Consider the following 115,343-nt stretch of genomic DNA (forward strand, 5'->3'; position numbering starts at 1 on the left):
ATCGAGGAAGGAGTTTCGTGGTATACGAAACACTTTCACTGCATCATTGAATATATTGATGAAACATGGGCCCTTCTACAATTCGCGAATACCAAGCTCGCTTTAGTGCTCCCCCATCAGCACCCCGCTCACTTCGCTATCGTACGTGAAGATGCGGAAAAATTTGGAACGTTGACGACTCATCGCGACGGACTCAAGTCTATTTATATGAAGGACATAGCAGGAAATCCCCTGGAGATTCTTAAGGAGGAAGCCGAGCCAGATGCAGATTAAGACACGTGAATCAGTTAAAAGGGGTTGGTGATTGACCCGATGGTACATATTAAGCCTCCATCCGGCCTGATCGACCAACACGGCGTAAGCCTACTGCTTGCCCACATTCAAAGCTAAATTAATCTACGTAAAAAAACCGGAAACGCTCCATTGGCCTCTCTTCGCAAGAGACGATTATGGTATACTGAGGAACAAGTATTGAATACGTAGATTTACTCTGGAGGCTTGACCATGTCCATCCCAACAAAGCTCCTAACTTCTCTTGCGTTCTTCTTCCTGGTTGCCACACTCGTGACCATAGGCAGTCACCAACATACCGCTACATTATCTCTTGGACATGCGATCGCTCAACCAACGTCTCTCGCAGCGACCATTAATCCTGACCATGCAAATACCCCGGAGTCTGATGGAATCTTCGCCTTCACGATGAATGATATCGATGGGAAGCCAACCCCCTTGGATCAATTCAAGGGACAGGTAATCATGGTCGTCAACACGGCCAGCTTTTGCGGGAACACACCACAATACGGGGGGCTGCAAACGTTATATGAACGATATCGCGATCAAGGCTTTACCATTCTTGCATTTCCTGCCAATGACTTCGGTAAGCAGGAACCCGGATCAAACGATGAAATCGCTGAATTCTGTTACACAAAATATGCGTTAGAATTTCCACTCTTCAGCAAGATCACCGTCCTGGGAGAACATAAACATCCTCTCTATCAGTACCTGACTGAGAAAACATCATTTAAGGGTGAAATTTCCTGGAATTTTCAGAAATTTTTGATCGATAGGCACGGTCAGGTTATCGCCCGATATCGTCCCGGCACGAAACCGCTCACTGAGCAAATTATCAAAGATATTGAACAAGCTCTAAAAACGGAACTAAAAGCCTGACAACGACACAAATTCTGCAGAAACTTCGCGTTATCCGTCGACTGATAACGGGGTGGCACGACACCTTTCCCCAATCTCTTCAACATTCCGGCCAACCGCTGCCAGTGTTCCTTTTTAAGACCTTTTAACCCGGCCCACAGCATAAACACAGGCCTTTCAACCTGCTGCGCCCCACCTTCCTGTCATGTACCTAATTTTTAGTGCAGGTTCATTAATATTTATTCGCCATATACCGAATAAATACTAGAGTGCGCACTATCATACCCACTCTTCATGAATCGCGGATGCATTATTCCTTGTACATTATGGGCCAAACCCCGTTCAAACACGGAAGAATCTGGCAATCATTCAGCAGAGATTTCTGCGATGTCTACCTCTTCGGATTCGCTTCAGACGTGATGCGCTCGACGTCACCACGATCAATTTAGGGGGCCTCGTTTATGAAAGGCATCGTGTTTACAGAATTTTCAGAAATGGTGGAGGAACAGTTTGGCGAGGACATGATGGATACCATTATTGAGCAATCTCAATTACCGTCAGGAGGAATCTACACATCTGTCGGCACCTATGACTACAAAGAAATTTTGCAGCTCGTGACCATGCTCAGTTCTCTCACCAACATTGACCCTCCAAAACTCGTCTTTGCTTTTGGCGAACATTTATACAAATACTTTTCGGCACATTATCCAGCGTTTTTCGAGATGGCCCCAAACGCGTTTGACTTCCTACTGAGTGTTGAAAGCTATATCCACGTTGAAGTTAAAAAACTCTATCCTGATGCTGAATTACCTCATTTCGATTCGCGCAAACTTCATCCCGATCAATTCGAAATGATCTATCGATCCACACGTCCGTTTGCCGACGTCGCCGAAGGGCTGATCACCGCATGCTGTCAACATTACGACGAATCCATCACGATTCAAAGAACTGATATCCATGATGAAAAAGGAACTGGCGTCCGCTTTCTGTTAACCAAACAGTCATGAAGCATATCTATCGCCATGCGTGATGTAGAAAAACTTGAGCGTCGACTGGCTCGCGAGAAGGCCGCTCGGAAACAAGCAGAAACTCTACTCGAAGAAAAAAGTCTCGAGCTCTACCACACCAACACTCAACTACAGAAAGCCACCGAAGAACTTGAAGAACGAGTCCATGAACGTATGCGAGAACTGGCAACAGCCAACCAACAGCTCGAATCCCACATTCTCGAACGAACTCGTACGGCTAGTAGACTTTCCGCTCTCTATCACACGTCACAAGTGCTCACGGAAGCGAATTCTCTCGTCAAGGCCGCGCCCCACATTCTCGAATCCGTATGCCGAAGCCTGAACCTGCAAATCGGCGAACTGTGGGTACTGGATCATAATCGGCGAAAAATGCGACTCGTAAAAACGTACCGATTACAACCTGATGCGTTCCCAGAATTCGACATCGCGAATCAACAGACGGCACTTTCTCTCGCCGACGGACTTCCTGGACAGGTCTGGGCCAAAAAGGAACCCATTTGGATTTCCGATATCGGTCGTTCTAGAGACTGCCTTCGAGTCCAAGCGGCCGCAACAGCTGGACTCCAAACAGCCTTCGCCTTCCCTATTCAATTGAACAACGTCGTCCTTGGGGTGATGGGATTCTATTGTGACGAGATTCGGAACATTGATCAATCGACTTTCGACATGTTGAGTTCAATCGGGGGCCAAGTGGGACAATTCCTCGAACGCAAAGCCGTAGAAAATAATCTTATTCGAGCCCGGGATGAGGCACTCGATGCGGCTCGCACAAAAAGTGAGTTTCTCGCGACAATGAGTCATGAGATCCGTACCCCTATGAATGGAGTGATCGGCATGACGGGCCTTCTTCTCGAAACCGATCTGACACCATCGCAGCAACTGTATGCCGAGGCAGTACAATCCTCTGGCGAAGCGCTTTTGACCATCATCAATGATATTCTTGATTTCTCAAAAATCGAAGCTGGCAAACTTGATATTGAAACGATAAATTTCGATCTTCGCGTCACCATGGAAGAAACGCTTGGGCTGTTGGCGGAAAAGGCTCGAGAAAAACACCTCGAACTCATCGGCCTCATCGCCGCGCAAGTTCCGACAGCATTGAGGGGAGATCCTGGACGGATCCGTCAGATTCTAACGAATCTCGTGGGCAACGGCATCAAGTTTACCTCTACAGGCGAGGTCATCGTACACATTAATCTCATAGAGGAAACCTCCGAATCCGTCACGATCAAAGTTGAAGTCACCGACACAGGAGTCGGCATCCCACTTGATGCACAGCAACGTCTGTTCACACCCTTTACGCAAGCGGACAGTTCGACCACACGTCGATATGGAGGAACAGGACTAGGCCTTGCGATCTGCAAACAACTCGTGGAACTTATGCGCGGAGAGATTGGGGTGACAAGTGAACCCGGAAAGGGAAGCACCTTTTGGTTCATAGTCTGTCTTGACAAGCAACTTCGCCTGGAAGAAGCACCCATAACGCGCCAAGCCTCTCTCCAGGGTCTGCGAATCTGCTGTGTAGACGATCATGAGACCAACCTTCGCCTTCTCGAACAATACACCAGAGATTGGGGCATGCACGGCACGTTTGTCTCCACCCCACAAGAAGCGCTCCAAGCCTTGAAGGATGCCGAAGCCAACAACTCCCGCTTTGATCTGGCCTTACTCGACTTCCAAATGCCAGACATGGACGGCATGGCGCTGGCTCGAACCATCAAAGCTGAACCACCGCTTGCGTCGATTCCACTCATATTGCTGACCTCGATCGGGAAACGTGGCGAAGCAAGCGCGGCTCATGAAGCAGGCTTCTCCGCCTACCTCACAAAACCGCTTCGAAAATCCCAACTTGAGAAATGCCTGATGACGGTCATGGGACGCGAGCAAAGCCACTCCGCCACGACACAATACGACCTGATCACCCGTCATTCTTTAATGGAAAACGAACACCGTCAAGGATATCGAATCCTGGTCGCCGATGATCATAGAGTCAATCAACAATTAGCCGTGCTGATGCTTGAGAAGCTGGGACATCGAGCTGATATTGTAACGAACGGACTCAAAGCGATCGAGGCCATGTGCCTCATGTCCTACGACCTCATTCTTATGGATGTTCAAATGCCAGAGATGGACGGCTACGAGGCTAGTCGGAAAATTCGTATTGCGGAAAATACCAATAACAGAAACAAGGCAGACTCAGCGCCGCCCCCTCGCGTTCCAATCATTGCAGTGACCGCGAATGCGATGCAGGGTGATCGAGAAAAATGTCTCGAGTCTGGGATGGACGATTATCTCTCGAAACCGATCAAAACAGATCAGTTACAGAAAATGCTCGACAAATGGCTTCCCCAACGTGAGAACGAACACACCACAACACCGAAGGAAGAACGTACGTCTCCGGCAAGTACGACACACATCCGTAAACAGGGTCAAACTCTTGCCCACCTTGACCAGACAACGTTACATCGCCTCCAGTCAATGGGCGGCGCTACCCTGGTCAATAAGGTGGTTGATCAGTTTGTCCAGGATGTCACATCATGCATCGAGAAAATTGAAGAGGCTGCCCTGACGATGGATCGATCTTATTTCGCCGAAGGTACGTATGGACTCAGGGGAATCTGTATGAATTTGGGAGTCATCAAGATGATGAGTCTCGTGTGTCAATTGGAGCGCTATGGGAAAGAGCATGCCTGGGAAGAAGCCCTCAACACCCTTCAGGCAATCAAGGGTGAACTAGATATCGTTACGAAACTTCTACAAGAACCCGTATGCCCAGAACGTTATAGCGAATCCAAATAAGTTCCAATCGGCAAGTGAGACAAACCCCGCGCAGTACGGCGTTGTCACAAGCGGAAGGTGATGCCCGCTTAGATATCCTGACACACATGAATGTTTCTCTCACGTCTTGAGGAGCAAAGGCGTACAAGGGAGCGCTGGATCGTTTCGGGATTACTAGAAACGGCTATAACTCATCAGTCATGCGAGCGCCAAAAAGTGCTTTGCCTTTGGGCAACAGATAACCAGGATAGACAGCTATGAGAATCTAAAAGGATTTCGTGTACACGAAATTTTCACGGATGGACACATCATCTTTGACTTGGGCTGAAGATTTCTGCTGCGGCGAAGGCGTGAGTCTTTCGCTCGGCCTTTTCGACCAGTCTCCTTTTCTTTCAGAGCTCGATTCTTTTTTTGATTCTTGAGTATCCAATTTCACCTCACCCGTCCCCGTCATTTCCTGACTATTATTTTCCTGATTGGGGCTACGCGCCCACTGATTGGGCTGACACACAATACTCAGGTTTGGGGCGGGGGCAGAATCATCGATACGCCACAATTCGAGTTCTATGCCATAAAAGCCGATGTCAGTCCGAGAAATATGATTGAGCCAGTCTAAGACCTTCCGATGCTCTGGCGAAATCTTTGAGGCAATCCAGATAATGATGATTGCTTCAATATCAGATGCCGACGAAACCAATTTACCAACATCATCGTCATGAATAGACCCCAATTGTCCTTGAATGAGAACATTATCGTGAGTTTTGGCGGTTTTTGCGACGACTCCACCACCCTTAAGATTAGCAACAAGAGGCTCCTGCCTGGCTAACACAAGCTCGACTCCAACAGACTCACCTATCATTTCCAAGATTTCTTCTTGACTGAGCCAGGAAGAAAACTTCCCGAACTCTTCTCCCCAATACTCCTGAAGGCTAAATCGTTTTAATTTGCCGAGTGACTTTGCCATGGCGACCTCTGCTGAACACAAAAATTTTCGACGAATGAATGAATAGACTGACCCTTAATGGCTTGAACATAACCCTCTCTAACTTATCGACACTTTTGCGATAAAATTGAGTAACGTTTGTATCTAACTTTAGCTGATCGACAAAGCCTATAATGAATTTATAGAAAGAAGTCGTCATCAGGACATTTGCCCTCACAGGCATGTGCGTTATGTCAATCAAGGATAGAGTTCGTCAGCCAAGATCACCAGAAACTCAGTGCCAGGGAAGGAGCCATTAACCGATCATTCATTCCCTCCTGGGACATCTCAAGCCTCAGGCATTCTCATTATTCAATACTCCTATAGACGATGAAACGACCGGCTATTCATCGTCGAAATTTTTTCTTGTTCATTCTCTTCGAATTTCGGACGATTTTATGGCAATACATGCCATTGATTGAGGTCATAGATGTTTATCTTTTTCAACCTGTCGGAACTTCTAACGACTTTTCATGAGAATCAGGAGAAACTTCAGTCTTTCGCCTTTCGTATGACCCATCACACAAAGCTGTTTTTGCTCTTAGACGTTCGTCATGTTGATTTGGTGAACCTCATGATCTCTGGCAATCATCTTGCTCTAGAACCAGGTATCATGCACGATCGTATAAGTCACATAAGATTCACCTATTGACCGGAGATTATTTATGAATAACCCCATGCCAACAAACACAACCGTTCTCACTGAGTCTTCGAAATTTCTCGTCAGTAAAGACGCGAACAGAGGTGGGAAACTACATACCAAGTATCTTGACAAAGAATACATTGTCCGTGCGCGGGAAGCGGAAGTTAAACAGCATCTTCATTCAATAGGCCAACTCCAAAAGAAAATGGAAAAATTAGCGAGCGAATTGGCGTGGGAATTAAAGCAACATCATTCAAAAATTCATGAGCTCTATCAGCTTGAAGCGCCATTCAGGAAAAACCAGAAAGACACAGAATCAAAGAACCACACCGAACGAAAAAACCCTGCACGTGGTAAAGCTAAACGGCCGTTACACTTCCCCCTAGTCGAAAAAGCCGTATGTGAATCCGTGGCTTAAACGCGACGCTCTCCTTTCAAGGCACGGCCGACGGCCGTGCCAAGCTCTTCCGAAGCTGACTGAAACACGACATTTAACGATGTAAGAACAGCGGCAGTAAATCGTTTTCCGTCCGCCGATTCAAGAAATTCAAGATACTTTTCAACTTCAGCATCTTCCAGACGATGATATAAATACAGAAAGCTGGCGAGGTGTTCTCGCTGTAATTCTTCCTTTTCATTTTCTCTCCGAATCTGCAATTCATGGCGAATATGATCGGGATCAATGCGTTCTTCGCGTGGGAGAGCGGCATTCATCGCCTCTGTTAAGGCTAAGGCCGTGGTCATTTCTAATTGTTCATCAATACGGAAAAGGTAAAGCGCATTGCTGAGCTGCTGTACTTGCAAAAGCCGATGTTGAGTTGGTGGATGTTCATCAAGATTCTGCGCATACAAACTTCTCTCTTTCCATACATGCGCCGAATAGGTCATTCGTTCAAGATCGGTGATCTTCTTGCCCATGGGTGACTGAAACCAGTGTAGAGCCTTTCCAACAGCCTGGCTGTCCAGATCATTGGACATGGCATGCACGAGATGCTGCTCCATCTTGTCCATATCAAAAGCTTGAAACAATGCATCGCGTACTGGGGTGTATTGTTTAGAATAGGATTCATCATCATATCCCATACGTTCAAAAACTTGCCGTGGAAATTGCTTGAGCCTCTCGAGAACACCGCACTGTTCGAGTAAAACCCGAACTTGCCTCCTGTGTTCTAACGATTCTGCTCCAGACATGTTGATACAAACCAGACTCATAAGACCTACCAGCAGCGCTGCTTGCACTCGTATCACGTGACGCTCCTTTTCTCGACTGATCTAATGCTAATCAGCTCGTGTCTCCACAGCTCTTCCCACACCGATGAATGAAAGTCCTTAGTAGTTAGGATTCTCTTCGGAAAAAAATAGACATAACTGAAGAAAGCAACAATGACCGGCAACAACATGGGGGAAGAGCACAAGAGTCAGAAACGGGGGGCACGAAGTAAGATAAAACTCAGCAAGAGATATTTATTGACCTTTCAGTCTAATGTTTTACAATACAAGACAATAATCCTTGCACGACGGATGCACCATCTTGATTGCAGAAAGGAGTCATGCATCACTTTCCCGCCTATCCGTACCACTCGAAGCACACACAACAATCTAGCAAGACGCCAACACAGGGATGGACAGATTCGCCCTCTACCACACACAACAGGAGGTTTAAGCATGAAAAAGCCATGGCATAGCGTAGTAACTCTGATCGGAATTTTTGTCTTCGGGCTCGTAGTGGGTTGTGGACAAAGTTCCGAAGGGCCTGGCGAAAAGGCGGGGAAAGCCGTCGACAAAGCCGTATCCAGCGCAGGTGAAACGGTGTCGAAGGCGATCGAACATACAGAGGAAGCCATACACGATGCATCTGACGCTGCAGAGGAAGCTGTCTCCGGTGCGATCGACAGCACTCAGGAAGCATTAGAAGATGCTGGCGAGAGTATGAAGGAAGGGGCTGAATCGATGACGGAAGGGGCCAAAGAAATGGCTAATGATGTGACAGGACATTGAATGTTCTCTGATCGCTCTTGAAACATACTTGATTTCAGCCCCCCCAAATTACGCTGAATACTTGAAGAGGTTACGGCTCACGAGAAGTAACCTCTTCGTTCAGCCATCTTTTCATCAGTTTTCTTGTCCAAGTAGCTGACGCATGGTTTCTAATTCCGCTCGTTCGGACTTGCTCAAACTAGGGTACTGTAGTCCCAACCCCTCCAAAGTCTTCACGACAATCTCGGCAACCGTAATCCGCATGGACGGTTTATGGTCGGCAGGGATTGCATACCATGGGGCCCATGGTCGTGACGTCGCATTGAGCGCTTCTTCATACGCCTGCATATAGTCTTTCCAAAACTCACGTTCTTTAATGTCCGACGATGAAAACTTCCAGTTTTTCTCCGGAACTTGTATCCGAGAGAGAAACCGTCGCTTTTGTTCTTCCCGTGACACATTGAGCCAAAATTTGACGATGACGGTCCCATTGCGGGCCAAATGCTGTTCATAGTCGCGGATCGACTCAAATCGTTCGTCCCATATCGTCCTTAAATCATAGCCATCCGGCAAACGTTGATTTTTCAAATATTTCGGGTGAACACGAACGATCAACACTTCCTCATAATAACTACGGTTAAAGATTCCTATTCGTCCCCGTTCGGGCAAACACTTCGTGGTTCTCCATAAGAAATCGTGATCAAGCTCGAGATTAGAGGGTTGCCTAAATGAAAAGACCTGACAGCCGGCCGGATTGATCCCACTCGTGACGGCACGAATCGTCGAATCTTTTCCCGCTGCATCCATCGCTTGAAACACGAGTAAAACGGCATGATGGTCGTGAGCATACAGCGTTCGCTGGCGGTCACTCATTTTCCTGATCAGCTTGGCTAATTTCTTCTCATACAGCTTTTTGGACAGAACTTTCCCTTTTGGTACGGTCCGAGCCTTTTTGAGTGAAAACTGTGAATTAAACGGCACGAGGTAAGGACTCTTCACAGGTGTAAACATATAGACTCCCTGATTTGAGCTGTCAGACAGGCGAAGGAATACATGCTGCTTGATGAACTTCAGCGCAAAATGGCTAAAACGAACAGTTCTAATGAAGAGGGGGAATTCGAGTGATAGAACAGGCCCACGAACTGGCAAGCAATAACATGGTCACCAGGACGAAACCCTGGCGCATGATCTCTTGGCTATTTCTATCGGCTGATCATTGCTTTTTGAGGGGAATGTTAATTTTTTTCTTCACAACTTCAACAGGGACAAAGGCTCGATCCTGTTTCCCGAGGTTCGACTCGGCTTCAACCGCTTTAACAAATTCCTCTGGTCCATGAATCGGCGCATAGGTCAAGGTGATAATCACATCCATCGAAGGAGCATTGAGCGGCGTGGGGAAGGTAAATATTTCGCTCCGCCTTTCTTCAGGCTTCAGCAGGGTATCATGCAGCACTGTGGCCGCTTCAAAATCCAACACGGTCTTCTTCCCGTTCTTGTCTCCATATACCCGTTCGTAAAACCGTTGTTCTCCATACACTTTTTTTAGGTTTTTCCCAAGAACCGTTAAATCTACCACAACCCGATACCAGCCTGGATGGGGCATGGGAAGGTTATGCGGAACCAAACTCTGGATCGTCGCCTCAACTTTTGAGGTTTTTCCTTGAACTTCAGTCTTAAAGTCTATCTCAACCGCCTTAGCTCGAACTTTTCCAAATCGTCCAGGGAAACTGTGATTGGCAATTTTTCGGTTTTTTTCACCATTTGCGGATTCGCCAAACGCTCCAGGCATATGACAGGACTGACACGTTTTGCCTTCTTTTTCAGCCTTCGTCTCCTTCCAGTTTCCCATCCAGTCAGGCAACTTGGGAGAGCCAGGCTCGCGAGGCAAAGAATCATGACACGTGATACAAAACTGAGAACTTTGGAATAAGGCTGATGGTTCCGATTGATGGGCCAAGTTGTCTACTGGCTTTTTATATCCGCCAAAGACAGTTTTTTCTAATTGATAGGTTGGATGTGGCGGATGCGTGTTGGGATCGACTTCTTTGATGAGGTGACATTGCGAACATCCCACTCCATCAATCTGCGGGTCTTTCGATTTGACTTCATCGATAAACATCTTGGCCTCGTGCCCATATTCAAGAATATGAGGGGCATGACACCGGAAACACATCGATTGCTGACCCTCGGGTGCAGTCGATAAATAGCGATCAAGGGTCACTCGAAAAGCCGACGTCACGATCGAACGAGACTGAGCTGAGGCCTCCCATTCTTCAAACACCCTGATATGACAGCGTTTACATTTTTGCGAATGCGGAAACGCCTTTTGCAAGGGTTTTGAGGTCTTTTCTGTTTTTTCCGCGAATACGAAAGATGCAGGGCCACCAATTCCAAACGCCATGGCCCCCATCAAGCACAGCGTCAACCCCACGGTTATGATCATCCTCGTCATGGTATCCCCTAGATTATGAATCACCAGAATGAATAAGAATCGTCGTGTCGAGATTTATAACGTGATCGTACGAAACGTGAGCAATCGGGTCGAGGAATAGTCTGTAATAACTTTTTCGGCAGCGTCACGCTCTTTTTCCGATGCAAGTGTCTCTAAATAGCGATTCAAAAGGTCCGGCGAGGGCTCTGGTATCAGGGCGTAACTAAGACTGGCTTCAACCAACAAGGGAGCCGAGCCATCGGGGATGGACAGGGTAAAAGGAATACGGCGCGTCATACCACCGTTGACGAGCGGTTGTGGAATCGGACCACGAAGGATTTCCTCGAAGGAACGACCAAACTGCTCCTCTTGTTCACTCAGGACATTGCCTTGCTCATCCTTCACGGTCACCTTCACGAAGAACTGTTTCAGCACAGGATCGCCACCTGGAAACATATGCGGCAAGCTGCCATTTCTGACCAGCACAGTTCCTTGGACTGAATTTTTCGTCTTGTCTGCTTCGATATCGACTCGAGGAAACCATTCGGCTTGTAGGTTCCGGTTGCTGAGCATGATACCAGGGATCACAATCCCTTGGAACCAGTGCCGACCGATCGGTCGAGTTAAAGAGCCACGCTTTGACGTGGAGCTTCCCGTTGAACGTTCCATATGACAATCCTGACAGATAATGCCTTTGAGAATTTCACCTGGAAGATCGGCTCTCATTACATCTTTGACTTTGCTAAAATGGCAGGCTGCACAATATTTTGCTTCACGATAGATGTTGGACTCTTGGGAAGGGTGAACAAGGTTGTCGTCAGGCTTGGAATACGGACCGTAAAATGTCTCTCCTGGTTTGATTTGAAATGTTGGAAAGCCTTTAGGATTTTCTTGTGTATCATGGATCAAATGACAAGATGAGCAACTCACCCCTTCAACTTGGACATGCTTTCCTCCAGCCATCACCTGATTGAGGATACGATCAGTATGCTGAGGAAAGACAGTAACAGCCGGGACATGGCAGGCCAAACAGGCGGTACGTTCTTCTTCAGTAGGATCTGTCTGAAGCCACAACCCCATGATTGTTTTGAAAACAGGCGAGGAAAGAGCCGTCCCGTGTAACAATGCCCCGTCAGCGCGGCCAAAGGTTTTCAGGTCTGGAGTCTGCTCCCGCATTCCTTTCCACTCTTCATAGTGACGATCATGACATTGCTTACATTGTTCAGAAGGCAAAAATACTTTCTGAATTTCTTCGATCCATGATGATTCCTGTTGAGTATTTCCAGAAGAATCTTGAGCTTCGGCGATTTGCTCCTCACCTTGATGCCAGAAAAGAAACACTGCCACCACTAGCCCACAGACACCTGTGAGTCGAATCATTCGGAACCAAGTATGGCGAGACCATGTATGGATACGGAAAATCATTTCGAGGAACTAATCCTGCTTGATACGCACAAAGTGAAAGTTCAACCCACCGGTCACACCTTGATCAGAAGGGTCAGAGGGCTCATAAGTCGCAACGGTAAAGTTTTGTGTCGGTAACGTCGCTTCCAGTGCATGACCTAAATCAATAAGCGTTTTAATTTCAAACCGGTCCACTTCTTTAATGATCGCCTTGACTTTCATACCAGCCAGGTCAGCTGGAGTTCCCCCGATCACGGCGAATATCACCACACCTTCTGCACGCGTTAAACCGAGGAACTCTTTAATTTCTTCATCAACTTCTCCAACGTCAACTCCAAATTCCTCCGCCAGCTCCAACGCGCGCGCTTCGGTCATTTCTCCAGCTGCTGTTTGCGCGAGTACGGGGTCAGAAAAGTTTAGGCCACCCAACATCAGCCAACTAAGTCCTAACGACAAAAACACGACCAAACGGTCATAAAGGCCCTTCTCAAGAACCCGACATCTTTGTACATCTCGAAAAATCACAATGTCTCTACTCAATCGGGGAGGCTGCTGTAGGCCTGTTAACCGGGTCAATAAGTAGCTGCATCCACGGGGCAACGGCCTTTTGCCCATTGCGTTCTTTGTTTTCACCATTCCAGACAGCAAACGCTATTGCTTGCAATCGTCCAGCTTGGAGTAAGGCCTCATTCTCTAGGTCATCTCCAGGCATCGTAAGCGGTCGCTTCATCACTACACGCCAGAACCCTCGCTTCCACTCTGCTTGCCCTTTAATTCTCCCTTGTCGTTTTTTACTCGTTAACGTGCTGAATCCCCCACCGATTAAGTCTTCGACAGATGAAGGGCGACGAGGAATGACTTCGAATCTTCGAATCCCCTGTCGCTTATTCCCTTTCTTCTTGGTCCGCGCCGCTCGTCGGTCTACGTCACTCTGCCAATCAGCTTTCCAATGCCAGATGTTGAGATAATGATCGAGCTGTCCCATACAGAAAAATGCCGGAGCGTTGCCCAGGGGCAACGCGATAGCGGCACCGTCTCGAAAAACCCCAGGAGTCAGACGTTCATTTCGAGTCGCATCCTGCCACTCCAATAAAAATGAAATATCTTTCCCGTTGTGCATTGAACGAATTGACAAAGCTTTCGCACTCGGTTCTGGCCAAACAGGCCGAGTAATGACTTGGCCACTGAGAGGGACGGGAAGAGCCGGGATAGTCTCCCATGCAGGATCAGACGGTTCTGAAGGAGGTTCCCCAGGCACAAAGTGCGAACGCACGACGATCCCGTGTGAACTGACTGTCGACACTTCAAACCAGGTCAACCCAACGATGACCGCGACGAATAATATTCCAGCTACAACAAGATGACGAGGCACACGCCTCGGTATGGGACGGGAGGGGTGTGGAAGTTCTGGCTCACTCGATAATCGTGCCATTCCAATCCTTGTCATGCATCAATTCATAAGCCATGCCGCGGAAAGCGGTGAATGTGATGCCATTACCTCACTTTCACTCGACGAATTTTGTTTTCATTACGTTCACAGATATACAGAAATCCATGAGAATCTAACGCCAGGCCAGCTGGAGAGTTTACGACAGCTTCAACAGCCAACCGACCGTCACCGTGTTTCAGCATCGTAGCATCTTCCTTCGCGACAAACCGAGCGGCGCCACAACCTCCCATGTTTTTATCATCATACCCGCTATCCCCGTTGCCCGCGATCGTGGCAATCAGACCAGTCATCGCATCAACTTTTCTGACGCGATGATTCATCGAGTCGGCGATATACACATTTCCCTCGTCATCCGCCACCGCACCCTCTGGAACATTGAGCATAGATTTCACGGCAAGTTTATCATCACCATCATATCCGTATCGACACACGCCTGCGATGGTTGTCACCACGCCTGTTTTGTGATCCATGCGACGAATTCGGTTGGTGCCTTTATCAGTGATCAACAAATCACCATTCTTAAACACATCCAAACTGACGATGTCGTAAAACCGACATTCCAGAGCTGGCTTTCCATCATCCCAGTATGGGGTCAGGTCCAGTCCGTCGGAACATTGTGGCCGCAGCCATCCTTGATCATCGCTAAAGTCTATCCCGATCGCGTCTCCTGACAGCACAATAAGATTTTGCGCAGTCAAAGGACTGACACGCTCATCATCTTCATCCGTCCAAATTCCCCCGATGGTCGTTAGGAGCCCAGTTCGCGGGTCATACTTTCTAATTCGGTGGGCCTGCGTATCGGCAATGTATAAGTTGTCATCCTGGTCAAACACGATTGACGCCGGATACGTTAAATTGACCTCTAATGCGGGTCCGTCTCCATTAAACCCCCACTGACCCGTCCCTACGATCGTCGTAATGACCCCCGTCTCTCGATCAATTTTTCGGATTCGACTGCTACCAGAGTCACAAATATAGACATGATTCTCGGAATCACATGCGACATCAAGGGGTAGATAGAGCCCAGCCTCTCCGCACGGCCCATAATCTCCGCTGTAACACGTCTCTCCATTCCCAGAAAAATTATGAAGCCGCCCCGTTTCAAGGTCTACTCTTCGCACACGATCAGACCCACATTCGGCAATGTACAAAAACTGCTCGTCACGATCCAACGTGACATGGTTCGGTAGGGGAATGCCTGCCTTAATCGCTCGTTTTCCATCCCCTGTACTCCGAGACTTTCCGTTACCGGCAAATGTCTCAATCACTCCAGGCTCAATCGTCGTTTCAGTACTCATAATCATGACCTCGTACGCATTCTTCTATTACGTTCATGGCTCGAAGAACATTAGGAGGAATATTTCTCTTGCTTCCCAATATTCGTTAGGCCTTCGAAACAGAGGCAGCTTGGATATTAGAACCATTATCAACCCCTGTCGCAGGCGGTGGGGACGGCACTTCTGGCACGACGGATTGTTGATGAGGAATTTGAGCTGGATCGGCTGAGTCCATATTCGCCTGCTGATTGGCCGCTTGAAACTCTGCGTCCATGGCCTCTGCTTCATGAATAGACTTCTTAAATCCCTTGATCGCCTTGCCGACCCCCTCACCTAACTGAGGCAACTTTCCCGCACCAAAAATTATCAAGACGATCATTAAAATCAGGATCAGCTCAGTAAATCCAATGCTTCCAAACATGGCGCTCTCCTCCTCGCTATCTATGGGTGAGTATTCCTCTCTCTATGATTTCCCGGACTCCCTTGAACGTTTTGAGAATCGCTCTTTTAATCTATTTCTCGTCTCTTCTGCCTGTTCAAACATTTTGCATTTTTCATAGGTATTAATAAGATTGTAGTACGCGAGAGGTTCGTCTGGGTTATTTTCTACGGCATCTTCTATGACCTTGAGCGCCATATCAGGCTTTTTAATGTTGAGCGCCATTTCCATAAGTTTATAACTACACTCCAGATGACTCGGGTCAAATTCCAATACTTTTGCGTAAGCCTGCATAGCCATATCAAGCGTATTGAGGTCTGAGACTTGAGGGTTGTCGAGTTGCTCATAGACCCCCGCAAGATTATACCATGCGATCGGATCTTCTGGGGTAAGCTCAATCAAGCGTTCAAAGTAGTCTTTTGCCGCTTTATAATCACCTTTTTCACTACATAACCGTCCAAGATTAAACAGGGCGAGCACATCATATTTATTGAGTTCCAGGGCCCGTTCGAATTGAGAAGAGGCATCGTCAGCCATTCCCTTGGTCCCATAGATCGTGCCGAGGTTCGAATAATACATCGCCAGGGATCGGTCCATTTCAACCTTTAAGCCTTCCGCCATTTCGATTGACTTTTTCACCTCCGTTAATGCCTCGTCCAATCGTCCTTTATTGAAGTACAGTTCTCCCAATCGACATCGAGCCTGAAAGTCATCAGGCTCTTGCGTGAGCAATTTTTCTAATTCGACGATTTCTTCTTCCGGATTCAATGGTCTTTCATCGTCTGCCGGTACGACCGTTGATTCTTCTGATTGCCTTAGTATAGTCTGGTCTTCCATAATTCTGTTCTTTCTTATGGTGTGGGCCCGTAGGCGGGCGTCGCTGGTTGATAAATCATTTTTTCAGAAACTTTTCCTCGAAGCTTTCCAAGCGTCCCACGTTTATCGATGGTTAAGAGCATGAGTCCCAACATAACCATGAGCGTCAGATGGGATAATTGCAAGGCATAACCAGCCATAAACATCAACCCCAATCCATACCCTGCCAATCTACCAATCATGACTAATTTAATGACTGTATAGGCCCAGCAAATGAACCCTGCCATGTAGAATGCAAAGGGAAGATAGAATGTGTACCCCATGCCCATTTGAAAGACCCACCCGATTCCTTCTCCAGCTTTCCGTATATCTTCAGCGGCCTTCAGGCTATAAAGCGACACAAAATAATCCATAAATAGCAGAAGAAAAAATACCACTCCCCCACTCGTAACAAGTGTCAATCCCCATTTTCGTTGTTGCTTATTCTTCGTGAAGAATGAAGTACTGCCGTAAGCCCAAAATACCAGTATGCTCGACGCAACCATCAGCGCCTCGCCTAATCTATTAATTTCATGAACCAAGGGAGGGGCCGTGACAAAGCCAAGGAGTCCATAGCTTGTCGTGAGTGTTTGGTAATAAATCCATCCACATATTCCTAGGAAAAAACACCCGATCGCTAAACGCTGAGTACGCAATTTATGCGACGCGAAATACTCGAGCATAAGGAACACAAGAAGAACGAGAGAAATGATATTGTATACCACTGCACCCAACATTGCTGGAGGAAAAAGAAGATACGCAAACGTAACGACAACGAGAAGACTCATCAGTGGAATCACAATTTTGTCATAAGAGCCCTTCCACACCGTTGAGGTCATTTTGTAGTACATCAAGATAAAAATAAGGAGAAACGCCAGGATGGACGTGACATTCAACAGCATAAACCCTAAAGATGACAGTCCGCGAAAGGCTATTCGCACGGCTTCATATTTTTCAGCAAGCTTGCTGAGATGCATCCCTAAACGAGACACCAAGCGATACAGGACGAGCTCTAAAAACGCTGAAAGAAGAAGACACTTTAGGGCATACTCAAACAACACCCCTTGCTCTTGCACTTTTTCTGTGGCAGGAGCAGCAGGTTCTAAGATCTTTTCACTCATGACTTCTCGCATAGGACTTCCGCAAACACCGCTCTCGATTTATGCCTCATGGTCTCAAGCCTTTCACGGCGACAAAAACCAAGCGCCCACGTGCCTGATTCAGGAGACTGAAGTGTGTTCTAGAACATTCTGTTTGTTCCTGCGTGCAATGTAGAGCAGACCATCTCCCATGGAATAGTTAAAGGGTAACTCACAGACAACTTCACTAATTTTCTCGTACACATGCTGATACACCTTTTCGCATTGCTCTGGGGTCATACCCTGCTTCACCTCGTAAAAAAAGCCTAAACTTAAATCTTCAGCCGCTGGCCTCATTATACGTTGAATCCCGTAACCACCGGGATCGCTCATGATCGGCGCTTCTTTCTCGAGGTCAAACAAGCAGGGCTGGCAGGAGAATCCATAGGAGGAATTGAGCTTGCGGTTGTCCACGATAAAATTCATGGTTTCAAGTGCCTCTTCCTCGGTCTCTGTTGGGAATCCAACGATGACATAGCAATGCACCGCAATACCAAGATCAACACAATCTGAACAAATTCGATTCACACTTTCTTGGGTAATGCCTTTGACCATAAAATCCATCATGCGAGCGTTATAAGTCTCCAGGCCAAATACGATCTTTTGACATCCAGCCTCTTTCATCAATCCCAATAACTCTCGAGACAGGTTTTTTTCAAACCTCAGCTCAGCCGTCCATTGTAGATCCAAGCCACGATTGAGCATCTCTTTACAGAGCCGACGGGTGGGAGATAAAGCCAAGCATTCATCGGTAAAGAAAAAATAGGGCGTTTGATAAGTTTTTGACAGTGCTTCAAGTTCGTCTACAACCTTGATTGGATCTTTCTGTCGGAAGTTCTGATGATCAAGAGTTAAGGCGCAGAACGCACAGTCTTTATAGTAGCAACCTCGGGAAAACTGAACCGGCAATACTGTGTGAGGCGCAAGGTATTTATCCAGAGGAAATCCGTCATAGTTTGGAGCGGAATGCTGTGCAAGATTTTCTGAGTAGAAGGGTTGATTGACCGTAATTTTTCCATCCTGCCGATAAATAAGGTTGGGAACTTTACGAAAATCTTTCTTACCCTCCAACTGATTGATTAATTCCAAAAATGCGGTTTCTCCCTCAAATACGATAAAATCGTCCGTGACTTCAAAGAGTCGTTCACATCGACGTAAGTTATCGACCAATCGGGTAAAGATGCTACCACCGACAGTCACATGAATGTCAGGATTGGCTTCTTTAATCAATCGACAAAGAGTCAAACCCGGAATTATCTGGGAGGTGGCGGTAATAGACACCCCGATTAAACCGGGTTGTTCGTCGACGATGGAAGACAGGAAATAATTTCGGTATAGATCGATGTATGGATTCTGGGTTTCATCGCGTACAGCTTTCATGATGTCTCGCGATGAATAGATTGAATAGGAAAGTTGGTTATCGACGACCGTGATCCTGGTCGGAAAGTACAAAGAGGAAACAACTTCTAGCCAACGATCTATCAAGAACAAGCATTCCCGATAACGATCTATATCAAAAAACTCTTCACTCCTTAACGAGATTTTTGCAGGCTCTATCTGCTCGATCAAATAAGGGAAACGGTCTAGAGCCTCCAGCACTCTGGCGTAATGTTCTTTACTACCCGGACCTTCGTCCCCGCTCATCGAACGCTCTAATTGTTTTCCAAGATCGACAAGCTTTTGATAGACCTCGAGTCCATAGGTTTTCGTCAGGATCGTATCGAGCAACTCGATGTTTAAGTCTCTCTGGGATTTATCCCTTACTCCTGCCTGATCCAGGAAAGAGGTCAAACATGGAAGGCTAAGGTATGGTTGGGACGGATGCCAACTAGGAGGGAAAACAAGAGAAACCTTCACAGATTTTTCTCCATATAGAGGTGCTACTGACAGTATTTCCGCTGCCAGATTAACAACATAGATCCAATTTTCTTATACATGCCGCATAATGAATAATGCAACTATTCCTAATCAGGGCAAACGTTACTCAATTAATAGTGCTACACTAACATGAGACATAAGATGAAAGTAAACGATTATTACTATTACCTTAAAACGAACAAGTCCTACTGATTTAGAAAGTGATAATACAACACATACATTTAAAGATGGCTTAGACAATTTTCCTGAACTTGTCTGTTATTTTAAAAACTATAAAAGAAGTGTTTCAAATAAAAAACCTCAGGCAACTTACGTATTTTGCAAGCTGCCTGAGGTTTTTCTAAACCTTAAACTCTATGCTCAAAGAGTTTTAAAAATAAGCTTAAAACTCCTTATGGCATTTTGGCCGTAAACCAGGTAGAGATTCCCTTCATGCCGTTTCGTTCGACATTCGAGCCATCCCACACAGCAAAGGCAACCGGAATGCTAGCCCCTGCCTTGAACTGCACATCGTTCGGGTCATTAGTCGTTAGACCTCGCTTCATCACAACGCGCCAGGTTGGCCCAGAACAGCAACCACCCTTAAGGGCTCCATAAGGTTCCCATAACCCGTTACCGACCACATCTTGGGACGCTTGCGTCGTCAGCGTGCTAAACCCATTTGCATTTAAGTCTTCAACAGAACTCTTCCGTAATGTTGGATCAGACATAATGTTTCCTGACCAGATACCAGGATTGAATGGCCCTAAGCTCCGTCCAATCCGGTCTGGATAGGTCACGCCTCCAGCTGGTTCTTCGTAGTAAAAGTCCCAGGCAATGGATGGATACTGTTGATCCACATCCCACATTCCGGCAACTCCAGCACCCATGTCGCGTTGCCATTCGGCATTCCAACGCCAGATGTTGACCGTCCCACCAGATTGCCCCATACATTGGAACGGAGGAGCCCCTGACGTTTGCACGGGAAACTGCACCGCCACTTGATCCCTGAAGTCTTGGGGACCAATGGTCGTGTTGTTCAAGGTTTGATCACTCCAGTTCGTCCACACACCGATCTCTTTCCCGTTAGTGGCCATCTTGACCATTACGGTTTTAACTGAAATGTTTGGGTGCATCGGGGTGGTAATAGTTTGCCCGCTTAATGGAACCACGATACCAGGGACGGACTCCCATACAGGGTTGGCGGCATCCATTGGAATGGGGCCTTTGATCGACCCGACCGGAATGGTGACTGGCTGAGAAACGGCTAGGGGTATTTGCCCCACCGTCAACAGTCCGCCTACCAAGACGGCCGAGAGAAGAACGCCAAACACGAACCGATTGTTACGCGTCTGCACCACTCTCATAATGACGCATCCTCCTTTGATAAAAGATTAAAATCGAAAGGACTGCTCACTAACAAAATGTCCTGAAAGCAAAGATACATACTTAACCTCAAAACCTCCTTACTCTTTTTCTTGTTGGTCAACACCTTTTGCTTCTTTGTCAAGATAGGCTTGAGCACCCACCTCATTCATTAAGAGGTCCAGTTCATTACCTTGATCCTGTGCACCGCATTCAAAGGTTTGGCCTTCTGGGCTTGCATAATTTGCTGGTCGATAGTCAGTTTCTGAATAGGGTTGAGGAGTCACACCGAGATAAGCTACTTCAAAGGCTACCCAATCAGACGTAAAGTCAGCTAACGCCTTGTAAAAACCATAATCGGCTTTACGCTTTAACATTCCTGAAAAGAGTGGAACCCAACGACCAACATGCTCCTTAACAAATCTCTTTTCTGCATCAACAACAGTCTTTAACTTTTCAGGGCCATCATGAATAAGCGCATACGACTCTTTATAGGAAAGGTAGTGTATAAATTCTAATTCGACGCTTAAATGATCAATTCGTTCATGAATATCATTAGAAAGCTGAAGGCCAAATGCATTATAAAAACCGGCAATATCCCCCATGGTGTAAGATTGACCAAACACGTGGTCGTTACCGAATAACGTTTCGTATGGCGGGCAATCTAAGGATATGACATTACTGAAAACACGACGGTGATCATCTCTCAGGTCTTGCAGGTTCCAATTAGCCCCTTCCGAATTTACCCACTCCTCAATTGCATCAAGATGACTAACTATTGCATCAAGGCTTTCCTTACCCTCTGGACCGCCATGACCCTCTAGTGATTGATTCAGATTTTCTAACGCCGCCCTTCCATCTTCTACAAATTCACCACTTTGAAGATAATCTAAGAATTCATCATCTTCAGGAAACAAATAACTCCATGACAAGAGTAGATAGAGTTTGCTTCGGGAAAGAGCACGCTCAACTGCTGGAGCATCTTTAGGAGAAATTTGTGCTTGGCTCGCTACAGCCGAAGAACTTCCCCCGTTTGTATGTTCCTTGGTAAGTTCCATGTCGTTCACCTACAACCTTGTTGTCCTACATAACTAAAGATGGATGAAAAAAATTATTTTGCCCAAAAAAGACGAAACATCAACCATGCTTTACCCATGTAGAGGGGCATGATGATAGGATAACTGGCTATTGAAGTCAAGGGATATTTCGTCTTCGTTTTTCATTCGTCAAAACTTTGATAACATGTCATAAACATTGAAGAAAACCTAGTTTATTTTCACAGAAGAACATCAATGATACCATTAAATGCCTAGGTAAATTAACTCATTCAACTGTTAGACGTACCTCCTTTCTCAACCCATAACCATTACGGTGGAAGTAACCTAGAGGGGAAAACTCTGATTGCTACCCGATCATTAACCGCTTTACAAATTTGCTGACAAATGCCACATCCAACACAACGATCATCTCGAACGGACAGTTGCATAGATCCGAAATCCATAGCTATCGCCTGTTCAGGACATTTTGAGACGCAAGCATTACAACCATGGGCCGCTGTACAGTCCTGGTACGACAGCCTCGCTATCCCCATTCGTACATCAGAGGCTCCGGACAGGGACAACAACGCCTCAGACTCACACGCTTCAATGCACGGAAAATCTTCACATAACCGACAAGGATTCTCTTCAGCTATAATGACAGGAGTCTCATCAATCTTGTGATGACGAATGGCATCGAAAGGACAGGTGTCTATACAGTCGTCACACTTGGTACATCGATCGAGGAATTCCGATTCGTTTACAGCGCCAGGGGGGCGCAACCAGTCCTGTCGTTCCGTAATCACAGGAACCTCGGATACCTTAGCTGGAGCGTTGCTGTGTTTCATGTATTCCTGTACCGTCACCCCTAGCGATACCATGGATTGGCGAATAAAGTTTCGCCTTCCTAGCGAACGCTCATCACCTGACCTGGGATCTGATTTGGAAGTTTTCATATCAGGACACAATAGATTTTCAATTAATCAAGTATGTATAAGATCTTCCCGCTTTAGACAACGCCAGCCGCACGCAGCTTATAAACCTCAAAACACCGATCACATGCCCCGTACTCAACTTCCCAGCCAGGATGGTTTTCGCGAATATAGTCAAGGACGAAACCTTCTAATTTTTCTTCGAGATTTTCTACCCATGAATAGGTGGGGAAGCGACAAAGAGGACACGGAAATCCAGGCATGAGGAGTGGCTTTGTCGGCAAATCTGGAACCTCTCCATCCTCAACTTCAATGGCTCGATCCATAACACGAATCGTATCGGCCGCCATCTCCAAAAGCTCTGCGTGGGTCAAATACTCGGCTTGCCACAAACCTTCGAAGACTCCCTCGACTTGTCCTGGTAAAATTTTCCGATACCACGTTCGAAATTCCCGAAAGCGGTATTCTTTGGAAAACATCGGTTCCTTACCGGATCGGGCAATACGGCTATCGACATGTAAACTCCAGAGCACTCGATACCGGTTGAGGATCAAATGCTCTTCTCCCGGGTTGAACCCCACTTTTGTGTCAGCATCATACCCAAATGCATCATCCAACATATCTGAAATGTGCGTCAATTCGTGACGAAGGTAACGATTAATGGCGGGATCATAAAAGCGTCGAGGAATCAATTTAATGCCAACACCTTTGAGACCTTTTTCTTCGAATTGCTTGGCAAGTTTTTCTTCAACTGTTCCCCACTTACGAAGAATATCAACGCCCTCCTGATCTTCTTTCAATACTCCCCGAACCAACACAATGCCGATCTTTGCCTTAAGCACTGGAAACTCATCGAACGATTGATTGAGAATATCTGCAAATCCCCACTTCCCAAAGAGTTGTTGATAGAGTTTCTTGAATTCTGGCTCCCGATCATCTAATGAATACTTTTCATAAATGGGATCAGCCATCTCATGAAATTCATTATAGTAGGTAGGGTCACCCTCTCGTTCGGTCTTTTCAGAAAACGAGTCAATAACTTCTTGCAAGAGTGCTGGCTGAAAACGAATCTCCATAAATCCTCCGTGCGAGGCTTAAGCCTTCAAAATGATCAACACATTGATTGGTCGGGAGCAGGCCATGAGATACCCGACATGCAGATGACACACCTTTACCTTGACTCATGATCAAGGTGGTGTTTAGTATCAAAAGCTAAAGAATTCGTCATACTCTCTATTTGATTATAGGAAGCGTCTCTTTCCATTAGCAAGGGACTTCTCCTTTCTCATGGCCCGACAATTTCCAAAGAATTTCTCTATGAACATGTTTTTTAAAGGAGTTACGGCATGAATAATCCTACGGCTTCAACCACCCCAACAGACACTCCCGATGGGGCACCGTATCTTGATGACCTTCATGAAGAGAACTTAAATTCACTCGAGCACTGGGAAGCTGGCGCTCAACAGGTTAAGACATTTCGGGGACATACACAGGATGTGTGGAGTGTCTCGTTCGCACCGGATGGCTTAACACTCGCGAGTGGGGGAAACGATCGCTATGTCAGAATATGGGATATCGAAACCGGACGAATTCTACGATCACTACGGGGACATACCCACAATATTCGCCAGGTCGCTTATAGCCCTGATGGCCAAACACTGGCGACAGCCAGCGAAGATCGGACCATTCGGCTATGGAATCCGAACACTGGGGAGACCACACGTCTTCTCTTTACGCGGTACGATCATGCCGTCACGAATATCTCTTTTTCTCCGGACGGATTGATGTTAGCCAGAGCTGGTCAAAATAAAGATATTAAGATCTGGGAAATCACGACTGGCACCGAATTAATGACCCTACTCGGGAAAGATCAGTACGATCATCATTGGTCTGTCTGTACAGCCTTCAGCCCTGATGGCATCCACCTGGTGTCAGGCAGCGACATCGGGAAACTCCGGCTCTATGAAGTTCTTCCAAGTGGAGAAGAAAAGTGCGTGCATAACGCGCATTGGAGAGATGACGCCAACGACGAAGAGTCGGAAGCCAGGGGGTATTTTGTCGATGATCAAGGTGGATTTCAAAAGCCCATGGAATATTGGATTGGCGCACTCACCTATACCCCAGATGGAAAAACCTTATTCTCCGGAAGTAGAGACTGTACGATCAAATTATTTGAGATGCCGGAATTACGTGAATATAGGACGCTTAGAGGCCATAGCGGATGGGTGCGAAACCTTTTGGTGACCGCTGACGGAAAAGTCCTGATCAGCGCCAGCGACGATGCTTCAGTGAAAATGTGGAACCTTGAAACCGGAAAATGTTTCCGCACGTTAAAACCCCATAAGGGCCCCATACGAGGCATCGCCTTATCGGCAGATGGTCGATTTCTTGCCACGGCCTCGACCGACCGGACCATCATGTTGTGGGAAGGCGGTGCCTGACTGTGAAATGAGAACACGGCTTGAAAGGAAGATGTCCCCCAAAACATCATTGACAGGCTTGTACGGTCAAAGTCTTTGACTTGATAATCTGCGCCTGTCCTCAAGAACGCTACGATAGAGCCCTTTCCTGGCGACTAGTCTACTTTCAGCAATTCTTTATAGATTTGTTTCTCTCTTGGCCTCATCCACACTCGAGATATCATATCGCTTACATTTCTCCCACAAGGCTTTTCGCGACAAGCCCAAGACTTTTGAGGCCATCGTCCGGCTCCAGCCGGTCCGATTCAGAACATCCAAAATATGCGAACGTTCGAATCGTTCTCTGGCAGCCGCAAGCGTCTCCCCTCCCCCCTGAGCCTTTTTCCCAGGGTGCAGTTCCTGGCAAAACCCACATCCCGCCTGATGTTCGCCACTCGCGAAGGAACAATGGCTTTGCCCACAGAGATCCCATGCCTGGATTTCATCAGAATTTTGAGCCAGTGCAATCGCACGTTCGAGCGTATTCTCGAGTTCTCGAACATTTCCCGGGAATGAATAGCGCATGAGAATTTCCTGGGCTTGCCGTGAAATCACTTTCGGCGACTGCTGCGCCCGATTCGCGAATGCCTGTAAAAGATGTTCGGCGATCACAAACACGTCTTCTTTTCGTTCACGAAGAGGTGGAAGATGCACTGGGACAACGTTTAAACGATAGTACAGATCTTCTCGGAATTGGCCTCTTTCGACTTCAAATTTCAAATCTTTCTGCGTGGCACAGACAAGCCGAACATCGACTTCAATGGTTTCATTGCCTCCAACTCGTTCAAATTGTCTCTCCTGTAAAACCCGCAACAGCTTCACCTGCACGAGCGGAGAGATCTCACCGATTTCGTCGAGAAACAACGTCCCCTGATGAGCGAGCTCAAACCGGCCACGCCGCTGTTTGAGGGCTCCCGTGAACGCACCTTTTTCATGCCCAAACAATTCTGCCTCCAAGAGCGTTTCAGGCAGTGCGGCACAACTAACCTTAATCAAGGCATGTTGAGCCCGTGGACTATTACGGTGGATCGCATTGGCGATCAATTCCTTCCCTGTCCCACTTTCTCCATACACCAACACCGTTGCATCGGTGCCTGACACGAGCTTGACCTTTTCGAGCACTTCTTGCATTCGCCGATTCTTTCCGATAATTCCCCCAAAACTAAATTTACTCTCTAACTCCTCACGAAGCTCGCGGTTCTCCCGTTGAAGCCCAACAACTTTCGTGACCCGCTCAACGATCAACAGGAGTTCGTCCATTGAAAACGGTTTCGTGATATAGTCATAGGCGCCATGCTTCATCGCCTGCACGGCTGTATCCACTGACCCGTGAGCCGTGATCAGAATCACTTCCGTGCTGGGATGATGCTCCTTCGCGGCCCGGACGATTTCCAGCCCATCAACCCCGGGCAACCGAAGGTCGGTAATTACGACATCAAACCGAGACGACCGTAATTTCTCTAATCCTTCATCGCCGGTGGACGCCTCTTGGACCGCATAGCCAATGGCCTCCAGGGCATCTACCATAGACAACCGCATTAACGGTTCATCGTCAATAACGAGAATGGAGGAAGAATTCATGAGATCACCTGCTCTGGAGTCCGGACAGAAACAATGGGAAGCCGAACGGTAAACTTAGTCCCCTTTCCGACTTCGCTTTCGAGAATCATCTCTCCACCATGACGCTCAACAATCCCTAAACTCACCGACAACCCGAGCCCTGTCCCCTCTCCCGTTTTTTTGGTTGTAAAAAACGGGTCGAAAATCTTTGAACGAACCTCCGAGGCAATACCACAGCCCGTATCTTCCACGTCGATTTCACATACACGATCAGTCTGTCGAGTTCGAACGATCACATTCCCTCCTGATTGAGTAGCTTGGGCCGCGTTTAAGATCAGGTTCGTCAATACCTGCTCGATCATGTGCGGATCAACCATGAGCAAGGGCAACGCCGCGTGGCAGTCCTTTCGCAGTTCAATCGCCTTCGCAGCGAGCATATGGCTTGTCAGCGCGATGACTCGGTCGACGAGCGGATTGATGTCTGTCGCCACAAGCTCAGGTGGATATTGTTGCGAGAAATCTAATAATTGACGAACGATTTTTTGCACACGTTGAAGTCCATCCTCCATAAAATGCATGTACTCTTGAGACCGTGCTTCACTCAACGTTCCCTTACGTATGTTGTACAAGCAATTTAAGATTCCCCCTAAAGGATTGTTGATTTCATGAGCCACACCTGCCGCCAATTTTCCGACTGACGCCAAACGTTCGGCATTTTGCACTTGCCGTTCGAGAGTTTTACGCTCGGTAATATCCCGGGCGATACCCAACATTCCCATGGGCTCTCCATGTTGATCGAACAAAGGGGAAACACTGACCAGGACTGAACGGTGATCTCCGATTCGGCTTACCATCTCAACTTCGTAGACCTGTTTCGCCCCAATATCCAACGTATCCTTTAAATGCCGACCACGATAGCGTTTCGACAACAGAGTCAAGAAAGGACGACCGATGAGATCTTCTTTCGTATACCCCCAGAGCTCCACCTGACTGTTCACATAGGTAAAACATTGCTCTCGATCCAAGGTATAAATCACGTCATTCGCGTTTTCGAGGAGGCTTTCGATATATTGTTTGGCCTGTTCAATTTCCTTGGTCCGCTCTTGGACCTTTTCTTCCAGCGCTTCACTGTAACGATGCAACTGATCTTGCAAACGTTTACGCTCCGCGATGTCTCTCAACTGCACCATCACCGCGGAATGACCGGCCATGTCGACATGGACCACATCAATTTCGACTTCACGACGTTGTCGATCAACATCGTACACCACAATTTCTTGAGTGGAAATCTTGTGCGACTCCTCTCTGACTCGACGCAACAAGTCCTCCGTTTTTTCCCGTTGATCGGGTGCCACCCAATCCAATAAAGAGGTTCCAACGACTTGAGACGGCGCATGGCCCAACATGTCCTGCTCACGTTCATTCACCGCCTCAATCTGCCATTGATCATTCACGACAAAGATTGAATCCGCGGAAAGATTAAACAACGCCTTATACCGACCCTCCGATGCAGAAAGCTGCCGAGTTCGATCAGTGACCTCTTGCTCTAACCCCGTCGTGTACCGGGACACTTCACGTTCTAAAATTTTACGGTCGGTGATATCTTGCACAAACCCGCGAGAGTGGACTAAGAGCCCGGTCTCGGGATTTATCAGAGCCGTCGAATGAATCTCGACGTCAATCAATTTTCCCTCACGCGTGACGAAGACCGTCTCGATCGTCTTATTCTCCAAACTTCCAAGTTGCTGCACATACTGCCTAATCCGTTCCTGTTGATCGGAGGGGACAATAGCCCACAACGGCATGCCCAACATATCTTCAAGGGTATAACCTAACTTCTGCAATTCCGTCTGGTTGACATGTACGAACGCTCCAGACGCATCAAGTTGATGAATCATTTCTGGAGAATGTTCGATGAGATCGCGATACTTTTCTTTAAGCTGCCCTATCTCTTCCACTTTGTGATTTAGCTCGGTAAATGAGTGGTCAAGATTGCTTGCCATCCCATTAAACGCGTCAGCTAATTGTTCGATTTCATCACCGGTTTGAATTCGAATCTGATGCTCAAGATCGCCTCGGCCTATACGCTGAACCCCTTCGTACAACGACTGGATAGGCTTGACGATCCGTCCTGCGACCAACACCCCGCAAATCCACAGAATGACGAATACGGCCAACCCATAGAAGGCCACCTTATTTAAAAGTTGAGCGAGCGGGGCATACGTTTCGGCTGGATCTTGACGAACGAGCATGTGCCACTGATGACCGCCAAAACTTTCCGGAGCAAGGTCAACGCCAAGGTGGAGAGGAGCAAATCCCACGATCGAATTTTCTGCTCCATGCGAGTCAGGATTGGCCATGACCCAACCAGGTTCCTTTGCGGTAATGGCTTCAATCAGTTCAGGCGACGCACGGTGCTCTTCCAGGGACAACACCGGACACAACAATGGGATCCCATCAGAAGCCATTAACATAGCATGGCCAGTCGACCCTGCCGTCACCTCGGAAATCGAACGAAACAATGAGTCGCGGCGCAGCAGAATACTGACAACACCGACGATGTCCTCACGCTGATCATCCAAAATCGGAACAGCGACATTCAGAACATGCGTGCCAAAAGAAGGCGCAAAGAACAGGTCACTCACATAGGCTTGCGGATGCTGCTCTTGATGGAACACCGCTTTCCACCACGCACTGTTCCCATGAAAAAATTTCACCTGAGGGAAAGAGCTGAGCACGAGCGCTCCCTGATTGTCCGTCACCCAAATGGCCAAATAATCTGCCCGACGCACCTCATGCCATTGAATTAAATAATTGGTCGCATATTGGTTGATGAACAACGGAAATTGATCTTGATGCGCTCGTTGCCGCCAACGCTCCTGCCACTGCTCGATCAGCTCAGCGATTTCCTCGGGATTTTTATCTTCATAACTGCGATTAGAATCCGTGACTGCACTACGAATAAAAGGGATCGTCGCAAGTTGTTGCGCTTCATTAATCCCCCGGATGATTTGTGTTTCGACTTTTCTGGCCACCTCGACAGCCATACCTTTAAAATTGATGCCAGCTGTCTCCCGCAACGCGCGCTGCTCCTCGAAGTAGGTCAGAAGAAGCGAAAGAACGAGTGGCAGAAGACCAACCAGTACCATTCCCAGGATGGTCTTACTTTTCAGGTTTAGAGGCGGGAACAACCGTTTCACATTCGTAACACCTTCAAAAGATAGAACAATCCTGCAAACCGCTTGTTATATAAGATATTTTGTTTCCTGGTCTGTTGCGATGTCAAGGAATCGTAACGATTCACTACGGGTGATGGTCCGGTTGGCATCCTGTTGCAGTCGACGGCAAATACGGTAATGGACCAAACTGGACTAAAGGTAGAGAAGGTAGCTCTAGGCAAGCAGGCAAAGGCAAACTGTAATTGGCTGGAATCGCTATAGTGATTGAGCTTGCTGTTGAATGTGAATAACGATAAATTCAGCCGGTTTTAAGGGAGCAAACCCTACAACCAGATTGACCCGCCCAGCAGTTTGATCCGGCAGCGTGATGGTATCTCTTCCACAACGGACAAAATACGCGTCTCGAGCCTTTCTCCCTTGAAAGGCACCTTGACGAAACATCGTTTCTAAAAATGTCCCGACGAACAGACGAATTTGAGCCCATAAAGGTTCATCGTTCGGTTCAAAGACGGCCCATTTCAATCCTAGCTGAATACTCTGCCTGAGGTAGATCGCCGTTCTCTGGACAGGCACATATTTCCACTCTGAATCCGAAGAAAGCGTTCGCGCTCCCCAGGCCATATAGCCAGCTGACGCCTTACGAGTGAGTGGATTGATGTTTGCCACGGTTAAACTTTGTTGATCGTTGCGGCCCAAGACCGGTTCAAGACCAACGACTTCCCGTAAGTTCGCCTCGGCTCCAGCTGGGGCCTTCCACACTCCCTGTGCCTGATCGACGCGAGCATAAATCCCAGCCAGGGTTCCACTGGAAGGCATCGTGATCGTCGGTGAGTTCTTGCGAACCGCATGGACTTGAATGAAGGGAAAGTAGACGACCACGTTCGGTTGATACAGTTCCTGTCGAGACTGAACCCAACTTGTGAGGTCGTGTATCGTTCGGAAAGACGAACTGCGTCGAGGCAGGTCTAAAATATAGACGAGACTTTGCTTGACCGCCACGAAAACCGATTGTCGATACACCTGATCAACATCCCGATCACTCAGTTCAAAAGTTTCAGGGATCAAAAGCAGATTAGCAAACGGTATCCGTGGGACTAACGATAGACCTTTCAGAAGAGGTGAGGCTTTTCGTAAAAACGTAGCCCCTGTCGAAATCACCCAAATGTCCGATCCTCCGTTGGCGAAAAATTGACTGACAACCAAAGAAGACAGGTTACCTGCACGAAGTCCGCCAAATCTTCGCTCAAAGTCTCGAAGGGTCTTGACCTGTTGAGGAGAATATGACGGCCCAGCCGGAAAAGAGCCAATGACTACAGCTCTGGAAGTGGAAACTCCAAGGATCGGCTTGTTGGGCTGCTTGGGAGTTTGAACGGAACCACCAGGCGCGCGAAAGACTTTTGGCATAGGAAGAGTCCGGACAGGAAGGAACCCAGGCGTCTCGCAAGTCGGGTGACGGAATGGGACGACTGACGCCTATTTCCCTCGACTCAGAAGTTTGCCTTCGGCACCAGGCCAGATGAGCAGCAGGGGGCTTGCGACAAACACAGATGAGTAGGTTCCGATCAATACACCCAAGAGAAGTGCCAGAGAAAAGTCGTGAAGAACTTCACCTCCAAATAACGTCAAAGGCACTAACACGAGCACCACGGTCAAGGTCGTCACCAACGTCCGGCTCAGGACTTGATTGATCCCACTATTGATGATGGTCTCAATCGACTGGCGTCGACGTTGCCGAAGATTTTCACGAATTCGGTCAAACACGATCACCGTATCCGTCAAGGAGTAACCGGCGAGCGTCAACAAGGCCGTGACGACGAGCAGCGTAATTTCGACATTCATCAACGAAAAAATCCCAAGGACCGCTAACACATCATGAAATGTCGCGACAGCCGCCGCCACGCCAAATCGAAACTCAAACCTGGCCGCGATATACAAAATAATGCCGATCAACGACAAGACAACCGCCACCAACGCATCCTGTTGAAGCTTTTTTCCGATCGTTGGTCCGATCGATGTACTTGAATCAATCTCAAAGGCATGGTCTTTAAATTCATCGCGAAAGGCCTGAATGATTTTATCGCTGATGGCGTCCTCTATCGTGTTCTCTGTCTTCACACGTATCAGCAGTTTATTATCCTGGGGAAATTCCTGAAGCTCGGCATCTCCCAGCCCATGTTTGGCCAACACTGCGCGTGCGGATTCAATCGACAGGGGTCGATCGAACTTGAGTTGAACCGCTGTTCCTCCTGCGAAATCAATCCCTAAATTGGCAGAGCCCATCGAAATTTGGATGATGGCAATCAGCCCCAACAGCCCCAGGACTCCAGAAACGCCCAAGGCAATCTTGCGTCGTCCCATGAAATCAATATTGGTTTTCCCGACGATTTCAAACATAGCGTGCGACCTTATCCCTGAATGAGTGGCTCAACCCGTTTCGATCAAATGCTGAGTTGTTGGAGTTTTTTCCTGTTAAACACATCAAAGACAACTTTTGTTCCTACGAGTGCCGTGAATAAATTGATGGCAATGCCTAAACATAGGGTGACGGCGAACCCCTTGATAGGCCCGGTGCCAAACAGAAATAAGGCCAACCCCGTGATCAAGGTCGTAACATGGGAATCCACAATCGTGAGAAAAGCCTTATCGTACCCACTATCGACCGCTAAGCGAACTGGACGCCCGAGCCTGAGTTCTTCACGAATACGTTCAAAGATTAAGATATTGGAGTCAACGCCCATCCCAATCGTCAGGATAATCCCGGCAATTCCGGGTAACGTCAGTGTCGCATTAAGACCAGACAATGCCCCCAATAAGCCGATGAGGTTTAACACCAGCGCAAAATTCGCGACGACTCCAGAAAGTCGGTAGTACACTATCATAAAGATAAGGACTAAACATCCTGCGATCACCAAGGTTCGTAGGCCTTTTTCGATCGAATCTTTTCCCAGTGAGGGGCCGACGGTGAGGTCTTGGAGTGTCTTTATGGGAGCCGGCAGCGCACCAGCACGCAATACGACGGCTAGGTCGTTCGCTTCATCAGTGGTGAAGGTACCGTTAATGACCGCGCGCCCGCCACCGATTTTTTCGTTAATCGTTGGAGCAGAGTAAACATTCCCATCCAAGACAATGGCCATTCGTTTTCCTACATTGGCGCCGGTGAGACGCTCAAATTCCTGAGCCCCACGACTATCAAACGTCAGCGACACGATCGGCTCATTAAACTCGCCAATGGTCACCCTGGCATCCTGCAACACATCTCCAGTTAAGGCCGTGTCTTTTTTGATTAAATACGGACGAAGATAACTCTCTTTTCCGTCTTCCGAGATGATGTTTTCAAACAGGATTTCTGAGTCTTTTGGCAATCGCCCTTCAAATTCTTTCCGGACTGCCTCTGCCTGACCTACCTCCACTCGGGGCGGAAGCTCCAAGGCCACGGTTGATTCATCCAACAGTTTAAATTCCAGTAACGCGGTTTTCTTGATCAAATCTTTGGCCCGCTCTGGATCTTTCACGCCAGGAAGTTGCACCGCGATTTGATTCCGACCTAAACGCTGAATCAACGGTTCAGCAACGCCGAATTCGTCAATTCGATTACGAATCGTCTCAAGGGCCTGATTGATCGCAGAATCTTTAATTCGGTCAATCTCTACGGTATCAAGCTCGTAAGTCAACGTCGTATCGGAGGAGTCTTTCAACTCGAACCCGGGAAAACCGTCTTCCATCGCCTGCATGACCTTCGCTTTCGCCTCTTCGCCGCCCTCAAGCGTGATGACCAGACTCTGGGTCCCTTCCCGGACAACTGACGCAAAGGGAAGTTCGGAGTCCGCCTTCAAATCCTCGAGGGCTTTTTTTGAGCGATCGACGGCAATTTCAACCGCTCGATCTTCTTCCACTTCAAGGACAAGATGCACACCGCCTTGCAAATCTAGCCCGAGCGCCAAACCACGATCACTCAATACGGCCTTCATCCAAGCAGGGAGGGGTGCATAGAGTGAAGGAAAGGAGGGTAAAGAAATCATCACTGAGATGACGGTTAACGCTACCAGCGCAATCAGCCGTCCACGAATTTTTTTCATTGCATGTACCTGTTCTGACTCATGAATTTTCCTCTGTCTCCCGGAGCCGTCCTACGTAGTCCCGCTGCAGGCGTATTTTTGTGTTGTCGGCGATTTGCAGGGTTACCGTGTCTTTATCAAGATTGGTAATCGTCCCCCAGATTCCCGCACTGGTGATCACTTTATCGCCTTTTTTCAATGCCGCCAATAATTCCCGCTGTTTTTTCTGCCGACGTTGCTGGGGCAAAATCAGAAGAAAATAAAATACCACAAAGATCAAGATAAATGGCACGAACGAGAGAAGACCGGCTTGGGGACTTCCTCCTCCCGCAGTTTGCGCCCAGGCAATAGCGTTCATGTGCAACCTTTCATGAAATACCTCTTAAGAGTCATGACGACGATAGAACCTTCCCCATGCCACACTCATGAGTCGGGACAAGAGTTCACACACATACAGATGATGATTGAAGGTTTTGACCATCGCTCTCTCGCATCCGATAAAACTGAGCGCGAAATTCTTGGAGGCAACCCTCCCGAATGGCTTCCCGAATTTGCTTCATCAAAGACCCATAATACCAAAGGTTATGAAGAGTATTGAGTCTCACACCCAACATTTCATTGGCCACGAACAAATGCCGAAGATAAGCCCTTGAATACCGGGTACAGACAGGGCACGTGCAAGCTGGATCTATAGGCGACTCATCACGGGCATAACGGGCATTTTTGATCAACACCCGGCCGGAGGACGTAAACAACCAGCCCGTTCGGCCATGCCGGGTGGGAATCACGCAGTCGAACATATCGACGCCGCGACACACACCTTCGAGAATATCTTCCGGGAGCCCAACGCCCATCAGATAGCGAGGACGATCCACCGGCAACCGCGCGGTCACATCTTCGATAACCTGAAACATCGTGGGTTTTTCTTCACCTAATGAGAGACCACCCAAAGCATACCCGGCAAACCCCAGATCCATCAGTTGCGCTGCTGCCTCCAGTCGCAATCGCGAAAAAATCCCGCCCTGAACGATGCCAAAGAGATGTTGATGGGATTGCCGAGAAACAGAAAGACAGCGTCTCGCCCAACGAGTCGTGCGTTCAACCGCTTCACGGGCCTGTGTCTCCGTAGAAGGATACGGCGGACAATGATCCAACATCATCATAACATCTGATCCAAGTGCCACTTGGATTTCCATACACAACTCTGGAGTCAATTGATGCCACGAGCCATCCAGATGCGACTTAAACCCCACTCCATCTTCGGTAATACGACAGAGATCAGCGAGACTAACCATCTGAAACCCGCCGCTATCCGTTAGGATCGCACCCGGCCATTGCATGAAATTGTGCAACCCGCCCTGTTCGGCAATGAGATGATGCCCAGGTCTTAAGTAGAGATGATAGGCATTGCCCAGAATGAGACCAAAGCCACACGATTGAATTTCGTCAGGATCAATCCCTTTCACGGTTCCCAGCGACCCCACTGGCATGAAGACAGGTGTGTCAATCGTGCCGTGAATCGTCTTCAAGACGCCCGTTCTGGCCCTGGTGGAGGGATCATGCTGTTGCACAGAAAACATTCGTCGAAACGCCCCTATACCTTCATACGCCTATCAGTAAACGAAGAGCACTGGGTCAAAATTCACCTTTTCTCCATTACATCTGCTCTGGTGCAGAAATACCAAGAACCGCCAATCCATTGCGAAGAACCGTTTGGACCTGACGCATCATGGCCAAGCGTGCGGCAGTCAACTCTGGCGTGATGACTTCTCCCGATCCGGACTGAGGCATTTCAGGCTCTGACTCACTTGACTCACTATCTCTCGACGCGTCCTCGCTCAACTCGGAGTCCAGGGCCAATGGCGGTAAAATCCGGTGTTTATTGTAGTACGTATGGAGCAATGCCGCTAATTCTTGCAGGTAAAACGTCATGCGATGCGGCTCTAAATTCATCGCACTGCCCTCTACGACTCCGGGGTAACGCGACAGACATTTGATCAGGCGTAACTCATCATGGGTCATCACCAGCGACATATCAACGTGTTCCACGGATTGCACCTGAAAACCTCGAGACTCCGCTACGCGAAAGAGACTCGCCAAACGGGCATGAGCATACTGTACATAATAGACGGGATTATCCGAGGACTGTTGCTTCGCCAGCTCAAGATCAAAATCTAAATGACTATCCGCCCGCCGCATGAGAAAAAAGAATTTCGCAGCATCCGCACCGACTTCATCAATCACCTCACGCAGCGTGACAAACTCTCCGGCTCGTTTAGACATCTCAACCTTGGTTCCGCCTCGAAGGAGATTAACCATTTGAACTAGCACCACACGAAACTGCTCCTTGTGATAGCCAAAGGCCTGAACGGCTGCTTGCATGCGCGGGATATACCCGTGGTGGTCAGCTCCCCAGATATTGATGATAGTCTCAAAACCACGCGAGAATTTATTCCGGTGATACGCGATATCCGAGGCAAGATACGTGTACGACCCGTCTTGCTTGGCCACGACACGATCCTTCTCATCCTGAAAAGCTGAAGACTTGAACCACCAAGCCCCTTCATCCTGAAAGATGAGATTTCGCTGTTTGAGGTCCTCTAAGGCCTGTTCAAGATGTCCTCCTGCAATCAAGCCGGCCTCACTGTACCATTCATGAAATTCAACCCCAAATACTCCTAGATCATCTTTGATTCGTCCGAGTAATTTCGAACAAGCGAACTCCGCTGCACGACGCTCCGCTTCTCTTGGGTCAAGATCGAGGAGGCTCTCCCCATATTCCTTCGCCATCGATTCGGCTACCGAACGGATGTACGTCCCATGATATCCATCCTCGGGAAACGTCACAGTCCGTCCATAAAATTCTTGGTACCGGGAATAGACCGAAAGTCCAAGAAGATGTAATTGACGACCAGCATCATTGATGTAATATTCCCGTTGGACGCGATATCCCACAGTCTCCAAGAGGTTCGCCGCAGCCTGACCAAGCGCAGCTCCACGTCCATGCCCCACATGAAGGGGTCCCGTCGGATTCGCACTGACAAATTCCAGGATAACGCGTTGGCCTTTCCCGATCTGACTCGAACCATATGCTGGCCCGAGTTCTTCGATTATGGGTAGAACCTCTGTCCAGCGATGAGGGTTGATCGTAAAATTCAAAAATCCTGGCGGCGCCACATCGACCCGGTCGAAGAGATCCTCACGGGCTGTCTTGATTGAGGAGGCAAGCAGTCCTGCGATCTCCATCGGTGGCCGTTTCGCTTTAGGCGCGGCCAACATCGCAATATTTGAAGACAGGTCGCCCCACTCCTCTCGCTTGGGCAATTCGATCGTAGGAACAGGCTGATCGGTCAAACTCAATTCTCCGTTATCTACCGCTTGACTCAGAGCGACAGACAAAGCTTCAACAACTTGCTCTTGAATGGGACGTCGTTTCAAAATACCTCTATCCTCTTAAAATATAAGGGATTTTAAGACGAATGGCGCCGAATGTACCACAGCCATTCCAGGGAGGCAAGCAAATGATAGCCAGTTCATTGAGGAATATGATGGAAACCCCGCACAGCTGCAGACTGAGTCTCTAACCAACATTCTGCCTGGTTGATAATTTTTTCAGTAGACATGTTCAAACAGGGCTTATATGTACAGGCTTGAACGCTCGTCCAATCATGACAACGACAGGCATTTCCTTGAATGATCGCCACATGTTTTCCTCTCGGAGCCCAGACCATAGGATCCGTAGGACCAAAGAGAGCGATTGATGGCACTCCACACACAGCCGCCAAATGCGTCAAACCGGAGTCATGACCTATAAAAAGATCAACAGAAGGCAACATCATGGAGACTACGCTGAGTGATTGCTGATGGATGACAGTATGGGGTACAGCCTCCAGAGCGACACACAGACCCTTGACATTCTTCTCATCCGCTGGACCCTCTATAATCATGAACTCTCTTCGTCGCGTTCCATTTTGATGTAACTGTGTAGCAATGGATACGAGTTGCGCTACGGACGTACATTTATGCGGACTACCACTGCCAGGATGAATCATAATCTTTTGAGCATTCGAAAATGTATGAGTATCACTGGAAGGAGCCTCCATTTCTTTCAAGACATCCTGAGGAAACTCTAACCCGCACGATGGAGCATCGTCTTGCGCTAAATTCCATTGGCATAATGTCTCCAGAAACCGGTCTTCATAATGCTGTGTTGAAAGTTCTTCATCATGAGGAGACCGGACTATCACATCGGACAATCCATTAGTATGCAGACTCTGCGAAAGCAACGCCTGTGGATCAGAAAACCACCCGATAAAATGAGAAGTGTCTTTGAGTATGTCGTTCGTCGCGCCTCGTCGCTGTTCGAATGGAAGAAAAAGGTCAGTAAAAAACCCGGAATCAAGGGAAATCGCATGTTCAATCTCGCCTAATGAATAGAGCAAGTCGCCGATTTCTGACTTCCCGACCCAAACACAGCGCTTTGTGGGAAAAGATCGACGGATGGCTCTCATCGCATTCAGACTTAACAGGACATCCCCTAATGTCCCTGGATGGACGATCACCATATTCATATCAGAACGCCACTTTTATCCTGCTTGACGGTCACGTACGGGTATCAGAGTATCCATAAGATTGTTCTCAATCAGGATGAAAAAACATTACCGAGAAGACCGAAGGAGCTTATTCGCCATTTCAAGATCTGAGGGCGTATTCACATTCATAAACGAAAGAAAGTTTTGATCAAGGTCCTGGATCTGACATTCCTCAACGACATGAGTCTTTAAGTCGGGATGAGAAAGAATTTGACGCATTTCAAGCTGATCGTCTTCGATCATTTCCTTTAAGATAGGGGTACACCTTCGCGAGTACACTCCCTGCATCGGCTGCATTCCTGTCGATAACTGGACCATGGTCACATCAAAACCATGGGATAACTCACAAATCCGGCGAATCAAGGAAGCTGAGAGAAACGGCATATCACAGGCCGCTAAAAATACCGACAAGGAGGCTGACCGTGAAAGAGCGGTAAATAATCCTCCAACCGGGCCCTTGTTTGGAAAAATATCTGTCAGCACTTGATGGGAAAGAGTATCGGTGACGGGAGAATGCTCAGCAACAACGATCTTGATTTGGGAGAACACCGATTCATATACCTTCAAGGCACGTTCAAGGAGCGTCTCACTGCCTACCAATAGCTCGCGCTTATCTTTTCCCATCCGCCGACTCTTTCCACCGGCGAGAAGAACACCCTCGATATCTCGTACTGATTGATCCATGGAGTCCTGTTAGACAGCACAATAAAAAAACCCGGGACTGGGCTATTATCAAGCCCACCCCCGGGTTAGTTCTTGTCTGGTGCGGTAGGTCAGTACCTAGGTATCAAGCTTACCTTCCCGACGATTTCGTCGTCTCGTCAATACCCAACCCTCGATCCCTACCAGCCCAATACCCATGAGTACGGGATAAATATAGGCTTCTTGCGGAATCGGTGGCTCCATCACGAGGTAATAAAAGGCCGACACTGCCATTTTCCGGCCTGCATCCCCGTTATGACCATCCCATGCGAAAAACACAAGTGGAATGTATTTTCCAGCCTCTAACCAAGCGTCAGCTTCATAATCCCGTTTAATGGGTCGTTGAATCAAAACCGTCCAACGTCCATCCTTCCATTCTGCTTTAACCAGCTTTAAATCGTCTGTCATATCTCTGTCACTAAAGTCTTGATCCCAGCCTGTTCCCTCGAACGCTCTGAGATTTCCATCCGCCGTCCATTTAGTGATATCCATCGCAAACTTTTCATCCCCCCAGAGGTATCGAGGCTTTCTCGGAAACGGCAACTCTTGCCACTTGATCGGAAATTCAAAGGCGATCCCATCGTTGTAAACGGTGTATTTATTCTGCCTCCAGGCAATCGACTCAGGATGCTCTGGGTCATCTTCAAACTTTGTTCCACCTGGTGGCTGTTCGACCACTCCGTAGTCTTCCAAGTTTACTTCTGTTGGATCCCATTCCAATTCCTCTTCGGCGATACTCTTCGTCCGATCATCCCATTGGAATAAAAACTGAATGTGCGTCTCATTGTAAGCTGATTGCACCCAAGCATCATCTATACGGTTGACGAAGTTTCTAGGTTTATGGGTAATCTGACCTCCCAATGCAATCCATCTTCTTGGTACCGTCTTCCATCGTTCATCCAACTCATCCGTTGGCAATTCCCCTTCCAGGTATTTCGAAGGAACCACGAAATTCGCCTTTGGTTTATCAGTCAGAATGTCGACTGACAATGCTTTACCAGTCGATAATTCTTGAGCAATTTCATCAGTCACCTTGCCCCCGTCAATATTAATTTCATTCTCACGCTCACACAATGAATTCACGTAATTAGCCAAGTCCCACCTATCCGCCACTGAGGTGCTATCGGCAAACGACGGCATCGGGGTCCCATTCACGCCTGTGGAAAATGTACGGAAGATATTCTTAACATTATACGGGTCTTGACGACTCCCACGGAAATTCCAGCACTTATGCCAGTCAGCAGGTTGAATTGAAAATCCCCAGTCGTCTTTCAAATTAAACGCGTTTCCATCGCCTCGGCCTTCCAGTCCGTGACACTCGATACATTTCTTCTCCACAACTAACTCGGAACCATGCTTGATGGATTCAGGAGTTGGTGGCGTGGCAGAGGCGGCGAGTTTATCCAACTCTAAGACTGTCAACGTTTCAAACTCGGAATCTTGCCAAGATCGGTCTTTCACTAACTCGGCCGTTACAAACGCCAGTACATCTTTTCGTTGTTTGTCTGTAAGAATACCCTCCCATGAAGGCATAGCTGAGCCAGGCAGACCATGCGTAACTGTCTGAAATAAGTCAACATCGATAAGCGGAAGCTCACCACTCGCAGTGTGTCGAATCTTAAAAGTTCCAGCATTAAAATTTCTCGGTCTTGGCCACAACCGGTCTGCACCCGGTCCATCACCAGCTCCATCTACGCCATGACACCACACACATTTTGTAAAGTATACTCGTTTACCAGCTTCGATTTGATCAGCAGCTGGCGCCGGTGGAAGACTTTCAACTTTAAACCCCTCAGGTACCGCATCTTGGGCCCACACGGTACCTACCATCCCCCAGAGGATGGCACCTCCTAAGAAGGCGAGAAGTCGTGGGCTCGTAGACTGTTGTCGCTGCTCGTGTCCGTCCTGCATCATCATCCTCGTTTGGTTATGTCTTATAGAAATGGTTGTTTGCTTCATGTGTCTATTCCCCCTCTTAGTCCCAAGTTCGGGGATAATAGCCCGTGTGCCAATATTCAAACATTACCACTTTCCAAATTTCATCGGTCGTCAAGTGCTCCTTCCATGGAGGCATCACTGATGCCCACGGAAATCCTTCTGGCGGTAATCCAATACCACCCTGAGAAACCCTCCAGAACACGAAGGTTTCTTGAAGCTGAGCGATCGTTCCGGCGTCAGTGAAGTTTGCCGGAATTGGGTTAAACGCATACGCCCACAGGCCCCGACCGTTTAAATTGTCTCCGTGGCAGAAGTGGCAATTCTGAAAAAATATTTCACCACCCTCACGCACATGCTTAATATAACCCTCCGCATTGGGATCCCAGGGGTTGTCATCCTTGCTGTTAATGTCTTTCATCAACCGCCCCATGTCCTGAACGACAATGTGAGCGTTGGAGTATTCTTGGTCGTATTTCCCCTCGGGATTGATACGGAAAGGGTTTTGAGCCGTCTGAAGCACGAACGTCTTACCATGCACTTTTGTTGTCGCCGGCGGAGCTGGATGAACCGTACGAAGTTCAATGGGCTCTTCGAAACTTGGAAGAAACGATTGATACGCATATCCAGCTAGTAAAAACGGCAGGACGATCAACACAGCCGCACGAACAAGTTTGTGAAATCCTGTTTTCCCATCAAGCACGTTCATAATCGGACGCTTAAAGTCCTCCCACTCCCCTTGAGAACCGGAAACCCACATAAAAATACCGCAGGCCGAGACGGTGCCATAAATGGCCCGAACACTAAACGGAATGGGTGGATAAATACGGTATTTGAGGTACAGTAGAATAAAGATCCAGACGCCAATCCCCGCCCAGAACTTCGGAATTCCAATTCCCGCCTTCTTGAGCGTGAAATTGATCCCTGCCATGATCAGGATACAGATGGCCAGCTCGCTGATCATCTGCATCGGCATGTAGCCTTCCACTAGTTTGAGCCACGTCATCCCTTAGTACTCCTTAGATTTGATTAGTGAGGACATACCACCGACAATAAGATTGAATCCTACTCAACAGGTGGCGGATCTTGCCCTTCCTTCACTTGTGATAAATAATCTACAACCTTATTGACAGCTCCAGCACTGAGTTTTTTCCCAAAATCCTTCGGCATTTGATTATCGGGATAGTCTTTAACGACGTACGCGCTGGGGTCTAAAATCGACTCAGTAATGTATTCTTTAACGGACTTAGCCTTCCCCTTATAACCAGGATCTTTGAGGCGGTTTGGAGCGTTGGTTCCCTCAATTAATGCTGGACCAACTTTTCCAGTGGCTCCCTCAATCCCAGGTATTGTATGGCAGGCTACACATCCACCCTTCATAAATATTTCATTAACCGGTTCATCTCCAGTCGCTAAAACTCCACCGGCAGCCGCTCCACCAGCATCATCACCGGCCGATTCAGTCACTCGATCTCCCTCTGGGATGAACTTCTCATACGCTGATTGAATCTCTTCATATGAAGGAGACTCTAACCCTTCACGCACATACATCCACGTATCAACAGCCGCTAACTCACCCATGGAGAGAGAGATTGGTGGCTTATGAATTTTTGGCATTGGGCTTTCGGTATCATTTGAACCCTTAACCCCAAACCCTGGAACCACGTAACAATTTGGACAGGCATGGGACTCAGCAATGTACTCTAATGCGTTTGTAGCAGTACCAGACCCTTCAAATGCTTCTTTTTGAACTGAAGGACGTGCGGCTGGGTCGTTCATGTGATAATTCGGCTCTTCCAACCTTGTTTTAGCTCTTGCCGGTATATCAAAAAGATTAGGAGCTCTTTCACTCAAAAAACCTTTTTGAAATCCATGACAAAGCGGACATTGTCCCTTACCGATTGCTCCTTGGACTTTGCTCTGACCGAGTCCTCCGAATATGATTTTCTCACCTTCGTCACCAAGCTGTTGGGCCGACATACTTTGAAAGTCAAGCTTGACAACTGGAGGAGGAAAACCACCCTCTACTTGAGGAAGCCAGTTTCCGTAACCGGATAATGCTGCCGCAACGAAAAACATAAATCCACCAATTTTCATTAACGCACTGATGTTGGCAAAATACAGACTCATCACAAATGTAATGGCCGTAATTAAGACCAATGAAATCGGCAAGACACCTGGATTCAGGTTAAAATTCTTTGTGTAATTGGCGATAGCCATAAATGCCAGCTGAGCACAAACAATACCGATCAGCCCTTTAAATGTTGCATTCTTTTTTCGAACGGGATCAGGAATAGACGCCTGAAAGTACAGGATTAGGCCAACCAAAAAAACCAACATTGGCCACCCGAGTGAAAAACCGGCTCCAATAAGTTCTAACACCTTTGTTACCCTCCATCAGGATGCCGCCCAAGGCGATAAGACCTCAGGCGGCGAATGGATTCAATTTAAATGAAATAACTATGTTTATCTTTAGCTTCCCGCCGCAGGTTGTGGCGCTGGCGTTCCAGGAACGGATTCCTTAGCCGGAACAGGCGATGGTTTCATCCCCAACGCTCCAAGCCAGAAGACAAACATGATGGTAATCCAGAAGAACAATACATTAAACGAGATAACGTTCGCGGCAAAACCAATCGTGTGCGTATATGCCCAAGGCGAGTTATCACGCATAACTTCATTGACGTGCCAGAACAGTCTCACCGATGAACGTATATACCCCATTAACCCCATCATCCACGTAAATGCCGTGGCCAACATGATTAACGCGTATTGCGACCTAGGTTGAATCTGTCCCCACCTAATTGGACCAAGCTCTTTCGCCCCCTTCAACATCGCCAGGTTCAATGGAGTCATCAGGAACAGACACGAAAGAGTACCAGCGACCTGGGGGACCGACAGACCGATTCTCACGTTCGCAGGAATAAAGTATCCATAGCAGGCCAACCAAATATTGTTCAGCTGACCAATCAGGAAGAAACAACCCATAAATATATTTCCAAATTTAGACCAGCTTACCGTAGGAATTTTGTTCCCGCGCTGATACCAAATAAAGCTCAAAATCGTCGTCATAATAATGGCATTAATGCCGCCATTCTTGGCCGACATTACACCGTAATTCCCAAGTACCGGGTGCTGCTGTCCACCCATGGCTTTCAACTCAGCAGGCGTCATCACAATGGTATGCGGTGTAATAAACACCAAGAGACCACATACCAGAATAAACACGAGATACTTGATATAACGCTGGAAGCGCTCGCCTCCAGTCATTCTCCCTAATGCCTGCCAGAGATAATAATTGGTTGTAAGGAAGAGAATTCCGATCATGGTAGCCTGGATAATAAACAACCACGCCAACAGTCCACCCATAAGCGTGATACCCATCTGCTGCCGATAAGCATACACTTCCCGCATAAGCCAGTAACCAGCAAACGGAAGCGGGATCAAGAACGCCACACCGAGACTCATGGCGATATATCCCATCCAATCATAATGCGCACGATCCTCATCAGTTTTAGCTGACAAGAATCTATACGCTGCATAGGCTGCCACCACACCACCACCGAACGCCATATTCCCGAGGATTCGATGCACGTTCAATGGATTCCAAAGTGCAGTATGAAGCACATGCCAAATATTTCCAAGATAGCGACCCTGCTCATCAACGCCAGCGGGAGACATCATGAAGGCGATCCATGAATTCGCAAGGAACATGAGTACCGTCCCAATCACATTCAGGATCACACTCATGCTCACATGTACCCACTTAAGGACCCCCTCCTTCATCTGGTTCCAACCGTAATAATAGATATAAAGAGTGGCACTCTCCGCAACAAAGAGCAACGCATAAATATGCATCACCGGACGGAAAATACTCGACAAATAACCAAAGAAAGCAGGATAAAGAGTCAGGAAGGTAAAGATGAGAATCCCACCAAGAATAGCCGTAAGAGAATAGGCTGTCAAACTAATCTTGATAAAATCATAGGCCAACTTATCATACTTCGCAGCCATGGCCTTATCCTTACTCACCAATCCGGCAAACTCGATACACATACAAAAGATCGGAACGGCAAGCACAAAGCTCCCATAGTAAAGATGCTGCTGGTTGGCCACCCACAGGAGCACTCGGCTCTCAAAATTATACCGAGGATAGAATTCTTCAGTGTCCTCGGTCTTAGGTGCCGGCATACCAATCGCTGGACCTTCAGTCTTATAATAGACATCTCGACCCATCTCGACTTTTTCTTCTTCGGCTCCTTCCCCGCCTTCACCGGCAGCCTCAGCAGCCGCTCGCGCCTCAAGAACTTCAGCTGGAGGTTTTCCGGCACCACCACCGCCACCGCCACCAGCCAATGCGGGAAGTGCCATAAAGATTGGGAGTACCAAAAGCCCAAGCATGGCAAATAAAGCCGTACCGGCCATCACCTTTTTACTGTTACGGGTCATTCGACCTAACAGGTGACCCATGACCAACCTCCTTTTAAATTTGAGCAATTCTTTAATGTATCCAATGCGTTCTAAAAATTACTGATTGATCAACATCAAAAGCTATCTAAACATGTAGAAGTAATCGAGTCCCTGTGCGTCCATCAAGAACCAATCCAAAAACTGAAAGTACAAAAAACAGATCACGAGTGAAACTGCTACATAGACGATTTGCATGCCACCCTCCAATTAAATAACTGGTATACTGTAAGTATCTTCAAGAAAATTTTCACTCATCAGCAAGGACATTGAATACCCGCAAACCAATAAAAGAACCAGAAACTCACCGCACATGTCAGGTAAAAAATCGCCTTACCAATCTTTGTTTCCACTGAATCTGTTTTTGCCATTGTCCACCTATTAGCTAAATGGTTCCACCTAGTTTATTATACTTGACAGCAAATTAAAGAGCATGCTATTCAAATTCTATTATTTTTTCTTTCAAGGGAAGATCTCATGCGTACTAATGCAAAAGTGTTCGACATTATAGTTTTGGCCGGAATGGTTGTCAATATTATCCTCGCCGTCTTTCTGATCCTTTACTATTTCGATTTCCTCTAAGAATCATAAGAAATCGCCTTCATTAATTTCGAAGCCTTTGCGTCCTTGGATTCATTTTCTCCCTCAGAACGAGCGCATCGGAACCCTATCGTTTCATCACGAAAATCAGGGACCATGAACATTCGGCTTGTAATGCGAAGATCGACCCCATGACTGGTATACCCCCCGCCACGCAACACCTTGTACGTTTTCGCATCACGGAGGCTATCCAGCTCGGTTGCCTGCAAGTATAATCGCTCGACATACCAATTGTTGACCCACTCCATTAAATTCCCTGCACCATCATATACTCCAAATATGCTCCGGTCTTCCGGGAAAGACCCGACAGGCGAAGTAAACTCATACCCGTCTTGTTTTCCGTTTAAGTTCGCGAAAGTTTTCTCGAATTTCTCCCCCCATGGCCATGTCCGCCCATCAGTTCCCCTCATGGCTTTTTCCCATTCTGATTCCGTCGGCAACCGCTTCCCCCTCCATTCACAATAGGCTTGTGCATCGGACCACGACACGTACGTCACCGGTTGATTGGCGCCTCGAAGATTGACCATGTTTCGGGCATAGCGCGATGGAGGCCCCGGCTTACGATGCCCGGTCTCTTCGACAAACTTCATGTACTGATGATTCGTTACCTCAAACTTATCGATCCAATAACTGTCCAAATGGAATGTGTTCTCAGGCCGTTCGTTATAGCCGCCACTGTTGGTTCCGCGGATAAACTCACCAGCTGGTATTTTCACCATCTGTTCTTCAATGAGGATGTCCGGGAGTGTTTGCTCCGAAGGAGGGTCATCGTGAGGAGGACGAGAAGCGAGGAGCCCTTCATCAGGGTCAGGAGGAGGCTTGTTCGTTCCTTTTAAAATTCCGATTAAAGGAAAACTCGTAAAAACCAGGACCGCAATCAAAAAGACAAACTTGAATCGACCATCCATGGATTCTAACCCACTCTCATCCTAGACTGACCAACTGACAAGAACAAGATTATTCTCGTTCCGCGTCACGACATTCCATTCATCTTTTAAAGGGGCTTTTGAGCCTTGTCCTCCGGCGTTTGGGCGCAACGGAATCCAACAGTCGCATCGGTCCGCCACATTTTGGCAGAAAAGCGTTTTGTTAAGCGTGCCCCTAATCGTGACTCCCGCCATGATCCACCACGAATGACCTTATACACATCCTCTTCTTCAGGCCCTAAGGGATCGCGGTAGGTTGTTTTCTGATAATAGTCCGGCGCATAGTTATCCATGACCCATTCAGCGACATTCCCAGTCATATCATAGAGGCCAAAAGGGCTTCGACCCACTTCATATGAACCCACCGGCGCCAAATATTTAAACCCATCATCTTCACCATCAACATTCGCATAATTCCTGTCAAACTTATCTCCCCAAGGATAACGACGCTTGCCTTCGCCCCTTGCCGCTTTTTCCCATTCGGCTTCAGTCGGCAATCGCTTTCCGGCCCATCGACAATAGGCAATGGCGTCGTTCCAGGTGACGGCCATCACAGGGAAATCCGGACTCTGAAGCTTTGAGACTTCATCTTCAAACACCGGCACGACTGGCTGTTGATGTTTCGTCATCTTCAGGAATCGATCGTATTCTTGCTGGGTGACTTCTTTCAGGTCGATATAATAGGTTTTCAAGTAAACTGGATGCGCTGGTCCTTCATCCGGATCACCGTCACGATTGCCCATCGTGAAGGGCCCTTCAGGAATCTCGACCATTTCCCGCCCTTCATCACCCGTCAAAGTTTTATACATCGAGTAATCCTGAACAGGGGCCGCTTGAAGCACTTTCGCCTTGGTCGACATCTGCGAGGACATCGCCTCTAATTCTGACTTGCTCTTATAGGTCTCATACACCAACATCACGATCATCATGATGAAAGATCCAAAAACAAATATGATGGAGCCGATCAGGACTTTGTTATTCTCAGGCATTGACTTCCTCAAACCATCTGACGCAAGTCGCTCTCATCAGTTTCCACTCAGCTATGAAACATCACGCTTCGTTCTTGGTCGCTTTGTCTTCCGCAATGGATGCGGCCATGGCCGCTTGACGCTTTCGCTCGGCCATGGAGTCAAGAATCATCGAAGCCTGGACGCCTAAAAACCCGCCCATGGCCGCACCAGACGCCGCACCAACCGTGACAGCATCAACACCACCAAGGATCCAAGCCAACAGTCCACCAAGAATTGATCCGATAAAAATACTCAAGAAGAAACGGCGCCCACCAAACATCCCGACACCGCCGCCTAAAAGGATTCCAATGATGACAGCAACCGGCAAGTACCCGCCACCCATCAAGACACCGATAAGAGACCCCACGGTCCCCATCACCACAATCCCGATCACCACATCGATAATTTTCGCTTGCGACATAATAATCAGGTGCCTTCGCTCGCAGGTGAATCCATTCGTGTTTCAATTACTCGGCATGAACGCGTAAGCTTCCGAAGTCAACTTCGACGCCAGGTCCACCAAGCAGAGAAATTCCCCAGGCTTTGGGCGCCGGTTCATGGTCATGGATTTTTTTAAAATCCTCATAGACATTAATTCTTTCTTCAACCCATTCGCCTTTCGGTTCGCCTCCAGTTCGAATGACGATTTCCGTCGATCCGAACATGCCTCCCTCCTTGATGGAACCGACGGGTTTATCCAGGCTCCAGACATACTTCGTATTCACCGGAATAAACATAAGGTCGGTATCGAGTGAAGGATAGACGGCAGCGATAAATTCCGCATCCTCTGGCACTGAATGAATCCTCCAGCGCCACGTTAAGATCGGATGCGTCCTGGGATCCCAGGAGATGCTTTTGGTATAGACGCGCTGACTGGCATTTTTGGCAGAGAGGAATGTCTCGCCATCGTTCTGACCGATCGCGTACGTTTCTTGAGCGGTTGCCTTGCTTCGCTGCGCATCCCAATTTTTGGGAAAATTATTCTCATCAGCATCTGCAAAATCTTCCAACACGATGGACTCGGCATCGGACTGCGCGGATACGTGTTGGGCCATTCCTGCATGGATGAAAATCCCGAAACCCACGACGCAACACCACCCAAGAGGTATCCATCGAAAGTTCAACAGTCGATGATAAACGCCTAATCTCATACCGATGTTTCCTCTCGTGAAAGCGATTGAACAAGCGGAGTTGAAGCCGTCATTCGACTCTCGATCCGTTCATCCGCCGTTTGATAATCCCGCCGGCTTAACCAGAACATGCAAAACACCGAGGCCCAAAACAGCAGCATGTTGACCGTCACCATTTTCGCCGCAAACCCTATAGCCGGCGTAAATGACCAGGGAGATACATCTTGCATGAGCTCATTCACATGCCAACCCAGCCGACCGGCTGATCGAATGTATCCCATTAGTCCCATCACCCAGGTAAAGGCAGCGGCAACCCCGAATAACGCCACCATTCCGCGAATCGATATGTTTCCCCAGGCAATCGGGCCTCTCACCTTCGAACCTCGAAGCATGACATAATTTAGAAAAAGCCCACCGATCACCACCGTCGCCGTCGTGACCCCCTGCGGCATCGACAATCCCACACGCACGTTCGCTGGAATATAAAACCCATAAATGGCCAGCCACACGATGTTAATCATGCCCAGGCCAAACATGGCCCCCAGGGCAATATTTCCAACCCGTTCCCATGAAACGGTCACGATGTGATTGGCCCGCCGGTACAAGAGATAACTCAGTGCGGTCAAACATATCATGATGTTGATGGCCCCATTTTTGGCTGACATCACCCCGAACTGTCCAATCACAGGATGTTGCGCAGCCCCCATGGCTTTCATTTCACTCGGAGTCATCGCGATGGTATGGGGGGTAAACCAGACGATGAAACACCCCATCAACGCAAAGATGATGGCTTTAAAATATGGATGAAAGCGTTCGCTTCCGGAGACTCGACCCAGCGATTGCCAAATGTAATAGTTGACCCCTAAAAAAAGCACGCCGACGGTAATGGCTTGAATCACGAACATCCACGAGAGGAGTCCACCCATCATCGTAATGCCCATTTGTGCGCGAAACTCAAATACCGCTTTCATCAACCAGTATCCCGCGATAGGCATTGGCAACAGGGCACAGACGACGACAAGAATGAAAACATAGCCGACCCAATCATAATAGGCTCGTTCTTTTTCCGATCGAGTCGTGAGGAAGCGATAGGCGGCATAGGCGACGACAACCGCCCCACCGGACATGATATCCGCCAAAAACCGGTGGGTATTAAGCGGATTCCAGAGAGGCGAATGCAATAAATGCCACACGTTCCCCAAGAACCGGCCATCGCCATCGACTCCGGATGGGGCCATCATGAAGGAGGCCCAGGCATTAGCCGACAGCAAGAGTACCGCTCCCATGGCATTCACCAGCACACCGATAGACATGTGAACCCATTTTTTACCCGATGACCTCAGATAATCCCAGCTGTAGTAGTACACCACCAGCAGAGACGACACGCCCACGAACACTCCGGCATACAGTGGCATGAGACTCTTAAACGTCGAACCCATGTACTTCATAAATCCAGGGTACAGTACGACGAAGACAGCTACGAGCGTCACGCCTAACAGCGCTGTAAATGAGAGGGACACGACCGAAACCCGTATGATGTCACGTGCGAGACCATCGTATCGACGCGCCGATTCGGGATCACGACGACAGAGGCCGAGAAACTCCAAGAGAACAGCAAAGAACGGGAGCGCCAGGACAAACCCGCCAAAATACGTATGTTGCTGCGTCACCAACCACACAAGCACCCGGTTATTGATGAATTGAAACACGGGATACGTTGTTTGCATTTCTTGGGCTGAGGGTCCACTCGGCGTCCCTTCCGTTTTATAGAAAATGTCTGAGGAGGCAGGAGAATCGGAGTAATAATTCGATGAGGACTCGGCATATGCTGGCGCTTTCTTGAAAAGTTCCCCTGCCAAGACGACGCCCAACGACATCAACAAGCACACAAACCCCGCACGTTTCATCCATACCAACATGAAGTTTCTCATCTTGATTCTGGCTGCGTTGAAGGTGTCGCAACGGAAACCTGAGAAGGCTCTTGAGCGGTCAACCCGGCCTTCTTCAAAATTCCCATCACGAATGGACAGCTTTGAATGTTGTCTGGAATCCCCTGCTGTGTTTCAGCCTCGAGCAAGACGGCTCGTCCCAGGTAAAAACAGTACCCGGACATCAACGCCGCGGTGGTTCCGGCCATAAACACTTGAGCCGCATGATGACTCTGCTCAACTTGAAGCAAAAAGGTAAACAATCCTGCTTGAACCAGGTAGTAGGTCAGAGCGAATGTCAGACAGGGCCATAGCCAGAATCGAGCGATAGAAAGCCACGGTCTTTCACGGAAACCATGACGCCAATCGCCTGAACGCGATCGACCGGCATAGAACGCGAGCAACCCCACACAGCCTGCCAGGACCGACATCATGAGCGACTGCGTAATTTCGTGACCACCGATGTGCCCCATGCCTAGTAAGAGCACCGCTCCGCCCATAGCCAGCACAGCCGATCCGCTTGCCCATTTACCGACCGTCCCCGATTCTAACTGAAACCATCGACGAAAGGGACCGCTATCAGGGAAGGTCACAATCTTTTGCCCTTGCTGCTCTTTCCAGCGGACATGCCCTAGTTCAAACGCATCCCGCGTCACAGAAGAACTTGCGATAATAATGGCCATCATCGCAGGACCCTCAGGATGAAGGAGAAAGTCGTACGCTACGAAAATCTTCAAAAGCGCTAAGACGAGCAGAGAAAGTTGCACCCCATAGGCAAAGCCAACCCACCCAACGACCCAAGCGATACGACGCAGACCATCTTCATGAAGAGCCGTCGACACTGAAACCTGACGACCCATGCGATAGGACCACAATGCTGAGAGTGAGGCCAAAAATCCGCTGAACGCGAGAAGTATGAATGGATCGTCCAACGGAAGAGATGACTTGAGAAGACGGTACACGATAAACGCAATCATGCCAGGCGCCAACATGACGAGGCGTTTACGCTTTCTCACGGCAGGCTCGGTCACAAGCCCATTTAACTGTGGAACCACCCGAAGCGCTAAGCGATGAAGCATGATGTCACCCTACAGTTGCTCACTCCAGTGCTCACCCCATCCGGGACGAAACAGACGGCGTGGTGAAATCTCAATAGACGAGGACAACTTCCCGAATATAATATACGGTTGCGGTCCATCGAAGCGTGCCTTTCGCTGATCGGCCGTTAACATTCCTTAGACCTGGCCTTAGGCATTCTGGGTCTTGGGATTACCCATACCAAAATATCTGGCTTTTATCTCTTCCATCAGCTCGACTGTAACCTCTGTCATTCCACGCTCCAGAGCCGTTCGTTCTAACTCCACTTTGGCCATCGCTCGAATGGCCGGCGGCACCCGTTCCAAGCGACGTATCGTATCCTGACTCCATGACACGGTTCCTTGATTCTTCGCCTCTCCAAGAAAATCAAACGTGACCAAATTATTCCCGCTTACCCTGGCGTACCGTTCAACATCGTCCCGATAGAACGGCGCGCTATAAGGAGGCAGACGGTCTAACATATGAAGAGCTTCATCCGTCCAACATACTTGCGTGAATAACGGAGCCACTTCTTTGGGCTCACCCTCTATCCCGAGAGACCGCCCACAACCCTCGCACCTGAACCGAGCAAGGCAGGTCGTCGCATCAAGTTCATCAACCCCATTCGGCTCCAACCTTCGTCCGCAATCACAGTTCATACATGCTCGACCTGAAACCTCAATCTACCAGCATTATCCGCCAGGTTTCCCCTCACCTTCAGTTCGCATTGTCGGGTTTTCTGCATCACCCGATTTTACCAGGATACAGGATGTACAACATCGTATAGGTCACACTTCCCGTGACGAACAAGACGCAATAGATGACCATCGTAAACTGACCAAGCACACGATGCCGTCTGGCTCCATTGGGCCACATTCGCTGAATCGACATTTCAAGCATCATGACCACGGCGATAATGACGAGAAGACTCACCCATACGACCAGCTTCCCCATTCCAAAACGGTCTATAGCTACGAGCGCCAACAAATAGGCCGCTACGAGCCCAGCTAGCACCCCGAGTATCCCAAGCATTTTGGTCCACGTCGTCACAAGAACGTGTTCTCGCAAGAGCCGTCTGGTCCCGGAAATAAATTGCGTCCGGAACCCGAGAACGATCATATACACCGCCATGATCAACCCGATGACAACCAAGATGATGTGAAGAGTGAGAATCGGGACGAATACCGTATCGTACATCCATTGCGAACCCCCAAACCCTTCCTTTCCTTCGAAGGCCAAGACGCCAAGGTTTCGGAATAAATAGTAACTGGTGAAGAAAGACAGCATCGCGATCATTCCGCCCAACATCAGCCAATGGTGTTTTGTTCCTTCCCCCTTTCTTGCCTGGAACCACCCGACGACAAAGAGAACCGTAAAGACTGTCGCCATAAGCTGACTGACGTCCGCCCCCATCGTCGCATGCGTTCCGACGAACCCAGGTTGTCTCAGCCATTCGGCCATGAGCTAAATCCCTCCTTCCATCGGCTTTCTCCCTTGAACAACCGCGCATGGCTCAAGCTCATGAACATCTCGAAACCCCGCATCGCGCAGCCATCGCATAGCTTCTTGAGTCGTAAAACATTGCCCTTGCTCGGTGTTGACCATGATATGAACGGCAAATGCCGTCGTCCATGCGGGGCTGGTTCCTGAGGGGTCAAGGAATCGATCTTTAATGACAAGTTGCCCACCAGGGGACAACGACTGAAAAATTTTGGCAACCAGCGTCGCATTCACTTCACCATCCTGATAATGAAGAATATCAGACATCAACGCAGCATCATACGGGCCCTTGAAATCATCGACATGAAAATTTCCCGCCAACGTGCGAATACGAGATTCAAGCCCGACTTTTCGAATCACGGCTTCAGTCATTTTTAGCGTCGATGGGAGATCGAATACCGTAGCGGTGAGCTCTGGATATTCCTGACAACAGGCGATCGCATTCGTACCAGCCCCCCCTCCGACATCCAGGAGACTGTTGGCCCCATCAAGTTGCATACGCTTCGCAAGACTCGGTCCACTCTCACGTCCGATTCGATGTAAAACGGAAAGCACATTCACGCCCATATCTGGATCGGTTTCAAATACATGCCGAGAAACAGGAGACCGGCCTGTCCGAATCGTCTCTTCAAGCTTTCCCCAGTTCTCCCATTCGGCATCGTGCAGCAACAGAAGATGGCCGACGTATTCTTCTTGAGACTTTACCAAATATCGTTGAGCGACCTCGGTGTTCATGTAGACATCAGCCTCTTTTTTCAAGACTCTCATCGCTACCAAAGCATTGAGTAACAATGCGAGGGGTCGATCAGTTAACGCGTGATCCTGAGCGAGTTGAGAAGAAGAACGAGGGCTTCCATTCAGTGAAGAAAAGAGATCAAGCTTCACTGCCGTAAGGAGAATTTTTGTCTCCCAATAGTAGCCAAGTTGAAATATTTCAGCGAGGGAAAGTTCGCGCGGCACTCAGCGCCTCGACTAAGACTAAAAGATGGTGTTCCATGGTGAATCGATCTTAACGACCACTGAAGGACAAACGCAAGCGAAAGGCCATGGAAGGATTTGACGCAAAAACAACGAGGGCAACCCGACGACGATCCGGGCTGCCCTCATTGTTGATTCACGAATTTTTGATGAATTACTTTACGTCAAAGTTCGCTTCAACGGTCGCACCATCTTTCACGTCGACTTCGATTTCAATGGCTTTTTTCCCAACAGCGTTTTTTGCGGCGACAGGATGCCAAACTAACAATTTATGTTTTCCTGCCGGGACGTCCTTGATTTCGAACGTTCCATCAGCGCCGGTGGTCGCATGAAACTTGTTCGTGACTGGAAGATACCAGGATTGCATGAACTCATGTTGATCACATTGCAACCGAACCACGCCTCCCTTACTCGCCATGCGAAGCATCAACGTCTTTTCCAACGAATCGCCTTTTTTGGCCAACCCGATGTTGAAGAGCGTAGCGGACTTCGCACCCAGGACATCAAAACTGTGAGGATTGTGAAGCACACCCTCTTTGGATTTCGGATCATCCGGATCGGCGTCGTTATTCGTCACTTTGAACTGCCCCTTACTCACAGCGACACCCGTAAACGGCTTAAACTCGCACAAATCAGCCGTGACTTCTTGAGCCGGAGCCTTCTTAAACGTTCCTGTCCAGGCTTTGTCGTTAATGTCCCGAACGGCCACAATGGCGTCCTGAAGCCCTTTGCCATCACCAACTTGAACTTCTTTCAACAAACGGGTATTGCCATCTTTACTCTTATTCACATTTTTTTTACAGAACTCCACGTTGGGGAACTTCGAGAAGGCAAATTCCTTGGGTGCCGGGACTTTGCCGCTGAAGGTCACTTTTCCTTTAATGGTTCCACCGGCATGCGCAATCATCGGAGCGGCCATGAGTGCGGCTCCTGCAAGAAGACACATAGTAAGAGACTGACGATTTCTCATAAGACTTCCTCCTAGTTGAGAATAATTAGTGTGCTAACGAGGGGGGGATTAATACTTGCGGCTGTTAAAGACTCTCCTACGCACCATCGGCTTTGTTGAGAATGTGAGCAGGAAAACTGCTGAAACCTCGTTAATGTATTCACCTTCTTATATACCAAGAAGGAAAAAAACGTGTCAAGCAAACTCAGCAATCACGAATAAAAAAACACGCCAGTAAGCCATTGATAAATAAAGATAAATTGACACTCACTCTTAAAGAGTTTCTTCGAATCACCACCGAAGCATAGAAAGTTTATACGTTATACTATCTAGACACTTCGATGAGTTCTTTATACTGAATACTGATTTGACTGGGCTCTGAAATGGGTTCGGAACACAGCGTATCCGTGCATACGTACGCACGCGGCACAGGCGTTGCTGGAAACGAAATGGCACCAAGGACTAATGAGTCTTCCCTCGGATCCAAGAGATGAACAATCCTGCCAGGCGCATAAAGAGTTAGGGCCTCTTGGAAAAGTCTAAAAGCTTTTTCATCGTCTCTTATTCCCACCACCACAACACGGACCGGATATTCAAGAAAACGAACAAGGGCCATACCTGTTAACCCAAGGGGAAGCTGATTCGATGAGCCCAACACATACCGAAGGGTTTGCTCCGCAACCTTAAGGTAAACCTGATTGTTTGTCACATAATACAGGTCAGATAAGTAGATCACTGCACGCAAATTCTCCGACACTGATTTGTGGGGAAACTTTAAGAGCCCTTCCGCCGCAGCACGAATCGGACGATCATACAACCCCCCTCCTTGCTTATCTTGCAATTGGTTGATGAAATCCTGTGTCAGCCGCTCAGCCCGCATCAAATAGGTTTTATTGCCTGTCGTCAGCCATGCCTCTAATAATGCCCGGGCAAAGGCAACTTGATCTCCTAGCAGGCCAAATGCCTCCGGAGTCCCATCCTGTTCAAGATGCGCCATACCTCTCCCCCGCACATAACGATCGCGGTACAAACCATTGAGCATTTGTAATGCCCGTTCTAGAACTTTCTGATCCCCGAAAACTTGGTAGGCTTTGAGGCAGCTCTGAATCATTAGCCCATTCCACCCTGTATAGATTGTCCGGTCGACATTCGGAACTCCTATCTTCATCCGCTCGGCGACATTCAGCCCAAAATACTCTTCTCCCGCCATGATAATGCGAGATGAGCTCGACACTTCTTTCACATCCGCATCTTGACTCGCAAAAAATCCTCGCGCATGTTCATCAGATAAAAAAGTCCTGACATAGTGTAGGATATTATCCACCACCAACCGATACACTGGTTCACCCGTGACCTGATACGCCTCAAGATAGGTCTCAAGATTCATGGCTTGAAGATGCAGCATCTTTTCAAAATGAGGGTTCGTCCAATCGGCATTCACCGCATACCGGTAAAAACCGCCCCAAACTGGGTCGATGAGATTTCGCTGTTGATCCAAGGTAAACAAGATCATGCGACGAAGAGCCTGATCCCGAGACTCATGATAGCGGCGAAAAAGAAAGGCGATCGTTTCTGACTCGAAAAACTTTGGCGCATCGCCAAACCCTCCATGAGTGCCATCAAAGTTCCGCTGGATCGTCGACGCGGTCTGTTCAATGATTTCAGGATCGATCATTCCCGCAGGACGAACCCGGTTCTTCCTCGCTTCTTGCACGTTCGCCCAGATATCAGTGGCGTGGTTCAGCAATTCGCTCTTGTTATCACGATACAATTTTTCGGTCTCTCGTAGGGCTTCATACAAATCTTCCGGAACAAGAAAGTTCGCCTGGAACAGTATTTCTCCGGTCGGCATCAGAATACTGGTCGTCGGCCACCCTCCATGCCGATAGCGTGCATCTATATCGGGACGTTGATCCGTATCGACTCGAATGGCGACAAACCTGGCATTGACGAAATCCACGATCCTCGAATCCGCATAAGTCGTCTCATCCATGACATGACAGGCGTGACACCAGACCGCCGTCACATCAAGGAGAATGAGTTTGTCTTGTTCCTGCGCTATTCGAAACACCTCTTTGTTCCAAGACATCCAACGAATGGCTTGCGTCCGATCAGCAGAAGGAGTGACGACGGCAGGATGACTTGAAGGAGACGGAGAATAACAAGAACTGCAACTCAGGACGATCAACACGGCCAGCACACATCCTGAATCGAACTGAAACTTCATAGCTCAACCTGACACAACTGAACTAGAAGGATAATTAGCGCAGAGACGATAATCTTGGAGATCTGGCTTACAGAGTGTTTGGACTCTCAAGCACTCGGACGATAGCCGCCGCTGCCGTCGCACGCACCGCTTCATCTTGATCTCGCAGTGCGAGTTTCAGGCGAGAAAGGGCTTGACGGTCACCAATGCGGCCTAACGATCGGGCCGCAGAAATTCTCGGTTTCGGCACAGGGTCATTCAAGAATAACAACAACGTATTGACCACGTCCCGACCATGCCCATTCCCGAGAGCTCTCGCAACTCCAGAACGAATACCAGGGTTGGTATCAGACATGAGCATTCTTACTGTCTCCACGACAAGTCCAAAAGGGCTGCTCAGTTGCAACAAAGCCGCCACGGAGGCCGCCTGTACACCGGGGGAAGTCACATGCAATCCTTCAGTCAAAGCTGGAATGGCTTGCTCAGCCTTCAATTGCCCAAGGCTTACGGAGGCAATGCTACGAACAACGGGGCTGTTGTCATTCAAAGCAGAGATGAGTAACCCTACAGCCTTCTTATCGTGAAGCTTTCCTAACGAAGAAGCTGCCGCCCCCCGAATGGAAGGTTGACTATCCTGCAATCCCTGCTCAAGAATTTTGAGGGCTTCATCATAACCCAATTCACCCATGATTCGAAAAGCCGTACTTCGTTCGTATCCCGTGCCCTGTTGAGCCTCTAGTTGAATGCGTCTCCAAAATTCCGGATGCCCAAGTTGAATCATCGTGCCAGCGGCGGTGATTTGCACGAGCTTCACTTCATCCTTCAACAGGGGGCGGATAAGTGGCTGAGTCGATGGATCGGCCAGACGTCCGAGTCCCCGCAACGCCGCTGCACGCACAAGACCAGCCTTATCCTTCAGCGCCTGACGGAATCGAGTCGATTTTCTCCCACTGCTCAATCCAGCCAGGCCTTCGGCGGCCAGTGCGCGAATCATTCCGGATTTATCCTCTAGTCCCTCCTCTAGGTATGGAACGATGTCCTCGGTATGGATTTCCTTCAAAGCCGTATAGGCCGCACCACGAATTTGCTCTCGCATATCCGTCCGAAACGGAAGGATGGCGGCTATAGCCAACTCTCTGAGTAAGGCATCATTTTCTTGATCAGACTCCTTGAGAGTCTGATCATATGCCTCGATACTTTCCTTGGTCTTTCCAAGTCGCGCCAAGCTCAATATCTTTAGTCGCTGGGCAGAACCCTCGCCTTTTTCCTTCTCGCTAAGCTGATCCAATGAATCCAGGACATCCTGAAATTGTCCGTTGGCGTAGGCATGCTGGATTTGGCCAAAGTCCAGTTTCTCTTGAGAGTCGGCGGCCCAAGCACATGTCCCGTGGACAAATATGAGCGATAAAAACATGAACAGCTTCAAAGCTTGTGAATAGGTTTTCAATCTAGGCATCACATCGAACCCTCGGTTATTTCATATACGCGTACAATGACTGGCATAATCCATGAAGACAAACACGCTCAGTGCTTCTCCTGCTCCATGACGGTTCATTCTTCTTGATCGGGGTAGGATTCACGAGCTTCCACCTTTCGATAACCCAAGGGAATCTCAAAGTAAAAGTCAGGCTGTTGAGAGATAACCACATGTTCGTACTCTACCCACCAATCACGATCTCGACTGAGCAGTTTGAGAAGAACCTCTCGCTCAGCATCCACCCACTCATAGTAGGCCTCATGTTTGCCGGATTCGGTGACGACTTCAACGTCAAATAATGTGGCTGGACGCTTACCGACGTACGCATCACCAATCAACGTTCGCTTTATTTCACCTTCTAGTGTCACCGAAAACGGCAACACGTCCTGTTTGGTCACAGGCACACTTAAGACAAGCCGACGATCAGAGTAAATGTACCAGACCTTTCGTTGATCTAATCGAACAATCGTGACCCCCGCAAAACCCAATTCAGTTTTTAATCCGCCAAAATACTCGATACGATATCGATTATCCTTGACGAATAATTGCGCTTTAGAGACCTTCCCCCCTCTTCGCCATATCAAACGAGCGGAAAATCCTGTCGTGGTTGGCACCGGAGAGGCGACAATACTGCTACCGATAGGATGTGAAGCCGAAAATGCCTGGGGGGCATCACAGATAACCACGGTCACCAGAAGAATCGTGACGATTGCCTCTCTCCTGGCACAGAACCGGATCATCTCCCATTTCATGGAAGCTGTTGTTCAAGCAACGGCTGAATATCGATCGGACGGCCGAGAGCGGCAGGCGTGAATCGAGGCGGAGTTCGAATTTTATGTGCCGTCTGTCGCTCTCGTGGAGCAGGGAGCACAAAAGTGACCGAGAGCTTCTCATTTGGCTTTATCTCGACCATTTGTGTGACGACTTCCCTCACGCTTGGGTGCCAGGCTTGCACTCGATACCTACCAGGGGGAATGCGATCGATGGAAAATGTTCCATCGGACGACGTGAAAGCATAGTATGGATTTTCGACGGCAATCGCCCAACTCTCCATGTAAGCATGGAACCCACATTGCATGACAAAAGTCTTTCGGCCCTTGCTCAAATGAAATTGTCGTACGAGCGACTCGCTGGGTTTGTGGTGATGGGCGGCATGCCTGTTGTCACGTTCATGAAGACGATTGAATGGGAGCGGAGAATTAAATAAGACTCGCGTTCCCTGTTGTTTCGATGTTTCATAGGCCTGAATATCATGCATCACAGGATCCATATTAATCACCTCTACCCCATGCCCACTCCGTACGATCGTCGTAAATGGATGGAATTGACAATCCTTGGCTTCCACTCGAGGGATCGACAGAGTAAATGGTTTTCCGGCCTGAACCTCTTCAAAAAAGATGACAACATCTTTTACCTGTCCCTGATCGTTCACATGGAAGTCCTGTAACAAACGCCAACCATTCCCGGTCGATATACGACCGCAATATTCGGGATCAGGAAAGGTCACGAGATTATACGCTTTTGGTTCGGGAGGTGAACCAGAGAGCGTCACGACGCCGGTGAGTGTGCCACCGTCTTCGACTTCTTTGATTTCATACCCAAAACTGCTTGCAATAAAGCTCATCGAGTACACGACCCACCCCAGGCACGCAAACAGATAGAAAGGCTTAAAACCTCTGGTGAATACACGAATCGATTTCATGGTTTTTGTAGGCGAAGAGACGGAACGATCTCGACACCCTCCCCTAATAATTCAACACCAAAATGTGGATTATCATGCATTTCATGAACGCTCCGCCGTCCTTTGACGGGTTCGTATTCAAAATCGTGGACGGTGGTCCCTTGAGGTTCGACTGAAATATCCTGCTGAAGGTACTTCTTCATACCTGGATGCCAGACCGTTAAAGTATAGTCCCCTGGAGGCACATCTGTGAGTTCAAACGCTCCATCCTCTTTGGTGATGGCATAATACGGGTTCTCGACGATCAACCCCCACGAGAACATATAAGGATGAAATCCACATTGCATGACAAAAATATTTCTTCCTTTACGCAGGTGAACATGTTCAATCATCGGTTTTCCCGGCATATGCTTGTGGCTATTGAGCAGCCCGAGAACTTTATGAAAGGGATTCATCGGGAGCGGACGGTTAAATAACACTCGAGCCCCACGCTCTCTCGCCGTCTCATATCCTTGAATATCGTGTTCAATCGGGTCCATGTTGACGACCGTTAGCTCATCCTTTTTGCGAAGCACATTGACGAAGGGAAGGAAGTCGCAGTCGATCGCTTCAACACGTACCTTTTTCGTTTCAAATTTCTTCCCTTTTTTAATGTCTTTGAGCATCACAACGGCGTCTTTAAGCGCCCCGTCTGGAGCGACAATAAAGTCTTCAACGATTCGCCAGCCCGTTCCCGTGGAAATTCGTCCGCAATACACGGCATCGGGGATCGTCACGAGATTAAATGCCATAGCACGAGGTCTCTCACCCAATAACGTCACTTTTCCACGAATGGTCCCTCCATTTTTGACAGAAATTTCTTCATATGACCAAGCTTGGGCGGACATCCCCCCCAGAACTACCATACAGACCAGCAACTTCGACCACCACATTATCACCTCCCTTTTCCCTCGCAAACATTATGCATCAGTATTAGGCCTCCTACACCCATATTTATCAATATACACTACACATAAAAAACGGGGAAGCCGAAGCCCGGCTTCCCCGTCATTAAGATCGCAATTAATAGGCTGCTTTACTTAAAGGCAACGGGCTTAATTGCACCATCTTCAGATGGGACTACCTTCGCTTCTTGCGCACCAGTATTCACCGCTCCGCTTAGCGGAAGAATACTCTTATCACTTTGAGGCAACACCCGTAGCAGTCCCCATTGTCCTGACTGAGAATACGGGAGCCTGGCGTTTCCATAAATATAATCGCCAGGCAGAGCATACACACCACCAGCAGAAGCCACAAAGGCATCGATAGATTCTGAACCGGCAAATTCGACAGTACTAATCATATCGGCGCCTGGCAGGAACGGCTCAATCGGCCATTCATGTTTCTCTAATGTAAACATGCTGTTTTGCTCGCTACTGGCTCCGAACACATGAATTCTGACAGGATCTCCAGCATGTGACATGATCGTAGGAGTAGCCGGATCCTTAGGATCATCAACTTCGCAGGGCTGGAACATGCGGCCTAATGAACATCCTTGTGATTCACGGTACAAGTAGGGTTCATTGCGATAGTTAATACCCACCAAACCGGCGACATTTTGCACGTATGGCATGAAGCTCGTTCCGATGATGTTATCTTCATCTTGGAAGAACAGCGCCACATCACGATAGTTTCCTCGTTTTTCGTTTCCTGCCACAGATTGATCGATCAACACATCTGCTTGCCAGGCATTTTTCAACGAGACATCAGCCCCAGTTTTCGGATCCCGGTACTGAGACCCTTTGGGGCCGATAATGATGGCTCCAAACAGGCCGTTTCGAGGATTCATCGCTACGTTGCCAAAGTCCCATACCAACGTTTGCGTCTCTCCAATAAATGGATCAGCATAGTATGTGTATGTCCGACTTTCTCCCGGAGCAATGGTTTGATCACCAGGATTCTGTCCCAGATTAACCCCTTGTGAATCCTTGGGGTCAAACGCCAGGCCAAAGGCTGAGAATGAAGCACGACTTTCTTTCATTTTGTTGGTCAAATTAACTTGAATACAATCTCCAACGTTGGCGCGTAAGGTTAAAGGCATGGGTTGATATTCACCCGAAACCTTGCTGACCTCCTCCTCCAAGACGTAAATTTTTGCGTCGGGGTTTTGTATCTCAATTTTCCGTTCAAAGTCGACCTCAATAGCATCTTCCACGTTCGGATTAAAACTCATGGACGGGAAGTCGATCGCAGCCACGTTAAATGCTCTCATTGGCGCATCTTTAGGACACACTGGAAGCGGTTCAGGCATACCTTCTTTTCCATATGCCTTATTCGGAAGAGGCTGGAGGTCATCCACCGGCTTGTCGAGCACTCGAATCAATCCCCACGAACCTTCCGAGAACTTGGAACTTCTGCCATTGAAATACATATAGTCACCTGGAAGATGCCGTGGTCCCCCAGCTTCCGGAACAACAAGATCATATCGTTCAGCAATTCCAATATGTATGGAATTTTTTCTGTTCGCTTCTTGTGCATACCGTTCAGTCCAGAATGTATGTCCTGAGACGGTAAACACATTACTTTCATTCATCGTTACATCGATCAGGCGGAACACGACCGCATCCCCCAAGTAAGCCCTGATCGTTGGCGTGCTGGGTTCGCCGTGGATAGCGCTGCTAAAAAGCTGAGATGTATCGGAATTGTTCGCCAAACGTTGAGCAAAAGGTTCGGCTCGGAAATTGAAGGCACCGCCCGTTGTATGGGTACCGCCATTCAAGAATGGCATCGGTGTCATCTTGATCTTTTCGTTCGGTGGCATGATGAACGAGACCGTTCGTCCAGCCTCCAAAGCGACTTCGATCGGCTGACCAGGAGGATTCCCTGCCGTAACGACATTGACGGTATGGGGAACGGTATCCATGACATGTACCATCAACTCACGGAAACTTCCTGCCACATCATGACCAACCCGCTCAACCGTATGAATATCCGCGACTAGTCCTGTCCGGATAGGCTTTCCAGTCTTTGGATCATGCCATGTTGACCCAAAAGGTTCGATAAGGAACGTACACACCGCTCCATGCGGCCACGTCGTTCCACCAAATGCATGATCATGACAGAAGACTGATCCAACATCTGCGTCAGCCCAGAATCTTTGACGGACAAACTCAACGGTCACGATATCATCAACAGGATGATCGTGGGCTAGCGGTGTATCAAAAGTCAGCGTTTCTCCGCCCCCCCCTGCTGCGGGAGCCGATGACGATCCCTCTCCACCAGGAACCTTCAACGTTTTCCCGACTCTGATAAGGTTTGGATTGTCTATTCCGTTAAGGTCTCTCAGTTCGTTGACCGACACGCCAAGAGACGACGCGATCGCACCAAGTGAATCACCAGGATTTACTGTGTAGGAACCAGTTCCCGATGAGGCGGCCGACAAGGAGCTACCAGACCCTCCAATAGCGACAATCCGCTTAATTTCATCTTTCCCCACATTATCGACTCCGACAAGAATCAGAGTTCCAACATGGTACTGTTTCGCATTCGTGATATGTATGGTTTTATCGCCTTTCTTCGCGGCTTTCGTGAGCTTAGCGTTCATCGGAACAGGAAGGCCTTTTTTCTTTTCCTTCTCAAACATCGTAAATGGCCTCATGGACTGCTCATATGAGAATCCAGAAATGACCCCGTCCGATGCTTGGTTATCAAACTGCACAAAATGAAAATGCGTGTTGATCTTGGATGACTGGAAATTCGTGATATCATCGTCTTCCCACTCGCTTGTCAGAGTCCAGTCCATACAATCATACATGTTGGCACGAAACACGAGAGGATATTTCAAATCATTATTGGCTCGAATAGCTTCTTCTTCATCATGCACAACATAGAGCAACCCATTGGGATCAACGATAGCTTCCTGATCTCCTTGAGCCGCAGATAATTCAACTGGGAGTTTAATGAAATGAATATTATACTTCTGCGATCCAGCCCTTTCCGGACAAAGGCTCCATCGCCCGTTTTCTCCAGGCTTCGCTGGATTCACCGTTCTCTTGCCTTGGTCATCAACATGAATCATTTCCAACCATGGCGCCGGATTGTGATCCGGTGCGAATGGAACGCGCTTTCCGAAGTGCGGCGTTAACCAGGGCCACGCCACTTTTCCGGTCGTTGGTTCAAACCAGATCGCCCGTCGCTCTCCGGCTGTATATCCTTGCCATTCCGGATGATACTTTGGGTTAGGACCAATATCGGCTTCCTTTTCACTCATAGCCTTATTGCCGTCCCAAACCCAGTCAATCACCGTCGCATCATATGCTTTCAATTGTCCTTCCTGATCATCCTTATGACCCGGTTTCCCCTGAGTCACCAACTGCATCTCGACCCAATCCTTGATGTTCACGACTCTCGGGTCAGATTTCCAATCGCTCTTTCCGCTCGCTACGATATTAAATTTTGTCCCAAACCAATTGACAGTCGTCCCAACCAATTTGTCAGAACTCACAGGCTTATGGATTCGATCCAGACGGTCCGGGAGTTCACGCAACGGAGGCATGACATCGTTATGGAACCCTGGCACTTGCAGGGTGTTGTACACACGCCAATAGCCCCACATTCCTGACACGTAGTGATGAGCCACATGACAATGGAATAAAAAGTCTCCAGCCAACCATTGGCAAAGCCCTGAGCCACATTCCGTCTCAAGATCCAACGCTTCTGATGGCCCAATCACTTCGACGTCCACGCGGTCGGACTTCGTTCGGATGACAGGATATTTCACTGGACCATTTTGACCAGTATTCCAAACCGGCATTTGAGTCGCACGGGGACTTCTTTGCCAGCGAATCGATCCACCATGGGGGTGGTGAGAATGGAACACTTCCGAACCACCGTGAACAATCCTGAATTTGGCAGGATCCCCCAGGTAGCTTCGAGGAATCGTAGGGGATGCATCGCCGAATGTATAACTGCTATACCCCATCGATTCATCTTCAAATCCAAAATATTCATGCTGCACATGCATGTTGTTAATGCCAAACGGTTCACTCCTGAAATTCAGGGCTCGTGCTCCAGGACGATAGGTATCCGTCAATGGGTCACGTTGTGGCAAAAAATCTCCATGTTTGTTAACTGGCCGAAACGCTTCGTCACCAATTTCATGATAAATTAACACAAACTCCCGAAAATCAGGACCTTTGGGCGTGTCAATCATGACTTGCCAACCACTTCTTGCTTCCGTCGCAGAACCAGTACCAAGTGGTTCCCAATACTTCGAGCCGGCAGGTTCGACAACAAATACGCCCATCATACCAAGAACCGTCAACTCCCGATCGTTGCTATAGGAATGAAATTGTTTCGCACCTTCCTGAGAGTCGGGATGGATATACCATTCCATTTCAATCTCAGATGATCCTTTTGGCGCATCGCCTTCTTCATCTTCCTCTTCACTTGCACCGGCAGCAATCGCATCGGGGTTGGTCGTAGTGGCAGGCTGCCCGGTCTTGCTCATGACCATGTCAGAACCGTTGATGTGCAAGCTGACATCTTCCCCAAATTCTAGTTGATTCCGTAATGTAAATTTGACGCAATCACCTTGGTTGCCTCGAATGACCAAAGGTTGAATCCACTGGTCTTGGATGCCGTTTTTCACGGCTCCGGGGTCCATATGGCCTTCGGATTCTCGAGCTTCCGCATTTTTAGCTTCTTCTTCGCGGACTTTCTCGATGTTTTCCGTCAGGACGTACATATACCCAGGGTAATAATCCAGCCATTGATTCAACGTGACTTCTACGTTGATAGCAGAAATATCATAATGTTTGACGGGAGCAGTCTTAGGACACAGCCCGCCTTTGCCGGAAACCGGCTCCTGCCCTGAACTGGACATCAAGAGTCCATTTTCTTTCCCGGCACCATACTGATGCATCATCGACATCGTATTAAAGGCTCCGGTATTAGGAGAATGAGCCATCTCCTTCTCCATTTGCTTCATCATTCGTTGATGCTGAAGCTCGACCAAAGCAGCCCGTTCAGCCCGGCCTTCCACCGAATTTTCAACGATGGTCTGGCCTTTGAGTTTTTCTGCCCAAGCCGGGGCATCTTGATGTGTCATCCCCGTTTTGTGGACCATGTGATTGTTTGATTCCACATCTTCAGCTGATGCTGAAGCAAACGGCAAGAAAACGACGGCAGCTAAAATACTCAGCCACCTGAGTGATGGATACGTTGATACCTTCTGATAAAACATGGACCGGCCTCCTTGACAGGAAATAAAGTTCGCGTTGTACCTCTATGTAAAAATCATACTTGAGTCACTGCACTACAGTTGGGCACTTCTCTCGGACACGCCAAGCGGCGGGAAAGAAAACGGTACTTAAAAACACCCGCGAGAGTCAAGTCCTTATGAATGGGACGGCAGACTGCCGACAACAAAGAGTCGGAAGAGTCGAGGATCGCCCCTCGGAGGAGAGCAAGTATTGAAGTTTAGTTAATCGAGATTGCCGAGGATTTCTCAACAGCTTCAGCGAACTGAGACATCAAGGCTTGCGTGATGGGACCTGGGAGACCATTGCCAACGGAAATTGTGTCTATTTGAGTGACGGAAAGAACGTGGATCGTGGTTCCAACAAGGAATATTTCATCAGCCTCCCCCAACTCTTCAGAAAATATTCTTCGCTCCTGAACATCATAGCCATTTTCTCTTGCGAGACACATCACGTACTTCAACGTCACGCCTGGCAACACATGTTCATTGAGCTCAGGCGTCCAAATTTTACGATCCTTTACGATCATGACGTTACTCGATGCCCCCTCGGTCACGACACGATCGCGAACAAAGATTGCTTCAAAAGCCCCCGCCTCAGCGGCTTTCTGTTTAGCCAGCACATTCGGTAACAGGTTGAGGCTTTTGATGTCGCATCTGCCCCAGCGAATATCTGGGAGCATGATGGCCCGAACACCTTGAGTGTAAAAACGTGGGTCTAACTCCGACATTTCCCGAATTGTCATCACGACAGTGGGCGCCAGAGAGGCCGCGAACAAATGTTCACGCGGTGCTGCGCCCCTGGTCACCTGAATGTACACCTTGCAATTTTTATAACCACTTCGTTGAATACCGTCCTGAATGGCCATCCCCCATTCTTGCCGCGTCAACGGAAGAGAAATTTTTATCTCATGAGCGCTTCGGGCCAGACGTTCCAGGTGCTCTTCCATTCGAAAGGGGACACCCTGGTAGGTACGAATCACCTCATAGACACCATCACCAAATTGATAGCCGCGGTCCTCTACGGAAACCTGCATCTGCGCAAGGGGCATGAACTGACCGTTTAAATAGCCGATGTTGGGCATATCGCTTCAGGAAAGGCATTACATATCGACATGGATGATAAATATCCGGCGATCTTCTTCTGTAAATTTCCACGCCATCCGTTTACTAAATTCAATCATGTGAGTCCCCGGTTCCATTACCTGAAACTCAAAACGCCGGCGACCGGAATCCACGGCATTATTGCTGATGGTACGAAGAAATTCGTCTTCCACGAGGATACACACCTTCGTATCAAACGTCGGAACCCACTGTTCGCCACGAGTGCGATCCTCCCAGAGATTCACAGAAAACAACTCCCCCTTTTTGACATGGAGAGTTCTTGCATGTTGACTGTCTCGTTCCATCGACTTTTCACGTTCACTCATGAATTGACTATCCATTGCCGCCACCCTCATCATGTCTTCAAGGATCTTAACCCCAGCGACCTGCTCCCTATTTGCATTGTCCCATCATAATGACCAGACGTCTTTCGTTTGAAGATTCACATAGACGTCATTCCCCGCAACCTTCACCTCATAACTCGCCACACAATTGCCTCCCCCATCCCCTCCAAAACCGCTTCGAATATCGAATTGGAGATCATGCCAAGGGCACGTCACAAGATAGCCTTTCACTTTCCCCTTTCCGAGCGGACCTCCCTGGTGTGGACAAATGTTGTTGATCGCATAAAACCGCCCCCCCACATGAAAGAGAGCGACGGACTTATCATGCACCTTCACCACTCGCCCCTTGCCCTCTTGTACATCGTCAACCCGTCCGACCAAAACAAAGCCGGCGAACTCATCATTGGAACCAGGTTGATCAAGTTGACCAGATTGATCAGGATTTTTTGAGGCCACGGCCACGCCTTTCCCGCGCCGATACGTTCGGAACGTTCGTTCACATACGCAAAATAAACTTTAACTGCATCCCTTGTTCAACTCGAGCCTCTTTGACAAACCCGGCATTCGTTTCAAGCACATACCGCGCATGTTCTGGTGGGGGACCATACCAGGTACAGGGATCGCCAGAACATGGGGGAGCTTCTTCGACAATATACACGATTTTCTTGCTCTCATCGATCCAAATAATATCAACGGGCACTCGAAATTCCTTCGTCCAGACCTGATGTAGTGAGGATTCTTCAAAAATAAAGAGCATGCCGCCATCATCAGGTATCTGATTACGAAATGCCAGTCCAAACAATAGTTTCTCGGGAGTATCCGCAACTTCAGCTCTCACCACTCGGCCAGAGGGAAAAGACACATGAATCTCTTTTGTTTGCTCGGGTCGATTAAAAAGAAGGGCCCCGCTAATCAGCAACAGGGACATGAGCACCAAAAACAAAATTCGCTTTTTGTTGGGCAGCCCTTGTAAAAATGAAGACATTCTTGAAAGATCTGGCTTGAAGGGTCGGAATGGTTGAATGCAACACTAAGAGGAAGAGGCTCTACCTCTCGAAACCTCTGTGGTTGTGCTCCGCACAGTATGGGGTCATTTCAATAAACCCGGCCACATCTCCATTAATTGGGAGCTTATTGCTCAATAACGGCATAGGCGATATGATAAAATTGAGTTTTCTCAAGAAAATTCCGATATCTTAACAGAAGGACCCTTCACTCAACCGTTCCACGGTAAAAAGGAGGTCACCGATGACACGCACATCTGTTCTCACCATGATACCACTTTTGATAGTATTGGGACTTCCCTCGTTGAGTGGGGCTGATTATTCCAGCGCTTCTCAATCGATCAATGCTTTTGTGGAGTCCCTCTACCCCAAAGGCAGTCATTTCTTTTGGGTCATCAACGACACAACCACTGAATCTCAGCATGAAATGGTGGTAGATATCAACACAGCACTCCAGGACGAGATTCATGAGCAAGCCAAACAGCAACGATTTCTGCTCCTTATCATTCACGGAGAGCTCTTCGCAGCCCAAAAGATTCCATTAGAGGCCAACGTGAACTGCAAGCAAGAAGAACAAGTCTAGCCGCTTCCTTTAGCACCATTTGGAAATCGTCATAAAAAAGCCCCGTTCCTTGTGTTGGGAACGGGGCTTTTCTTAATTTGACTAACGGAACTTGAACTATCGCAAAATCAACAATTGCCCACCCAAGTGAGCATCATGGAGTTGGCATTTGTATTGTAACGTGTTGCTTGAAGTCACATACGTCAGATCACTGATTGGAATACCAATGTACTTCGTTTCTCCAGGCTTCAGAACCACTTGAGCATGCATGGACCACGGGCCAGAATGAGCACTGCTCGCGGATAAATCAAACCCATGCTCCCCATCTAAATTATTAGTGACTTTAATCAAAATTGGACGGCCTCCACGCGCACCGGTACCAGATCTCGTGAGGTTTAACACAGCGGTCGGTGGGTACCAAACTTTTTTTCCACCCACTTCCATCGCTATAAACTCAAGATCAACGTCCAACGCTCTAAAGGATTGTCCCACCACGGATCCCGATTCGAGATCACCAATTTCCACACCACCCGACTGCAGGGCCAATGCGGCAGTTGAACCAGCCGCAACTAGCACAAGACTTAAAAGGACGGATAGAAGCACTCTGTGCATCGCCTACCTCCCCATGAAAAGCTTGTTAATAATAAAAAGGTTGCCAATTCTAGAAACGAAGGGCCTTCCAATTCCCCTAGGCTTAGTCTTGAAAAGAGGGTTCGTTATAGCATATGGAACAACAGGACGCAAGAAGGTTTTTTGAGGGGTCCAGAGCTAAAAGCACGTATAATTTCAATGTCTTAGAGTTTGATTTTGCGATTTTTGACCATTGGCAACTATTTTGAGAAAGGAGCAAATCTGCAACAAAATCGCTATTGAGGTTCGTGAATGATTAAACTTTTCCTACAGTTGTATCTTCTCCTGCTCTTTCCCTGGAATAGGCTTTCCTGCGGACTCCAATAATTCACGAGAAACCACGATAGGCGTATGAAAATGTATGGCTAACGCGATGGCATCTGATGAGCGACTATCAAAAATCTTCGTGTGCCCATTCAAGGACAGCGTCATCGTTCCATAATAAATCCCATCTTTCAAAGAAATAAACACCCGGTCAACCTTGACGCTATAAGCTTCAAGAATCGTATGCATCAGATCATGTGAAAGAGGTCGAGGAAACATGAAGCCGCTTAAGGCACCTTGAATTGAACCGGCCACGGTCGGGTCCACATAAATTGGAATCGCTTGCTGTCCGACTTCTAGAAGCACGACCGGCCCATGCGAAGACACATGAACTTCCACCTTTTCGATCACCACTTCTTCAGATTCGAGGGACGATTCTTGCGCGTAACTACTTACGATCAAGCCACTCCAAAACCACAAAAAGACACAACTCGCGACGACATACCCTCTCATGAGAGCCTCCTCGGGCTTTCAACCCCGGTCATTCTGGCTGTTCACCCTGAGATGAACGCATTCGTCTGTTTCTCCGTTCCGATCATGGTCTCCGGACCATGCCCCGGCACGACCACAGTCTGCTCATCGAGTGCGTACAGACGGTCACGAATTGACCGTTCGATCGCACGCGAATCGCCTCCCCATAAATCTGTTCGCCCGATACCGCCTCGAAATAACGTATCCCCAGACAAGACGAGATTCTGTCGCGGAAAGTGAAAACAGAGTGATCCCGGGGTGTGGCCTGGGGTGTGCATGACATGCGTCATTTCGTTTCCGATCGCCAACGACTCTTCATCCTTGAGCCACACATCAGGGGGAGGCACCGGATGGTAGGGCACCCCGAACATTTGGCACTGAACTTCTAACATGTCCCAGAGCTCTCGATCTTCTTGATGGAGACATATGGTCGCTTCCGTGACATCACGAACAGCTCCGGATGCCAGAAAATGATCGAAATGAGCATGAGTATGAAGGATGAACTTCACCGTCAGCCCCAGTGCTTGAACCTCTCCGAGAATGCGCTCCGCGTTGCCTCCGGGATCCACGACCACAGCTTGTTTGGTCTCTAGGTCTCCAATGATTGAGCAGTTGCAAGATAATGGAGGCACCGCGAATGTTTTTCGTATGAAGGTGGTCATACAACTAGCCTCTCGACAGCCATCTAAAATCGTACGCCCTTTTCCTGCCCCAGATAGACCCAAGCATAGCCCGTCAGACAAAAGGGGTCAATCATACTCGTGCCTGAGAGAAATCACCCGATTTGAAATAGTCTCGCAATCATCATACAATGAAAATCTGCAATCCATTGGGAGACACTTCCATCCACAACTGTCAGTCCATATCCACGGTTCTGGCAAAAGTCAGAACACATTGGTCATCCATGATACATGACCGATTGCCTCCAACCTTCCTTCTTCACTTTGCTCGCTTAGGCCTCTCGATGATCTGCTGGACTCTGCTTGTGGGTTGCCCCTCGGACACTGAGCCGCTCAAACAAGAAAACTTTCAACTCAAGAAGCAGGTAGCCAAATTAGAGTCTGTCGTCACGTCCCTTCAGGAAGGGAATAAGGCCATTCAACAGCAGATAGACTTATTGAACCGTGAAACTCGAAAAATCGAGGAGGAGTGTGGCCTCAAGCTTCAAGAAAAGGAACAGGAAATCCAACATCTCTCCAATGGCCACAAGCATGATGCTTCTCATTTGAATCAACTCGAAGAGGAGATCAAAAAACTTCGTAAGGATGCAACATGGCTTAGAACGTTGCGAGACAAATGGAGAAAAGGCCTCAAAGTTGCGCAAAAAGATGGTCAGGCTACAAAACTTGACCATACGTTATCAACCGTTATTCGCGCGATCCAATCAACGTTAACTCAAAATCGATACACCATCCTCGCCAGTATGCCCACCGATCAACAAGCGGCCTTTATCACAATGCGAAAGACTTCTCCGCCCGTTTCGCTTGAAGTGACTGGGTTTAGAAATCAATATATTCTCATGGTGCAGCAAGACACCCCACACACTTCGACTCTTTGGGTCAAGGCGGACTTCGAAAAGCTATCTCAAAAGGGACAACTGCTGGATGCCAGCCAACTCGAGGTCAAAGAAATCGAAAACCGCTTGATTAGGGAAATTCAACATACCCTCGACAACCCCGCGCCGAGCCAGGCCAAGAAATGATGAAAATTCTCGTATAACAGAAAAAATTCATGGCCTCTGTCATGCCTTCATTCTATCTCCATCTATCTCCATGACGCATGGGGCAGATAAAAAAGCCGCCGCCTACTCCGCCGAAGTGGCTACGAAGGCCGGGAGCGGTGTTCCCGGCCTCTCGCCGCTTGAACCCCATGTGGTGAGCGAGAATGATTTCAGCGCAAGGATCGACACAAGAGGCAACCCAGCGTGTAGCCGATTCGCGAGAGTGGCGGGTTCACGGACGATTCTGAGAAGACCTGGCTTGACAGGCCAGCACATACCCATCTCGTAAGTCAGCCGCCTCTTGAACGGCTAACGTTAAACACTCAGGATATTCCACACGAATGAACTCGACGAAGTAATGAACTTTGACGAGGAAAAAGTCATACGGTTCAGAGAAACTATGCGGATGACTGTACCAGAAACAGAACAGCCCCTCGCAGCCACCCCCCAATGACGCCAGGGCTTGCATCGTGGCGGGAAACATCTCCTGAAACTTCCCCCCCCATTCAAAAATCTCATAGGGCAAATAGTCTTGGCGATAGACATTCAACCCCGTCGGATCGACGGTTGAGAGAAGATTAGTTTGCGGGAACGTCGAGTCGCTTGTGCATTGGGTCAACATCTCGACATAATGACGATATTGAATTTCGAGCTGCGGATCTTGGGGAAAGTGACGAGGTGCCTCGGCGATGGAGACTTCGCGTGAAACCGGATCATGATCGATGGCATCGGCAAGTTTTCTTCGTTGTTCTTGCTCCCATGCCGTACATTGCTCACCAAGCCTCCTAAATTCCTGAATAATGCAAGAGATGGCCTTTGTATCAACCTCAAGGGCCACTCCCCTGACATTGATCAACCTAGGATGAGCCAACACTTGATTCAGCATCCTGAATAGCACGTCAGGAATCGGAGAATCGTGTGAATCAAGCCAATTAGGCGGACAGCGATGACGCTGATCCTGACGAAGAACGGCTGGATGAAACCCTAATCCCGCGATATGGACCTGTACGACGCGTTCAAGAGGAAATGCCCGTAACAACCCTTCCAGAAAATCTTCGATAGAACTACCTTGCCACGCTCCGGTGTAACGATACACGGTCCAAATGTGCCCAATGTCCAGGACAAACCCGCAGGAACATGCTTCTGCAAGGAATCTGAAAAAATCCGCATATGACACCTCCCCAATCGCAAAAAAGGTCAAAGGAGGAGTTTCTAGTAGAAACAGTGGGCTTGGCAGAGCATGGTCCTCGAATCGTTTATCGAACAACCGTTGAGCCGACCGGACATTGACGGCTGTCACGTGCGCCGAGGCTTCGGAAAATACTGGAGGCAGATAGGTCCCAAAAGAGTGACCAGCGATCTGTTTTGTCGCGCATTCATGATTCAGCCACGAACACCCTAATTGACGAAGGTGATTCATCGCGATTGTCAATTCATCATGATACCGATAGGAAATTTCCCAATCCGGTTGCGTTACCCATAGTCCATCCGCATGATATTCCAGGTACGTGGAAGGATTTCGGTGCCGCACCTCTTGCAAGGCGAGCTGGTCCGCTTTAAACATCTCTAAATATCCATACGATAATGCCTGTTCTTCGAGTTGCTCGGTGAGATCGAATACATCGGGGGAATACACATCCACGGACAGTCCAAGACCGTGGAACGGAATCTTCGACACGCGTTGGCGAAACTCAATGTCAAAACTATTCATCCTACACCTGACGCGCTGCACCATCGCGGTGAAAGCAGCTCGCGGACCGATCCAAGACCAGCAGTCAAATTATACAAGAAAAGGAAAACGTCGGATGGAGAAATGAAGCCGTGATCGGCTCAAGAAGCCGTCGAATGTTGATTGGACATGAGATACTGGTGAATACCGGATGCCGCCTTTCGCCCTTCGGCAATCGCCCATACAATCAACGAGGCGCCTCGCTTCGTATCACCGGCAGCAAACACTCCATCAACACTTGTCATGAAGTTCTCATCGACTGTCACACAACCTCGAGCGTCACACTGAACGCCAAAGGCATCTAACAATCCTTGCTTCACAGGGCCGGTAAATCCCATCGCTAACAGGACGAGATCGGCATCCAATTCAAATTCAGAACCGGCAATAGGGGTAAACTTCCCATTCTCAAACTGAACTTTTTGCGCATGCAGTTTGGTCACCTGTCCCTCTCGACCAGAGAACCTGGTCGTTGAGACACTCCATTGACGGTCGCACCCTTCTTCATGCGCATGCGAGGTTCGCAATTGCATAGGCCACAGTGGCCAGGGCGTGGATTCCGCTCGGGAGGGAGGCGGCTCGGCTAGGAGTTCAAATTGATGCACTTCAGCACACCCATGGCGGTGCGCGGTTCCCAAACAATCCGATCCCGTATCGCCTCCGCCAATGATCACAACGCGTTTATCTTTGGCGGAAATGGCTTCTTCCACGATCGTATCACCCGCCACTCGCTTGTTCTGCTGCGTTAAATACTCCATCGCGAAGTGGACACCCTTTAACTCACGGCCTGGAACAGGCAAATCCCGAGCATGCTCGGCCCCGATCGTCAGCAGAACGGCATCAAAGTCGCTTTGAAGAGCCTGGACAGTCAGATCAACGCCGACATGAACATTCGTCTCAAAATCCACGCCTTCAACCCGCATTTGATCCAGCCGACGATCCAGCACCCACTTTTCCATCTTAAAATCCGGGATACCGTATCGAAGGAGGCCCCCGATTCGATCGGCTTTTTCATACACCGTGACACTATGGCCGGCTCTTGCAAGCTGTTGGGCCGCTGCCAGACCAGCGGGACCTGAGCCCACTACGACGACCTTCTTCCCCGTGGATACGATGGGTAGGATAGGCTCGATCCATCCTTCATCAAAACCCTTGTCAATGATATTCCACTCTATCACCCGTATCGACACTGGGTCCTGGTTTATGCCAAGCACACACGACGACTCACAGGGAGCCGGACACAGGCGTCCAGTAAATTCTGGGAAATTATTCGTGGTATGGAGGGCTTTCAACGCATCTTTCCATCGCCCCTTATAAACTAAATCATTCCACTCCGGGATAAGATTCACCACCGGACAGCCCGTCGAACTCTGACAAAAAGGAACGCCGCAATCCATACAACGCGCGCCTTGCTGCTCCAGACGATCTTCTGAAAAAGGCTCGTACAGCTCTTTCCAATCATGCACTCGTAACTCGACGGGACGCAGCTTGGGGCCCTCGCGAGCATATTTCATGAAACCTCTTGCATCAGCCACGACTAGCCATCTCCATTCCACGTTTCGCCTGCGCTTTTGCGAATGCGATTTTGCGTTCTTGTAACACACGCTTATAATCTCTGGGCATCACTTTCGTAAATTTGGGAAGCATCATGTCCCATGTCTCAAGAATCATCCGGCCTTTTCGACTTCCCGTGTACCTGACATGTGACTCGATCATCGTGCGAAGGGTTTGCATGTCATCAGGATGACTCACGTTTTCGAGCTCGACCATACCTTGATTACATTGATCTTGAAAAGAGCCATCTTCGTTGAGCACATACGCTTCGCCACCTGACATACCTGCAGCGAAATTCCTGCCGGTCTTTCCTAACACCACGACAACTCCACCGGTCATGTATTCACAACCATGATCACCGACCCCTTCGATAACGGCGCGAGCGCCACTGTTTCGGACCGCAAAACGTTCACCCGCCGTGCCATAAAAATACCCCTCCCCTCCTGTCGCACCGTAGAGAGATGTATTTCCGATCAAAATCGTTTCTTCCGGCACATAGGTCACGCCCTGAGGCGGCATTACGATGACTTTGCCTCCAGATAAACCTTTGCCAAGATAGTCGTTGGACTCTCCCTCTAAGCACAGGGTAATACCGGGGGATAAAAATGCTCCGAAGGACTGACCAGCCGATCCCGTAAATCGTATTGTAATAGTGTCTTCAGGCAAACCTGCGACACCATATTTCCTCGCTACATGACTCGAGAGCACCGTCCCCACCGTTCGATTGACATTACGGATAGGAAGGTCATGCGAAACTTTCTCCCCCGTTTCAAGGGCTGGACGGCAGAGTTCAATCAGTTGATTATCCAAGATGTTTGACAAGCCATGATCTTGTGCTTGCACGCAATAGGTCGGCACGGTGCCCTCAACATCGGGTTTCGTCAGGAGGGGCGACAGATCAAGACCATGGGCTTTCCAATGGTCAACTGCTCGTTGAACGCGCAACTTGTCGACGCGTCCGATCATCTCATTGACCGTTCGAAAGCCAAGTTTGGACATAAGTCCACGAATTTCCTCTGCCACAAAGAAGAAGTAATTCACGACATGATCGGGATGCCCGGCAAACTGCTTGCGTAATTCTGGGTCCTGAGTCGCCACACCAACGGGACAGGTATTGAGATGGCACTTCCGCATCATGATGCACCCCTCAACGATCAAGGGGGCTGTGGAAAACCCAAACTCTTCGGCACCAAGAAGCGCTGCAATCACCACATCACGACCTGTGCGCAGCTGTCCATCCGTTTCGACCTTGATTCGCCCTCGCAGGTTGTTCAAGACCAGGGTTTGATGTGTTTCAGCTAAGCCTAACTCCCAAGGAATTCCGGCATATTTGATCGAAGAAAGCGGAGAAGCTCCGGTGCCCCCGGAATCTCCACTGATGAGAACTTTATCGGCATGCGCTTTTGACACACCGGCAGCCACGGTTCCCACTCCGACTTCGGAAACAAGTTTCACAGAAATCGCCGCTTCAGGATTTGAATTTTTCAAATCGAAGATCAACTGTGCAAGATCTTCGATCGAGTAGATGTCATGGTGGGGAGGCGGAGAAATCAATTGAACCCCAGGAGTTGAGTAGCGCAAGGTGGCGATGACTTCATCAACCTTATGCCCTGGCAATTGTCCCCCTTCCCCGGGTTTTGCGCCCTGAGCCATCTTTATCTGCAATTCTTTGGCATTCACGAGATAATGGGCCGTCACACCAAAACGTCCTGATGCGACTTGTTTGATATAAGAGTTTTTGGAATCGCCATTTTCGAGGACCGTAAACCGTTCCGGATCTTCTCCACCTTCTCCGGTGTTGCTCTTGGCTCCCAGTCGATTCATCGCGATTGCGAGCGTTTCATGAGCTTCTTTGCTGATGGCCCCAAACGACATGGCCCCAGTCGTAAAGCGTTTGACGATCTCTTTCGCAGGCTCAACCTCATCTAAGGGCAACGGCTCTTGTGTGAATTTAAAATCAAAGAGTCCTCGCAACGTCGATCGCCGCTTTTGCTCTTCATTCACGAGCGTCGAGAACTCTTCGAACGTTTTGGCGTCGTTCGTCCTCGTGGAATGCTGAAGCTTATAAATCACCTCCGGATTCCAATTATGATGTTCGCCCTGAATGCGATAGTGAATTTCCCCTCCGAAATCAAGCTGACGAACCGGCACAGGTTGATACGCGAGCGAATGCCTTCGCAACGTCTCCTCCCCGATTTCCCTGATGCCGATGCCGCCTATGCGCGAGGCTGTTCCTGTAAAATAATGATCGACCAATTTCTGATGTAACCCTAAGGCCTCGAAGATTTGCGCACCACAGTACGATTGCAGCGTTGAAATGCCCATCTTCGAGAAAATTTTCAATAGTCCTTTATTGACGGCTTTCACAAACTTGCCTTCGGCCGTCTGCGAGTCCACCCCTTCTGGGAAATAGCCTTCCCGCTCCAAATCGACCAGGGATTCGAACACCAGATAAGGATTCACCGCTCCCGCGCCGTAACCGATCAAACAGGCGAAGTGATGAACATCCCGGGGCTCTCCCGTTTCCAGAATCAACCCGACCTCGGTACGGGTCTCTTGCCTGATGAGATGGTGATGAACCGCCGAGACACCCAGCAGACTGGGAATCGGCGCCCATTCTTCGTCCACGCCTCTGTCGCTCAAGATCAGAAATTTTTCACCTTCCTGAATGGCCTTTGAGGCTTCCTCGCAGAGTTGATCCAAAGCGAGAGCCAACCCTTCGGGCCCTTCGGCCACTCGAAATTTCAGCGACAGCGTTTTACTCTTAAAGTTCGGATCGCGGAAATCTCGAATCTTTTGCAGTTCGGCGTTGGTCAAAATCGGCTGCTGCAATTTAATGCGACGACAGGCTTCTGGTACTTCGGCAATGACATTCGGCTTCGGACCAATGTTGGTCACCAACGACATCACCAAATGCTCTCGAATCGGGTCGATCGGAGGATTCGTGACTTGCGCGAACAACTGCTTGAAATATTTGAAAAGGAGTTGAGGCCTTTGCGACAGGACAGCCAGGGGCGTGTCGGTACCCATAGAGGAAATGGGCTCTTCGCCGTTGACGGCCATCGGCATCAACACCATTTTCAATTCTTCGACGGTATACCCAAAGGCCTGCTGTCGCAGACGTAAGGTCGGATGATCAGGCTGAGGCACGTTAAACGGCTCCGGCAACTCATCCAGAGACACGCGATGCTGCGTCAACCACTGCCGATAGGGCTTTCGCTTGACGATATCTGCTTTGATTTCTTCGTCATCGATAATGCGTCCCTGTTCAGTATCAACGATAAACATCCGGCCCGGTTGCAGACGCCCTTTCAACCGAATGTTTTTCGGGTTTTCCGGAAGCACACCAGCCTCCGAGGCCAGTACGACCACATCATCTTTAGTCACATGATAACGGCAGGGCCGCAGACCATTGCGATCTAACGTCGCCCCGACAAGCTTTCCATCCGTAAAACAGACTGCCGCGGGACCATCCCACGGTTCCATCATCGCCGCGTGATATTCATAAAACCCTCGACGATCTAGGTCCATTTTCGGATTGCCGACCCAGGGTTCCGGGATCAACATCATCATGACGTGAGGAAGGGGACGGCCAGCCATGACCAAAAACTCAATCGCATTATCCAAACATGCCGAATCACTTTGGGTTTCGTCATCCGTTATCGGGAATAATTTCTTGAGATCATCCCCGAATAATTCAGAGGCCAGGCGACCCTGTCGAGCCCTCATCCAGTTGACGTTCCCTTTCAACGTATTGATCTCACCATTGTGAACCATGAAACGATAGGGATGGGCTAAAGACCAAGTTGGGAAGGTATTGGTGCTGAAGCGAGAATGCACGAGCGCCAAGGCCGAGATCAGCGTTGGATCAGCCAAGTCAGGGTAGAATTCAGCCACTTGCTGCGGTAACAACATACCTTTATAAACAATCGTGTTCCCAGAAAGACTACAAACATACACATGGTCGCGATCTGCGATGGCCGACTCTCGTATTGCCCGTGTAATACGTTTTCTGATGACATAGAGTTTCCGCTCGAACTGCGCTTCATTGAGGAGATCACGCGCGATGAAAAATTGTCGGATGACTGGAAGTGTGGTTCTGGCCTGATCCCCGATTTTTTCTTCTTTGGCCGGAACATCCCGCCATCCTAAGAATTCCTGCCCCTCTTCTTGAACGATTGTTTCCATCAACATTTCACATTGTCGCCGTGATTTTTCATCTTGTGGAAGATAAACCATCCCGACCCCATAACCTCCGGCCTGAGGCAGCTGAATTCCGAGATCCGTACAGGCGCGTTGAAAAAATTGATGGGGAATTTGAAGAAGTATTCCAGCACCATCTCCCGTGCAGGGGTCACAGCCCTGCGCTCCGCGGTGGAAGAGGTTTTCGAGAATTCGAAGACCGTCTTGCACGATACTATGGGACTTGACGCCTTTGATATGCGCGACAAGTCCGACGCCACAACCATCTTTTTCATACGCTGGGTTATACAGACCCTGTGAAGGAGGAAAACCTGGATATGCCATATCTCTTATAATGTCCTCATCATGCTTGGCACACAAAAAACATTGAAAACGTTGGCTGTCTTAGCTGATAGAGTAAAGAAATCCCTTCCTCCATGAGTGAGGATTTCACGATATCTCACTCTACCATTGACAAGGGTGACAAGGGAAAGATCGAGAAAAAGCTCTTGAAAATTAAGGGATTAGATTAATTGAAGCATTCTCGGCCTGTCAAGTTACCCGATCGGCCCTCTTCCGAGAATCAAACTCAAGGCAATGGACAACAACAAGGGCATCAATTACGATCGAAATTTGCTTGACAATCATACGGATACCTCCTAGTATCGCCGGCCATGAATACTAATAGTCATGCCCTTCACAATCTCGCGCATATGACGGATGTTTGGGATGCCTACCGTGAAGAACTCGATGAAGTTGAGTCGCAAATCCTTAAGAATCTCAACTCTGAAGCCTCGTTAATCAACACCATCGCCAACCAGATCATGGCGAGTGGCGGGAAACGCATACGCCCTCTTCTTCTCATTTTAAGTGGCCATCTTTGCGGGTATGTCCAGAAGAAATACCTTCAGCTTGGCAGTTTGATCGAGTACATCCACACGGCGACCCTGCTGCATGATGATGTGTTGGATGAAGCAGACCTTCGTCGAGGAGAGAAAACCGCTCGATGTATTTGGGGCAATCACGCCAGTATTCTCGTCGGTGATTATCTCTATTCACAAGCCATGACCCAGATTGCGGCATTTCACAATCACGGGTTCAACGAGGCCTTGGCCGATGCCTGTCGAAAGATGACGGAGGGTGAGGTCCTGCAATTATGCGCCAATAGCCGGCCTGAAATCACCGAACCCGAATACCTGCAAATCGTGGAGTACAAGACAGCTACGCTTGTGGCGGCTTCATGTAAAATCGGGGCTGCGATAGGAGGCGGGACGGCGGCCGAGCAGGCAGCGCTCTACCGTTTTGGGCTAAATCTCGGCATGGCGTTTCAACTCACCGATGACTGTCTGGATTATTCCGCTGATGGTGTACGACTCGGAAAGACCCTTGGAAAAGATATACGGCAAGGCATGGTCACGCTTCCCCTCCTGCATTTGTTCCAGAATTGCGAGGATGACCTGCGCCATTGGATTAAAGGAAAAGTACAAAGTCGGGCCATTGATGAAAACGAATTGACCAGCATTCTCCGGTTGATGCAGGAGAACGGCTCGTTAACCTACGCTTCGCAACGAGCGGAAGAATACGTCAAAGCCGCCAGCCTGGACCTCGAACCATTTGGAGACGGCATGGCGAAACGGTCCTTGGCCATCGTTTCACAATACATGGTCAACCGCGACCAATAGAGGGAAACGTACGGGGCCATTTCCCGACACTATCGTTCATCTCACCGCGATGCCGTTCATGGCACGCATTCGCTTCGGTTGACAGCACCAAAACGCAACTCTTCCCATTAGTCAATTGACGATCATCCTTTCGTACGCATTGACGTGGGAAAGACTTTCTTGTCATGGTCCCAGCAGTCACACGAACTTCACCAAAACCACCGGCTGCCTATTTTGGGCTATGAGCCGTGGCCGTATCATCATGGTTGCGATCAATTCACGCCGATTACGACATATCAGGATAAGTCAGTATGTCCGATGAACCACCATATCTTCTCCAAAAGCTCAAGGCATTACCGCCCAATCATCTGTATGCCTTAGCTCCCAAGGACTATATCCTTCGAGGGTACGACTACTATTCACGCGAACGCCTCGAGTCATATCGTTGGAATGCAGACTACACCGTGTTAACGGCGTACGTACGAGGCAGTCAACAATATGCAGTCCAATTATCCGAACAGGGTGCAGGACTCCAGTATACGTGTACCTGTCCGGCTTGGTCTTCCAGCAATCACTGTAAGCACGTTATCTGTGCACTTCTCACCACTATTAATATCTTATCGCCTGAAACTTTTTCGCTGCCGGGCAACACCTCCGCGCATCGCGACAAGTTGCAAGAACGTTTACTACCTCACGCATCATTATCCTCCGCTCATCTCTCGCTAGACCACGGTGCTTCACACTTTGAAGTCGTGCTCTCCGATCATGAGAAGTCGGCAAGTCTTACGATTCAAAAACAAGGCGTGCCATGCCGTTCGTTTTACGGCATCCCGACTGAGCTAACCTTATTAATGCGTGGAACGCTGGATCCCGCCTGGATGGCTCATGAGAACTTCTTAGGCTACCTGGAACAACATGGCAATGCCCATCAACTTATCTTTGCCACACCGGAAGAACGCATACCCCTCACTTGGCGACCCTCACTCCACTACCGATCTGCGACAGAACTTGACCTAAAGGGAGACCAGATTGAAGTCTCAGCACGCTGCCTTTTGCACGGAGCCGTCCAGGAACACGCTCGCCCCTTTCAACGTTTGATCGTCAACCTCGAAGCACAAACGATTTCCCCGCTAGAGGATTCGCATGGATGGGACACCTATACACTCATAGGAAACGTCCTTGAGGAAGAACGGTGGTTGAGGCCTCGCGACTCGCGTCCTCCTCGGACTCCACCACGCATACAACGAGATGCCTACAATCCTGCTTCAGATGTCCTGACTTTCGGGTCACGCTCCCAAGCAGAACGATTGTGCATATCATTGGAGATCTTCAATCGGCTTCATCTTAATTTTATCAGCCAAACAGAAGTCTACCGGGATCTCATCTTAAAGGTCCGCGGAAAGACCGTCTCCTCGTCCGAGTTCACAAAAGCGGAGCACCGACACCCCCCTCTCACCTATCGCCTCAGTATTCTTTCCTACGACGACGAAAGAGCCCCCATCCAAGCCAACCTACGAGAACCACTGGCTCTCCTGCAGCCGGAAGTGCGTCTCGGCTCACAAAACCTTGAGCCCCATGCGTCGACCTTTCAGGCTATTCCATTCATTGAACAAGCACGGGAGCTTCCTCCAGCCTTTCGGTCGCAAAAACGCAAGACCATCATGTGGAAAACGTTTTTTCAACTGCTCGGCACCACCGGATCGACCGAAGCCCATCGTCTCATTAACAATGCGATGTCAGCCGACGAATTTCAGGCCTATGCCATCAAATCTGAAGCCAAGCATATCCTCAAGGAATGGCACGCCGCATATCGAGAAGAAGACTTTCGATTGGCGTGTACCACTGAACAGTGGCATCTCATTTCCAATGAAAAAGCTCAACAAGCCCTCCTCTATGCCATTCCGTATGAAATTTTTGGCCACCGTCTATTTAAAAATATGATCCGACACGATCAGATGTCGCTGCCTCATGCCACGCTCCATGCACAGCTTCCAGATCTTCATGCCAAACTTCTGGCAGCAGGCATTGAACTGCGCTACCACGACAAACCAATCCTCACATCCAAATGGGAATTTTCCGTTACCGCACAACGACCTCCGGATATCGATTGGTTTGAAATCCGACCGGAAATCACATGCGATGGGGTTGTCGTATCAGAATCGACATGGCGTGACGCAATTCAAAAGGGAACGGTTTCCGAGACCGATGAAGGCATTCGAATCGTCGACGTGAACGCGATGGAAGTCCTCCGCTCCATTTTCTCCCTCTTGCCCGGATCGAAACCCGGCAAAGACAAGCACAAAAAGCCTTCTGTGGTCCGGGTGCCCACCTTGCAAATCCTCGACTGGATCGTGTTACGGAAACATGGAGTCAACATCGTCCTTCCCAAGGACGATGAGGCCATCTTCGAACGGTTGTTGAATTTCGAGAAGATCGAGACTATCCCCCTACCTCAACACCTCCAGATTCAGCTTCGTACCTACCAAACACGGGGCTATCAATGGCTTAGTTTTCTCTACCAACATCGTTTTGGCGCATGTCTGGCCGATGATATGGGTCTGGGAAAAACCTTACAAGCGATTAGCTTATTGGCAGGTATTCATGAAGGCCTGATGCCTAACGAGTCATCCTCAGCCAAGCCACCCGGTCCTCATCTTATCGTTCTGCCCCCAACGTTACTCTTCAATTGGGAACATGAAATCACGAGATTTTACCCCACATTCCGAATTCGATGGTACAGCGGAAAGGAACGATCGACGGATTTCACGGATTGTGACATCGTGCTCACCACCTACGGCATTGTTCGACGGGATATCGAGATACTTGCAAAGCATGTCTTTCATGTGATCATTTTTGACGAAGCGCAGGCCGTCAAAAACATCACGGCTCACTCGACCGGCGCCGCGAGACGATTGAACGGCAGGTTCAAACTGGCGATGACCGGCACGCCCCTTGAAAACCACCTTGGGGAATACTATTCCATCATCGACCTGTGTCTGCCCGGCCTACTCGGCGAGTACGATGACTTTCGGTCTCAGATGAAATCGCACGAACCTCCGATGCTTGAGCAACTTCTACGACGGACAAAACCTTTCGTCCTTAGACGCACAAAAGCCGAAACTCTTCAAGAACTCCCACCGAAAATCGAAACGGATGTCTACCTTGACCTGACCGATCGACAAAAATCTCTGTACCAACACACCGTGGCCCAGATTCGGCCAACCATCGAAGACGCCTATCGCACGAAAACCACCGCGCAAGCCCGCGTTATCGCATTGACCGCCATCTTAAAACTCCGGCAAATCTGCCTTTCACCCAAGCTGCTTCAACCGACAAGTACCGAGTCATCCCCAAAAATTACCTGCTTGTTGGATCGTTTGCATGAATTGTTAGACGAAGGGCACAGCGCGCTCGTCTTTTCTCAGTTCACGTCGTTTCTCGACCTGGTTGAGCAGGAGTTTCAATCCCATCACCTTCCCTATAGTCGCCTGGATGGTTCCACTCCCACAAAAACCCGCAAAACACTCGTGCAAAATTTCCAAGAAGATCCCCAGCCATCGGTATTTCTGTTAAGCCTGAAGGCTGGAGGACAAGGCCTGAATCTCACCAAAGCGTCGTATGTTTTTCATCTGGACCCATGGTGGAACCCGGCCGTCGAGAATCAGGCTTCGGACCGCGCTCATCGGATCGGCCAGCAACAACAGGTTTCCATCATGCGATTCTTGATGCATCACACGATCGAAGAAAAAATGATGGAACTGAAACAACACAAGCTGGCGCTCTACGACGCCATCATGGAAGGCTCCACGCAACGCGGAGCCGGTGCCGGTATCACCAAAGAAGACTTTGATTTTTTATTGAGCTGACAGATTCACATCGAGGCAGCAGATTCGAATGCTGTGCCTTATGCCTGTCGATCGGTGCATTCCGCCTAATGTCCCGGCAAACCGAATACGTGGGCATATGCAACAGCAAAGGTGCACAGTCCGATTCCATATCCAACAGCTAGCCCGACGTATTCTAAAAATAATGTGCCTAGATTTAACGTGGTTTCGCCTGTTGTTTCAGAAATACTCTCAGCGAAGAAGCTATGTTTCAAGGAGCTTCCCAAAGAAGGATTTCTTGCTTCCCACACATGTCCATATCAGAGTTCGGGCAGATCACACAGACGGGCCCACCTACACGTGAGCGTTTTGATGAAAGAAGGCTATTGATGGGAGCAATCGGCTCGCACAACAGGGAAGATTCAAGAAAGAATATTGAGCAGGTAGGAGAACTATAAGATTGAAGGACTAAGAAGAAAGAGTTACTCGGGCATCGCGATCACCCCGCCTTCGAGATCCATATCAATCCCATTCAGTTCCATTTTATTCCCAACCCGCCACCATTCAGGGGTAACTTCGGACAATGTGCCTTTTGACGTATAAAACTTGGCCTGCCCAACCGTCAGCGGCTTGTTTTTTTCGGCCTTGAGTTCAATGACGACATTCTTCAGGGTCGTATCCACGATTTTCAGACCTTCCGGGTCGGTCGTGAGCTCGAAACGATCCCCTTCGTTCAAAGTCCAAACATTTTTTTCTAGTTTAGCCACTTGCGTTCCCGTAGGCATGTACATCTCCATAGTCAGAAGTACGGATGCCTGATCTTCTCCCAGTTCAATGCGAACATGTTCGTGTCCATGCGCCGTCACGATCCCATTGGTATTTCGGAGCACATTTGAGCCGATCATAATATCCACGATAGCTTCTCCTTACTCTGTATGAATGACATGCTTGAGGTCAGGGACTGATTGTGCCAGCCGACCAAACATGAATCAACTCTGTAATGTTCTGCCACGGGTTCACAGGGTAACCCATATTATCTGGTCTCGGACGGAGGGGTATCATTTTCAACAATTTCGCCGCGACCTTTCAGGAGTACCAGACAGAAAAGCCCGATGCCAATCCACAAAATTTCACGTAAACGACGGATTAACGCGAACGTAATACCTGTCACTTCGGGATAGCCATAGGCCAGCAGCAGCAAGACATAGCCGCCTTCTTGAGCGCCCAAACTACCAGGAATGAAGAAGGTGCTGCCTTTGATGAACACCGTCAACGCGGCAATGGACACCGACGTGAGGATATCAACCGGAACATCTAAAAAGTACAAGATGGCATAGACTTCTAATGTTTCCAACATCCAGGCGAGAAAAAATGTGGCCAACGCCACATAGAATGTCCGGCGATGGTGCGTATAAAAACGGCGAATGGTGGAATCCAGTTCTTCCAGTGCCGCGCGGCGTGTTTCTAAAAATGTCAACCGGATACGACACGCATTCAATACTCGAAGACATCCCATCGCCAGTCCATAACGCTGGATCAGCATGAACAAGGCCAGCCCAAACGCCAGCAATCCCACGCTCACCAGAGCAGCGAGGAGATAATGTTCAGACGCCCCGAGAATCCAAAACGCCAGCCCGATCCCCACTAAAATAAACAAGACCTGAGCAATGGTCATCGTCGTCTTAGCTGTCACGACAGAGGCCAGCCCTTCCACAAATGGCACGCCATAGGGCTTGAGGAGGTAGGCCTTGAGCGGTTCACCTCCCACGTATGCTGCCGGAGTGGTCACGTTCACGCTCTCACCGGCCATTCGAATGGCAAAGAGCTGAGCGAACCCGACCCGTCGAGCATGATCACCGAGCGTCAGCCGCCAACCCACGGCTTCAAAGCCATAGACCAGAATCATAGGGGAGAGAATAATCACGAGCGGCACAGGGCCTAGTTGAGAGGCGGTCCGGAGAATGGAGTCCGGTCCGATGTGCCAGACGATTCCAGTCAGGACAACCAGACCAAATACCAGAAAGATGAGTTTAAGCACGAGGGAGAAGGGATTGACGGAGAACCCATCCCAATGCAGCGATAAAAACCCAGGCCCCGAACGCAGCGATCAATAAAAACCAACCCAGTATGTTGAAACATGCAAACGCGAGAATAATGACTGAAAAATCGCGATTGGTCACGTTGCTTAATAAAAACTCTATCCGTGAGCGCGTGGACTCATCAAGACGCTGCAACTCCTGAGGCCGGGAACGAAGGAAACGAGCGCGATTCACGAGCCATAACGAAACCATGTTTGCCACGACGGCACATAACCCAAGCCATAACGGCAAGCTCATGCCTTCCCACGGCCCGTGCAAATAAGCTCCTGACGCAATACCTGCAAAAATAGCCATATGCACGACGTTATCCGCCCAAATATCTAACTCCTGGCCAAACCGAGACTCCGAGAAAGTCAACCGGGCCACCTCTCCGTCACAGCAGTCAATGATAACCGACAATTGAAACAGCAATGCGCCGATGACCCCAAGTTGGTACGATCCGACCGCAAAAAACCCTGCAGCGATTAACCCCAACACCATAGAGACCATGGTAATCATGTTGGGAGTTAACCCCAATTTCAAGAAAAGCCTCGTGAAAATTCCTGAAAATTTCCGATTGACGTATCGATCCACCAAGCCATCCATCCCGCCCTTTAACGACTGGAGCGACTGATACAGACTCCGTTCAGCAATCTGAACGCCATGGGGACCACGAACATCACGAAATTGAGAAGAAGCTGTTGGCACAGGTTGAATGATGCCTTCGATGGCCGCCTGCTCTAACGCTAATCGTAGAGGATTGCATCCACGAGTATGCAAAACCCCTGACACTCCAAGCAGTCGAGATGGAAGCATGACCATATCTCCAGCAGTAAAAGACGCGGTTTGCCGAATGAATTCCGTCGATTTCTTCACCCCTTCATCAGGGTGGTCAAGAAACACCACTGGAGTGTTGAGGGTTTCGGGATTCGCCTCCTCCTGGAACACAACCCCAGGATTGTCCGTATGTTGATTTTCTTTTGCCCGGCCAACGACCAAAAGGGCCCGCCCGTCAGTTCCCACCATTCGTAGGGATTGAACAAGGGATGTTGAAAAGACCGTCTGACATCCGATGATCAAACAGGAACCTTTCACTTCACCGGCTAAGGCCTCCCAGGTTTGCGGATCGGTCGGTGGAAACTCGCGAATAGGCAGCCAGCGAATCGCGGCCTGAATTCGACCATCTTCTTGGATCATCGCTCGGAGGCGTTTTTCTTCTGTCCCGGCCAACACCCAAATCTGAGAAATTCCCGCTCGCTGTAAGGTCAGGATTGCGCGCTGAAATAACGTTAGCCCGCCGACTGTCGTTAAAGCACTCGGATCACCAACCTTCGGAGATTCTCCCAGATTAAACACCCCGGAAGAGGTCAGCAAAATGGCTGTATCAATGACACTTGTAGCCGGTTTGTTAAGTGTTCCATCCATCGTTAATCGTTAACGGTATCTCATCTTTATCGTCACCGCGACGCTTCAGACCTGAAATTCATTCATGATACTTCTATGGGTTGTTCCACTGAATCCTGTTCGTCATTCTTCGACTTAGACTTCGATTTAGGCTGTAGCGCAGGGATACTGCCGACGCCCAAAATTTCAGGCAATACTTCCTGCTCGGCTCGTTGCACATCGGCGGGGAAGTCAATTTCGACCCAGGGAAGCCCTCCTATCCGTTCAAACCCGACTTGGACATTGTTAAAAAAGTCCTGGAGCCCATCTTCATACTCGCTATCCAGCCGTTCGGCCAGAATTGATCGGTGAATGGAGCCAACCAATGTATCTTTGCAGCTTTTGCTCACCTTTAAAAAACCGACCCCCTCTCCGGCAAAATCATATGCTGGTGGTAGCTGCTTACTGAGCTTGATCACGCGATTGCCTTGAATAGCGACCATGCATTCCTCGGTTTCTTGTGTCACCGTTTCATCCACCAACAGAGCATTGGGGTAGGACGATTCGACCAGCCGTCGAAGTATAGCGGGATGATACAGAACATCGGCATCCATGATGACGACATCGTCATCGATCGCATGTCTGGCTTCCCAAAAAGAGGTAATGCTTCCTCGTGTGTACTGAGGATTCACCACGAAATGCACCGTTCCGGGAAAATCTAACGCATCAACTGTTTGCCGGATCGTCTCTTGTTCATACCCAACGACGATCGTGACCTGCCTGATCCCCAAAGAGGTGAAATTTTCCAGATGACGGGCGAGCAACGATTTTCCCCCGATATGTATGAGGCACTTCGGCAACCCATCGGCCGCAGCCCCCAATCGTTTGCCAACACCAGCGGCTAATATAATCGCTTTCACGAGAGCACACTATTTTTCTGTAATATTCTCTCGAACGCTTCCAAGAACCCTGTGATGTCTTTTTCCGATAATGCCCCAATATTCGCCACACGAAAAATTTGTGATTCCAATTGTCCCTGACCGGCATAGATCACATAGCCTTCTTGTTTCAATTGATCATGAAGCGTCGAGTAGGAGACACCGGCAGGAAGGTAAAAGGCCGTCAAGGTATTCGACTGAAATTCAGGAGAAAGGACGGCCTTGATGCCCAACGCCGCCATACGCTCACGGATCATGGTCGCGTAGCCCAGAAAACGCGCGCATCGATTGGCAACCCCCTCTTCCAACAGCTCATCAAGGGCCTCTCGGAAAGCATAGTAAACCTGAACCGCCGGGGTAAAGGGAATACTACCACGCTCTTGCTCTTCATAATAATTCGCCAGATTCAGGTACCAATTCCGTTTCGGATATTTCATGATGCGGTCCATGAACCCCTTTCTGACGATCACGAAGGCCACACCGGGAAATCCCTGTATACATTTTTGAGCAGCGCTGGCTACCAGATACATGTGTGGCGTCACGATATCCAACGCTTCTCCCCCGAGTCCACTGACAGAATCCAGGAGGAAAACACGATTTTGCGCGTCCGCGATTTCCGCGATTTTTTCTGCGGGATTCATGAAGCCTAGCGTCGTTTCATGGTGAACCATGGCGACCGTATGAACTTCTTTATGCTGCCGCAATGCCAGCAAAACCTTCTCAGGATCAGGAGCCTGTCCCCAATCCAAGCGCATTTCAACGGCCCCAAGTCGTTGAGTGCCCGCCATATTCCACAGCCGCTGTCCATAGACACCATTGATAATGACCATGATCCGTTTCCCTTGCGGCAAACTGGACAGTAAGGCTGCCTCGACCGCTGCCGTCCCAGAACCGGTTAATAGGATAGCGGTATAGTCAGCTTCACTACCGGGAACAAAGGCTTGCAGTAACTTCTGCCGTATGGCAGCCAATAGTTCGGCGCATTCTGATTCTCGATGGCAAATGTCGGGCTCTGAGAGCGCGCGTCGCACGCGCTCGGACACATTTACAGGACCGGGATTGAGTAGAATCATCGTATTCCGTTCGTGATGCGTAAAACGTGAGTCGTCAAACGTCAGAATTGAAGAATCAGAAAAGCGCCCGACATTTTTCGCATGGTCATCATCACGCCTTCCTGCTTATTCCTACGAACCGCTCACCCTGGCTTTAAACCGACGGGTGATGTCGGCAGGCTCGATAGCCACACGATCCGCATCTTCAATCTGTTCGTTGACTTTGATTAAAAGGAAATTCGGGCCTTCACTATCCAACATATCTTTAAACTCATACACGATATCCTCACGCTCTCTGACGCGCTCGACATTGTGATAGCCGGCCGCCTTCGCTACCTTGTCGAGACTGACGAGCCGTGAATACGTTGGTTGATTGCCCGTCGTCCCATAGACTTCATTATCGAACACAACATGCACGAGATTTTTGGGCTTCAACGCGCCGATCGTCGCCAACGTTCCCATACTCATCAACACGTTTCCGTCTCCGTCAAAGACCACGACGGTTTTCTCTGGCCGAGCCAGCGCCAGCCCCAACCCGATACCTGCCGCGGCTCCCATCGACCCGATCATATAAAAATTCTCGTCACGCTCCCGCAACTTATGAGCCTCACGAGATGGAAACCCATTACAAATGATCAACGGTTGCTCGGTTATCAACTCTAACATCGCGCTCATGGCCTGGGCGCGACTCTGCATCACCCCCTCTTCGGGACCGATCATCTCACAACCTGCCTTGGATTATTGATCGACGAGATCTATGCGTTTTTCTTCGGCTATTTTTCATGTCTCACCCCTCGAACCATTCATTCCTCACGATTCCTGTCTTACGGTTGCACCGTCTTGACAATGCCTTTCTTCAATAGCAAAGCCAAGGGTATTCGCTGTTCCATGAACGTCTGCGCCGTCCACCGCAAATCCTCGACAACACTCTCTTCGGATACTGTGCGATGAGGAATTTTTACCGTATCCAACAATTGCGTCATCGTTTGCCCCATGACCAGATGCTCTGGCGCATCTTTTCCCTCAAACCCCCGCCAGGAAATCAACAAAACACAAGGAATTTGATAGATCAGATTCAATGACTCCAGAACGTTTAGAGCATTGCCCAATCCTGAGTTCTGCATCAGAACGGCTGGAATCTTCCCACCCAAATAGGCCCCGGCAGCCATGGCAACAGCTTCATCTTCCCGAACGGCAGGAGTATACAGACGCTTTTCGGTCAGATCGGCGATAATTCCACCAAGAATCGTATCTGGCACGCCTGTAAAGAAATCTAGCCCAATATCTTGCAAAGCTCTGACAAAATCATCGCTGTCGATCATAGTTTTCTGAAGACTGAAGTTTGTAACAAATTTGATGAACGGACGGACTCATGTACACAAGAATGTACATCAAAAAAGGAATGGCTGGCTTAGAAGAACAGCCAGCCAATTCGAGCAGTGATTATACCGAAGGAAGCGAGCTTTCTCAACAAACTCACCAAGAGTTGTTGCGAGAATTTGCCGGAAGAGAGTAGACTAAACGTTCAATGTTCTGAATGACTTACAAGGAAATCATGAGATGAAATCGAATCGTTCCAAAGCATCGACACGCTACACTGATCAGCACGCCAAAAGCGGTGTACGGACCAAGCTGCCTGCCATCGACACATGGCCGAATCAGTACCAGGGGTATGAAATCACGATTGAAGTACCGGAATATACCGCGATCTGTCCAAAAACAGGCTTGCCTGACTTTGGCACCATCATAATCAGTTACGTTCCCGACCAATCCTGCCTCGAGCTCAAGTCACTCAAAGAATACATTCATGCCTACCGCAACCTCGGCATTTTCTATGAAAATGCCGTCAACCGGATTTTGGCTGATCTCGTCAAAGCCTGTCACCCCGTCTCTGCGACTGTCACGGGAAAATTCACGGCACGCGGTGGACTGAGTAGTACTATTCAGGCGACGTATCCGGAGTGACTATGCAGACCGGAGGGAGCCAGAAAGAGCTAAGAAGAAAAAGCCAGCCCCAGGATCTGACGGATGGTCACGTCAATTCGTGTCGGAAATCTCAAAAAACTCTTTGATCATTCTGACGACATAGCTAAGTTGTTCAGAAGAGAGTTCCGGATAGATAGGAAGTGAGAGTACTTCATGGGCTGTCTGTTCGGAAACGGGAAATTGCCCCTTCTCATAGCCCAAGACTTGGTAGCATTCCTGAAGGTGAAGCGGAACGGGATAATAGATTTTATTCCCGATGCCTTGTTTGGTGAGGTACGCGCTCAGCTGATCGCGTTGTGTGGTCCGAATCGTGTATTGATTAAACACATGATAATTCGACGTGGCGGCGACAGGAAGAGTAACTCTGTCCAGGAGTCCTGCCTCCTGAAACAAACGTGCATATTCCTGGGCATTGCTTCGTCGTTTTTCTGTCCATTCGTCAAGGTATGGTAGTTTCGATTGAAGGACGGCAGCCTGCAGGGCGTCAAGACGGCTATTCATGCCAATCAAATGATGATGGTAATCGGATCGACTGCCATGCACGCGCAACGCGCGTAGCCGGTCAGCAATCTTTTCATCGTGTGTCGTCACGATTCCCCCATCTCCAAATCCGCCAAGATTCTTCGAGGGGAAAAAGCTAAAACACCCTGTTGTGCCAAACCCGCCTGCTCGCACGCCATTCCTCGCGGCTCCTATCGCCTGACAAGCGTCTTCGATCACCGGGATGTCATACTCGGCAGCGACGGCAGAAATTTTCTCCATTTCCGCACATTGTCCGAAGAGATGCACGGGAATAATCGCCTTTGTCCGGCTCGTTATTTTAGCCACAAGCTGATCGGCATCGAGGTTAAAGCTGGTCGCCTGGATATCGACAAACACCGGAGTCGCCCCCAACCGTGAAATCACTCCAGCCGTCGAAAAAAACGTAAATGGCACGGTGATGACCTCGTCTCCCGGCCTCACATCCAACGCCACCAGAGATAGAAGCAACGCATCGCTGCCGGAGGCCACCCCGACAGCATGGCCAGTCCCGACATATTTCCCGAGCACTTGCTCGAATTGCTCGACACGAGGCCCAAGGACAAACCCTTGATCATCACAGACTTCCTCGATCGTACCCAAGAGCTCTCGACGAATCGGTTGAAACTGCAATTTCAAGTCAAGAAGAGGAACCTTCATGTGATCCTTTCCAGTGCCCATATTTGCACAAGTTTGATTGGCCCAAGCCCGACACCTAAGACGCTAGGACTCTTTCTCCGACAAAACCTGACTGGACTGGGCATTCAGTCACTTGACTCCCGTCCCATCTTACGACATTAGGACAACAGGGCAACAATCACGGCATATCTGAGAGCTTTCCCGAATCCTATAAACATCAGCGCAACAATCCCACGGATACGCAACCACCCTGCGGCCACACATAGGGGATCGCCAATGACCGGAACCCATGACAAGAGTAAGAGAGGATTTCCCCATCGTTGAACCCGTTCAACAGCTTGACGATGACGAACCTTAACCAGACCCGAAACAGGATACCGCCAGCTCAACAACCATCCGATGGCCCAGGAACTCATGCCTCCTAATGTATTGCCTGCCGTCGCGACTCCGCACAACACCCAGGGATTATGGTTTTGCTGGGCGACTAAAACTGCGAGAACAACTTCTGAGCCCCCAGGAAACAGCGTCGATGAAATAAACGCGCTCAGGAAAAGTCCGCCAAGAGAATAGTCCGCCGCCGACATGAATGTTACGAAGCTGGCCCATCGGACGTACGCTCAATGGATATGAATTTCTTATTGCCATCATACGTAATAAAGAAAGATCCAACAACACCCTGTTGGGTCATGAATGGACGTAACACCCGAGCGGGGAATCGCACTCGGCGTCCATCCGATGCTCGTGCCACCACATCATCGACCATACCTTCGTAATAAGCTAAAAAACGGTGAGGAGGTAAATTGAGTTGAACACGAATCTTTGACATTGCCATGAGCATGTCATAAAAACATTATCAGATAGGATACGGACGATCCTCAGATGAACGCCAGACGTTTTTGACATGGCAAGGGAAAGGACACAATAAAATCTTACCCTTTTCGAAAGGTTAGGACAATCCTCCATGATCACTCTCTTTGACGAATGGACAATTCGCGACTATAGTCAAAAGAGGGTAGACCGATCATTGATCATTGATCAATGACCATTGACATCGAACACCATGACACATTCTCAATACCACATTCTGCATAGTCGCGGCGAAGTCACGTTCCTTGACTCCGTCGTCCGTGAAGCCGGACAACGGGTCTTAGAACTGATACGTGAAGGCTTTGAAGTCATGATCAAGCCGGACTCATCTCAAGTCACGACGGCTGATTTAGCCGTTGATCAGCTTCTCAAAGACCATGTGCACAAAGCGTATCCACAAGACGGTTGGTTATCGGAAGAATCGCCCGATGACCGTCAGCGACTCAAAAAAACCCGTGTATGGATTCTCGATCCTATTGACGGCACACGAAACTTCATCTCTCAGATTCCTCAATATGCGATTTCCATGGCTCTTGTCGAGGATGAAGAACCCGTTATTGGGATGATTTTCAATCCGGCCACCGATGAGATGTTTTTGGCGATGAAAGATGACGGGGCCTTTTTCAACGAGCAGCCCATCTCCGGAAAATCCACCTCATCCGAACGAGTAACCTGTTTAGCCAACCTCTCGAACAATCAACGCCGGCGGCTTCAAGAACTCGCACCCACGATTGAAGTTCAACCCTTTGGCTCTATTGCATGTGCCCTAGCACTTCAAGCCGCCGGACGCGCGGACATCATGCTGAACCCAGGCAACCAAAATGAATGGGATATCGCGGCCGGAGTGCTGATGATCCAGGAGGCAGGCGGCATCGTTCATGATCGGCATGGACAACCGATACGCTTCAATCAGCCCACTCCAACCACTCAAGGCGTCATCGCCACCCGTCCAGACCTCACAGAGACCGTTGAAAGATTACTTGATATACTCGACGCCACATGACCTCACCTCCTAGGGTATGACCCGCTGAAGTCTGGCCCTTGAGCAGCTTCGTTCATCTCTACGTCTCATGTGTATCACTAGGGTCAATACCTCCAAGACACCGCCCGAATCATGGTCCATACCCTTCTCAACTTCAATACGATCGAACTCCTTCTTGTAGGCTTTCTCTTTATCTGGACAGGGTTCGTTCGAAGCGGACTCGGATTTGGCGGAGCCGCGCTCGGCCTGCCTCTCATGCTTTTTCTGCATGACCAACCGCTCTTTTGGTTGCCAATCATCGGAACACATCTGCTCTTTTTCTCCGCCCTGACTCTTCGCACCCGTCTCCATAATGTGAACTGGAATTATCTGCGAAAGACCAGTTTCGTGATCCTGCCCACAACATTGATGGGCGTACTGGGTCTGATCTCACTGCCCACAACATGGCTCCTCATCTTTATCTATACCGTCTCTTTGGGATACGGGCTGATGTGGCTTCTCAACATGACTATCACGAGTCATGAGTACTGGAGCGATACCATCTTGCTGGCATTAGGAGGCTATGTGGCGGGCACCTCATTGACCGGTGGGCCGCTCATGGTGGCGGTCGCCATGAAAAATGTCACACCTGCCCAACTACGCAATACATTATACGTGCTCTGGTTTACCATCGTGACAATCAAGATGAGCACTTTTGTGGCACTGAGAATAGAGCTGCACCTTTTCACCGCCCTCACACTTCTTCCTGTGGCGGCTATCGGCCACCTGATCGGACTCAAGTTTCATGATGAGATCTTAAAACATGATCGACAATTCAGACAGGTCGTTGGCGGAGTGCTAACCCTCATCAGCGGACTAGGGTTATTCAACAAATTTGTGTAGCGACACGACTCAAGCCAGTATCAACCTCTTGTCAAGAACCGCTACTCATAAACCGGGGAATAGATACGTTCCCATTTGACACCCCTTTGCTTCTTTGATAATTTTCGCGTCAGTCTAGAGTAAGGAAAAACCGCTACATTCGTTCCTGCTCTACTATAATTTTCCGGTGATGAAGGAGTACGTATGGAGTGGAGAGCCAGTCATATCTTAGTAAAAGAAAAAAGCTTAGCAGACGATATTCGAAAACGCCTGAAAAGCGGAGGAAAATTCGGCGAATTGGCGAAAGAGTTTTCGACCTGCCCGAGTAAGTCCAAGAGTGGAGATCTAGGCTGGTTTGGTCCTGGGAAAATGGTGAAAACGTTTGAAGATGCAGTCAAGCGTATGAGTCACGGAAGTATCAGCAATGTCGTGAAAACCCAATTCGGGTACCACATCATCAAAAAAACCGGTCAAAAGGATTAAGGGCATCCCTGCGTTACTCACACAACCTCACGTTCTGATCTTTGCTATACCAACAACAATCCAATCGCGCGTGCCATAGCACATGCCTTCGTCGCAAAAAATGCATCAAACCCCTTCGCACCGCCAAATGGAAAATTTGAACGGACCTGTTTATAGACAGGGTACCCTTCCTGATCCTTTGCTCGATGGGGCGTCGCGCACTGAATGACGTCCAACAGCCAATCCGCATACTCGTGAGGCAGCGTCATGGTCTCATCAACTGTCCGGTTGGGGAGTATGAGACGACATCGATTCCCCCTTATGATTTCTTTGACTGGCGTTCCTCCCACCCACACGAATTTCCGTTCCGGCAGGGATGAATCGTTCGAAAAACCACCTGACAAGACTCGTTTCACCCAATCGCGTCGAACGCGCGGCTTGGGGACTCGCTCAGGAAACCAGGAACGAACGTCTTGCTCCAATCCCTCACCCTCCTTGAAATACAACAGAGCCCTGCGAAGTCCTTCTCCGAGCCACTCCGGGGTTTTGACATGCAGATCCTCATGCATCAGGTCATTCTCCGCGAACCCTTCAAATTGTACATTCATGAGACGTATGCCGTATGTGTCTGGGTGCAGTCCAATCGGACTATGGACCGTCGCCGTGAATCGATGCCAAAAGGCCGATTGAATCAAATCGCAGGCAAACATTTGCCGCACACGCTCTAAACTTTCGACGGTTTCCGTGATGGTTTCACTGGGCAATCCGTACATTAAATAGGCATGAATGAGAATGCCCGCCTCACGAAAAGCCGAAGCCACTTCGACCGTTTGATCGACGGTGATGCCTTTTTTCACGAACTCCAAGAGTCGGTCCGAGGCGGCCTCCAGCCCGGCGCTCACAGCGATACAGCCGGAGGCTGCTAGCAAACGGCAGAGGTCCCCCGTAAAGGTGGACTCAAATCGAATGTTCCCCCACCAGGAAATCGTGATTCCTCTCTCCAGCAGCGACAGCGCCAAACTCTTCAGTCCTGCCGGAGGAGCGGCTTCATCCACAAAGTGAAACCCCCGTTTTCCCGTCTCTGCAATCAACGTCTCAATTCGATCAGTGAGTACCTCACTGGGCGAGGCTTCATAACGACCGATATAATCGAGCCCAATATCGCAAAACGTGCATTGCTTCCAATAACACCCATGCGCGACGGTGAGTTTGTTCCAATGACCATCTGACCATAGGCGATGCATGGGGTTGAGCGTATCCAATATGGTCACATAGCGATCTAATGGTAACCCGTCATAGGTGGGAGTCCCTAACTCCATTTGGGCAATATCCCGATTCAAGGGGTCATGACGCCATTGGACTGTCTTCTCTGTCCTTATCCATGTCCGACACAGGGCGGTTTCCGGTCGCGTGCCAGCCATATGCTCCAAGAGACAGAGTATCGGACGCTCGCCATTATCCAGGGTAATATAATCGAGCAGATCAAATACCCTCGGATCGCTGACCCGCCTCAGTTCAGTATTGACATACCCCCCTCCGAGCATGACCTTCACATTAGATCTCTTGGCTTTTAGCGCCTGAGCCATTCGAAACGCTCCATACACATTGCCCGGGAACGGCACCGTAAATCCCACGATGGAAGGTTCTGTCGTTTCGATATGTCGCCAGAACGCTTCGAGCATGAACTGATCCGTCAGGCTTGGAGGTTCGGCTAACGCATCCAGGATTTGATCGAATGACCGTGCCTCCTTCGCCACTGATTCCGCGTATCGATTCAAAGCAAAATGCGGACTCATGGTGGCCTGGATCATATCCGTAAGATCCTCGATATACAGAGAGGCCAATCGTTTCGCCTGATCAGTGACATTCGTTCGCTGAGGTTCCCTGACTTCCTCGCCGACCGAACGTGGGCCGTGAGGAAGAAAGTTACCTTGACAAATACGTGGAGCGAGCGTGGGATTATGACCTTGGAGGAAATTGATCACCGGGTCAATCGTATTAAGGTACGCACGCTCTAAGCTCAACATTTGTAAAGCTTCGCCTGGAAGGTGAGGGCTGAGGAGTCTTAATTGCTCAAACACTCTCGTTAAGCCATCACGGGAAAACAGTCCCAGGACCATCTCGATCCCCACGTCAGCTTGCTGAACATGATAGCCACGGGAACGAAGAAAGCCCGTTAAGTACGCCGTGGATGGGTAGGGGGTGTTTAATTGCGTTAATGGAGGTATCACAAGAAGCAAGGTTGGCCGGTTCATGATCACCTACAAGACCTCCATCCCTACGAGACAGAGACCGACGCTCCGTTTCGAGCAGCGGTATACTCGGACAGAAACTTCCCAAACTTAGAATAAAGCCGACAAAGACTCGTTATTGGAAATTCAACACATATCATCATCAATCTGCCTGCCTCCCAAGCCAGATAGTCTCATGCAAACGGATAATGAACACATGCGTCATTTCTTTTTTCTGATGTCCTTTCACGATGGTCTGTTACCTTGCGTCAACTTTCATTCATGTTATTTCCCAGCAACTACCGGCTCGCCCTTAATCCAAAACAAACTTGTACCGATACAATACACGTCTGGATGACAGCAAACACTCGTCACCATCAATGGTGACGCACCCTGAAACTCCAACGCAGCGACTATGGTGGACCGGGCATAACCTTTGTTCAGATGCTAACCCAAGCCATCAAAATTCTATTGGTCGAAAATGATCAAGAAGAAGTCTACTCTCTACAGGAAGCCTTGACGGTCTCTCAGATCGTGAGCGTCGACGTTCAGGAGGTGGAAGACGGGGAACAGGCTTTGGCCTACCTGCGCCAGGAGCACCCATTCCTGGATGTTCCGCGCCCCAATCTCATACTCCTAGACGTAAAATTGCCTGGCGTCAGCGGGCTCGAAGTCCTTGAAGAAATACATCAGGAACACCATTTACGACAGATTCCGATCGCCATCCTCTATCATGACAGCAAGCCACGTATCTCGACCAAAATCCAAAAGCCACCCATGCCCCGCTACGTCTTCAAAAAACCCACCAATTGTAACGAATGGATCTACATCCTCCGTTGCATTGAAGATGTATGGCTCACGATTACAGGCATTCCCAGCCAACGCGTCCTGTAAACACGTTGTCACTCATGCCCTCCGTCACGTTCCCTTCCGGACCGTTGACTCTTTCTATTGAACCCACGAACCATCTTAAATTCGTAGAATCGGCATTCGAGATCTCCGTTGAATAATGGCACTTTACGGGTCGGCAACAGGCGAATCATCTTCGGCACTCGCCGGTCTGCCGTCAGAATATAGACGCGCCAACCAGCATAGTGCTTCTTCAGGACATCACCAAATTGCGGATAAAACCTGGCAAGGTCCGCATACTCTCCGACCCGTATCCCGTAGGGCGGATTGGTGATGAGTACGCCTGGGGCTGATGGAGGGAGCGCATCGAGGACATCGGCATGTTGCAAATGTATCAGCTCTTGAAGCCCCAGACTTTCAACGTTCCTGCGTGCAACCTGTAACGCACTGTGATTGCGATCGACGCCGATCAACTTAAGGTCCACGGATTCATGCTGTTTGGCGATGCTCGCTTGACAGATCTTGTCCCACAGGCGAGCATCAAACCCACGGAGCTTTTGAAAGGCAAAGCGCCGCCCCAATCCGGGCGCCACTCGCTTGGCCATCTGTGCGGCTTCGATGAGAATCGTTCCACTCCCGCACATCGGATCTACCAACGGTTGTTCTTCCGTCCATCCTGAAAGTTTGAGCAAACCCGCAGCAAGATTTTCCCGCAACGGAGCTTCGGATTTTCCCTGAGGCCACCCACGTTTGAACAATGGCTCCCCAGTCGTATCGAGATAGATCGTCACGGTTTTCTCATCAAGGAACCCGGTAATTTGCACATCCGGTGTGCGCGTATCGACGTTTGGTCGCACACATTTTTTCCTGGAAAAGGCGTCGCAGACTGCATCTTTTATGCGCAAGGTGACAAAGTCGAGACTTTTCAAGGGACAGTCTTTGGCCTGCACTCTTACCTTGATCGTCTGTTTGGCTGAAAACCATTCCCACCAGGAAATTCCAAGCACGAAGCGATAGACGTCTTGCTCACATTGGTACCCGGCGCGATCGATTTGCAAGAGAACACGGCTAGCGATTCGACTTTCGAGGTTCACGTGATATCCGAGCGTGAAGGACCCTTGAAAACCGACGCCTCCCTGAATGGACCGTATATGCGATGCCCCCATTTGCTCTAATTCATCCGCTAACGCGGCTTCTAATCCTGGAGGACAGGAGGCAAAAAAGATATGACGAGACAAACTCATGGCATGACAAAGGAAAACGTTGGAGTCGCGCGGACCGGATTCCGGAGATTCAAGAGCAGACCATGCTTGTTGACAGACAGCCGCATATTTAATTGAGGTTGATCAGGTTCAAGGGAAAGTTATCATGATGAGGCGCATCGGGATGAGCGAATGAAAAGCCTCGCCCCTCTTGGTAATCAAGAGTCACCTCAACCATGCGCGGCGCACTGCGGCCCTCCACGGCAATGGTGAGTTGCTCGATTTCTTGAATTTCGTCATCGGGTTGAGTGACATTGTCGAGCGTGATGCTGAACGTGATCTTACGTTCATCTTGATCATGAACCTGAATGCGCACGATGGGGTCTTCTGGATGTTCACGAATGACGGCTTTTAGTTGTTGAATGGCCGAATGCGTAACCTTCATCATGCTCTCTCCTTTTTCGCGTTCCCGTAGACTTCAGGGTTTACGATAAACGGCAGCCGTTCTCCTTTGAGACCAGCCAAAAGATTGTCAGCGGTCATCACCGCCATCTTGCTTCTGGTAGCGACGGAAGCGCTGGCGATGTGCGGAACGATCAGACAATTGGACAGGGTTAACAGGCGGTCATTGACCGGAATCGGTTCAGGGTCCGTCACATCGAGTGCCGCATAGGCGATTACATGATGGCCGAGCGCTTCATACAACGCATCTGAGTCAATCACCCGGCCTCGTGCCGTATTGATGAGGATCGAGCTGGTTTTCATTCGTTGAAGTTCTGTCTTGCCGATTAAATGATGCGTCTGAGGCGTTAACGGCACGTGCAAGCTCACGAAATCAGACTCTTTAAGAACAGTCTGAAAATCACGAAATTCCACATCCTGCAGGCCTTCGTCTTGAGGGCCAACCTGCTTTGATGCACAACAAGCAAGCACCCGCATGCTGAAACCTTTCGCCCGGCGGGCCATTGCCTGCCCGATTCGACCGAAACCCACGATGCCCAGGGTAGCTTCATGTAGATCTTGCCCAAGTAAGAACGTCGGACTCCAGGTCTTCCATCTGCCTTCTTTTACGAAACTGGCGCCTTCGACGACACGTCGAGCCGCCGCCATCATGAGGGCAAAGGCAAAGTCCGCCGTCGTCTCAGTCAACACTCCCGGCGTATAGCCCACCGGAATTCCTCGCCTCGTGCATTCCGCGATATTGATATGATCATACCCGACGGCCATCGTGCTGACGACTTTCAGCGAACTCGCCACATCAAGCACAGGTTTATCGATTTGGTCTGTGAGTAAACACACCAGACCTTTCGCCGATGGAACGTGTTCCATGAGCCATTCGGTGGGGACAACCGCCTCCTTTTCCCACATCCGCACCTCACAGAATCGATCCAGCAGGTCTAATCCCGCTTGGGGAATACGCCTTGTCAACAAAATAGGAGGCTTCGACATGAGACGTTCTATCCGGCGAGCACAACGATGACAAACACCACATAGCAGAGGCCATTGAAGAGCAGATGCCAGGCTTTCACTGTCCCGGTCCTGACGAGAAACGACAGAAATGTGGCAGCCAACAGCGTCACGACCATTCCAATTAACGCTTCCGGTTTAGGGCTCCATGGCGTGATCAGGATCCCTAACGCAGGGAGAAGACTCCCCTGAAAAACCATGGCACCGGTAATATTCCCAAAGGCCAATGTATCTCGTCCCCGCCGAATCCAAATAACACTGTTGACTTTTTCAGGAAGTTCAGTCGCCAATGGAATAATCAACAACGACAGAGCCAAGGCCGAGATTCCTAAGAGCGGCGCGAGGTGTTCCACGCCATACACGAAGCCCTTGGCTCCCAGCATGATCAACACAAACCCCAAGGCCAACTGCACAAGAATCACGAAGAGATGCGTCGGGAGTCCGATTTTCGAGAAATACAGGGGATGATCCGCTTCAGTCGCATGCCCGTCATGGACCAAGCTGGCCGACGCCCGAATCGTCACCAACAGGTAGAGTCCGTAGGACATCACCAGCAATACACTAATGCCTCCCCGTACTGTCGTCCAATCTTGCGGAACAAAAGCGGCAATGACGCCTAACGCGAAGACATAATTGAACCAGGTTAAGTCTCGATTGAGCCCTGTCATTTCTGGCCGAAACACACCGTGCCATCCACGCTTTTGCGCAGCAAACCCAGCCATGAGCGCAAACGCCAAGGTCGCGAGCATCAGGGGGGCGCCTAATATCGCTCCAACTCCAACTTCATGCCGGACTTCCATCGACCCTGAGCTCGACAGAATGGCGAAAACGGGCACCATCGTCTCAGGCAGAGCCGTTCCGACGGCGGCGAATACTGATCCTGTGACACCTTCTGAAATCCCGAGCCGTTCACCTAAATGCTCCAGAGAATTAGTAAAGACTTCGGCCCCGATAAGAATCACGACTAACGAAACGCAAAGAACGAGAATTTCCATAATGTATACAGTCTTTCTTGAGGCATTTTCATAACCGTCATTCACGGCATGATTGACTGACGGATATCGAGCAGTCCTGGTGCGCGTTTTGCCAACCTTGCGACCTTACGATTTCATTGACTACACTAGAATATCTATCAGGCAAAGATATGGTAAGACTTCCCTTTCATCTTTGACTTTCATGCTTGGGCGAACCATAGAGTCCTCAACGACAACCGGAATATTGAACGATGACCGACATCTCTAGCATCCTCATCCTCACACTCGTCGTATCCGTCTTGTACTTTTTGGTCCAACGATGGTGGCGTCACCGCCAAGCCGCCAAGCTAGCCGACAAGCTCCTCCAGGAAGTCGTCAAAGGAAAAGATTCATTTCGCCGCTAATCACAGCTTGATTTATATTCATTGCATCGTCACTTCGACTTGAGCACACTAACACAATCAGGGCTCTCGAGGTTTCATGACCGACAACAATGCTGCTCGTCTTGGTGAAATTTTCTTTCACCGCGGAGACCTCTGTAAGGCACGAGATTGCTACATCCAAGCCGTCAATGAAACGAGGCAACGAGGATCTGAAGAAGCGTTAGCCCATATGCTCGGCAATCTCGGCAATGTATACGCCTTACTCGAAGACCATACTACTGCAGAAGCTCATTATCAGGAAGTACTTTCCCTTCAGCGTACGCAAAATGCCTGGGATGCCATCGGGCAGACGCTCGTTAACCTCGGCAACCTGAAGGCTGACACCGGCAAGGCCGAGTCTGCGATCGCCTACTATCTTGAAGCCCGCGACATCCTTCTTCAACAACAGAATGAACAGGCGTTAGGCACACTGTACACCAATCTGGCCCTCCAAGAAATTCATCTAGGCCAATCAACGGAGGCGATCGAACATTTTCAGCTAGCGTTGAACTATCATCGAAAAATCGGGAATGAGGATGGACTGGCCGCTACGTATGCGCAGCTCGGAAAAGCCTACGTTATCACAGGCCAGTTGAAAAACGCTGAAGCCTGTTTGAACAACGCCTCAGAACATTTCATCAAACTCGCCAATAAACCAGGGGAAGCGGGAGCGCTTCGGTTGCTGGCCGATGTGTATCGTCAACGTGGCGATACGGTTTCCGCTCTTCGATGCATCGAGCAGGCGATAGAAATCGATCAACGGTACTCTTTACCTCAATATGAAGAAGATCAGCAATTCCGTGACCAATTAGACGACAGTGCTTCGAAATCAAATCCAGCCAGACGTTGAACTTCTGATACCACTAATCCGCTAACCAATGGCAGGGCTGTTCGTGATAGCCGTTTCCAATAACTTCCGTCTGGTTCAACGTCGTACCGCGCGGAGTTTGTCGTCTGTATCGATTAGCACCTAACTGGATTCGCTGTAACTCACATGACCTCAGCCAGGCTCCAGCAGATACGATCATTACTCACACGATCACCCCACTGAGACTAAAGAGAGCCGCCGCCGACCAACAGATCAGGGATCGTCGAATGCCTGGTTGATTCAGGGTATGGTTGTCATCGTATGGCTCAGCGGATTAGTATCCTGAAAAGTTAAAGGCTAATTGCTGAGGTGAAAGGTTCTCTTCAAACTGGTTTGACTGGCGGCACATCGGAGAAATGGAATGAACCGCTTCCGATAGAGGCTCCCGTCTTTCCTCCTGATCGCTCCCAAACACTTCCCGTAAGGGCCCTGAGCAGATGCCACAGCGGTGGCGTCGAGGAGAAATCGTTCGGCGTTGACGAGGATAGGTCATACCACAAGCGACACATCTCCATCGATACTTGCAGAACTTTTCAACTTCCTCATATAACGTGTGCCGGATCGTAATACCGAGACCGTCCTGATTCATACGAAGCATCATCTCAGAAAAATCACGACCATGATTCGGACATTTTTTCTTGATATCATACTGCCATTGATGAATCATTTCATGCGCCAAGGTCCGAATAATCTCTGCTTCAGGCTGATGACGCAACAGCGGGAATGAGAGTCTGATACAACGGGCTGCTCCATGCCGTTCCTCTCGACTCACATGCCGGCTACGTGGGCCGACCTGACTCACAAACATCCCCGATGATGCCGTCAGCCGGGAGCTCCACTCAATCCTGATAGAAGGTAGCCGATCTTCAAAATACCGGCGAGAAAGACGAGCCCACCGGTCCTGAAGATCCGGGATCGTTACCGGAACTGTTTGTGAGAGAGAATGGAGAGCTTTCACAGGGGGTCAAACATCGACGTTCTGTACACGATCAAGTCCCTGATGATAGCATTTTTACTTCCATATCCAAAATAACCTTCATTTTTTCACGCTGCCAGCCGACAAGAAGGGAAAGGCCTTCACGAGACCTCTCTTGGGGATTCAGCTGGCACGTGAGCGCACGCTGAGGATCGGCTCAGCTCACTATCCTATGACTAACGCCCCTACTCGTCAGGACGATGAGTCGTTCATGCTGATGGCCCTGAAACAAGCCAACATGGCTTTCGTGGAGGGAGAAGTACCGGTCGGGGCCGTCATCATTCGAGATCGTCAGGTGATCGGCAGTGGGTACAACACGCGGGAAAGGGATCAAGACCCCACGGCTCACGCTGAAATGACCGCGATTCGAGCAGCCGCCTCCCGACAAGGAAGTTGGCGGCTCAATAATGCGACGTTGTACGTAACATTAGAACCATGTGCGATGTGTGCGGGAGCCTTAGTTCAAGCCAGGATTGGAAGGGTGGTTTTTGGGGCTTCAGACCCTAAAAGTCGGGCTTACGGATCGCTTGTCGACTTTCTCGCTGAGCCCCACTTTAACCATTTAGTGGAAGTGCAGGGAGGGATCTTGGAGGATACATGCAGTACTCTTCTGCAATCATTTTTCAAAAACCTACGGGATAATCATGTCATCAACCCAGAATAAAACCCCACAATCTATCGCGCGTGATGCCTGTATTCACTCAGCCAGCAAATGGCTCATGGTGTGTGCGTTACTCCTCATCGGAGCCGCAGGATGCAAGAACAATAACTCGGTCCTGCAAACCTGGGTGGGCAAGTCGGAGTCAGAACTCATCGCCAATTGGGGGAATCCGGATTTACGGAACACATTTGCCAATGGAGAAAAGATCTATACGTGGATCGATCAAGGAAAGAATCAATACGGTCCCTTTACCTGCCAAAAATCCATGACGATTAATCATAACCATACCATCACCAAGGGTATCTCCCGTGGCTGTCCTTCCCTGTCACTCATCGCCTCTTCTTCCAAGCAATAATCTCTCTTTTGCATCTTTTGCGTGTCCGGGCATAGATCAGGTAGTATCCGGAACATTGAAGCCCTTGAAAAGAATGTGATACCAACTATTACATTCTTCACCTGACAGTAATTGATTCACCAAATAAGCTCCACATTATCATAGGAAACACGGAGAGGTGCTGGAGTCCGGTCGATCAGGACGGTCTCGAAAACCGTTGTCCCGTAAGGGACCGTGGGTTCAAATCCCACCCTCTCCGCCAGCCTTTGTTGCGCACTATAAAATTCACGAAAAACACTCTCCAAGTCAAACTCATGCTCAATTTCAGGATGGGATTTGACAGGGGATTTTGAAAGGGGTATTCCCCTTCACGGGGCGATAGGAGAAAAGTAGGGAAATACTAAATACGGCAAGAAAGTCGTCTTACTTTCAGAATCCGTTACCACACACCCTGCTGGTGAAGTTTAACGAACCCCTTCATCACGTCCCGTCGACTGATTTGGCCTACAAGCCGGTTTTCTTTTAAGACCGGAAACCGGCGATACGGGGTCTTGGTGAAGAGTTCGGCTATTTCGATGATGCTGGCATCTACTTCGACAGCCTTCACCTCTTTGGTCATATAATCCCCCACGGTCCCTCCCCATTCGTCATGATAGGCCGCGTTCAACCCAACGCGAAGACAATCGCTTTCGGAGAGAAGCCCCACAAGGTTTCCCCTCAGGTCGATCACCGCAGCTCCTGACAGCCAATTTTCTACGAGAATTTTCATCGCTTCATGAATGTCCATGTCAGGGGTAAACGTCACAGGGTTGGTTTTCATAAAATCTTTGATCAGAAATGTGTTCAATGTCATGAAACACCTTTACTGCCAGGACATGTGGGTACGAGAGTTTTCCTGGCTACGTCTTCTTTATGTTATGGACGATTTTTGATATTTCCTCTGATCATGGGGACAGGGATCGCTTATCGACTTCTCCGTTTCACAAGGCATGGGACACACCATGCAATCGAGCCCTTGAATGGTTTTCAGTCCCCCGCAACTTCCTTGTAGACTTTTCCGTCCGGCAAGAACTCCAAGAGCCATCCCGACAACGGCCAAGATCATCAAGAGAAACGCGGCGCCAACGAGTATCATGCCGTTTCCTTGCCCGTCCCCAAGTGCGCCTGTATTGCAGGAGTTGCTCGTTCAAGATAGCCATCGTCGTTGGTCGAGATAAACAAGGAAGCGACTTGCTCGCGTCGCGCCAAGGCATAACCGGCCTCGGGGCCCAACACCAAAAAGGCCGTGGCAAGGGCATCGGCTTTCATACACGATTCAGCGATCACCGTGACAGATGTGAGATTATGTGTGATGGGTCTCCCGGTATTGGGGTTGATCGTATGCGAGAATTTAACGCCCCCGCGTTCGAAAAAATTTCGATAGTCTCCAGAGGTCGCTACCGCCTGATTTTCGAGATGCACCACACGATGAACCGTCCGGACCTTCGAGTTCGGTTGTTCGATCGCGACATTCCAGGGGTGCCCCTGCGCATTGTTCCCTTTCGCGCGAAGTTCACCGCCGATTTCCACGAGATAATCTGAAAGGTTGAGCGAATCGAGGTATGACACGACTTGATCGACGGCATAGCCCTTGGCGATCGCGGACAAGTCAACAGACAAACTCGGAAGATCCTTTCTCATCGCGCGAGGATTCTCTTGAAGATAAAGATGGGTATACCCTGTCAGTTTGAGACGAGCCTGGACATCCGCATCCGATGGAATCGTGTCTTCGCGTGAACTGGGACCAAACCCCCACAGGTCGACGAGAGGAGCCACGGATATGTCAAAAGCGCCTCCTGATAGCCGGCTCACTCGTAAAGCCTCCTTCATGACCTCGTACAAATCGGCCGATATCGGAACCCATTGCGTGGTCTGGTTTTGATTAAATTTGGATAATTCCGAGTCGGGTCGATAGGTCGACATACTCAAATTTATCCGGTCCAAAATCTGATCAGTCGCGGCCAGGGTGGTTTCTCTCGAAAGGGAGGACAAAGGATCAACGATGGTTACCGAATAGGTAGTTCCCATGGTTTTTCCGGCATACGTCATCTTGACAGAAGAGCCTGGAACGGAAGAACTACAAGAGACACAACTCACGAGGAAAATGCAGAGAACAAACGAAAAGCGCTGCGCTCGATTGCGCGAAAAAGACCGCCTCATTCTCGAATCACGGATAAAATCATCCACAACGCTACCCACCAAAATCATCAAGAAAGATCTGCGAACGTTCGACGCCAAGATCCTCGAGCATCTTCATGACGGCCGCATTCATCACCGGCGGCCCGCACATGTAATATTCACAATCTTCAGGAGCCGGATGATGTTTCAAATACTGTTCATACAGGACCTGATGAATAAATCCCGTGTACCCGGTCCATTGATCCTCGTCTTTTGGGTCTGAAAGTGCCACATGCCATCGAAAATTATCGTGTTCTCGTTGGAGCTGATCAAAATCCTCCAGATAAAAGATCTCTCGCTTACTCCGGGCACCGTACCAAAACGACATTTTTCGCCGAGAATGAAGACGGCGTAACTGATCGAAGATATGTGACCGCATCGGGGCCATGCCCGCGCCGCCGCCGATAAACACCATTTCATTATCGGTTTCTTTGGCAAAGAACTCACCAAACGGTCCCGAAATAAGAACCGTATCGCCCGGCTTTAAGTTAAAGATGTAAGAAGACATCCTTCCTGGAGGAATGGAAGTCTGAGCGCCAAATGGCGGAGTCGCGATACGAACATTCAGCATGATCAGGCTCCGTTCTTCAGGATAATTCGCCATCGAATACGCACGCATCACCGGTTCCGGCACATGAGATTCATATCGCCAAAGATCGGCACCATCCCAATCCTCTCGGTACTCCGGTTCAACATCAAAGTCGGAAAATTTCAAGTCATGCGGTGGACATTCAATCTGGATATACCCGCCAGCCTGAAAATTGACATGTTCGCCTTCAGGCAATTGGAGGACCAGCTCTTTGATGAACGTCGCGACATTGCGGTTGGATCGTACAGTACATTCCCACTTCTTCACTCCAAACACTTCTTCGGGAATTTGAATGGACATGTCCTGTTTGACTGTTACCTGACATGACAAACGGTCGCCTTCGGCGGCTTCGCGCTTATTGATATGGGATGTCTCGGTTGGGAGAATCGACCCGCCTCCTTCAAAGACCTTGACTTTGCATTGGGCACACGTGCCTCCCCCTCCACAGGCGGAAGATACGAATAATTGTGCATCCGCCAACGCACCGAGCAGTTTTCCCCCCACTGGGGCATGCACATCTTTTTCGCCATTAATTCGAATCGTGACGGTTCCAGAAGGCACCAGTTGCGACTTTGCGCCAATGATGAGGAACACCAAGGAAATTACGATGCTCGTAAACAGGGTCACACCTAGAACGATTTCAATCATGTTCGTGCCTCTGCAACACCCTTCTTACCGCCGCATCACAATTGAATGCCAGAAAACGCCATGAACCCTAACGACATCAAACCCGCCGTGATAAACGTAATGCCAAGCCCCTGCAATCCTTCCGGAACATCGCTGTATTTGAGTTTTTCTCGAACTCCTGCGAGCGCCGTAATCGCCAATGCCCAACCGAGACCACTGCCGATCCCATAGACCAGGCTTTCTCCGAAATCATAATCCCGTTCCACCATAAACAGGGTCCCGCCAAGAATGGCACAATTCACGGTAATTAATGGAAGAAAGATGCCAAGGGCGTTATACAGTGCGGGGAAATACCGATCTAACAGCATTTCCAGTATTTGAACGATGGCCGCGATCACGCCGATATAACAGATCAATCCTAAAAAGCTGAGATCCACCTCAGGGAATCCAGCCCATGCCAACGCCCCCTCTTTGAGAAGCCATTGATACAGCAGATTATTGACTGGAACTGTGATGACTTGCACCACAACCACGGCAATGCCAAGCCCCAAGGCTGTTTCGATCTTTTTTGAAACGGCCAAAAACGTACACATTCCCAGGAAAAAGGCTAAGGCCAAATTTTCGACGAAGATAGATTTGATCAATAAATTGACGTACAGTTCCACTTACAGCACCTCGGTTCGATGGACGTGATGAATACGGTACTCGGCACGCTCAACCTGTTCGGTTTTCCAGACACGTAATCCCCAGATAAAAAGGCCGATGAGGAAAAATGCGCTGGGTGGCAGCAGCATCAAACCGATGGGCGTGAACCATCCGCCTTCAGAGACAAGCGGAAAAACCGGGTAGCCCAATAGCTTTCCAGCCCCCAACAATTCGCGAATTGTCCCCACGAACACCAAAATCACGCTATAGCCAAGGCCATTTCCTATGCCATCCAAGAAACTGAGACCGGGACCATTTTTCATGGCATAGGCTTCCGCCCGTCCTAACACAATACAGTTGGTGATGATCAATCCTACGAACACCGAGAGCTGCTTGCTGGCATCAAAGGCGTAGGCTTTTAAGAGTTGATCAACCACGATCACGAGCGATGCAATAATCGTCATTTGCACGATGATTCGAATGCTGCTTGGAATATGGGCCCTGATCAGACTGATCGAGGCATTCGAACAAGCCGTCACAGCCGTGAGCGCCAGACACATGATCAAAGCCGTGGCGAGAGAGGTCGTAACAGCAAGGGCGGAACACACGCCCAACACTTGAAGAGCGATCGGATTATTGTCCAATAACGGATCGGTGACGACCTTCTGAGCCTCATTCGTCATGACGACTCTCCGCGTTGAGACCGGGCCTTCTGTAAGTACGGGCCGAACCCCTGGTCACTCATCCAGTATTGCAACAAGCGGGTCACGCCGCGACTGGTCAACGTGGCCCCCGCCAACCCGTCGACTTGATGGATGGCCTCCGACTTTCCCGAATTAACGCTGCCTCGAACGACTTCAATCGCAGGAATGCCCGCCACGTTGTAGACGGCTTTTCCCGGCCATTTGGCTCGCCAATTCGGGTTGTCGACCTCACCTCCCAACCCCGGGGTTTCCGCATGTTCATAGAATTGCAAGCCGTGAATTGTGTTCGCATCTTCTTCCAGGACGAGAAATCCATACAGCGTCGACCAGAGTCCATACCCATGCACAGGAAGAATGTAATATGTGATCCTGTCATCATTCTTCACTAGATAGACCGTGGCTCGTTTCGCCCGTTGTTTAATATGGGCAATATCCAGGTCGAGCGGAATGATGTGGTTTTGTTCAGGATCTTTGGCGGCCTTTCGTTGATCATACTCGCGCGCATTCATCCCTTCGACATAGTCACCAGATGCTAAATCCACGACTTTGGCCTCGACCTGCCGAAAGAGATCTTCAACCGCTCGTCCCTCCTGGTACAGGCCAGCCACTTGTAGGATATTTCGCTTCTTATCAAGGCTTTGGTTCTTGAGCTGAATGGGTTTGAGGGCTACGGCAGCCGTCGACACGATAACGGAACAGACCAAACAGAGAAGCAGCGCCACGATGATGGTCTTGGCCGTACTATCGTTCGGCATGCGCAAAATATTCCATCCCCGTGCAGTGCTAGGTCGTGACGAAGACATGTCGTCAGGTGTCGCGCAAGATTCGTTTTCTGACATTGGCCTGAATCACCATATGATCAATCAGTGGAGCAAAAATATTCGCGAATAAAATGGCGAGCATCATCCCTTCCGGAAAAGCCGGATTGGCCACCCGGATCATGATCGTCATGAACCCGATCAAGGCTCCAAAAATCCAACGGCCCACCGTCGTCATCGAAGCGGAAACAGGATCGGTCGCCATGAACACCATGCCAAAAGCCGAACCGCCGAGGACAAGATGCCAATACCAGGGAAGCGTCACCATGGGATTGGCCTCACTCCCCAACATATTGAACAACAGAGTCGTTCCGATCATCCCCAACGCGACGCCAGCCATGATGCGCCAAGATGCCACACGCGTGTAGATTAAAAACGCGGCTCCGAGAAGACAGGCGAACGTCGACGTTTCCCCCATAGCCCCCTGAACAGTCCCGAGGAATGACTGCATCCATGTCAATCCCGCCCCTTCGATCGCGGCCAGCCCGCCGATCGCGCCCAACCCCAGAGCGGTCGCGCCACTAAATCCATCTACAGCCGTCCAGACGGTGTCTCCTGACATTTCGGCAGGAAAGGCAAAAAACAAGAACGCACGGCCTGTCAATGCGGGATTGAGGAAGTTCTTGCCCGTTCCACCAAAGACTTCTTTTCCCAAGACCACTCCAAAGGAAATCCCGATGGCGACCTGCCATAACGGAATATTGGGAGGAAGCGTTAAGACGAATAGAATCGAAGTCACCAGAAAGCCTTCATTCACTTCGTGATTTCGAACGGCGGCAAAGAGGACTTCCCATAATCCTCCTGAGACTAACGTCACGACATATAGAGGGAAGAAATAGAGAAACCCATGCCAGAGGCACCCTGTTATGCTTGCGGGATCATACCCGATACCCAAGCCCTCGAGGATCGCTCCCTTCCACCCTCCGATGGTCTGCATACCCAACTGGGCCATGGCCAAATTCGCTTGAAGGCCCGTGTTGTACATCGCCATCGCGATGCATGGCGTGACGGCCACAAAGACATACATCATCACACGTTTCAAGTCGGCTCCGTCTCGAACATGCGGTGCGGATCGTGTGACGGTCGATGGGGTAAAGAGAAAGCCGTCGATCATTTCGTAGACGACAAAATATTTTTCGTATGGCCCCCCTTTTTGAAAAAGAGGCTGCCATCGGTCCAAGAGACGACGAAGTCCTTGCATCTAACCGTCCCTCTCTATCTGTTCCAGGCATGATCGTAAGAAAGGACCAAAGTTGTATTTACTCGGGCAGACGAACGAACACAGCGCTAGATCCTCCTCGTCCAATTCCAAGCAGCCGAGCGCCTGAGCGCGGTCCGTATCCTTCACGACCAGGGAACGCAAGAGTGGAGTAGGAAGAATATCCAGCGGCATGACATCCTCGTACACCCCGACCGGAACAATGGCCCGAGGGCTGCCCTGTTCGAGTGAGTTGAGTCGAAAGACCTTGTGACGGAAGAAGCTTGAAATGAAGACGT

At 49.2% G+C, this 115,343-nt stretch carries 100 protein-coding genes, 1 tRNA gene and 1 pseudogene (2 of these 102 only partly in view); 22 read left to right on the top strand and 80 right to left on the bottom strand.

Annotated features, from left to right (window positions below; genetic code table 11):
• From MRJ96_01320 to MRJ96_01335, 4 genes are all read left to right on the top strand, one after another.
• Window positions 1–273 carry the 3' portion of a VOC family protein gene (locus tag MRJ96_01320; GenBank protein ID MDR4500083.1) on the top strand. 99 nt of this gene lie to the left of the window's left edge, so only the last 273 of its 372 coding nucleotides appear in the window; the start codon falls outside the window, past its left edge; its stop codon occupies window positions 271–273.
• A 231-nt stretch (window positions 274–504) separates the two neighbouring features.
• On the top strand, window positions 505–1,170 hold the full coding sequence (locus MRJ96_01325; protein MDR4500084.1) for a glutathione peroxidase: 666 nt from the start codon (window positions 505–507) through the stop codon (window positions 1,168–1,170).
• Window positions 1,171–1,610: 440 nt separating this feature from the next.
• Window positions 1,611–2,156, top strand: coding sequence for a heme NO-binding domain-containing protein (locus tag MRJ96_01330; protein MDR4500085.1), 546 nt, complete (start codon window positions 1,611–1,613; stop codon window positions 2,154–2,156).
• Between the two features lie 15 nt (window positions 2,157–2,171).
• Complete coding sequence (locus MRJ96_01335; GenBank protein MDR4500086.1) at window positions 2,172–4,976, top strand: response regulator; 2,805 nt, start codon at window positions 2,172–2,174, stop codon at window positions 4,974–4,976.
• Window positions 4,977–5,220: 244 nt separating this feature from the next.
• On the opposite strand, the gene MRJ96_01340 is transcribed toward MRJ96_01335, so the two are convergent.
• Window positions 5,221–5,919: a hypothetical protein gene (locus tag MRJ96_01340; GenBank protein MDR4500087.1), complete on the bottom strand. Its 699-nt coding sequence runs from the start codon at window positions 5,917–5,919 to the stop codon at window positions 5,221–5,223.
• Window positions 5,920–6,602: 683 nt separating this feature from the next.
• Between MRJ96_01340 and MRJ96_01345 the strand changes: the two genes are divergently transcribed.
• Entirely contained in the window at window positions 6,603–6,998 is a 396-nt protein-coding gene (locus MRJ96_01345) for a hypothetical protein (GenBank protein ID MDR4500088.1), read from the top strand.
• Here MRJ96_01345 and MRJ96_01350 read toward each other — a convergent pair.
• Entirely contained in the window at window positions 6,995–7,828 is an 834-nt protein-coding gene (locus MRJ96_01350) for a hypothetical protein (protein MDR4500089.1), read from the bottom strand. The two genes, MRJ96_01345 and MRJ96_01350, sit on opposite strands and share 4 nt — an antisense overlap.
• 417 nt (window positions 7,829–8,245) lie before the next feature.
• On the opposite strand from MRJ96_01350, the gene MRJ96_01355 reads away from it, so the two are divergent.
• Window positions 8,246–8,578 (top strand): hypothetical protein, encoded by a 333-nt coding sequence (locus MRJ96_01355; protein MDR4500090.1) that lies wholly within the window; start codon window positions 8,246–8,248, stop codon window positions 8,576–8,578.
• 114 nt (window positions 8,579–8,692) lie between these two features.
• On the opposite strand, the gene MRJ96_01360 is transcribed toward MRJ96_01355, so the two are convergent.
• The 13 genes and pseudogenes from MRJ96_01360 to MRJ96_01420 all read right to left on the bottom strand — a co-directional run bounded on the left by MRJ96_01360 (window position 8,693) and on the right by MRJ96_01420 (window position 23,819).
• Window positions 8,693–9,568 carry a polyphosphate kinase 2 family protein gene (locus MRJ96_01360; GenBank protein ID MDR4500091.1) on the bottom strand — a complete coding sequence of 292 codons (876 nt, stop codon included), beginning with the start codon at window positions 9,566–9,568 and terminating at the stop codon, window positions 8,693–8,695.
• A 202-nt stretch (window positions 9,569–9,770) separates the two neighbouring features.
• A complete protein-coding gene (locus MRJ96_01365; protein ID MDR4500092.1) occupies window positions 9,771–11,009 on the bottom strand; it encodes a cytochrome c family protein in 1,239 nt (412 codons plus the stop codon).
• Window positions 11,010–11,063: 54 nt separating this feature from the next.
• Complete coding sequence (locus MRJ96_01370; protein ID MDR4500093.1) at window positions 11,064–12,368, bottom strand: cytochrome c family protein; 1,305 nt, start codon at window positions 12,366–12,368, stop codon at window positions 11,064–11,066.
• Window positions 12,369–12,422: 54 nt separating this feature from the next.
• On the bottom strand, window positions 12,423–12,932 hold the full coding sequence (locus MRJ96_01375) for a PDZ domain-containing protein (protein ID MDR4500094.1): 510 nt from the start codon (window positions 12,930–12,932) through the stop codon (window positions 12,423–12,425).
• Window positions 12,925–13,824 carry an ethylbenzene dehydrogenase-related protein gene (locus tag MRJ96_01380; protein MDR4500095.1) on the bottom strand — a complete coding sequence of 300 codons (900 nt, stop codon included), beginning with the start codon at window positions 13,822–13,824 and terminating at the stop codon, window positions 12,925–12,927. Before MRJ96_01380 ends, MRJ96_01375 begins: the two co-directional genes overlap by 8 nt.
• 62 nt (window positions 13,825–13,886) lie before the next feature.
• On the bottom strand, window positions 13,887–15,140 hold the full coding sequence (locus MRJ96_01385) for a hypothetical protein (GenBank protein ID MDR4500096.1): 1,254 nt from the start codon (window positions 15,138–15,140) through the stop codon (window positions 13,887–13,889).
• Between the two features lie 271 nt (window positions 15,141–15,411).
• Window positions 15,412–15,540 (bottom strand): annotated as a pseudogene (tatA, locus tag MRJ96_01390) (twin-arginine translocase TatA/TatE family subunit).
• A 42-nt stretch (window positions 15,541–15,582) separates the two neighbouring features.
• A complete protein-coding gene (locus MRJ96_01395; GenBank protein MDR4500097.1) occupies window positions 15,583–16,395 on the bottom strand; it encodes a tetratricopeptide repeat protein in 813 nt (270 codons plus the stop codon).
• Window positions 16,396–16,409: 14 nt separating this feature from the next.
• Entirely contained in the window at window positions 16,410–17,534 is a 1,125-nt protein-coding gene (locus tag MRJ96_01400) for a hypothetical protein (GenBank protein MDR4500098.1), read from the bottom strand.
• 99 nt (window positions 17,535–17,633) lie between these two features.
• Complete coding sequence (locus tag MRJ96_01405) at window positions 17,634–19,409, bottom strand: B12-binding domain-containing radical SAM protein (protein ID MDR4500099.1); 1,776 nt, start codon at window positions 19,407–19,409, stop codon at window positions 17,634–17,636.
• 413 nt (window positions 19,410–19,822) lie between these two features.
• Complete coding sequence (locus MRJ96_01410; GenBank protein ID MDR4500100.1) at window positions 19,823–20,776, bottom strand: ethylbenzene dehydrogenase-related protein; 954 nt, start codon at window positions 20,774–20,776, stop codon at window positions 19,823–19,825.
• A 99-nt stretch (window positions 20,777–20,875) separates the two neighbouring features.
• The gene (locus MRJ96_01415; GenBank protein MDR4500101.1) at window positions 20,876–21,832 is read right to left on the bottom strand and encodes a molecular chaperone TorD family protein; all 957 of its coding nucleotides are present in this window, start codon (window positions 21,830–21,832) and stop codon (window positions 20,876–20,878) included.
• Between the two features lie 988 nt (window positions 21,833–22,820).
• Window positions 22,821–23,819, bottom strand: coding sequence for a hypothetical protein (locus tag MRJ96_01420; protein MDR4500102.1), 999 nt, complete (start codon window positions 23,817–23,819; stop codon window positions 22,821–22,823).
• A gap of 270 nt (window positions 23,820–24,089) precedes the next feature.
• On the opposite strand from MRJ96_01420, the gene MRJ96_01425 reads away from it, so the two are divergent.
• Window positions 24,090–25,184, top strand: a complete 1,095-nt coding sequence (locus tag MRJ96_01425) for a WD40 repeat domain-containing protein (protein ID MDR4500103.1) — start codon at window positions 24,090–24,092, stop codon at window positions 25,182–25,184.
• 156 nt (window positions 25,185–25,340) lie between these two features.
• Here the strand turns inward: MRJ96_01425 and MRJ96_01430 are convergent, their stop codons facing one another.
• The 34 genes from MRJ96_01430 to MRJ96_01595 form a co-directional block, all read right to left on the bottom strand.
• A complete protein-coding gene (locus MRJ96_01430) occupies window positions 25,341–26,783 on the bottom strand; it encodes a sigma-54 dependent transcriptional regulator (GenBank protein ID MDR4500104.1) in 1,443 nt (480 codons plus the stop codon).
• The gene (locus MRJ96_01435) at window positions 26,780–29,962 is read right to left on the bottom strand and encodes a PAS domain S-box protein (protein ID MDR4500105.1); all 3,183 of its coding nucleotides are present in this window, start codon (window positions 29,960–29,962) and stop codon (window positions 26,780–26,782) included. The genes MRJ96_01430 and MRJ96_01435 overlap by 4 nt, the downstream gene beginning before the upstream one ends.
• Window positions 29,963–30,196: 234 nt before the next feature.
• Complete coding sequence (locus MRJ96_01440; GenBank protein ID MDR4500106.1) at window positions 30,197–31,345, bottom strand: phage tail sheath subtilisin-like domain-containing protein; 1,149 nt, start codon at window positions 31,343–31,345, stop codon at window positions 30,197–30,199.
• A gap of 69 nt (window positions 31,346–31,414) precedes the next feature.
• Window positions 31,415–32,335: a protein translocase subunit SecF gene (secF, locus tag MRJ96_01445; protein MDR4500107.1), complete on the bottom strand. Its 921-nt coding sequence runs from the start codon at window positions 32,333–32,335 to the stop codon at window positions 31,415–31,417.
• 44 nt (window positions 32,336–32,379) lie between these two features.
• Window positions 32,380–34,017: a protein translocase subunit SecD gene (secD, locus tag MRJ96_01450; GenBank protein MDR4500108.1), complete on the bottom strand. Its 1,638-nt coding sequence runs from the start codon at window positions 34,015–34,017 to the stop codon at window positions 32,380–32,382.
• A 19-nt stretch (window positions 34,018–34,036) separates the two neighbouring features.
• Entirely contained in the window at window positions 34,037–34,354 is a 318-nt protein-coding gene (gene yajC, locus MRJ96_01455; GenBank protein ID MDR4500109.1) for a preprotein translocase subunit YajC, read from the bottom strand.
• An 85-nt stretch (window positions 34,355–34,439) separates the two neighbouring features.
• Window positions 34,440–35,576, bottom strand: a complete 1,137-nt coding sequence (gene tgt / locus MRJ96_01460) for a tRNA guanosine(34) transglycosylase Tgt (GenBank protein ID MDR4500110.1) — start codon at window positions 35,574–35,576, stop codon at window positions 34,440–34,442.
• A gap of 76 nt (window positions 35,577–35,652) precedes the next feature.
• Window positions 35,653–37,434 (bottom strand): arginine--tRNA ligase, encoded by a 1,782-nt coding sequence (gene argS / locus MRJ96_01465; protein ID MDR4500111.1) that lies wholly within the window; start codon window positions 37,432–37,434, stop codon window positions 35,653–35,655.
• 95 nt (window positions 37,435–37,529) lie between these two features.
• Entirely contained in the window at window positions 37,530–38,567 is a 1,038-nt protein-coding gene (locus MRJ96_01470; GenBank protein ID MDR4500112.1) for a glycosyltransferase family 9 protein, read from the bottom strand.
• A gap of 87 nt (window positions 38,568–38,654) precedes the next feature.
• Entirely contained in the window at window positions 38,655–39,272 is a 618-nt protein-coding gene (locus MRJ96_01475) for a molybdenum cofactor guanylyltransferase (protein ID MDR4500113.1), read from the bottom strand.
• Between the two features lie 96 nt (window positions 39,273–39,368).
• Complete coding sequence (locus MRJ96_01480) at window positions 39,369–41,249, bottom strand: c-type cytochrome (GenBank protein ID MDR4500114.1); 1,881 nt, start codon at window positions 41,247–41,249, stop codon at window positions 39,369–39,371.
• A gap of 16 nt (window positions 41,250–41,265) precedes the next feature.
• The gene (locus tag MRJ96_01485) at window positions 41,266–42,231 is read right to left on the bottom strand and encodes a cytochrome c (GenBank protein ID MDR4500115.1); all 966 of its coding nucleotides are present in this window, start codon (window positions 42,229–42,231) and stop codon (window positions 41,266–41,268) included.
• A 59-nt stretch (window positions 42,232–42,290) separates the two neighbouring features.
• On the bottom strand, window positions 42,291–43,607 hold the full coding sequence (locus MRJ96_01490) for a c-type cytochrome (protein MDR4500116.1): 1,317 nt from the start codon (window positions 43,605–43,607) through the stop codon (window positions 42,291–42,293).
• A 90-nt stretch (window positions 43,608–43,697) separates the two neighbouring features.
• A complete protein-coding gene (locus MRJ96_01495; GenBank protein MDR4500117.1) occupies window positions 43,698–45,692 on the bottom strand; it encodes a cytochrome ubiquinol oxidase subunit I in 1,995 nt (664 codons plus the stop codon).
• A 575-nt stretch (window positions 45,693–46,267) separates the two neighbouring features.
• On the bottom strand, window positions 46,268–47,197 hold the full coding sequence (locus MRJ96_01500; GenBank protein MDR4500118.1) for a formylglycine-generating enzyme family protein: 930 nt from the start codon (window positions 47,195–47,197) through the stop codon (window positions 46,268–46,270).
• An 86-nt stretch (window positions 47,198–47,283) separates the two neighbouring features.
• Window positions 47,284–48,204 carry a formylglycine-generating enzyme family protein gene (locus MRJ96_01505; protein MDR4500119.1) on the bottom strand — a complete coding sequence of 307 codons (921 nt, stop codon included), beginning with the start codon at window positions 48,202–48,204 and terminating at the stop codon, window positions 47,284–47,286.
• A gap of 61 nt (window positions 48,205–48,265) precedes the next feature.
• Window positions 48,266–48,646 (bottom strand): hypothetical protein, encoded by a 381-nt coding sequence (locus MRJ96_01510; protein MDR4500120.1) that lies wholly within the window; start codon window positions 48,644–48,646, stop codon window positions 48,266–48,268.
• Window positions 48,647–48,692: 46 nt separating this feature from the next.
• Window positions 48,693–49,376, bottom strand: coding sequence for a DUF3047 domain-containing protein (locus tag MRJ96_01515; protein ID MDR4500121.1), 684 nt, complete (start codon window positions 49,374–49,376; stop codon window positions 48,693–48,695).
• Complete coding sequence (locus MRJ96_01520; GenBank protein MDR4500122.1) at window positions 49,373–51,274, bottom strand: cytochrome ubiquinol oxidase subunit I; 1,902 nt, start codon at window positions 51,272–51,274, stop codon at window positions 49,373–49,375. The genes MRJ96_01515 and MRJ96_01520 overlap by 4 nt, the downstream gene beginning before the upstream one ends.
• An 8-nt stretch (window positions 51,275–51,282) precedes the next feature.
• Complete coding sequence (locus tag MRJ96_01525; protein ID MDR4500123.1) at window positions 51,283–52,362, bottom strand: hypothetical protein; 1,080 nt, start codon at window positions 52,360–52,362, stop codon at window positions 51,283–51,285.
• Window positions 52,363–52,530: 168 nt separating this feature from the next.
• Window positions 52,531–53,019, bottom strand: a complete 489-nt coding sequence (locus tag MRJ96_01530; GenBank protein MDR4500124.1) for a PCP reductase family protein — start codon at window positions 53,017–53,019, stop codon at window positions 52,531–52,533.
• A gap of 85 nt (window positions 53,020–53,104) precedes the next feature.
• Window positions 53,105–53,821: a DUF420 domain-containing protein gene (locus tag MRJ96_01535; GenBank protein ID MDR4500125.1), complete on the bottom strand. Its 717-nt coding sequence runs from the start codon at window positions 53,819–53,821 to the stop codon at window positions 53,105–53,107.
• Window positions 53,822–53,824: 3 nt separating this feature from the next.
• Window positions 53,825–54,820 carry an acetylserotonin O-methyltransferase gene (locus tag MRJ96_01540; protein ID MDR4500126.1) on the bottom strand — a complete coding sequence of 332 codons (996 nt, stop codon included), beginning with the start codon at window positions 54,818–54,820 and terminating at the stop codon, window positions 53,825–53,827.
• Window positions 54,821–54,992: 172 nt separating this feature from the next.
• Window positions 54,993–55,808 (bottom strand): carboxypeptidase-like regulatory domain-containing protein, encoded by an 816-nt coding sequence (locus MRJ96_01545; GenBank protein MDR4500127.1) that lies wholly within the window; start codon window positions 55,806–55,808, stop codon window positions 54,993–54,995.
• Window positions 55,809–56,112: 304 nt separating this feature from the next.
• Window positions 56,113–58,014, bottom strand: coding sequence for a DUF255 domain-containing protein (locus MRJ96_01550; GenBank protein MDR4500128.1), 1,902 nt, complete (start codon window positions 58,012–58,014; stop codon window positions 56,113–56,115).
• A 67-nt stretch (window positions 58,015–58,081) separates the two neighbouring features.
• Complete coding sequence (locus tag MRJ96_01555) at window positions 58,082–59,449, bottom strand: HEAT repeat domain-containing protein (GenBank protein ID MDR4500129.1); 1,368 nt, start codon at window positions 59,447–59,449, stop codon at window positions 58,082–58,084.
• A gap of 95 nt (window positions 59,450–59,544) precedes the next feature.
• Entirely contained in the window at window positions 59,545–60,210 is a 666-nt protein-coding gene (locus MRJ96_01560; GenBank protein ID MDR4500130.1) for a hypothetical protein, read from the bottom strand.
• A gap of 8 nt (window positions 60,211–60,218) precedes the next feature.
• Window positions 60,219–61,094: a carboxypeptidase-like regulatory domain-containing protein gene (locus MRJ96_01565; protein ID MDR4500131.1), complete on the bottom strand. Its 876-nt coding sequence runs from the start codon at window positions 61,092–61,094 to the stop codon at window positions 60,219–60,221.
• A gap of 74 nt (window positions 61,095–61,168) precedes the next feature.
• Window positions 61,169–62,083: a carboxypeptidase-like regulatory domain-containing protein gene (locus tag MRJ96_01570; GenBank protein MDR4500132.1), complete on the bottom strand. Its 915-nt coding sequence runs from the start codon at window positions 62,081–62,083 to the stop codon at window positions 61,169–61,171.
• 143 nt (window positions 62,084–62,226) lie between these two features.
• Window positions 62,227–67,374 carry a LysM peptidoglycan-binding domain-containing protein gene (locus MRJ96_01575; GenBank protein ID MDR4500133.1) on the bottom strand — a complete coding sequence of 1,716 codons (5,148 nt, stop codon included), beginning with the start codon at window positions 67,372–67,374 and terminating at the stop codon, window positions 62,227–62,229.
• A gap of 236 nt (window positions 67,375–67,610) precedes the next feature.
• Window positions 67,611–68,474, bottom strand: coding sequence for a D-amino-acid transaminase (gene dat, locus MRJ96_01580; GenBank protein MDR4500134.1), 864 nt, complete (start codon window positions 68,472–68,474; stop codon window positions 67,611–67,613).
• An 18-nt stretch (window positions 68,475–68,492) separates the two neighbouring features.
• Window positions 68,493–68,819, bottom strand: coding sequence for a protease inhibitor I42 family protein (locus tag MRJ96_01585; GenBank protein ID MDR4500135.1), 327 nt, complete (start codon window positions 68,817–68,819; stop codon window positions 68,493–68,495).
• Between the two features lie 84 nt (window positions 68,820–68,903).
• Window positions 68,904–69,293, bottom strand: a complete 390-nt coding sequence (locus MRJ96_01590) for a Rieske 2Fe-2S domain-containing protein (protein MDR4500136.1) — start codon at window positions 69,291–69,293, stop codon at window positions 68,904–68,906.
• Between the two features lie 40 nt (window positions 69,294–69,333).
• Window positions 69,334–69,699 carry a DUF192 domain-containing protein gene (locus tag MRJ96_01595; protein ID MDR4500137.1) on the bottom strand — a complete coding sequence of 122 codons (366 nt, stop codon included), beginning with the start codon at window positions 69,697–69,699 and terminating at the stop codon, window positions 69,334–69,336.
• 386 nt (window positions 69,700–70,085) lie between these two features.
• Between MRJ96_01595 and MRJ96_01600 the strand changes: the two genes are divergently transcribed.
• On the top strand, window positions 70,086–70,424 hold the full coding sequence (locus tag MRJ96_01600; GenBank protein MDR4500138.1) for a hypothetical protein: 339 nt from the start codon (window positions 70,086–70,088) through the stop codon (window positions 70,422–70,424).
• A gap of 96 nt (window positions 70,425–70,520) precedes the next feature.
• Here the strand turns inward: MRJ96_01600 and MRJ96_01605 are convergent, their stop codons facing one another.
• From MRJ96_01605 to MRJ96_01615, 3 genes are all read right to left on the bottom strand, one after another.
• Complete coding sequence (locus MRJ96_01605) at window positions 70,521–71,015, bottom strand: hypothetical protein (protein ID MDR4500139.1); 495 nt, start codon at window positions 71,013–71,015, stop codon at window positions 70,521–70,523.
• Window positions 71,016–71,300: 285 nt separating this feature from the next.
• A complete protein-coding gene (locus tag MRJ96_01610) occupies window positions 71,301–71,810 on the bottom strand; it encodes a bifunctional nuclease family protein (protein ID MDR4500140.1) in 510 nt (169 codons plus the stop codon).
• 41 nt (window positions 71,811–71,851) lie between these two features.
• Window positions 71,852–72,490 (bottom strand): MBL fold metallo-hydrolase, encoded by a 639-nt coding sequence (locus tag MRJ96_01615; GenBank protein ID MDR4500141.1) that lies wholly within the window; start codon window positions 72,488–72,490, stop codon window positions 71,852–71,854.
• Window positions 72,491–72,792: 302 nt separating this feature from the next.
• Between MRJ96_01615 and MRJ96_01620 the strand changes: the two genes are divergently transcribed.
• Window positions 72,793–73,530 carry a hypothetical protein gene (locus MRJ96_01620; protein ID MDR4500142.1) on the top strand — a complete coding sequence of 246 codons (738 nt, stop codon included), beginning with the start codon at window positions 72,793–72,795 and terminating at the stop codon, window positions 73,528–73,530.
• A 250-nt stretch (window positions 73,531–73,780) separates the two neighbouring features.
• Here MRJ96_01620 and MRJ96_01625 read toward each other — a convergent pair whose 3' ends face one another.
• The 3 genes from MRJ96_01625 to gltB all read right to left on the bottom strand — a co-directional run bounded on the left by MRJ96_01625 (window position 73,781) and on the right by gltB (window position 81,355).
• A complete protein-coding gene (locus MRJ96_01625) occupies window positions 73,781–75,259 on the bottom strand; it encodes a DUF692 domain-containing protein (protein ID MDR4500143.1) in 1,479 nt (492 codons plus the stop codon).
• Between the two features lie 119 nt (window positions 75,260–75,378).
• Window positions 75,379–76,788: a glutamate synthase subunit beta gene (locus MRJ96_01630; GenBank protein ID MDR4500144.1), complete on the bottom strand. Its 1,410-nt coding sequence runs from the start codon at window positions 76,786–76,788 to the stop codon at window positions 75,379–75,381.
• A 13-nt stretch (window positions 76,789–76,801) separates the two neighbouring features.
• Window positions 76,802–81,355, bottom strand: coding sequence for a glutamate synthase large subunit (gltB, locus tag MRJ96_01635; protein ID MDR4500145.1), 4,554 nt, complete (start codon window positions 81,353–81,355; stop codon window positions 76,802–76,804).
• Window positions 81,356–81,684: 329 nt separating this feature from the next.
• Here gltB and MRJ96_01640 point away from each other — a divergent pair, with 329 nt between their 5' ends.
• Both MRJ96_01640 and MRJ96_01645 read left to right on the top strand, forming a co-directional pair.
• A complete protein-coding gene (locus MRJ96_01640) occupies window positions 81,685–82,692 on the top strand; it encodes a polyprenyl synthetase family protein (GenBank protein ID MDR4500146.1) in 1,008 nt (335 codons plus the stop codon).
• A 290-nt stretch (window positions 82,693–82,982) separates the two neighbouring features.
• Window positions 82,983–86,537: a DEAD/DEAH box helicase gene (locus tag MRJ96_01645; GenBank protein ID MDR4500147.1), complete on the top strand. Its 3,555-nt coding sequence runs from the start codon at window positions 82,983–82,985 to the stop codon at window positions 86,535–86,537.
• Between the two features lie 440 nt (window positions 86,538–86,977).
• Here MRJ96_01645 and MRJ96_01650 read toward each other — a convergent pair whose 3' ends face one another.
• The 7 genes from MRJ96_01650 to MRJ96_01680 form a co-directional block, all read right to left on the bottom strand.
• Window positions 86,978–87,409, bottom strand: coding sequence for a hypothetical protein (locus tag MRJ96_01650; GenBank protein MDR4500148.1), 432 nt, complete (start codon window positions 87,407–87,409; stop codon window positions 86,978–86,980).
• A 119-nt stretch (window positions 87,410–87,528) separates the two neighbouring features.
• A complete protein-coding gene (locus MRJ96_01655) occupies window positions 87,529–88,533 on the bottom strand; it encodes a flippase-like domain-containing protein (GenBank protein ID MDR4500149.1) in 1,005 nt (334 codons plus the stop codon).
• Window positions 88,526–89,998, bottom strand: coding sequence for a CDP-alcohol phosphatidyltransferase family protein (locus MRJ96_01660; GenBank protein MDR4500150.1), 1,473 nt, complete (start codon window positions 89,996–89,998; stop codon window positions 88,526–88,528). The genes MRJ96_01655 and MRJ96_01660 overlap by 8 nt, the downstream gene beginning before the upstream one ends.
• A 62-nt stretch (window positions 89,999–90,060) precedes the next feature.
• Window positions 90,061–90,876, bottom strand: coding sequence for a phosphocholine cytidylyltransferase family protein (locus tag MRJ96_01665; GenBank protein ID MDR4500151.1), 816 nt, complete (start codon window positions 90,874–90,876; stop codon window positions 90,061–90,063).
• Window positions 90,873–91,967, bottom strand: a complete 1,095-nt coding sequence (locus MRJ96_01670; GenBank protein ID MDR4500152.1) for an alanine--glyoxylate aminotransferase family protein — start codon at window positions 91,965–91,967, stop codon at window positions 90,873–90,875. The genes MRJ96_01665 and MRJ96_01670 overlap by 4 nt, the downstream gene beginning before the upstream one ends.
• Before the next feature lie 111 nt (window positions 91,968–92,078).
• Window positions 92,079–92,642: a thiamine pyrophosphate-dependent enzyme gene (locus MRJ96_01675; protein ID MDR4500153.1), complete on the bottom strand. Its 564-nt coding sequence runs from the start codon at window positions 92,640–92,642 to the stop codon at window positions 92,079–92,081.
• A 128-nt stretch (window positions 92,643–92,770) separates the two neighbouring features.
• The gene (locus MRJ96_01680) at window positions 92,771–93,268 is read right to left on the bottom strand and encodes a hypothetical protein (protein ID MDR4500154.1); all 498 of its coding nucleotides are present in this window, start codon (window positions 93,266–93,268) and stop codon (window positions 92,771–92,773) included.
• Window positions 93,269–93,318: 50 nt separating this feature from the next.
• Between MRJ96_01680 and MRJ96_01685 the strand changes: the two genes are divergently transcribed.
• Window positions 93,319–93,462: a hypothetical protein gene (locus MRJ96_01685; protein MDR4500155.1), complete on the top strand. Its 144-nt coding sequence runs from the start codon at window positions 93,319–93,321 to the stop codon at window positions 93,460–93,462.
• Between the two features lie 44 nt (window positions 93,463–93,506).
• Entirely contained in the window at window positions 93,507–93,911 is a 405-nt protein-coding gene (gene queF, locus MRJ96_01690; protein ID MDR4500156.1) for a preQ(1) synthase, read from the top strand.
• Window positions 93,912–93,983: 72 nt separating this feature from the next.
• Here queF and MRJ96_01695 read toward each other — a convergent pair whose 3' ends face one another.
• The 3 genes from MRJ96_01695 to MRJ96_01705 all read right to left on the bottom strand — a co-directional run bounded on the left by MRJ96_01695 (window position 93,984) and on the right by MRJ96_01705 (window position 95,922).
• The gene (locus tag MRJ96_01695) at window positions 93,984–95,111 is read right to left on the bottom strand and encodes a DegT/DnrJ/EryC1/StrS family aminotransferase (GenBank protein ID MDR4500157.1); all 1,128 of its coding nucleotides are present in this window, start codon (window positions 95,109–95,111) and stop codon (window positions 93,984–93,986) included.
• A 137-nt stretch (window positions 95,112–95,248) separates the two neighbouring features.
• Window positions 95,249–95,674, bottom strand: a complete 426-nt coding sequence (locus MRJ96_01700) for a DedA family protein (GenBank protein MDR4500158.1) — start codon at window positions 95,672–95,674, stop codon at window positions 95,249–95,251.
• 5 nt (window positions 95,675–95,679) lie between these two features.
• Window positions 95,680–95,922, bottom strand: a complete 243-nt coding sequence (locus MRJ96_01705) for a DUF2835 domain-containing protein (protein MDR4500159.1) — start codon at window positions 95,920–95,922, stop codon at window positions 95,680–95,682.
• 228 nt (window positions 95,923–96,150) lie between these two features.
• Here MRJ96_01705 and MRJ96_01710 point away from each other — a divergent pair, with 228 nt between their 5' ends.
• From MRJ96_01710 to MRJ96_01720, 3 genes are all read left to right on the top strand, one after another.
• Window positions 96,151–96,960 (top strand): 3'(2'),5'-bisphosphate nucleotidase CysQ, encoded by an 810-nt coding sequence (locus MRJ96_01710; GenBank protein MDR4500160.1) that lies wholly within the window; start codon window positions 96,151–96,153, stop codon window positions 96,958–96,960.
• A 111-nt stretch (window positions 96,961–97,071) separates the two neighbouring features.
• Complete coding sequence (locus MRJ96_01715; GenBank protein MDR4500161.1) at window positions 97,072–97,821, top strand: TSUP family transporter; 750 nt, start codon at window positions 97,072–97,074, stop codon at window positions 97,819–97,821.
• A gap of 183 nt (window positions 97,822–98,004) precedes the next feature.
• On the top strand, window positions 98,005–98,283 hold the full coding sequence (locus MRJ96_01720) for a peptidyl-prolyl cis-trans isomerase (GenBank protein MDR4500162.1): 279 nt from the start codon (window positions 98,005–98,007) through the stop codon (window positions 98,281–98,283).
• 44 nt (window positions 98,284–98,327) lie between these two features.
• Here the strand turns inward: MRJ96_01720 and MRJ96_01725 are convergent, their stop codons facing one another.
• Window positions 98,328–100,517 (bottom strand): radical SAM protein, encoded by a 2,190-nt coding sequence (locus MRJ96_01725; GenBank protein ID MDR4500163.1) that lies wholly within the window; start codon window positions 100,515–100,517, stop codon window positions 98,328–98,330.
• Window positions 100,518–100,937: 420 nt separating this feature from the next.
• Here MRJ96_01725 and MRJ96_01730 point away from each other — a divergent pair, with 420 nt between their 5' ends.
• The gene (locus tag MRJ96_01730) at window positions 100,938–101,387 is read left to right on the top strand and encodes a response regulator (GenBank protein ID MDR4500164.1); all 450 of its coding nucleotides are present in this window, start codon (window positions 100,938–100,940) and stop codon (window positions 101,385–101,387) included.
• An 8-nt stretch (window positions 101,388–101,395) separates the two neighbouring features.
• Here the strand turns inward: MRJ96_01730 and MRJ96_01735 are convergent, their stop codons facing one another.
• The 4 genes from MRJ96_01735 to MRJ96_01750 form a co-directional block, all read right to left on the bottom strand.
• Complete coding sequence (locus MRJ96_01735) at window positions 101,396–102,586, bottom strand: methyltransferase (protein ID MDR4500165.1); 1,191 nt, start codon at window positions 102,584–102,586, stop codon at window positions 101,396–101,398.
• Window positions 102,587–102,674: 88 nt separating this feature from the next.
• Window positions 102,675–102,992, bottom strand: coding sequence for a hypothetical protein (locus MRJ96_01740; protein ID MDR4500166.1), 318 nt, complete (start codon window positions 102,990–102,992; stop codon window positions 102,675–102,677).
• Window positions 102,989–103,993: a D-glycerate dehydrogenase gene (locus MRJ96_01745; protein MDR4500167.1), complete on the bottom strand. Its 1,005-nt coding sequence runs from the start codon at window positions 103,991–103,993 to the stop codon at window positions 102,989–102,991. Before MRJ96_01745 ends, MRJ96_01740 begins: the two co-directional genes overlap by 4 nt.
• 8 nt (window positions 103,994–104,001) lie before the next feature.
• Window positions 104,002–105,006, bottom strand: coding sequence for a hypothetical protein (locus tag MRJ96_01750; GenBank protein MDR4500168.1), 1,005 nt, complete (start codon window positions 105,004–105,006; stop codon window positions 104,002–104,004).
• A 230-nt stretch (window positions 105,007–105,236) separates the two neighbouring features.
• Between MRJ96_01750 and MRJ96_01755 the strand changes: the two genes are divergently transcribed.
• The gene (locus MRJ96_01755; GenBank protein ID MDR4500169.1) at window positions 105,237–105,389 is read left to right on the top strand and encodes a hypothetical protein; all 153 of its coding nucleotides are present in this window, start codon (window positions 105,237–105,239) and stop codon (window positions 105,387–105,389) included.
• 76 nt (window positions 105,390–105,465) lie between these two features.
• Window positions 105,466–106,257, top strand: a complete 792-nt coding sequence (locus tag MRJ96_01760; protein MDR4500170.1) for a tetratricopeptide repeat protein — start codon at window positions 105,466–105,468, stop codon at window positions 106,255–106,257.
• A 292-nt stretch (window positions 106,258–106,549) separates the two neighbouring features.
• Here MRJ96_01760 and MRJ96_01765 read toward each other — a convergent pair whose 3' ends face one another.
• A complete protein-coding gene (locus MRJ96_01765; protein MDR4500171.1) occupies window positions 106,550–107,233 on the bottom strand; it encodes a SprT-like domain-containing protein in 684 nt (227 codons plus the stop codon).
• Between the two features lie 133 nt (window positions 107,234–107,366).
• Here MRJ96_01765 and tadA point away from each other — a divergent pair, with 133 nt between their 5' ends.
• From tadA to MRJ96_01780, 3 genes are all read left to right on the top strand, one after another.
• The gene (tadA, locus tag MRJ96_01770; protein ID MDR4500172.1) at window positions 107,367–107,915 is read left to right on the top strand and encodes a tRNA adenosine(34) deaminase TadA; all 549 of its coding nucleotides are present in this window, start codon (window positions 107,367–107,369) and stop codon (window positions 107,913–107,915) included.
• Window positions 107,896–108,267, top strand: coding sequence for a hypothetical protein (locus MRJ96_01775; GenBank protein MDR4500173.1), 372 nt, complete (start codon window positions 107,896–107,898; stop codon window positions 108,265–108,267). Before tadA ends, MRJ96_01775 begins: the two co-directional genes overlap by 20 nt.
• Before the next feature lie 151 nt (window positions 108,268–108,418).
• Window positions 108,419–108,508, top strand: a tRNA-Ser gene (locus MRJ96_01780).
• Between the two features lie 177 nt (window positions 108,509–108,685).
• Here the strand turns inward: MRJ96_01780 and MRJ96_01785 are convergent.
• The 9 genes from MRJ96_01785 to MRJ96_01825 all read right to left on the bottom strand — a co-directional run.
• Window positions 108,686–109,099 (bottom strand): CBS domain-containing protein, encoded by a 414-nt coding sequence (locus MRJ96_01785; GenBank protein MDR4500174.1) that lies wholly within the window; start codon window positions 109,097–109,099, stop codon window positions 108,686–108,688.
• Window positions 109,100–109,156: 57 nt separating this feature from the next.
• Window positions 109,157–109,381 carry a (Na+)-NQR maturation NqrM gene (gene nqrM, locus MRJ96_01790; GenBank protein MDR4500175.1) on the bottom strand — a complete coding sequence of 75 codons (225 nt, stop codon included), beginning with the start codon at window positions 109,379–109,381 and terminating at the stop codon, window positions 109,157–109,159.
• Window positions 109,378–110,313, bottom strand: coding sequence for an FAD:protein FMN transferase (locus MRJ96_01795; GenBank protein MDR4500176.1), 936 nt, complete (start codon window positions 110,311–110,313; stop codon window positions 109,378–109,380). The genes nqrM and MRJ96_01795 overlap by 4 nt, the downstream gene beginning before the upstream one ends.
• A gap of 163 nt (window positions 110,314–110,476) precedes the next feature.
• The gene (gene nqrF / locus MRJ96_01800; GenBank protein ID MDR4500177.1) at window positions 110,477–111,700 is read right to left on the bottom strand and encodes an NADH:ubiquinone reductase (Na(+)-transporting) subunit F; all 1,224 of its coding nucleotides are present in this window, start codon (window positions 111,698–111,700) and stop codon (window positions 110,477–110,479) included.
• 35 nt (window positions 111,701–111,735) lie between these two features.
• Complete coding sequence (nqrE, locus tag MRJ96_01805) at window positions 111,736–112,344, bottom strand: NADH:ubiquinone reductase (Na(+)-transporting) subunit E (protein MDR4500178.1); 609 nt, start codon at window positions 112,342–112,344, stop codon at window positions 111,736–111,738.
• Complete coding sequence (locus MRJ96_01810; protein MDR4500179.1) at window positions 112,345–113,007, bottom strand: NADH:ubiquinone reductase (Na(+)-transporting) subunit D; 663 nt, start codon at window positions 113,005–113,007, stop codon at window positions 112,345–112,347.
• Window positions 113,004–113,783, bottom strand: coding sequence for a Na(+)-translocating NADH-quinone reductase subunit C (locus tag MRJ96_01815; GenBank protein ID MDR4500180.1), 780 nt, complete (start codon window positions 113,781–113,783; stop codon window positions 113,004–113,006). Before MRJ96_01815 ends, MRJ96_01810 begins: the two co-directional genes overlap by 4 nt.
• Window positions 113,784–113,835: 52 nt before the next feature.
• Complete coding sequence (locus MRJ96_01820; protein ID MDR4500181.1) at window positions 113,836–115,047, bottom strand: NADH:ubiquinone reductase (Na(+)-transporting) subunit B; 1,212 nt, start codon at window positions 115,045–115,047, stop codon at window positions 113,836–113,838.
• Window positions 115,048–115,343, bottom strand: partial view of a Na(+)-translocating NADH-quinone reductase subunit A gene (locus MRJ96_01825; protein ID MDR4500182.1) — the end only. The gene runs 1,051 nt beyond the window's last position; 296 of the gene's 1,347 nt are visible here — the last part of the coding sequence; its start codon lies beyond the right edge, outside the window; its stop codon occupies window positions 115,048–115,050. It abuts the gene before it with no gap.

This window comes from Nitrospirales bacterium (assembly GCA_031315865.1).
Classification (GTDB): Bacteria; Nitrospirota; Nitrospiria; order Nitrospirales; family UBA8639; genus JAGQKC01.

Excerpts from the sequence above, each read along its gene's own strand:
- MRJ96_01820 (MDR4500181.1), bottom strand. The coding sequence starts at position 115,047 with ATGCAAGGACTTCGTCGTCTCTTGGACCGATGGCAGCCTCTTTTTCAA.
- MRJ96_01575 (MDR4500133.1), bottom strand. The coding sequence starts at position 67,374 with ATGTTTTATCAGAAGGTATCAACGTATCCATCACTCAGGTGGCTGAGT.
- MRJ96_01530 (MDR4500124.1), bottom strand. The coding sequence starts at position 53,019 with ATGAACTGTGATTGCGGACGAAGGTTGGAGCCGAATGGGGTTGATGAA.
- MRJ96_01400 (MDR4500098.1), bottom strand. The coding sequence starts at position 17,534 with ATGAGTGAAAAGATCTTAGAACCTGCTGCTCCTGCCACAGAAAAAGTG.
- MRJ96_01505 (MDR4500119.1), bottom strand. The coding sequence starts at position 48,204 with ATGCCTGAGAATAACAAAGTCCTGATCGGCTCCATCATATTTGTTTTT.
- MRJ96_01565 (MDR4500131.1), bottom strand. The coding sequence starts at position 61,094 with ATGAGCTTTATTGCAAGCAGTTTTGGGTATGAAATCAAAGAAGTCGAA.
- MRJ96_01715 (MDR4500161.1), top strand. The coding sequence starts at position 97,072 with ATGGTCCATACCCTTCTCAACTTCAATACGATCGAACTCCTTCTTGTA.
- MRJ96_01560 (MDR4500130.1), bottom strand. The coding sequence starts at position 60,210 with ATGATCCGGTTCTGTGCCAGGAGAGAGGCAATCGTCACGATTCTTCTG.
- MRJ96_01470 (MDR4500112.1), bottom strand. The coding sequence starts at position 38,567 with ATGAATATGGTGATCGTCCATCCAGGGACATTAGGGGATGTCCTGTTA.
- tgt (MDR4500110.1), bottom strand. The coding sequence starts at position 35,576 with ATGTTTTCTGTGCAACAGCATGATCCCTCCACCAGGGCCAGAACGGGC.
- MRJ96_01725 (MDR4500163.1), bottom strand. The coding sequence starts at position 100,517 with ATGAACCGGCCAACCTTGCTTCTTGTGATACCTCCATTAACGCAATTA.
- MRJ96_01755 (MDR4500169.1), top strand. The coding sequence starts at position 105,237 with ATGACCGACATCTCTAGCATCCTCATCCTCACACTCGTCGTATCCGTC.
- MRJ96_01395 (MDR4500097.1), bottom strand. The coding sequence starts at position 16,395 with ATGGAAGACCAGACTATACTAAGGCAATCAGAAGAATCAACGGTCGTA.
- MRJ96_01695 (MDR4500157.1), bottom strand. The coding sequence starts at position 95,111 with ATGAAGGTTCCTCTTCTTGACTTGAAATTGCAGTTTCAACCGATTCGT.
- gltB (MDR4500145.1), bottom strand. The coding sequence starts at position 81,355 with ATGGCATATCCAGGTTTTCCTCCTTCACAGGGTCTGTATAACCCAGCG.
- MRJ96_01670 (MDR4500152.1), bottom strand. The coding sequence starts at position 91,967 with ATGATTCTACTCAATCCCGGTCCTGTAAATGTGTCCGAGCGCGTGCGA.
- MRJ96_01730 (MDR4500164.1), top strand. The coding sequence starts at position 100,938 with ATGCTAACCCAAGCCATCAAAATTCTATTGGTCGAAAATGATCAAGAA.
- MRJ96_01640 (MDR4500146.1), top strand. The coding sequence starts at position 81,685 with ATGAATACTAATAGTCATGCCCTTCACAATCTCGCGCATATGACGGAT.
- MRJ96_01815 (MDR4500180.1), bottom strand. The coding sequence starts at position 113,783 with ATGCCGAACGATAGTACGGCCAAGACCATCATCGTGGCGCTGCTTCTC.
- nqrM (MDR4500175.1), bottom strand. The coding sequence starts at position 109,381 with ATGATACTCGTTGGCGCCGCGTTTCTCTTGATGATCTTGGCCGTTGTC.
- MRJ96_01660 (MDR4500150.1), bottom strand. The coding sequence starts at position 89,998 with ATGGATGGAACACTTAACAAACCGGCTACAAGTGTCATTGATACAGCC.
- MRJ96_01415 (MDR4500101.1), bottom strand. The coding sequence starts at position 21,832 with ATGGAACTTACCAAGGAACATACAAACGGGGGAAGTTCTTCGGCTGTA.
- MRJ96_01775 (MDR4500173.1), top strand. The coding sequence starts at position 107,896 with ATGTCATCAACCCAGAATAAAACCCCACAATCTATCGCGCGTGATGCC.
- MRJ96_01485 (MDR4500115.1), bottom strand. The coding sequence starts at position 42,231 with ATGACGTGGCTCAAACTAGTGGAAGGCTACATGCCGATGCAGATGATC.
- secD (MDR4500108.1), bottom strand. The coding sequence starts at position 34,017 with ATGAAAAAAATTCGTGGACGGCTGATTGCGCTGGTAGCGTTAACCGTC.
- MRJ96_01500 (MDR4500118.1), bottom strand. The coding sequence starts at position 47,197 with ATGGATGGTCGATTCAAGTTTGTCTTTTTGATTGCGGTCCTGGTTTTT.
- nqrF (MDR4500177.1), bottom strand. The coding sequence starts at position 111,700 with ATGATTGAAATCGTTCTAGGTGTGACCCTGTTTACGAGCATCGTAATT.
- MRJ96_01520 (MDR4500122.1), bottom strand. The coding sequence starts at position 51,274 with ATGTTGGTATGGATGAAACGTGCGGGGTTTGTGTGCTTGTTGATGTCG.
- MRJ96_01760 (MDR4500170.1), top strand. The coding sequence starts at position 105,466 with ATGACCGACAACAATGCTGCTCGTCTTGGTGAAATTTTCTTTCACCGC.
- MRJ96_01545 (MDR4500127.1), bottom strand. The coding sequence starts at position 55,808 with ATGAGAAATCGTCAGTCTCTTACTATGTGTCTTCTTGCAGGAGCCGCA.
- MRJ96_01365 (MDR4500092.1), bottom strand. The coding sequence starts at position 11,009 with ATGACGAGGATGATCATAACCGTGGGGTTGACGCTGTGCTTGATGGGG.
- MRJ96_01420 (MDR4500102.1), bottom strand. The coding sequence starts at position 23,819 with ATGGAGATTCGTTTTCAGCCAGCACTCTTGCAAGAAGTTATTGACTCG.
- MRJ96_01380 (MDR4500095.1), bottom strand. The coding sequence starts at position 13,824 with ATGGCACGATTATCGAGTGAGCCAGAACTTCCACACCCCTCCCGTCCC.
- MRJ96_01735 (MDR4500165.1), bottom strand. The coding sequence starts at position 102,586 with ATGAGTTTGTCTCGTCATATCTTTTTTGCCTCCTGTCCTCCAGGATTA.
- MRJ96_01745 (MDR4500167.1), bottom strand. The coding sequence starts at position 103,993 with ATGTCGAAGCCTCCTATTTTGTTGACAAGGCGTATTCCCCAAGCGGGA.
- MRJ96_01680 (MDR4500154.1), bottom strand. The coding sequence starts at position 93,268 with ATGATCGACAGCGATGATTTTGTCAGAGCTTTGCAAGATATTGGGCTA.
- MRJ96_01605 (MDR4500139.1), bottom strand. The coding sequence starts at position 71,015 with ATGCACAGAGTGCTTCTATCCGTCCTTTTAAGTCTTGTGCTAGTTGCG.
- MRJ96_01700 (MDR4500158.1), bottom strand. The coding sequence starts at position 95,674 with ATGTCGGCGGCGGACTATTCTCTTGGCGGACTTTTCCTGAGCGCGTTT.
- MRJ96_01705 (MDR4500159.1), bottom strand. The coding sequence starts at position 95,922 with ATGGCAATGTCAAAGATTCGTGTTCAACTCAATTTACCTCCTCACCGT.
- MRJ96_01615 (MDR4500141.1), bottom strand. The coding sequence starts at position 72,490 with ATGACCACCTTCATACGAAAAACATTCGCGGTGCCTCCATTATCTTGC.
- yajC (MDR4500109.1), bottom strand. The coding sequence starts at position 34,354 with ATGAACGCTATTGCCTGGGCGCAAACTGCGGGAGGAGGAAGTCCCCAA.
- MRJ96_01525 (MDR4500123.1), bottom strand. The coding sequence starts at position 52,362 with ATGCTTCATCGCTTAGCGCTTCGGGTGGTTCCACAGTTAAATGGGCTT.
- MRJ96_01620 (MDR4500142.1), top strand. The coding sequence starts at position 72,793 with ATGATCTGCTGGACTCTGCTTGTGGGTTGCCCCTCGGACACTGAGCCG.
- MRJ96_01385 (MDR4500096.1), bottom strand. The coding sequence starts at position 15,140 with ATGAGTACTGAAACGACGATTGAGCCTGGAGTGATTGAGACATTTGCC.
- MRJ96_01440 (MDR4500106.1), bottom strand. The coding sequence starts at position 31,345 with ATGCCAAAAGTCTTTCGCGCGCCTGGTGGTTCCGTTCAAACTCCCAAG.
- secF (MDR4500107.1), bottom strand. The coding sequence starts at position 32,335 with ATGTTTGAAATCGTCGGGAAAACCAATATTGATTTCATGGGACGACGC.
- MRJ96_01740 (MDR4500166.1), bottom strand. The coding sequence starts at position 102,992 with ATGATGAAGGTTACGCATTCGGCCATTCAACAACTAAAAGCCGTCATT.
- MRJ96_01630 (MDR4500144.1), bottom strand. The coding sequence starts at position 76,788 with ATGAAATATGCTCGCGAGGGCCCCAAGCTGCGTCCCGTCGAGTTACGA.
- MRJ96_01360 (MDR4500091.1), bottom strand. The coding sequence starts at position 9,568 with ATGTTTACACCTGTGAAGAGTCCTTACCTCGTGCCGTTTAATTCACAG.
- MRJ96_01330 (MDR4500085.1), top strand. The coding sequence starts at position 1,611 with ATGAAAGGCATCGTGTTTACAGAATTTTCAGAAATGGTGGAGGAACAG.
- MRJ96_01600 (MDR4500138.1), top strand. The coding sequence starts at position 70,086 with ATGACACGCACATCTGTTCTCACCATGATACCACTTTTGATAGTATTG.
- queF (MDR4500156.1), top strand. The coding sequence starts at position 93,507 with ATGAAATCGAATCGTTCCAAAGCATCGACACGCTACACTGATCAGCAC.
- MRJ96_01425 (MDR4500103.1), top strand. The coding sequence starts at position 24,090 with ATGAATAATCCTACGGCTTCAACCACCCCAACAGACACTCCCGATGGG.
- MRJ96_01355 (MDR4500090.1), top strand. The coding sequence starts at position 8,246 with ATGAAAAAGCCATGGCATAGCGTAGTAACTCTGATCGGAATTTTTGTC.
- MRJ96_01535 (MDR4500125.1), bottom strand. The coding sequence starts at position 53,821 with ATGGCCGAATGGCTGAGACAACCTGGGTTCGTCGGAACGCATGCGACG.
- MRJ96_01325 (MDR4500084.1), top strand. The coding sequence starts at position 505 with ATGTCCATCCCAACAAAGCTCCTAACTTCTCTTGCGTTCTTCTTCCTG.
- MRJ96_01510 (MDR4500120.1), bottom strand. The coding sequence starts at position 48,646 with ATGTCGCAAGCGAAAATTATCGATGTGGTGATCGGGATTGTGGTGATG.
- MRJ96_01370 (MDR4500093.1), bottom strand. The coding sequence starts at position 12,368 with ATGATTCGACTCACAGGTGTCTGTGGGCTAGTGGTGGCAGTGTTTCTT.
- MRJ96_01785 (MDR4500174.1), bottom strand. The coding sequence starts at position 109,099 with ATGACATTGAACACATTTCTGATCAAAGATTTTATGAAAACCAACCCT.
- MRJ96_01345 (MDR4500088.1), top strand. The coding sequence starts at position 6,603 with ATGAATAACCCCATGCCAACAAACACAACCGTTCTCACTGAGTCTTCG.
- MRJ96_01710 (MDR4500160.1), top strand. The coding sequence starts at position 96,151 with ATGACACATTCTCAATACCACATTCTGCATAGTCGCGGCGAAGTCACG.
- MRJ96_01585 (MDR4500135.1), bottom strand. The coding sequence starts at position 68,819 with ATGAGTGAACGTGAAAAGTCGATGGAACGAGACAGTCAACATGCAAGA.
- MRJ96_01720 (MDR4500162.1), top strand. The coding sequence starts at position 98,005 with ATGGAGTGGAGAGCCAGTCATATCTTAGTAAAAGAAAAAAGCTTAGCA.
- MRJ96_01340 (MDR4500087.1), bottom strand. The coding sequence starts at position 5,919 with ATGGCAAAGTCACTCGGCAAATTAAAACGATTTAGCCTTCAGGAGTAT.
- MRJ96_01645 (MDR4500147.1), top strand. The coding sequence starts at position 82,983 with ATGTCCGATGAACCACCATATCTTCTCCAAAAGCTCAAGGCATTACCG.
- MRJ96_01610 (MDR4500140.1), bottom strand. The coding sequence starts at position 71,810 with ATGAGAGGGTATGTCGTCGCGAGTTGTGTCTTTTTGTGGTTTTGGAGT.
- MRJ96_01410 (MDR4500100.1), bottom strand. The coding sequence starts at position 20,776 with ATGAGAGTGGTGCAGACGCGTAACAATCGGTTCGTGTTTGGCGTTCTT.
- MRJ96_01480 (MDR4500114.1), bottom strand. The coding sequence starts at position 41,249 with ATGAAGCAAACAACCATTTCTATAAGACATAACCAAACGAGGATGATG.
- MRJ96_01625 (MDR4500143.1), bottom strand. The coding sequence starts at position 75,259 with ATGAATAGTTTTGACATTGAGTTTCGCCAACGCGTGTCGAAGATTCCG.
- MRJ96_01555 (MDR4500129.1), bottom strand. The coding sequence starts at position 59,449 with ATGCCTAGATTGAAAACCTATTCACAAGCTTTGAAGCTGTTCATGTTT.
- MRJ96_01495 (MDR4500117.1), bottom strand. The coding sequence starts at position 45,692 with ATGGGTCACCTGTTAGGTCGAATGACCCGTAACAGTAAAAAGGTGATG.
- MRJ96_01475 (MDR4500113.1), bottom strand. The coding sequence starts at position 39,272 with ATGGATCAATCAGTACGAGATATCGAGGGTGTTCTTCTCGCCGGTGGA.
- MRJ96_01430 (MDR4500104.1), bottom strand. The coding sequence starts at position 26,783 with ATGAATTCTTCCTCCATTCTCGTTATTGACGATGAACCGTTAATGCGG.
- MRJ96_01750 (MDR4500168.1), bottom strand. The coding sequence starts at position 105,006 with ATGGAAATTCTCGTTCTTTGCGTTTCGTTAGTCGTGATTCTTATCGGG.
- MRJ96_01550 (MDR4500128.1), bottom strand. The coding sequence starts at position 58,014 with ATGAAGTTTCAGTTCGATTCAGGATGTGTGCTGGCCGTGTTGATCGTC.
- MRJ96_01570 (MDR4500132.1), bottom strand. The coding sequence starts at position 62,083 with ATGTGGTGGTCGAAGTTGCTGGTCTGTATGGTAGTTCTGGGGGGGATG.
- MRJ96_01335 (MDR4500086.1), top strand. The coding sequence starts at position 2,172 with ATGCGTGATGTAGAAAAACTTGAGCGTCGACTGGCTCGCGAGAAGGCC.
- dat (MDR4500134.1), bottom strand. The coding sequence starts at position 68,474 with ATGCCCAACATCGGCTATTTAAACGGTCAGTTCATGCCCCTTGCGCAG.
- MRJ96_01795 (MDR4500176.1), bottom strand. The coding sequence starts at position 110,313 with ATGGGAACTACCTATTCGGTAACCATCGTTGATCCTTTGTCCTCCCTT.
- MRJ96_01675 (MDR4500153.1), bottom strand. The coding sequence starts at position 92,642 with ATGCAGAGTCGCGCCCAGGCCATGAGCGCGATGTTAGAGTTGATAACC.
- MRJ96_01515 (MDR4500121.1), bottom strand. The coding sequence starts at position 49,376 with ATGAGATTAGGCGTTTATCATCGACTGTTGAACTTTCGATGGATACCT.
- MRJ96_01685 (MDR4500155.1), top strand. The coding sequence starts at position 93,319 with ATGTACACAAGAATGTACATCAAAAAAGGAATGGCTGGCTTAGAAGAA.
- MRJ96_01810 (MDR4500179.1), bottom strand. The coding sequence starts at position 113,007 with ATGACGAATGAGGCTCAGAAGGTCGTCACCGATCCGTTATTGGACAAT.